The organism is Paenibacillus paridis, from assembly GCF_006345825.1.
In the GTDB taxonomy this organism is placed as follows: domain Bacteria; phylum Bacillota; class Bacilli; order Paenibacillales; family Paenibacillaceae; genus Pristimantibacillus; species Pristimantibacillus paridis.
The window spans coordinates 1,957,885-2,073,227 of record NZ_VCIX01000092.1; the positions used below are offsets into that span (position 1 = coordinate 1,957,885).

At 47.4% G+C, this 115,343-nt stretch carries 107 protein-coding genes (2 of these 107 only partly in view); 28 read left to right on the forward strand and 79 right to left on the reverse strand.

Going from position 1 to position 115,343, the window contains the following annotated elements; genetic code table 11:
* Positions 1-160, forward strand: the end of a protein-coding gene (locus FJQ58_RS30625) for a hypothetical protein (RefSeq protein ID WP_139999420.1). It extends 596 nt beyond the left edge of the window; only the last 160 of its 756 coding nucleotides appear in the window; its start codon lies off the left edge, out of view; it ends in the stop codon at positions 158-160.
* A gap of 70 nt (positions 161-230) precedes the next feature.
* On the opposite strand, the gene araA is transcribed toward FJQ58_RS30625, so the two are convergent.
* Complete coding sequence (gene araA, locus FJQ58_RS30630) at positions 231-1,721, reverse strand: L-arabinose isomerase (protein WP_139999422.1); 1,491 nt, start codon at positions 1,719-1,721, stop codon at positions 231-233.
* 318 nt (positions 1,722-2,039) lie between these two features.
* Positions 2,040-2,228: a hypothetical protein gene (locus tag FJQ58_RS30635; protein WP_139999424.1), complete on the reverse strand. Its 189-nt coding sequence runs from the start codon at positions 2,226-2,228 to the stop codon at positions 2,040-2,042.
* Positions 2,229-2,434: 206 nt separating this feature from the next.
* On the opposite strand from FJQ58_RS30635, the gene FJQ58_RS30640 reads away from it, so the two are divergent.
* From FJQ58_RS30640 to FJQ58_RS30650, 3 genes are read left to right on the forward strand one after another with little or no spacing between them, the layout of a single operon-like run.
* On the forward strand, positions 2,435-3,301 hold the full coding sequence (locus FJQ58_RS30640) for a class I SAM-dependent methyltransferase (RefSeq protein WP_139999426.1): 867 nt from the start codon (positions 2,435-2,437) through the stop codon (positions 3,299-3,301).
* A complete protein-coding gene (locus FJQ58_RS30645; protein ID WP_238404402.1) occupies positions 3,301-4,014 on the forward strand; it encodes an RluA family pseudouridine synthase in 714 nt (237 codons plus the stop codon). The genes FJQ58_RS30640 and FJQ58_RS30645 overlap by 1 nt, the downstream gene beginning before the upstream one ends.
* A gap of 20 nt (positions 4,015-4,034) precedes the next feature.
* Positions 4,035-5,294, forward strand: a complete 1,260-nt coding sequence (locus FJQ58_RS30650) for a CapA family protein (protein WP_139999430.1) — start codon at positions 4,035-4,037, stop codon at positions 5,292-5,294.
* Positions 5,295-5,308: 14 nt separating this feature from the next.
* On the opposite strand, the gene FJQ58_RS30655 is transcribed toward FJQ58_RS30650, so the two are convergent.
* On the reverse strand, positions 5,309-5,713 hold the full coding sequence (locus FJQ58_RS30655; protein WP_139999432.1) for a MarR family winged helix-turn-helix transcriptional regulator: 405 nt from the start codon (positions 5,711-5,713) through the stop codon (positions 5,309-5,311).
* A gap of 204 nt (positions 5,714-5,917) precedes the next feature.
* On the opposite strand from FJQ58_RS30655, the gene FJQ58_RS32685 reads away from it, so the two are divergent.
* Positions 5,918-6,085: a hypothetical protein gene (locus FJQ58_RS32685; protein ID WP_202915352.1), complete on the forward strand. Its 168-nt coding sequence runs from the start codon at positions 5,918-5,920 to the stop codon at positions 6,083-6,085.
* On the opposite strand, the gene gyrA is transcribed toward FJQ58_RS32685, so the two are convergent.
* The 14 genes from gyrA to leuC form a co-directional block, all read right to left on the reverse strand.
* The gene (gene gyrA, locus FJQ58_RS30660; protein ID WP_139999434.1) at positions 6,066-8,528 is read right to left on the reverse strand and encodes a DNA gyrase subunit A; all 2,463 of its coding nucleotides are present in this window, start codon (positions 8,526-8,528) and stop codon (positions 6,066-6,068) included. The two genes, FJQ58_RS32685 and gyrA, sit on opposite strands and share 20 nt — an antisense overlap.
* 12 nt (positions 8,529-8,540) lie before the next feature.
* On the reverse strand, positions 8,541-10,511 hold the full coding sequence (gene parE, locus FJQ58_RS30665) for a DNA topoisomerase IV subunit B (protein ID WP_139999436.1): 1,971 nt from the start codon (positions 10,509-10,511) through the stop codon (positions 8,541-8,543).
* A gap of 784 nt (positions 10,512-11,295) precedes the next feature.
* Positions 11,296-11,571 carry a YqkE family protein gene (locus tag FJQ58_RS30675; protein WP_139999440.1) on the reverse strand — a complete coding sequence of 92 codons (276 nt, stop codon included), beginning with the start codon at positions 11,569-11,571 and terminating at the stop codon, positions 11,296-11,298.
* Between the two features lie 46 nt (positions 11,572-11,617).
* Entirely contained in the window at positions 11,618-12,802 is a 1,185-nt protein-coding gene (purT, locus tag FJQ58_RS30680; RefSeq protein WP_139999442.1) for a formate-dependent phosphoribosylglycinamide formyltransferase, read from the reverse strand.
* Between the two features lie 138 nt (positions 12,803-12,940).
* Positions 12,941-14,764, reverse strand: a complete 1,824-nt coding sequence (locus FJQ58_RS30685) for an ABC transporter ATP-binding protein (RefSeq protein WP_139999444.1) — start codon at positions 14,762-14,764, stop codon at positions 12,941-12,943.
* Entirely contained in the window at positions 14,764-16,551 is a 1,788-nt protein-coding gene (locus FJQ58_RS30690; RefSeq protein ID WP_139999446.1) for an ABC transporter ATP-binding protein, read from the reverse strand. Before FJQ58_RS30690 ends, FJQ58_RS30685 begins: the two co-directional genes overlap by 1 nt.
* A 295-nt stretch (positions 16,552-16,846) precedes the next feature.
* Positions 16,847-20,497: a dynamin family protein gene (locus FJQ58_RS30695; RefSeq protein ID WP_139999448.1), complete on the reverse strand. Its 3,651-nt coding sequence runs from the start codon at positions 20,495-20,497 to the stop codon at positions 16,847-16,849.
* Between the two features lie 10 nt (positions 20,498-20,507).
* Positions 20,508-20,780, reverse strand: coding sequence for an NAD/NADP transhydrogenase alpha subunit (locus FJQ58_RS30700; protein WP_139999450.1), 273 nt, complete (start codon positions 20,778-20,780; stop codon positions 20,508-20,510).
* A gap of 5 nt (positions 20,781-20,785) precedes the next feature.
* A complete protein-coding gene (gene nth, locus FJQ58_RS30705; protein ID WP_139999452.1) occupies positions 20,786-21,481 on the reverse strand; it encodes an endonuclease III in 696 nt (231 codons plus the stop codon).
* Positions 21,482-21,644: 163 nt separating this feature from the next.
* A complete protein-coding gene (locus FJQ58_RS30710; RefSeq protein WP_139999454.1) occupies positions 21,645-24,128 on the reverse strand; it encodes an S-layer homology domain-containing protein in 2,484 nt (827 codons plus the stop codon).
* A 124-nt stretch (positions 24,129-24,252) separates the two neighbouring features.
* Positions 24,253-24,798 carry a GerMN domain-containing protein gene (locus FJQ58_RS30715; RefSeq protein ID WP_139999456.1) on the reverse strand — a complete coding sequence of 182 codons (546 nt, stop codon included), beginning with the start codon at positions 24,796-24,798 and terminating at the stop codon, positions 24,253-24,255.
* Positions 24,799-24,817: 19 nt separating this feature from the next.
* Positions 24,818-26,227, reverse strand: a complete 1,410-nt coding sequence (locus FJQ58_RS30720) for an N-acetylmuramoyl-L-alanine amidase (protein ID WP_139999458.1) — start codon at positions 26,225-26,227, stop codon at positions 24,818-24,820.
* Between the two features lie 157 nt (positions 26,228-26,384).
* Positions 26,385-26,984, reverse strand: a complete 600-nt coding sequence (leuD, locus tag FJQ58_RS30725; protein WP_139999460.1) for a 3-isopropylmalate dehydratase small subunit — start codon at positions 26,982-26,984, stop codon at positions 26,385-26,387.
* A gap of 28 nt (positions 26,985-27,012) precedes the next feature.
* Positions 27,013-28,428, reverse strand: a complete 1,416-nt coding sequence (leuC, locus tag FJQ58_RS30730) for a 3-isopropylmalate dehydratase large subunit (protein ID WP_139999463.1) — start codon at positions 28,426-28,428, stop codon at positions 27,013-27,015.
* A 163-nt stretch (positions 28,429-28,591) separates the two neighbouring features.
* Between leuC and FJQ58_RS30735 the strand changes: the two genes are divergently transcribed.
* Positions 28,592-29,485 (forward strand): LysR family transcriptional regulator, encoded by an 894-nt coding sequence (locus tag FJQ58_RS30735; protein ID WP_139999465.1) that lies wholly within the window; start codon positions 28,592-28,594, stop codon positions 29,483-29,485.
* Here the strand turns inward: FJQ58_RS30735 and FJQ58_RS30740 are convergent.
* Entirely contained in the window at positions 29,482-30,285 is an 804-nt protein-coding gene (locus FJQ58_RS30740; RefSeq protein WP_139999467.1) for a carbon-nitrogen family hydrolase, read from the reverse strand. The two genes, FJQ58_RS30735 and FJQ58_RS30740, sit on opposite strands and share 4 nt — an antisense overlap.
* 121 nt (positions 30,286-30,406) lie before the next feature.
* Between FJQ58_RS30740 and FJQ58_RS30745 the strand changes: the two genes are divergently transcribed.
* From FJQ58_RS30745 to FJQ58_RS30790, 10 genes are all read left to right on the forward strand, one after another.
* The gene (locus FJQ58_RS30745) at positions 30,407-30,868 is read left to right on the forward strand and encodes a hypothetical protein (protein ID WP_139999469.1); all 462 of its coding nucleotides are present in this window, start codon (positions 30,407-30,409) and stop codon (positions 30,866-30,868) included.
* A gap of 87 nt (positions 30,869-30,955) precedes the next feature.
* Positions 30,956-32,146 (forward strand): pyridoxal phosphate-dependent aminotransferase, encoded by a 1,191-nt coding sequence (locus tag FJQ58_RS30750; protein WP_139999471.1) that lies wholly within the window; start codon positions 30,956-30,958, stop codon positions 32,144-32,146.
* A 337-nt stretch (positions 32,147-32,483) separates the two neighbouring features.
* Positions 32,484-33,593 carry a glutamate 5-kinase gene (gene proB, locus FJQ58_RS30755; protein WP_238404403.1) on the forward strand — a complete coding sequence of 370 codons (1,110 nt, stop codon included), beginning with the start codon at positions 32,484-32,486 and terminating at the stop codon, positions 33,591-33,593.
* Between the two features lie 34 nt (positions 33,594-33,627).
* Positions 33,628-34,878 (forward strand): glutamate-5-semialdehyde dehydrogenase, encoded by a 1,251-nt coding sequence (locus tag FJQ58_RS30760; RefSeq protein WP_139999473.1) that lies wholly within the window; start codon positions 33,628-33,630, stop codon positions 34,876-34,878.
* A 53-nt stretch (positions 34,879-34,931) separates the two neighbouring features.
* Entirely contained in the window at positions 34,932-35,801 is an 870-nt protein-coding gene (gene proC / locus FJQ58_RS30765) for a pyrroline-5-carboxylate reductase (protein ID WP_139999475.1), read from the forward strand.
* Positions 35,798-37,027, forward strand: a complete 1,230-nt coding sequence (locus FJQ58_RS30770; protein WP_139999477.1) for a 2,3-diketo-5-methylthiopentyl-1-phosphate enolase — start codon at positions 35,798-35,800, stop codon at positions 37,025-37,027. The genes proC and FJQ58_RS30770 overlap by 4 nt, the downstream gene beginning before the upstream one ends.
* On the forward strand, positions 37,027-37,707 hold the full coding sequence (locus FJQ58_RS30775; protein WP_139999479.1) for a 2-hydroxy-3-keto-5-methylthiopentenyl-1-phosphate phosphatase: 681 nt from the start codon (positions 37,027-37,029) through the stop codon (positions 37,705-37,707). Before FJQ58_RS30770 ends, FJQ58_RS30775 begins: the two co-directional genes overlap by 1 nt.
* Positions 37,707-38,360, forward strand: a complete 654-nt coding sequence (mtnB, locus tag FJQ58_RS30780) for a methylthioribulose 1-phosphate dehydratase (RefSeq protein ID WP_139999481.1) — start codon at positions 37,707-37,709, stop codon at positions 38,358-38,360. The genes FJQ58_RS30775 and mtnB overlap by 1 nt, the downstream gene beginning before the upstream one ends.
* Positions 38,361-38,635: 275 nt before the next feature.
* On the forward strand, positions 38,636-39,655 hold the full coding sequence (locus FJQ58_RS30785; protein WP_139999483.1) for a MerR family transcriptional regulator: 1,020 nt from the start codon (positions 38,636-38,638) through the stop codon (positions 39,653-39,655).
* A gap of 95 nt (positions 39,656-39,750) precedes the next feature.
* Complete coding sequence (locus FJQ58_RS30790) at positions 39,751-40,290, forward strand: TraR/DksA C4-type zinc finger protein (protein ID WP_139999485.1); 540 nt, start codon at positions 39,751-39,753, stop codon at positions 40,288-40,290.
* A 41-nt stretch (positions 40,291-40,331) separates the two neighbouring features.
* Here FJQ58_RS30790 and FJQ58_RS30795 read toward each other — a convergent pair whose 3' ends face one another.
* The 23 genes from FJQ58_RS30795 to FJQ58_RS30905 all read right to left on the reverse strand — a co-directional run bounded on the left by FJQ58_RS30795 (position 40,332) and on the right by FJQ58_RS30905 (position 62,482).
* Positions 40,332-41,210: a pentapeptide repeat-containing protein gene (locus tag FJQ58_RS30795; RefSeq protein WP_139999487.1), complete on the reverse strand. Its 879-nt coding sequence runs from the start codon at positions 41,208-41,210 to the stop codon at positions 40,332-40,334.
* Between the two features lie 123 nt (positions 41,211-41,333).
* Positions 41,334-42,071, reverse strand: coding sequence for a class I SAM-dependent methyltransferase (locus FJQ58_RS30800; protein ID WP_139999489.1), 738 nt, complete (start codon positions 42,069-42,071; stop codon positions 41,334-41,336).
* Between the two features lie 174 nt (positions 42,072-42,245).
* A complete protein-coding gene (locus tag FJQ58_RS30805) occupies positions 42,246-42,926 on the reverse strand; it encodes a DnaD domain protein (RefSeq protein WP_238404404.1) in 681 nt (226 codons plus the stop codon).
* Between the two features lie 31 nt (positions 42,927-42,957).
* Positions 42,958-44,175, reverse strand: a complete 1,218-nt coding sequence (locus tag FJQ58_RS30810) for an acetate kinase (protein ID WP_139999491.1) — start codon at positions 44,173-44,175, stop codon at positions 42,958-42,960.
* Complete coding sequence (locus FJQ58_RS30815) at positions 44,175-45,047, reverse strand: 3-hydroxyacyl-CoA dehydrogenase family protein (RefSeq protein WP_139999494.1); 873 nt, start codon at positions 45,045-45,047, stop codon at positions 44,175-44,177. Before FJQ58_RS30815 ends, FJQ58_RS30810 begins: the two co-directional genes overlap by 1 nt.
* 151 nt (positions 45,048-45,198) lie before the next feature.
* Positions 45,199-46,692, reverse strand: a complete 1,494-nt coding sequence (locus tag FJQ58_RS30820) for an AAA family ATPase (protein WP_139999496.1) — start codon at positions 46,690-46,692, stop codon at positions 45,199-45,201.
* Position 46,693: 1 nt separating this feature from the next.
* Complete coding sequence (locus FJQ58_RS30825; protein WP_139999498.1) at positions 46,694-47,224, reverse strand: hypothetical protein; 531 nt, start codon at positions 47,222-47,224, stop codon at positions 46,694-46,696.
* 114 nt (positions 47,225-47,338) lie between these two features.
* Positions 47,339-47,836 carry a hypothetical protein gene (locus tag FJQ58_RS30830; RefSeq protein ID WP_162341873.1) on the reverse strand — a complete coding sequence of 166 codons (498 nt, stop codon included), beginning with the start codon at positions 47,834-47,836 and terminating at the stop codon, positions 47,339-47,341.
* A 32-nt stretch (positions 47,837-47,868) separates the two neighbouring features.
* Positions 47,869-49,170, reverse strand: a complete 1,302-nt coding sequence (locus FJQ58_RS30835; RefSeq protein ID WP_139999502.1) for an amidohydrolase — start codon at positions 49,168-49,170, stop codon at positions 47,869-47,871.
* Complete coding sequence (locus FJQ58_RS30840) at positions 49,151-49,807, reverse strand: redox-sensing transcriptional repressor Rex (protein ID WP_139999504.1); 657 nt, start codon at positions 49,805-49,807, stop codon at positions 49,151-49,153. The genes FJQ58_RS30835 and FJQ58_RS30840 overlap by 20 nt, the downstream gene beginning before the upstream one ends.
* Positions 49,804-52,710, reverse strand: coding sequence for an ATP-dependent DNA helicase DinG (gene dinG / locus FJQ58_RS30845; RefSeq protein ID WP_139999506.1), 2,907 nt, complete (start codon positions 52,708-52,710; stop codon positions 49,804-49,806). The genes FJQ58_RS30840 and dinG overlap by 4 nt, the downstream gene beginning before the upstream one ends.
* A gap of 16 nt (positions 52,711-52,726) precedes the next feature.
* Positions 52,727-53,428, reverse strand: coding sequence for a hypothetical protein (locus FJQ58_RS30850; protein ID WP_139999508.1), 702 nt, complete (start codon positions 53,426-53,428; stop codon positions 52,727-52,729).
* Between the two features lie 122 nt (positions 53,429-53,550).
* Positions 53,551-53,934 (reverse strand): aspartate 1-decarboxylase, encoded by a 384-nt coding sequence (gene panD / locus FJQ58_RS30855; RefSeq protein ID WP_139999510.1) that lies wholly within the window; start codon positions 53,932-53,934, stop codon positions 53,551-53,553.
* Positions 53,861-54,811, reverse strand: a complete 951-nt coding sequence (gene panC, locus FJQ58_RS30860; protein ID WP_139999512.1) for a pantoate--beta-alanine ligase — start codon at positions 54,809-54,811, stop codon at positions 53,861-53,863. Before panC ends, panD begins: the two co-directional genes overlap by 74 nt.
* Positions 54,808-55,722 carry a 3-methyl-2-oxobutanoate hydroxymethyltransferase gene (gene panB, locus FJQ58_RS30865; protein WP_139999514.1) on the reverse strand — a complete coding sequence of 305 codons (915 nt, stop codon included), beginning with the start codon at positions 55,720-55,722 and terminating at the stop codon, positions 54,808-54,810. The genes panC and panB overlap by 4 nt, the downstream gene beginning before the upstream one ends.
* Positions 55,723-55,987: 265 nt before the next feature.
* Complete coding sequence (locus tag FJQ58_RS30870; RefSeq protein WP_139999516.1) at positions 55,988-56,962, reverse strand: biotin--[acetyl-CoA-carboxylase] ligase; 975 nt, start codon at positions 56,960-56,962, stop codon at positions 55,988-55,990.
* Between the two features lie 86 nt (positions 56,963-57,048).
* Entirely contained in the window at positions 57,049-58,326 is a 1,278-nt protein-coding gene (locus FJQ58_RS30875; protein ID WP_139999518.1) for a CCA tRNA nucleotidyltransferase, read from the reverse strand.
* A gap of 33 nt (positions 58,327-58,359) precedes the next feature.
* Entirely contained in the window at positions 58,360-59,523 is a 1,164-nt protein-coding gene (gene bshA, locus FJQ58_RS30880; protein WP_139999520.1) for an N-acetyl-alpha-D-glucosaminyl L-malate synthase BshA, read from the reverse strand.
* Positions 59,524-59,586: 63 nt separating this feature from the next.
* The gene (bshB1, locus tag FJQ58_RS30885; RefSeq protein WP_139999522.1) at positions 59,587-60,285 is read right to left on the reverse strand and encodes a bacillithiol biosynthesis deacetylase BshB1; all 699 of its coding nucleotides are present in this window, start codon (positions 60,283-60,285) and stop codon (positions 59,587-59,589) included.
* Positions 60,282-60,704: a methylglyoxal synthase gene (gene mgsA / locus FJQ58_RS30890; protein WP_139999524.1), complete on the reverse strand. Its 423-nt coding sequence runs from the start codon at positions 60,702-60,704 to the stop codon at positions 60,282-60,284. Before mgsA ends, bshB1 begins: the two co-directional genes overlap by 4 nt.
* Positions 60,705-60,734: 30 nt before the next feature.
* Positions 60,735-61,541, reverse strand: a complete 807-nt coding sequence (gene dapB, locus FJQ58_RS30895; RefSeq protein ID WP_139999526.1) for a 4-hydroxy-tetrahydrodipicolinate reductase — start codon at positions 61,539-61,541, stop codon at positions 60,735-60,737.
* A gap of 5 nt (positions 61,542-61,546) precedes the next feature.
* Positions 61,547-62,092, reverse strand: a complete 546-nt coding sequence (locus FJQ58_RS30900) for a tetratricopeptide repeat protein (protein WP_139999528.1) — start codon at positions 62,090-62,092, stop codon at positions 61,547-61,549.
* 54 nt (positions 62,093-62,146) lie between these two features.
* A complete protein-coding gene (locus FJQ58_RS30905; protein ID WP_139999530.1) occupies positions 62,147-62,482 on the reverse strand; it encodes a nucleotide pyrophosphohydrolase in 336 nt (111 codons plus the stop codon).
* A 187-nt stretch (positions 62,483-62,669) separates the two neighbouring features.
* Between FJQ58_RS30905 and FJQ58_RS30910 the strand changes: the two genes are divergently transcribed.
* The gene (locus FJQ58_RS30910) at positions 62,670-63,533 is read left to right on the forward strand and encodes a YitT family protein (RefSeq protein ID WP_139999532.1); all 864 of its coding nucleotides are present in this window, start codon (positions 62,670-62,672) and stop codon (positions 63,531-63,533) included.
* Between the two features lie 4 nt (positions 63,534-63,537).
* Here the strand turns inward: FJQ58_RS30910 and FJQ58_RS30915 are convergent, their stop codons facing one another.
* The 13 genes from FJQ58_RS30915 to FJQ58_RS30975 all read right to left on the reverse strand — a co-directional run bounded on the left by FJQ58_RS30915 (position 63,538) and on the right by FJQ58_RS30975 (position 74,201).
* Positions 63,538-64,410, reverse strand: a complete 873-nt coding sequence (locus tag FJQ58_RS30915) for a sporulation protein YpjB (protein ID WP_162341877.1) — start codon at positions 64,408-64,410, stop codon at positions 63,538-63,540.
* Between the two features lie 43 nt (positions 64,411-64,453).
* Positions 64,454-65,083: a DUF1405 domain-containing protein gene (locus FJQ58_RS30920; protein ID WP_140000250.1), complete on the reverse strand. Its 630-nt coding sequence runs from the start codon at positions 65,081-65,083 to the stop codon at positions 64,454-64,456.
* 189 nt (positions 65,084-65,272) lie between these two features.
* Positions 65,273-66,148: a menaquinol-cytochrome c reductase cytochrome b/c subunit gene (locus FJQ58_RS30925; RefSeq protein WP_139999536.1), complete on the reverse strand. Its 876-nt coding sequence runs from the start codon at positions 66,146-66,148 to the stop codon at positions 65,273-65,275.
* Positions 66,149-66,166: 18 nt separating this feature from the next.
* A complete protein-coding gene (qcrB, locus tag FJQ58_RS30930) occupies positions 66,167-66,838 on the reverse strand; it encodes a menaquinol-cytochrome c reductase cytochrome b subunit (protein WP_053376377.1) in 672 nt (223 codons plus the stop codon).
* A 16-nt stretch (positions 66,839-66,854) separates the two neighbouring features.
* The gene (locus FJQ58_RS30935) at positions 66,855-67,388 is read right to left on the reverse strand and encodes a Rieske (2Fe-2S) protein (protein WP_139999538.1); all 534 of its coding nucleotides are present in this window, start codon (positions 67,386-67,388) and stop codon (positions 66,855-66,857) included.
* A 241-nt stretch (positions 67,389-67,629) separates the two neighbouring features.
* Positions 67,630-68,052, reverse strand: a complete 423-nt coding sequence (locus FJQ58_RS30940; protein ID WP_139999540.1) for a DUF2487 family protein — start codon at positions 68,050-68,052, stop codon at positions 67,630-67,632.
* Between the two features lie 190 nt (positions 68,053-68,242).
* Positions 68,243-68,425 (reverse strand): IDEAL domain-containing protein, encoded by a 183-nt coding sequence (locus tag FJQ58_RS30945; RefSeq protein WP_139999542.1) that lies wholly within the window; start codon positions 68,423-68,425, stop codon positions 68,243-68,245.
* Between the two features lie 22 nt (positions 68,426-68,447).
* Positions 68,448-68,954: a gamma carbonic anhydrase family protein gene (locus tag FJQ58_RS30950; RefSeq protein ID WP_139999544.1), complete on the reverse strand. Its 507-nt coding sequence runs from the start codon at positions 68,952-68,954 to the stop codon at positions 68,448-68,450.
* 103 nt (positions 68,955-69,057) lie between these two features.
* Positions 69,058-70,236 (reverse strand): hypothetical protein, encoded by a 1,179-nt coding sequence (locus FJQ58_RS30955; RefSeq protein ID WP_139999546.1) that lies wholly within the window; start codon positions 70,234-70,236, stop codon positions 69,058-69,060.
* 194 nt (positions 70,237-70,430) lie between these two features.
* Positions 70,431-71,009, reverse strand: a complete 579-nt coding sequence (locus FJQ58_RS30960) for a histidine phosphatase family protein (protein ID WP_139999548.1) — start codon at positions 71,007-71,009, stop codon at positions 70,431-70,433.
* A gap of 73 nt (positions 71,010-71,082) precedes the next feature.
* Positions 71,083-71,685, reverse strand: coding sequence for an anti-sigma factor family protein (locus tag FJQ58_RS30965; protein ID WP_139999550.1), 603 nt, complete (start codon positions 71,683-71,685; stop codon positions 71,083-71,085).
* Positions 71,682-72,278, reverse strand: coding sequence for an RNA polymerase sigma factor (locus FJQ58_RS30970; protein ID WP_139999552.1), 597 nt, complete (start codon positions 72,276-72,278; stop codon positions 71,682-71,684). The genes FJQ58_RS30965 and FJQ58_RS30970 overlap by 4 nt, the downstream gene beginning before the upstream one ends.
* 477 nt (positions 72,279-72,755) lie before the next feature.
* Positions 72,756-74,201, reverse strand: a complete 1,446-nt coding sequence (locus FJQ58_RS30975) for a HEAT repeat domain-containing protein (protein WP_139999554.1) — start codon at positions 74,199-74,201, stop codon at positions 72,756-72,758.
* Between the two features lie 134 nt (positions 74,202-74,335).
* Here FJQ58_RS30975 and FJQ58_RS30980 point away from each other — a divergent pair, with 134 nt between their 5' ends.
* Positions 74,336-75,214: an AraC family transcriptional regulator gene (locus FJQ58_RS30980; protein WP_139999556.1), complete on the forward strand. Its 879-nt coding sequence runs from the start codon at positions 74,336-74,338 to the stop codon at positions 75,212-75,214.
* Here the strand turns inward: FJQ58_RS30980 and FJQ58_RS30985 are convergent.
* The 11 genes from FJQ58_RS30985 to FJQ58_RS31035 all read right to left on the reverse strand — a co-directional run bounded on the left by FJQ58_RS30985 (position 75,211) and on the right by FJQ58_RS31035 (position 89,190).
* Positions 75,211-76,065: a spore germination protein gene (locus FJQ58_RS30985; protein WP_162341879.1), complete on the reverse strand. Its 855-nt coding sequence runs from the start codon at positions 76,063-76,065 to the stop codon at positions 75,211-75,213. The genes FJQ58_RS30980 and FJQ58_RS30985 overlap by 4 nt on opposite strands.
* A 251-nt stretch (positions 76,066-76,316) precedes the next feature.
* A complete protein-coding gene (locus tag FJQ58_RS30990; RefSeq protein ID WP_139999560.1) occupies positions 76,317-77,363 on the reverse strand; it encodes an HD domain-containing phosphohydrolase in 1,047 nt (348 codons plus the stop codon).
* Between the two features lie 3 nt (positions 77,364-77,366).
* Complete coding sequence (locus FJQ58_RS30995) at positions 77,367-77,798, reverse strand: response regulator (protein WP_139999562.1); 432 nt, start codon at positions 77,796-77,798, stop codon at positions 77,367-77,369.
* A gap of 18 nt (positions 77,799-77,816) precedes the next feature.
* The gene (locus tag FJQ58_RS31000) at positions 77,817-80,174 is read right to left on the reverse strand and encodes an MHYT domain-containing protein (RefSeq protein WP_162341881.1); all 2,358 of its coding nucleotides are present in this window, start codon (positions 80,172-80,174) and stop codon (positions 77,817-77,819) included.
* Between the two features lie 29 nt (positions 80,175-80,203).
* Positions 80,204-81,721: a methyl-accepting chemotaxis protein gene (locus tag FJQ58_RS31005; protein WP_162341883.1), complete on the reverse strand. Its 1,518-nt coding sequence runs from the start codon at positions 81,719-81,721 to the stop codon at positions 80,204-80,206.
* Positions 81,722-81,891: 170 nt separating this feature from the next.
* Positions 81,892-83,016: a response regulator gene (locus FJQ58_RS31010; protein WP_139999568.1), complete on the reverse strand. Its 1,125-nt coding sequence runs from the start codon at positions 83,014-83,016 to the stop codon at positions 81,892-81,894.
* The gene (locus FJQ58_RS31015; RefSeq protein ID WP_139999570.1) at positions 82,994-86,053 is read right to left on the reverse strand and encodes a histidine kinase; all 3,060 of its coding nucleotides are present in this window, start codon (positions 86,051-86,053) and stop codon (positions 82,994-82,996) included. The genes FJQ58_RS31010 and FJQ58_RS31015 overlap by 23 nt, the downstream gene beginning before the upstream one ends.
* 70 nt (positions 86,054-86,123) lie before the next feature.
* Positions 86,124-86,402, reverse strand: coding sequence for a DUF2277 domain-containing protein (locus FJQ58_RS31020; protein WP_139999572.1), 279 nt, complete (start codon positions 86,400-86,402; stop codon positions 86,124-86,126).
* A 136-nt stretch (positions 86,403-86,538) separates the two neighbouring features.
* A complete protein-coding gene (locus FJQ58_RS31025) occupies positions 86,539-86,970 on the reverse strand; it encodes a hypothetical protein (RefSeq protein WP_139999574.1) in 432 nt (143 codons plus the stop codon).
* 137 nt (positions 86,971-87,107) lie between these two features.
* Entirely contained in the window at positions 87,108-88,481 is a 1,374-nt protein-coding gene (locus tag FJQ58_RS31030; protein WP_139999576.1) for a sensor histidine kinase, read from the reverse strand.
* Positions 88,459-89,190 carry a response regulator transcription factor gene (locus FJQ58_RS31035; RefSeq protein WP_139999578.1) on the reverse strand — a complete coding sequence of 244 codons (732 nt, stop codon included), beginning with the start codon at positions 89,188-89,190 and terminating at the stop codon, positions 88,459-88,461. Before FJQ58_RS31035 ends, FJQ58_RS31030 begins: the two co-directional genes overlap by 23 nt.
* Positions 89,191-89,348: 158 nt before the next feature.
* Here FJQ58_RS31035 and FJQ58_RS31040 point away from each other — a divergent pair, with 158 nt between their 5' ends.
* From FJQ58_RS31040 to FJQ58_RS31060, 5 genes are all read left to right on the forward strand, one after another.
* Complete coding sequence (locus FJQ58_RS31040) at positions 89,349-90,044, forward strand: hypothetical protein (RefSeq protein ID WP_139999580.1); 696 nt, start codon at positions 89,349-89,351, stop codon at positions 90,042-90,044.
* 178 nt (positions 90,045-90,222) lie between these two features.
* On the forward strand, positions 90,223-91,725 hold the full coding sequence (locus tag FJQ58_RS31045; RefSeq protein WP_139999582.1) for a spore germination protein: 1,503 nt from the start codon (positions 90,223-90,225) through the stop codon (positions 91,723-91,725).
* Positions 91,722-92,942 (forward strand): Ger(x)C family spore germination protein, encoded by a 1,221-nt coding sequence (locus FJQ58_RS31050; RefSeq protein ID WP_139999584.1) that lies wholly within the window; start codon positions 91,722-91,724, stop codon positions 92,940-92,942. The genes FJQ58_RS31045 and FJQ58_RS31050 overlap by 4 nt, the downstream gene beginning before the upstream one ends.
* A gap of 12 nt (positions 92,943-92,954) precedes the next feature.
* Positions 92,955-93,188, forward strand: coding sequence for a hypothetical protein (locus FJQ58_RS31055; protein WP_139999586.1), 234 nt, complete (start codon positions 92,955-92,957; stop codon positions 93,186-93,188).
* Between the two features lie 13 nt (positions 93,189-93,201).
* Positions 93,202-94,329 (forward strand): GerAB/ArcD/ProY family transporter, encoded by a 1,128-nt coding sequence (locus tag FJQ58_RS31060; RefSeq protein ID WP_162341885.1) that lies wholly within the window; start codon positions 93,202-93,204, stop codon positions 94,327-94,329.
* Between the two features lie 28 nt (positions 94,330-94,357).
* Here the strand turns inward: FJQ58_RS31060 and FJQ58_RS31065 are convergent, their stop codons facing one another.
* The 13 genes from FJQ58_RS31065 to FJQ58_RS31125 form a co-directional block, all read right to left on the reverse strand.
* Positions 94,358-95,062 (reverse strand): DUF7002 family protein, encoded by a 705-nt coding sequence (locus tag FJQ58_RS31065; RefSeq protein ID WP_139999591.1) that lies wholly within the window; start codon positions 95,060-95,062, stop codon positions 94,358-94,360.
* Positions 95,063-95,161: 99 nt separating this feature from the next.
* Positions 95,162-96,304, reverse strand: a complete 1,143-nt coding sequence (locus tag FJQ58_RS31070) for an MFS transporter (RefSeq protein ID WP_139999593.1) — start codon at positions 96,302-96,304, stop codon at positions 95,162-95,164.
* 238 nt (positions 96,305-96,542) lie between these two features.
* A complete protein-coding gene (locus tag FJQ58_RS31075; RefSeq protein ID WP_140000252.1) occupies positions 96,543-97,460 on the reverse strand; it encodes an NAD(P)/FAD-dependent oxidoreductase in 918 nt (305 codons plus the stop codon).
* Positions 97,461-97,693: 233 nt separating this feature from the next.
* A complete protein-coding gene (locus FJQ58_RS31080; RefSeq protein WP_139999595.1) occupies positions 97,694-98,755 on the reverse strand; it encodes a metallophosphoesterase family protein in 1,062 nt (353 codons plus the stop codon).
* 14 nt (positions 98,756-98,769) lie between these two features.
* Complete coding sequence (locus tag FJQ58_RS31085) at positions 98,770-100,098, reverse strand: ABC transporter substrate-binding protein (protein WP_139999597.1); 1,329 nt, start codon at positions 100,096-100,098, stop codon at positions 98,770-98,772.
* A 59-nt stretch (positions 100,099-100,157) separates the two neighbouring features.
* Positions 100,158-101,000: a carbohydrate ABC transporter permease gene (locus FJQ58_RS31090; RefSeq protein WP_238404405.1), complete on the reverse strand. Its 843-nt coding sequence runs from the start codon at positions 100,998-101,000 to the stop codon at positions 100,158-100,160.
* Positions 101,001-101,014: 14 nt separating this feature from the next.
* Entirely contained in the window at positions 101,015-101,893 is an 879-nt protein-coding gene (locus FJQ58_RS31095) for a carbohydrate ABC transporter permease (RefSeq protein ID WP_139999598.1), read from the reverse strand.
* Positions 101,894-101,909: 16 nt separating this feature from the next.
* A complete protein-coding gene (locus tag FJQ58_RS31100; protein WP_139999600.1) occupies positions 101,910-102,767 on the reverse strand; it encodes a DMT family transporter in 858 nt (285 codons plus the stop codon).
* Between the two features lie 225 nt (positions 102,768-102,992).
* Positions 102,993-103,757 carry a DeoR/GlpR family DNA-binding transcription regulator gene (locus FJQ58_RS31105; RefSeq protein ID WP_139999602.1) on the reverse strand — a complete coding sequence of 255 codons (765 nt, stop codon included), beginning with the start codon at positions 103,755-103,757 and terminating at the stop codon, positions 102,993-102,995.
* 129 nt (positions 103,758-103,886) lie between these two features.
* Positions 103,887-105,329 (reverse strand): N-acetylmuramoyl-L-alanine amidase, encoded by a 1,443-nt coding sequence (locus FJQ58_RS31110; RefSeq protein WP_139999604.1) that lies wholly within the window; start codon positions 105,327-105,329, stop codon positions 103,887-103,889.
* Positions 105,330-105,545: 216 nt separating this feature from the next.
* Positions 105,546-106,694: a TolB-like translocation protein gene (locus tag FJQ58_RS31115; RefSeq protein WP_139999606.1), complete on the reverse strand. Its 1,149-nt coding sequence runs from the start codon at positions 106,692-106,694 to the stop codon at positions 105,546-105,548.
* A 2-nt stretch (positions 106,695-106,696) separates the two neighbouring features.
* Entirely contained in the window at positions 106,697-108,148 is a 1,452-nt protein-coding gene (locus FJQ58_RS31120) for a sensor histidine kinase (RefSeq protein ID WP_139999608.1), read from the reverse strand.
* A complete protein-coding gene (locus FJQ58_RS31125) occupies positions 108,132-108,857 on the reverse strand; it encodes a response regulator transcription factor (RefSeq protein WP_139999610.1) in 726 nt (241 codons plus the stop codon). The genes FJQ58_RS31120 and FJQ58_RS31125 overlap by 17 nt, the downstream gene beginning before the upstream one ends.
* A gap of 324 nt (positions 108,858-109,181) precedes the next feature.
* Between FJQ58_RS31125 and FJQ58_RS31130 the strand changes: the two genes are divergently transcribed.
* The 5 genes from FJQ58_RS31130 to FJQ58_RS31150 all read left to right on the forward strand — a co-directional run bounded on the left by FJQ58_RS31130 (position 109,182) and on the right by FJQ58_RS31150 (position 114,938).
* On the forward strand, positions 109,182-110,660 hold the full coding sequence (locus FJQ58_RS31130) for a spore germination protein (protein WP_238404406.1): 1,479 nt from the start codon (positions 109,182-109,184) through the stop codon (positions 110,658-110,660).
* Between the two features lie 19 nt (positions 110,661-110,679).
* A complete protein-coding gene (locus FJQ58_RS31135; protein WP_238404407.1) occupies positions 110,680-111,849 on the forward strand; it encodes a Ger(x)C family spore germination protein in 1,170 nt (389 codons plus the stop codon).
* A gap of 2 nt (positions 111,850-111,851) precedes the next feature.
* Complete coding sequence (locus tag FJQ58_RS31140) at positions 111,852-112,100, forward strand: hypothetical protein (RefSeq protein WP_139999614.1); 249 nt, start codon at positions 111,852-111,854, stop codon at positions 112,098-112,100.
* Between the two features lie 20 nt (positions 112,101-112,120).
* Positions 112,121-113,230: a GerAB/ArcD/ProY family transporter gene (locus tag FJQ58_RS31145; protein ID WP_139999616.1), complete on the forward strand. Its 1,110-nt coding sequence runs from the start codon at positions 112,121-112,123 to the stop codon at positions 113,228-113,230.
* A gap of 223 nt (positions 113,231-113,453) precedes the next feature.
* On the forward strand, positions 113,454-114,938 hold the full coding sequence (locus tag FJQ58_RS31150; protein WP_140000258.1) for an RtcB family protein: 1,485 nt from the start codon (positions 113,454-113,456) through the stop codon (positions 114,936-114,938).
* A 134-nt stretch (positions 114,939-115,072) separates the two neighbouring features.
* Here FJQ58_RS31150 and FJQ58_RS31155 read toward each other — a convergent pair whose 3' ends face one another.
* On the reverse strand, positions 115,073-115,343 hold the 3' portion of the coding sequence (locus tag FJQ58_RS31155; protein ID WP_238404408.1) for a copper amine oxidase N-terminal domain-containing protein. The gene runs 245 nt beyond the window's last position; only the last 271 of its 516 coding nucleotides appear in the window; the start codon falls outside the window, past its right edge; it ends in the stop codon at positions 115,073-115,075.

Here is a 115,343-nt window from a genome sequence, read left to right on the forward strand (position 1 = left end):
TGCTTGGTCCAGCCACAGCGCTACGCTCAAGAAATTTGAGCTGGAAATAGGCGATACGATTCATTTTGAAGGCAAAATCGTGGCTAAGAAGCTGACGAAGCACCCTATCCCCTATAAAATTAACAACCCAGCCAAAATTCAAAAAGAAAAAGCCGAATAACAGCCAGAAAGAGGAGCATGCAATCGCATGCTCCTCTTTCTATAGACACCGTTAAGATCTGGACAATTTATTAACGAATCCGGTAGCTGAGGTCATTCCAACGAAGCTCGTTGCGAATGCTGCGTACGGATGAATGCTTATCGATAACGACAGTCTCAATCCCTACGAGATCAGCCCAATCGACTAGTTGCTCAGTCGTCACCACATAAGAGAATACCGTGTGGTGCGCGCCGCCGGCATAAATCCAGCTCTCCGCTGCGTCGCGCAATGACGGCTCTGGCTTCCACAGCACGCGGGCAACCGGAAGCTTAGGCATTTCATGCGTAGGCTTGACTGCATCCACTTGATTGATAATGAGGCGGAAACGATTGCCTAGATCGACTAGGGAAGCGTTCAGCGCTGCGCCTGAACGACCGTCGAATACGATACGTGCTGGATCAGCCTTGCCGCCAATGCCGAGCGGATGAACCTCAATCTTCGGACGAGCGTCAGCAATTGTCGGACATACCTCAAGCATATGGGAACCAAGCACAAGCTCATTTCCTTCTTCAAGATGATACGTGTAATCTTCCATAAAGGAAGTGCCTTTGTTGTTCGCAATCAGCTTCATCAAGCGCGTAAGCGCAGAGGTCTTCCAGTCGCCTTCTCCGCCGAAGCCATAGCCTTGCTCCATCAGACGTTGAACGGCTAGGCCAGGAAGCTGCTTCATGCCGTGCAAATCTTCGAAGGAAGTGGTGAACGCCGAGAAGCCGCCCTCTTGCAAGAAAGCTTTGAGTCCAAGCTCAATGCGGGCTTGTTCGCCGATGGATGCCCAAGATGCGGCATTCCCGCGAGTTTCGGAGGAAATCACGTATTGCTCGCTGTATTCTTCAAGAAGCTGCTTCACTTCCGAATCGGAAACCTCATTCATGCGGGCAACCAAATCCCCGATGCCATAACCGTTGATCGACCATCCAAACTTGATTTGCGCTTCAACTTTATCGCCTTCGGTAACAGAAACCTGGCGCATGTTGTCGCCGAAACGAGCAACCTTCAGATGACGGCCTTCATTTACAGCAATAGCCGTACCCATCCAGCTGCCGATCCGAGCACGGGTCTCGTTATCTTCCCAATGGCCGGTTACAACTTTGCGCTCTATACCGAGACGGGAGAAAATATGTCCGTATTCACGGTCACCATGCGCGGATTGGTTCGTGTTCATAAAATCCATATCAATCGTTTCCCAAGGAATGTCCCGGTTGAATTGCGTATGAAGGTGAAGAAGCGGCTTCCGAAGCTCGGACAAGCCATGAATCCACATCTTCGCCGGGGAGAACGTATGCATCCAAGTGATAATTCCGGCACAGCTCTCATCCGCTTTCGCCTCAATACAAAGCTTGAAAATATCTTCCGGCGTCGTTACTACCGGTTTGAACACGATTTCAGAGGTAATGACAGCAGAATCATTTAATGCCGCAGTAATAATCCGTGAATGCTGGGCAACTTCCTCCAACGTCTCCGGTCCGTACAAGTGCTGACTTCCGGTAACAAACCAAAATTGATAAGGTTTTACTTGCAACATTTAATGGTTCCTCCTTAAGTTTTGCGAATGCAAAACTGCTTCGTAAGCATTCACTTCGATTTGCGAATGCAAAACTGCTTCGTAAGCATTCACTTGTCTCAAATCCTATTCATCGTTTAGAAAATACAATAGCCTTTACAAGTTCAACTTGTACGGACATTAGTGCGAATAATCACTGGTATGACGGAGCACTTGTACATACAACTTGACGTACGTTTATCATACTCCGAACAAGGAAGGTTTTCAATATCATTCCCTTATAATTTTCAAATCTTAATTAGGTTGAACTTAAAAATTAAGCAGCCTCCCCTATGAAAGTTACTCTATTTGCTCCAGACGGTAGGTATATCCGCAGAAGGAGCAGCGAAACAAGACGCTTCTATCCCCTACTGTAAAAGTCAGCCTATCGTCATCCTCAATTTCGATAAATTCTCTTCCATGCTCGTCCCGATCACCTGTTGCAAACATTGCTGTTTTATTGCCGCATTCACATTCAAAACTCATCATAATCAAGTATCTCCTCTTTTTTAAAAGATATCTTTGTCCACAATGAAGCAGCATCGTTGCAGCCGCGGTACTCTTACCTTCGGGTTACGAATAAATACCAGCCTATAAATGACACGGTTTCATTGCTTCATTGAGTTACCTTCGATATAATTAGCGTTGACATTATTATATTACAAAAACAACGTCAAGGAAGGGTTACGAATAACATGTACATAGCAGATAAATGGATGGATTACGAGGTTATAGATACGGGTGATGGAGACAAGCTGGAGCGTTGGGGCAATTACACGCTTCGCAGGCCTGACCCGCAAATTATTTGGCCGATTGTCAATGAAACTGGACTTTGGAAAAAAGCAGATGGGCATTACCATCGCAGCAACTCTGGCGGTGGCCAGTGGTCAATGAACGACTCGCTGCCTGAACGCTGGACGATTTCCTATGGCGAGCTTAACTTCCATATTAAGCCAACCAATTTCAAGCATACCGGCTTATTTCCGGAACAAGCCGTCAACTGGAGCTGGATGATGGACAAAATCCGCTCGGCAGGCCGCCCAATCCGTGTTTTAAACCTGTTTGCCTACTCTGGAGGAGCAACAGTTGCCGCTGCAGCTGCAGGCGCAGAAGTCTGCCACGTCGACGCTGCCAAGGGCATGGTGCAATGGGCTAAAGATAACGCTCAGCTCTCAGGTCTCGAATCGGCTCCAATCCGTTACATTACGGACGATGTATTCAAGTTCGTTCAACGCGAACAGCGCCGCGGCAAACAGTATGACGCCATTATTATGGACCCGCCTTCTTACGGACGCGGACCAAATGGGGAAACCTGGAAGCTTGAAGAGAATCTATTCCCATTTCTTCAATCCTGCACAACCATCTTATCAGACAATCCGTTATTTTTGTTAATCAACTCCTATACGACGGGTCTATCGCCATCTGTGCTGCATAATTTGCTTCATATGACGATGAATGCCAAGTACGGCGGCGAAATTAATTGCGGCGAGATCGGGTTGCCCATTACCAAATCCGGATTGAATTTACCGTGCGGCATTCTGGGACGATGGGAGTCCAAGTAATGCCAATCACGGTACTATTCGAGGATAACCATGTGCTGGCTGTCGTCAAGCCACCGGGCATTTTGTCCCAAGAGGACGATACCGGTGATGCTGACATGCTTACGCTCCTGAAACAGGATTTAAAAGAGAGACATAACAAGCCGGGGAATGTATTTCTCGGCCTGGTCCACCGTCTGGACCGTATGGTGGGCGGTGCCATGGTTTTTGCTAAAACCTCGAAAGCTGCTTCTCGATTATCCGAGTCTGTTCGAAGCCGCCAATTCGGCAAAACGTATGTATGCGTGGTACAAGGTTCTCCCGCCAAGCCACAGGCCCAATTAACGCATTATATTCTTAAGGACAGCAAGCAAAATCAAGTGACGGTCTACAACAAGCCTGTTGGCGAAGCAAAAGAAGCTGTTCTCGATTATGAAGTAACAGCAGTGACTGGCCGTTATTCACTCGTTGCAGTAAAACTCCATACTGGACGGCCTCATCAAATTCGCGCACAGCTTGCGCATATAGGATGTCCGCTTGTCGGCGACCTTAAATATGGTGCGAAGCCGACCGGAGGCATATCTGAAATTGCCTTATGGTCAACCTCCGTATCCACTCCCCATCCCGTCTCAAAAGAATGGATGGTATTCCGCTCCATTCCAAGCGGCTCCGCAGCGTGGTCCTGGTGGTCCTATGAGCAGCTTGAAGTGGCCTCCAGTATGCTGAGCAATGGATGAACAGGAAGGAAGATCACTAAATGCGCCGCAAAAGGGCCCATCGTAAGTTTCAAACCGTTCTATTATTGCTTAGTGTGATCGGTCTATTGATTATATTTTTGGTTCCCTCTCTTTTCGAGAGGGCAACCGCACCTCCTGCTCCAATGACAGAGGCAACAGCAGAGCCTTCTCCGGACGAGCAAGCAACCATCACGCCTTCACCGTCACCGACTCCTGCACTGCCTACTCCATCGCCAGAACCTGTTTATGCCGATGCGGTATGGATGGCTGTTGGCGATATCATGATGCACACCCCTCAGCTTCCCGGATCCTACGACAAGGCGACGAAACGATATAATTTCGATCCTTTTTTCGCAGAGGTCAAGCCGATTCTCGAACAGGGGGATTGGGTTATCGCGAACCTAGAAACGCCAATGGCAGGAGCTGACTTCGGTTACTCCGGTTATCCGAACTTCAATGCCCCCACCGAGCTCGGAGATGCACTGAAGAATGCTGGCTTTAACCTGATCACTAATGCTAATAATCACTCCTTGGATCAAGGCGAATCCGGTGTGCTGCGCACGCTCGAGAACTTAAAGGCACTGGATATACCGACAAAAGGCACGGCTGCCTCGCAGGAAGAAGCAGACGATATTCTCCTGTCCGAGAAAAATGGAATAGTTATGGGATTGCTTGCTTATACGTATGGTACGAATGGCATTCCGTTGCCTGAAGGAAAACCATATCTGGTTTCGCTGATCGATGAGAATAAAATTATCGCAGACATCACCCGGCTTAAGGAAGCAGGCGCGGATCTGATTACGGTCTCCCTTCATTTTGGAACGGAATATCAAACTACGCCAAATGAAGAACAGAAACGTCTTGCAAGAAAGCTCGTCGCTGCGGGAGCAGACATTATCGCAGGCTCTCATCCGCATGTCATACAGCCCTACGAAGTCATTGAAACGTCAGACGAGAACGGACATGCCAAAAAGGGCCTTATCATTTATTCCATGGGTAATTTTATTTCCAACCAACGGGGCGACACGAAGGATTACGGGGTTATTTTCAAAGTTAATGTTCGTAAAAATATGAATGACGGCACGGTCGACCTGACAGAAATTGAATCCATTCCAACCTGGGTGCATCGCTATAAACCGGATCATTCCTATCGGTACCGGATTTTGCCAATTGAAGATACGCTTGCAGCATCCAGCGATACGCTATTAACCAAAGCCGACTACGATGTGCTTCAAAAAAATGTTGACCTGCTGCGCAATCGGCTCGAGTCGATGAAATAATGGAGCTCCTTCATTTACAAGTTAGCTACTTTACCTAACAAATAAACAAGCAACTGCTGATTGTGGGAGGAAATGCGGTCCAACGATTGTTCGATCATTTCGGTTCGAATCGTTGAACCGCGTTCCGCTTCCGCCTTCCCCTTCTCCGATACCGCCACCCACACTATTCTTCGGTCATTATCATCCCTGGAGCGTTCAATGAGTTCATTTCGTTCCATGCGGTCCAGCAGCGTAGTAATTGCCGCAGGCGTTGTTGCCAAATACTGAAGCAAATCAGATGGCTTCATCGGCTGATGCTGCAATAACAGCTCAAGTACATTCAGTTGGCCTTCCGTCAAAGGTGCAAGCGATTGCTCCAAGTTATTTTTCCATTCCCGCGAAAGCTTCGTCCATAATCGAGTAAATTCTCCAGACACCATAGCTTCACACCTGCTCTCTGTCAATTTCCATCTATTTACCGTTTATTATACCAGTCTTCATTGTCGATTAAAAGGTTAACCCAATTAATAATTTGTGTCATTAATCGATACAATAATGAACATTATGACAGCGTTAGACATACAATGTGGCGAAAGCCCAGTGAGATGTCTATTTTTGCTTAGCAAGCAAGGAGCGTGAACCCAGTGGATGAACGAAAAGCTATTATTATTCAAAAAATTAAAAACTACGGCATCATAAAAGACCCACAATGGCTGGACCGCCCGGATGAGCTGGTACCATTGTGGGTCATGCTTGAAGCTATTTTAGAAGTAATTGAACGGTTTGACCCGCCTAATCGGCCTTTTGACTAGCATCGTTGACAGAGCGCGCAAGCGTCTTCGTGATGACGTCATTTTTCTCTACCGGGAAAATAAGCTTTCCTATCGACTTGCGTTCTTCAATCGAAGCTTTCTCCGATAAAGCGTTAAGCTTTGCACCCGAAGAGGTAATGGCGACAATATCCATCGCTTCCTTGCAATAATAAGCTCCGATCAGCGCCGAACCGTTGGGACGCACGCGCTTTCCTTCCTTGAACTCAAAGGTTTGCACGCCTTTACCGCCCCTGCCTTGAATCGGATAGTCTAGCAGCAGCGTTCGCTTAGCGTAACCGATATCCGTAATGACGAGCACTTCGCCCTCATCCTCAGCAACCCATTCCGCTGCGATCAGCTCGTCTCCGTCTTTAAGCTGGATGCCTCTCACCCCGGTCGCTACTCTACCCATTGGGTTAACCTCGGTTTCTGTGAACCGAATACTCATGCCTAGCTTCGTAATGAGCATAATTTGCTTCGAACTGTCACTAAGCACAACCCGGATAACTTCATCGCCATCCGCTACTTTGACAGCGGCAACCGCCGTTGATCTTGTCGTCGCATATTCCTTGAGCTCAGTTCGCTTCACCTGCCCTCGCTTGGTTACGAACACCAGAGATCCGGCAGTAGCCATAATATCTTTAATCGGAATAATGCTTACGATCGCATCATCTTTCGGAATCGGTACGACATTGACGATGGCAGTCCCGGTATCCTTCCATTTGAATTCCGGAATTTGATGGACAGGCAATAAATAATATTGGCCTTTACGGGTAAACAATAGCAGGTTGTCAATCGTATTGACCGCCAGCAAATCCCTTACAAAGTCGCCATCCTTTACGCCTGCATTTTGCAGCTCGCCGCCTGAGCGAGTAAAGGAGAGCATGCTTGTCCGCTTCACGTAGCCATCCTGGCTTAACGTGACTAGAACATCCTCTGATGTAACAAGCACCTCTACATTTACCTTAAGCTCCTCGATCTCACCGCGTAGATCGGAACGCCGGTCAATGCCATATTTCGTTTGAATTTCAAGTAACTCATCTTTAATTACGCCGATCAGCTTCTTCTCGCTGGCAAGGATTGATTTCAAGTAAGCAATCTTTTTCATTGCCTCCTTAAGTTCCTTCTCTAGCGTCGTAATTTCAAGATTAGTTAATCGATAAAGCTGCAAGGTGAGAATGGCATCCGCTTGTCTTGCCGTGAAGCCAAATTTGGCAATCAGATTGTCCTGAGCATCCCCACGGTTTTTGGACGCTTTAATCGTTGCGATGACTTCATCCAATATGTTAAGAGCCTTAACAAGGCCTTCTACGACATGTGCCCGATCCTCGGCTTTCTCCAGATCGTATTTGGTACGGAAGGAGACAACTTCCTTCTGGTGGTCGATATATGCGGACAAAATTTGCTTAAGCCCTAGCTGCATTGGCGTTTTGTTCACGATAGCAACCATATTGAAGCTGTAAGCAACCTGAAGGTCTGTCTTCTTGAACAAATAAGCCAAGATTCCTTGAGCATCGGCATCCTTCTTGAACTCAACCACAATTCTTAGGCCATTGCGCCCGCTCTCATCGCGAACCTCCGCAATGCCTTCGACCTTTTTCTCCAGACGGATATTTTCCATCGCGGTTACCAGCCTGGATTTTACAACCTGATAGGGAATTTCAGTAACGACTAACTGCTGCTTACCTCCGCGCATGTCTTCAATTGCCGTCTTAGCTCGGATATAAATGCGGCCTTTGCCAGTAGCATAAGCGTCACGAATGCCTTCTTCCCCCATGATAATGCCGCCAGTTGGAAAATCCGGTCCCTTGACGTAAGTCATAAGCTCTTCCAGTGTAAGCTCAGGGCTTCCCATAAGCGCGATACACGCGTCGATGACCTCGCGTAGATTATGGGGAGGGATTTCCGTGGCAAAGCCGGCAGAGATGCCGCTGGTCCCGTTTACAAGCAAATTGGGGTACCGCGAGGGCAGCACAACCGGCTCCTTCGTCGTATTATCGAAATTATCCTTGAATTGCACCGTGCGTTTCTCTATATCCCGAAGCAGTTCCATCGCGATTGGAGACAAGCGCGCTTCCGTATAACGCATGGCTGCTGCAGGATCATCGTCCTGCGAGCCCCAGTTTCCATGGCCATCTACCAGTGGATGCCCCATCTTCCAAGGCTGTGCCATACGCACCATGCCCTCATAAATGGATGAGTCTCCATGCGGATGATAATTGCCCATAACGTCGCCGACCGTCTTAGCTGATTTGCGGTATTGCTTGTCCGGCGTATTGCCGGAATCGTACATCGCATACAGAATACGACGCTGCACCGGCTTGAGGCCATCGCGAACGTCAGGAATGGCGCGGTCCTGAATAATATACTTTGAATAGCGTCCAAAGCGGTCGCCTACAACCTCTTCCAAAAACGCTGGCAAAAACTGTTCCAGCATACTCATGCAGTAATCCCCCTATTCCTCATATTCCATAAAGTCGACATTTTCAACGATCCAACGCTTACGCGGATCAACCTTGTCGCCCATCAATGTCGATACTCTGCGTTCCGCCTTCGCCGCATCCTCAATTTGGACTTTCAACAGCGTCCGTTTCTCAGGATCCATCGTCGTCTCCCACAGCTGATCAGGATTCATCTCGCCCAATCCTTTATAACGCTGAAGCTCGTAATTTTTGCCATATTCCTTTAAATAATTTTGAAGCTGCTCGTCCGTCCAAGCATAACGAATCGTTTCGAGCTTTCCTGATTTCCGAGTAATTTTATACAATGGCGGTTGTGCGATATATACGCGGCCAAGGTCAATTAACGGCTTCATGTAGCGATAGAAAAAGGTGAGCAGCAAAACCTGAATATGAGCGCCGTCTGTATCCGCATCCGTCATAATAATAATTTTATTATAGTTGCACTCTTCGGCTACAAATTCAGAACCCACGCCTGCGCCGATTGCAGAAATAATCGCTTTGTACTCGTCATTTTTCAAGATGTCGATGAGCTTCGCTTTCTCGGGATTCATAGGCTTGCCCTTAAGGGGCAGCAGCGCCTGATATTTCGAATCTCTGCCTTGCTTGGCTGATCCGCCGGCAGAATCGCCTTCCACAATGAATAGCTCCGTGCGTGTATAGTCCTTAGACTGCGCCGGGGTCAGCTTGCCGTTAAGATTCGAGCTCTCGCTCTTCTTCTTGCCGCTGCGGATTTCTTCACGGGCTTTGCGCGCAGCTTCGCGCGCTTTCGATGCTTGAAGCGACTTCTTCAGCAGCATTTGGGCGATTTGCGGATTCTCTTCCAAGAACACCTGCATTTTCTCCGAAACAATCGCATCGACTGCGCTCCGCGCGGACGAACTGCCAAGCTGATCCTTGGTTTGACCCACGAATTCGACCTCGGACATCTTAATGTTAATGACGACCATCATGCCCTCGCGCAAATCATTGCCCTCAAGGTTCTTATCCTTCTCCTTAAGCATCGCGGCCTTCCGGGCATAATCATTCATCACGCGGGTATACGCCGTTTTAAAACCGGTTTCATGCGTACCGCCGCCGCGAGTCGGAATGGAGTTGACGAACGATGCTATCGTCTCCGTATAACCATCGTTATACTGCAAGGCAACCTCGACCTCGATCTCATCCCGTTCGCTGGCGAAATGAATAACTTCATGCAGAACGGTTTTTCCCTCATTCAAAAATTGAACGAATTGACGCGCTCCACCTTCATAATGAAACACATCCTGCTTGCCGCTCCTGTCGTCTTTAATAGACACCTTTAGCCCAGAGTTCAAAAAAGCAATCTCCTGTAGGCGTTCAGCGAGCGTATCATAGCTAAGGTTCGTTCCGTTCTGAAAAACCCGTCCATCCGGCTTGAAGGTTACCTTCGTGCCTGTGCGATTTGTCGTTCCGATGATCTCAAGGCCGCGTACGGGTTCGCCTACGTGCTCACGTCCCGCTTCATCCACCCAATATTCGAAGCGCTGTCTATGAATTTTACCATCGCGGTAAATATCTACTTCCAGCCATTCGGACAATGCGTTGGTGACCGATGCGCCAACGCCGTGCAGACCGCCGGATTTCTTATAGCCTCCGCCGCCGAACTTGCCTCCTGCGTGCAAGATCGTAAAGACGACCTGAGGCGTAGGAATACCGGTTTTGTGCATCCCCGTTGGAATGCCGCGCCCGTTGTCGTGCACGGTGACTGCTCCGTTTTTGTGCAGCGTCACTTCAATGGCCGAACAAAATTTGGCCAAATGCTCGTCCACCGCATTATCGACGATTTCCCAAACGAGGTGATGCAGACCTGAACTGCTGGTACTGCCTATGTACATGCCGGGTCTTTTACGAACTGCGGTTAAGCCTTCTAGTACCTGTATATCATCGGCCTCGTAGTTTCGGTCAGCGGCCGCTGTATTTTCAAAAAGATCTGTACGCTCTGACATGAGTGCCCCCCAATCTGTAGTCACGTTTCCGTATCTTCAAGCTATTTTAATTCAAGATGTCCTATTTCGTAAAGACTTCCAAGAAGACGTTTCGCTTATCCTTGCCCAAATCGCAGACGGTATAAGCAAAAAACAAATTCCAATTCGATAAGCAAATCAATCATGAAGAACTATCATATACCGAAAGCCACGCTTGATCCAACTTTTTATTGTCCTTTGTCACATTGTTCGTTAAGATGCTCTGCTCAGCGTAAGGAAAAATCGGAATAAGCGCAAGCAAAATTCGAGAAATATGAAAATTTCTTTTTATAATCAAGCCAAAGGCTCCTCGCAACACATGCATTTGTTATAATCTTCTACCATTGCTCAAAGCGATAAACGCTATGCTCCAAATTATCTTGTTTTGCGCCGTATGCCTGACGGGGCATCACCGCCCAAATATTGCTACCAAATCGACTTCAGTATAAAATATAACCAAAGAAAAGCAAGGATTGCGAGGTCATGATCATAGATAATCATCGAATTAATTGTTTGAAGTGCAAACATTATTATATAACATGGGATCCTAAATCCCCAAAGGGCTGCAAAGCATTTGGCTTTAAATCAAGTGCCATGCCCAGTATCGCAGTATTCGCCTCCTCAGGCAAGCCATGCATGAACTTCGAGCATAAAATACAAGCGCAAGCTTAATGTGCCCGTCAGTGAAGCGAGCTCAACACACCACAAAAAGAGCACCCTCGGGTGCTCTAGATGATTATGCTTTATACTGACTTGATTGAGCCGTTTATTTGTGCTTAGACCAGCTTGGATCGCTGTTTTCCAGTAAATAAGAAAAATCGTTTTCCAGCCGCTTCTGCTCTTGTTTTTTCTTCTCTTCCTCTTGCTTGCGCAGCTCTTCCTTATGGTTTGCTTCTGCCTGCTTCATCTCATCTGCCTGAGCTTTTAGCTTATTAACCATGTCACTGCTAAGCAAATCCTTAAGCGTCATGCCGTTGTCCGGCTCGTTTTTTGGTGCTGCTTTCTGATGGGGAGCGGTTACTTTCTTCTGTTTCTTGCCCATTGCGCTTTCACCTGCCTTATGCAAAAAATACTGCGGCATCCCGCATTTATTCACTGTCGTATTTAATATAAAGCGACTCGGCAGCCGTTCGAGCCAAGCTGCGGGCCTCCTCTACGTTTGATGCTGAACTGAGTGCAACGGCCATACGGCGGCCTACTTTCGTTTCTGGCTTGCCGAAAAGGCGTACCTGTGTATTCGGCACGGCAAGCGCATCCTCCACGCCTCCAATGCTGAAGTTAGTGGATTCCCGGTCAGCCTTCAACGTATGGGAGGCCCCTGGCGTCAACAAGCGGATGGTCGGAATCGGGAAACCAAGAATCGCGCGTACATGCAAAGCAAACTCAGACAAATCCTGCGTCGCCATGGTGACCATGCCCGTATCATGCGGACGCGGCGAAACCTCGCTGAATAACACGCCCTCCTTCGTTAGAAACAGCTCCACCCCATAGATGCCATAACCGCCAAGCTCATCCGTAATCCGCAAAGCGATTTCTTCAGCTTGTGCCACTTGCTGAGGAGTCATTTCATGGGGCTGCCATGACTCAATATAGTCACCGTCTTTCTGAACGTGACCGATCGGCGGGCAATAGCTTGTGCCCGAGACAGAGCGAACCGTAAGCAGCGTAATTTCGGATTCAAACGTGATAAAGCCTTCGACTATAATCCGTTGCTTCTTGGCGCGTCCGCCTTCCATGGCATAGCTCCAGCAAGCCTCAAGCTCCGCTTCCGAGCGGCAAACGCTCTGACCTTTGCCCGATGAGCTCATGATTGGCTTAATAACGCAGGGGAATCCCAGCGCCGCCGCAGCTTCGCGCAGCTCGTCCAGCGTGTCGGCAAACCGGTAAGGCGCCGTAGGCAGCTCTAAAGTTTCTGCAGCTAGGCGGCGAATGCCTTCGCGATCCATTGTCAGCCAAGCAGCTCGTGCCGTCGGTATGACGCGGTGCCCCTCCTTCTCAAGCTCCAGCAGCGTTTCCGTTGCAATAGCTTCAATCTCCGGCACAATATAATCCGGCTTCTCTATCTCAATGATTCTGCGAAGCTCTGCTCCGTTCAACATATCAGTCGTATAATTACGGTGCGCCACCTGCATAGCAGGAGCGTTATCGTAGCGGTCCACGGCAATCGTTTCGACTCCCAGTCGCTGCGCCTCCAGCACAACCTCTTTTCCCAGCTCTCCAGAGCCTAGCAGCAGAAGCTTGCGCGCTTTCGATGTTAACGGTGATCCATACATAAAGAAAAAGAACCTCCTGGAAGCAAATCGAAGGCACTTACCGTTACCATACGAGGGCTAGGCAAGCGCTTCGGTTCGTTTTTTCTTCCATTGTGGAGGTTCTATCTTCAAAAATCAACTGTTTTTAAAAAATGAAATTTATAAGTAACGGTACTGCGCTTCAATAAGCCCGTTATACACGCCTCGTTTGGCAATCAGTGATTCATGGTTGCCTTGTTCAACGATTTGGCCGTGGTCTAAGACGATAATTTCATCGGCATGACGGATCGTAGACAAACGGTGAGCAATCATAAACGATGTACGTCCGGCAAGCAGCGCCTTAAGCGCCTCTTGAATTTTCAATTCGGTTTCCGTATCGATGCTTGCCGTCGCTTCATCGAGAATGAGAATTTGCGGATCGGCGAGCAAAGCCCTAGCGAACGAAAGCAGCTGGCGCTGACCCATGGAGAGCACATTCCCGCGCTCCTCAACCTGCGTATCATAACCGTCAGGCAATCCCATAATGAAATCATGCGCATTGACCGCTTGTGCCGCCCTCACAACCTCCGCATCCGTCGCATTCAGCCGTCCATAACGGATATTATCCCTTATCGTACCCGCAAAGATGAAGGTGTCTTGCAGCACGATCCCAACTTGCGAGCGCAAGCTCTCAATCGTGACATCGCGGATATCGATACCGTCGATCAGCACGCGTCCTTCGACTGGATCATAGAAACGGCACAGCAGGTTGATGATTGTACTTTTACCTGAACCGGTATGCCCAACCAACGCGATGGATTGCCCGGCTTTCACGTCAATCGTCACATTTTTGAGTGCCGGTCTACCTTTCTCGTATTCAAATACGATGTGGTCGAATTTGACATCCCCTTTGATCTTTGGCAGCGCCTTTGCTTGCGTTAGCTCAGCCACGGTCGGCTCCTCATCAATGAATTCGAAAATCCGCTCCGATGATGCCATTGCAATAAGCAGCTGGGAGTACATTTGTCCAAGTCGGTTAATCGGGTCCCAGAAGTTTCCAATATAATTGGCATAGCCTACGAGCAGACCGATTGTAATCGCTCCCGTTTGAATGAGATGCGACCCGTACCAGAACAAAATGAACGTACCAATCGCAGATGTAATTTCGATAACCGGTCCGAATGCTTGGTTCAGCGCAGAGGCTTTATTCCAAGATTTTACGTTATCGGTGTTCATATGGTCGAAAAAGCTCATATTATCTTTTTCTTGCACATACGCCTGTGTAACCTTCATCCCTTGAATGCTCTCATTTAGGTGTGAGTTGATGCGGGACTGCTTGATCCGCACATCCTGCCAAGCGAAACGGATTCGTTTGCGCAGCGTCGTTGAGACGAGGAACATAAGCGGTACCGTAATCATAACCGCAAGCCCGAGCTTAAAGTTCCATACGAGCAGGATAATGACGATACCAAAGAGCTGTACGCAATCCATCAGCAGGTTGACAACGCCATTCGTGAAAAGGTCTTGCAGCGCATTAACGTCATTCGTTACACGCACGAGTACCGATCCGGCAGGCCTTTTGTCGTAGAAACGAAAGCTTAGCTTCTGAATATGCTGGAAAAGATGATTTCTTAGATCATAAATAACGCTTTGCCCAATGATATTCGTATACTTAATCCGGTACGTATTTGAAGCCCATTGGATCACATACAACAGCAGCATAATGCTTGCGATAATAAGAAGCTTCGGAATACTCGTATTGCCGCTCGCAGGAGCAATGGCTTCATCGATTGCAAGAATAACGAGAGCCGGTACTCCTAAGCGGGTCAACGTGCCCAAAATCATCATAAAGATAACAGGCATCAATTGTTTTTTATAAGGCTTCATGTACATGAACAAACGGCGCAATTGCCCCCAGTTAAAGGGTTTTTCGATCAGCTCGTCGTCCTGGTAGATGAAGCGTTCATTTTTATTGCTTGCCTTGGCTTTGGCACTCGTGCTCATTATACGGTACTCCCTTTCCGGTCATGCGCCTCCGCTGCCAGTGATGAATCATCAAGCGGATAATCAGCATATTGAATGTTGTAAGTATCGCGGTATGGCCCACGCTGAGCGATCAGCTGCGCATGCGTTCCGCGCTGTACGATGTGACCCTCGTCAAGGACGATAATCTCGTCCGCATGGCGCAGCGAGGAAATCCGGTGCGCGATAATAAAGGTGGTACGTCCAGCCATCAGCTCCTTGAAGCCCGCTTGGATCTCATGTTCGGTCTCCATGTCGACGGCGCTTGTCGCATCATCCAGAATAAGGATTCGCGGATTTTTGATCAGCGCCCTTGCAATGGCAATCCGCTGCTTCTGGCCCCCCGATAAGCCCATGCCTCGCTCACCAACGATCGTATCGTAACCAAGCGGCAGCTCCATGATGAAATCATGCGCTTTGGCAAGCTTCGCGGCATATTCGATCTGCTCCGGCGTTACATCGCGCACACCGAATGCGATATTATCGCGGATCGAAGCCGAGAACAGAAAGGTTTCCTGAAATACCGGTGCAATCAAGCGGCGCAAGCTTGCTACGTCAAGATTGCGGATATCGATCCCGTCGAGCGTGATCGTCCCCTTCTTCACGTTATACGCACGCATCAGCAGTTGAATAATCGTTGATTTGCCAGAGCCGGTTGCACCAAGGAAACCGATAACGGAACCCTCTGGCGCATCGATGACAAGGTCAGTGACTGCCGGTGACTTATCCGGATAATTGAAGGTTACGTGGTCAAAGCGGACATGGCCTTTGACCGTATTGCTGCTTACTTCAATTGCATCCTCGGTGTTTTTCACGTGAACGTGCTCATTCAGCAAGCCGAGCACCCGCTCTCCGGACGCTTTAAACTGGGTATAGTTGTTTATGTGGAAGCCAAGACCCCACATCGGGCCGATAATATACCAGATCAAACTGAAAAACGCGACGAATTCCCCTAATTTAAGCGAATTATTAATGACTAGAATACCGCCAGCAACCAGCAGGATGACGGCGCTTAAGTTGGCGACAAGCTCCATGACTGGAAAATATTTCGCCCATATCTTTGCAGCGCCGACCTGATTGGTTTGGTAGGCTTCGCTGCGGATCGAAAATTTGGATACCTCATGGTTCTCGCGGGCAAACGATTTAACGGTGCGCACGCCTGTAATGTTCTCCTGAACGGCTGTGGTCAAGTTACTCATCGCTTGGCGCATTTCCCGAAACGCGGGATGGATATTGCGCTCAAAGCGAATGGCCGCAAAGCCGAGCAGCGGGATCGTCACTAGTGTGATTAAAGTAAGCTGCCAATGAATGGACAGCATCATGGCTCCGCCGAAAATGATCATAAGCACCATGTTCAAAATTTGCGCAAAACCAAAGCCGATGAAGTTGCGGATCGCCTCAAGATCCGCAGTCAAGCGCGACATCAAGTCGCCTGTCTTTGCTTTGTCATAGTACTGGTACGATAGCGTTTGCAGCTTGTCATACAAAGCATTACGCATACGGAAGGCTACCTTGTTGCCAAGTCTTCCTCCAAAAAATCCATGTAAAAACTGCATGCAGCCTTTAAATGCGATGACCGCTACTACCGTAAAAGCAAGTTTTGGAACCAGGTCGAACTTTTCCGGCTTAATGACATCGTCAATCAGGTAACGCAGCAAATTCGGATAGACAAGTCCGAGCGCCGTCGCGCACATTAAGCAAAATATGGAGGAGAATAAAAACTTTCGCTCCGCCCAATAAAATGCTTTCAATTGCCTAAAAACGTCCAAGTAAATCCATCTCCCCGTTGCTATTTTGTAAGTATGAATGAATATTATCAGCATCCCGAAATGCGAGCAAACAGTATAAGTATGCATATAACTGATTTAAACAGCTAATAGCCGCGATATGTAAAATGGAAACGGTTAATGCTCCCAATTGGTCCTAAATCGTGACAGATATGTGCCTATTGCTCACTTTTTGCACAGAAACACACTAAATTAAAAAATGCTTTTGCAGGCGCAACTCGCGCCCACAAAAGCATTCAGCTGTATATGCGATAGATAGATACGCATTCATTGACAATTAGATATGAATAAGACTGTCATGCAGCTGCTTCAGTTCTGCCGTATTGGCAGTGCCGGACAGCGAGCTCCGCTTCCCGCTCTCATAAGCCAGCATATCCTCTAGCAATTTGATTCCGGCTTGTTCGGCAGCCTGCTGCCAAATCTGCTCATAAAGCGAAATCCAAAGCATCGTCTGTTCCGTCATCCATCCGTTCAAAGACGGGGCAAGCAGCGCTTCGAGCTCCTTGCGAAGCAAACCCTTGCCCTCCCCCTCGAAAAACTGGCGTGGCGATTTGAAACGGCTCCACAGCAGCTTCGCATCGACAGCCGAAGCTTCCCAGGCAGCCGGTTCATCCGGTGTCGGCAAATCCGAAGCGCTATAAGGAACGGCGTTATAGGATGCGATAGATGCTTCCAAGCGCTGGGCTGCGATCGCGTATTGCTTCTGAAGCTGCGTATGAATCCCCTTCTCCATGCGGAGCGACGTAGCCAGCATCTCTTGCGAGAGCTCCAGTTGGACTAGCCGCTGCAGCTCCAGCCATGACGTCCAGATCGCCTTGCGCAAATCGCGCCCGTCGTCCTGCAAGGAAGCCGGGTTAAAGGCAAGGTTGTAAAATTCGCCAAAACGATACTGAAGGCGCTGTACGACATAATACAGAAGCTCGCTTAGCTCCTGCCGCAGCTGCTCTGGCAGGACCCCGGACTGAAGCGCGGAAATTTCGCCCTTCGCATCGTTTACGGATGCCTCCAGCGTGTTTAGCTCCGCTTCCCGAGCAGCGACATCGCCTTCGGCGCTCTGCAGCCAACCTGCTACGGTTGCGGCTGCACGCTTCAAATCCTGTTCTGCCGCATCAATGGCGAGCTTTCCAAGATCATTTTGTACAAAAGATAGAAATGATTGCTCAAATGCTTCAATGCCGGACTTCTTCAGAAGCTCTGCATCCCCGCTTAGCTTGCCGTCGAGCGCTTGCAGGCTGGAAACAGGAAATAGGCGCGGCGACCGTATCGCATGCTGAAGGAGATTTGTCTCCACATGCTTTAAGACGCCAGCCAGCTCCTCCTCATCCGCAGCCAAATCGGCGGCATTGACGAGGAAAAACATTTTGTCGAGCTCGAACTGATCCTTTACCCTGCCGAGCTGCATCAAGAATTGACGATCCGCTTGGGAGAACGCGTGATTGTAATACGTGACAAACAGAACGGCATCGGCATTTTTAATATAATTAAAAGCAACGCCGGTATGCCTCGCATTGACGGAATCGGCCCCTGGCGTATCCACGAGCACGATTCCCTGCGCGGTGAGCGCGCAATCGTAATGAAGCTCGATCTCGCTAACGAAGCAAGAACGCGATTCTTCCGCGACATACCGTTCATATTCCGCTTGGTTAACCGAGAGCTGCTCGCCCAGGAGCGGCTCATGCTCTGCCCATCCCGCCCGAGCGGCGCGCAGGAAGCTGAAATGCGGGCGGCCGCCAGCACCGATGGAATCGGGAGTGAGCCGGTCAATCGCCCGCATCAGGGCTGCGGCATCCGGCAGCTGGTCGATGCCGGCTTTCTCGCCGAGCAGCGCCAAGGAATAGCGCACATCGTCCTCAATGGCGGCGCGCGACTTCATGACGATGCGCGCTGTGCCATGTCCGTGCTCAGCCGTCGGCGGCACGAGCCGGTTGATCGCTGCTGTTGTCGGATTCGGCGAGACCGGCAATACCGGCTCGCCGATCAGCGCGTTCGCAAGCGAGGATTTGCCGGCGCTGAAGGCGCCGAACAATGCGATGGTGAAGCGGCTGTCCTTCAGCCGCTTCGCCTTGTCGCGCATCGCCTGTGCAGCGGCAGCAAGCGCCGCATGCGGGGCAAGCAGCTCAGCAGCGCCCGCTAAGCGAGCTGCTGCGCTGTGCTGCTGCGCAAGAGCGGCTCCGCCGCCCCATGCGCCCCGCCCTGAAGCGGCAGGACGCGGTGACGCGGCCGTGCTGCGGGCTAAGGCGGCTGACGCTTCAGCCGCCTCTGCAGCCGCATGCTCCGCGGCTGCTGTATGGCCAGCGGCGCGCGGCGCTGGCAACGCCGGCCTCGCCGGCGCCTCTGGCAGCGCGCGCGCAAGCCGCGCTGCATGCTCTGCCGCGCGCTTCGCCAGCGCAGCAAGCGCCTCAAGGGCGCCAGCCTGCGCGCGAAGCGCCGCGAGCTGTGCCTTGGCCTCGGCGGCAGAGGCTTCGCCTGCCGCTGCCGAATGATCCGCCAGCGCATCGATCAGCTCTAGCGCCCGCTGGCGATAAACCCCCTTCACATCCGCGGCAAGATCGCGGCTGAAGGTCATCGTATATTCGCTATTGATGACAGCTCCGGGCTTTACCCGCCCAATAAGCCACTGCGCATCGGGCAGCCAGGCAAGCTTCTGCCCAAGCTCCGCCTCTAGCCGCTCGTTATCGAAGCCGATTCGCTCCGCTTCCGTACGAAGCAATTGCTTCACATGCCAATCAATAGAGGCACTGATAAGGCTGTTCAGCTCTGCGCTGAAAGCCTGCAGCCGCCTATCCTGCTCTGCGGCTGTCTTCGCTGCCGCAAAGAGCAAACCCGCTTTAAAACCGGGCTTGCGGCTCTCCAGAAACGTTTGGGCCAAATCACGGAGTCCAGCTGGCGTAATATTCGCATTGTCGAGCAAGCTTTGCAGCTCCTTGCGCAGTCCTGCCCGGTAGACTTCCTTATGCGCAGCGATTTGAGCAACTAATGCGGTCAGACGATCCATCTCGCCTTTCACCCTGGCCGCAGCCTCTTCATCGCCTGCTTCTTCGACCAGCCGTTCCCGCTCGGGCTCAGCCAGCTCGTCTTCCCGTTTCTTATGCCCCTCTACCAAGTGGCGCAAAGAAGCATCCACACTATATACGCAGAGCGGCTCACGAATCGTTTTCAACTGATCAAGAAGCTCGAGCAACGACTCCCATTCCTGCTGGGGATGCTCCGGCTCGCGCAACGACAAATAAACGATCCCTGCCGGCTCCAAATGCCAAGCATGGAACGCATCCTCGACGCTTTGACGATAGCTTGCGAAGGATAGCTCACGTTCGCGATGCTTATCAATCTGATTGACGATAAAATATAAGGGCTTGCCCCAATCCTTCAGCTGCTTGGCAAAAGAGAAATTGATTTCGGATTGGACATGGTTGTAATCCATAACATAAAAAACAACATCTGCCAGATGCAGCGCCGATTCCGTTGCCATCCGGTGCGCATCGTCGGTCGAATCAATGCCTGGCGTATCCAGCAGCACCGTATGATTGCCTAGGCGCTCGCTTGGATAAACGATCGATACCGATGTAAATTGCTCCCCATCGACGCAGTAACGGTCAAGCTCCTCGATCGGAACCTCCGCTTGCGAGGTTGCCCCATTGCGAAGAATTTCCACTGCCGCATAGGCACGGTCTCCGCCGCGGATCGATACCACGTTCGCGCTGGTTGGGATCGGACTCGAAGGCAGCAGCTTTGTGCCGCAAAGGCGATTGATCAACGTTGATTTCCCCGCCGAAAAATGTCCACAAAAAGCGACAGTAAGCCGACCATCGGTCAGCTTACTGTTCAGCTCTTGTGCTTGCTTTGCATGTAACACATCACCTGCAGCCGCCATGAGGCCAGCTGTTTCGGATATAGCTCCCGCTATGCTTTGCACGGTTATTTGAGTCATCGTCTTCTCCTTAAACGGCTTGCTCTTCTTCAGACGGCAGGCAAATTTCAAATACATTGCCGTGCTGCAAGATCATAATGTTGCGTTCTTTGTCTCTCATCACGACAACCTCTGGCTTCGAACGCATACGCTCGATGTATTGGTCAGGCACATCGCCCGAGCCGCTTACGGTAATGCCTTCTACCAAAATATCCTCGTGCTCCTCTGGCGGTGACTCAAGCACTTGCTCGTAAATATCGGAAAAAAGCTCAAAATTGTTCGTGTAAACGGAAATACAGTTCATGTTCATCATCCTTCATTGGCTATTTTAGGTTTAATGCTCTTATTTTTTGTTTTAAACCCTGGCTTCATACGTTGTTTTCCTTCTTTGCATAAATCAAGCAGTGGACAGATCGGGCACTGCGGGCTTTGCGCCTTGCAATGATAGCGGCCGAAAAAGATCAGCCTGTGGTGGGTCAAGGTCCACTCATCCCTCGGTACGAGCTTCATCAGCTTCTTCTCCACCTCTAGCACCGTGTCATCCGGCTTGGCAAATCCGAGCCGCTTTGAGACGCGATCCACATGCGTATCAACAGCAATGGCTGGCACGCCAAACGCGTTAGACATCACAACATTAGCCGTTTTGCGCCCAACACCCGGCAGCTCGGTAAGTCCCTCATGGCTCTCGGGCACTTCACCGTCATATTTATCAATGACGATCCGGCAAAGCTTTTGTATATTCGAAGCCTTGCTGCGAAACAAACCGATGCGGCGAATATCCTGCTCCAGCTCCTCTAGTGGAACGCTCAAATAATCCTCGGGCCGCTTATATTTTTCAAATAAGGATACCGTCACTTTATTGACCGTTTCATCCGTGCATTGCGCTGAGAGCAGCACGGCTATCGTAAGCTCGAACGGATTGCTGTGGTTCAGCTCACAGTGTGCATCTGGAAACATGCCCGCTATTACGTCCAGCACATGACGCATTTTCTGTTTCGCAATCATCGTCCTCTCTCCTAATGAAACACTATCGTTCAAAGTGTAGCGAAATTTGTCACGCTTAGCAACCGTAATCAAGCATATTCTATAAAAAAACTGCCCATTAGGGCAGTTTTTTCACAAATTTTAAATATATCGGCACAAATCCATCCATTTTTTAAGGAAAACGCTACTTGACGATTGCAATCGCGTTGTTGCGGAAACCGAAAATTGTAATCTTATCCCCGGCTTTCAAAGCAGTTACAGTGCCTACAGCACCATTCAGCGTATACTTTGTGCTGCTGGTCACGTTAAAATAATTGCGGTTGTCCGAATCCGAAGCTTTTTCCGTCCAAATTTGGCCAGTTGAAGCATTATAGCTCGTGAAGACGCGGCTTTCCCCAACTGCTGCTGTGATTATCGTGCTTGCGCCTTCCGGCTTCTGTACTTCCACGTAATCCCCTACTGCCAACAGGCTCGTTGCCGTGCCCTGCGAAGCGCCTTTGCTGATCGCGAAGCCGGCATCGCCGTTATACGTAATCGTTTGTCCCGCCAAGCTTACGACGGTAACGGAATTAGCCGCTACGGATTGTACGGTCCCTAACGTTACAGGTACGATCCGCGCAGTTACCGCTTGCTTGCCGATATAATTAACATTGATGATCGAGCCTGTCGGGATTTGGTCTACCGTTAGTTTCGCCCCAACATCATTCAGCAGCTCTGTATTCAACACCGATAAATCAAACGCGGCAGTTGCTGTGTTTTTTACTCTCAGCTTTTTGTTAATCGTATCTAACGAGATGACCTCATACTGGGCGTTAAGGTGTACTTTAACGGTTGCAACACGGTCCTGCGTGCTGTTTAATTCCAACGTTAGCAGATCGCCGGCCTTCAAATCGCTCAAGCCCGCATTCGCGATAGTTGGATGTTCAACGAAAGCGGAATTGTAAGGAACGGCTGCAGTAGCACCGCCATCTAATCTGAGGGTCATCAAATTAGCCGCAGAGTTCATCGATACAAGCGAACCTGTGTATTTCGTTATAAACTGCAGGGAAACGATCGAATCGCCTGTATAGCTAATTACAATTTTACGGTTTTGAGTCAAGAGGCTATTAGCCGAGGCAAGTGAAATCACATTGCCGCCGTACTCAATTCTTGTTTTGTCTGTAAAATACAGCGCCTGTGCGTTTCCGCCTGAAGCATCTACGATCGTTAGCAGCTTTTTGTCATAGACATAGCTTGCAACCTGAGCGCCTGCTAATGTTTTCACATTGCGGTTAGCTACTTTAATTTTTGTCACTTGGTCTTTATCGTTAAGCGTTAGTTCTACTTGGTCGGCTTCCTTGATCAGATCGTTAACCGTCGCTCCATTAATGCCATCAATCTCTACGGTTACCGTATCAGCCACAAACTTGGATACAAGCACCGAGCCCGACATAATGGTAACAAGCTGACCATCCGCGCTATAGAACGTGCCAGTGGCAGTTGTAGCTGCAGCTTGCGACGAAGCCACAATCTTCAGGGCAAGCGGAGTTTCACGGAACGTATCCTGAACGATACTGATCTGGCTGTCTCTCTTAATCGCAGACAGAGCTAGCGCCTTCCCGTCTGTATCTACGACAGAGACTGCATCGTTATAGTAGATTTCCACGGGCTTGTCATTGATCCATACGTATATTTTCTTCTCGCCGGCAATCACCCGGTCAAGCGTACCTGTTACTGTTTTCGTGTACTGCTTGTCCCCTTTGACTTCCACGTACTTTGCTTTACCGTCCTTAGCAATGACAGTTACGTCTCCGAAGTCTACAAGCTGTTCTCTTGTAATTGGCGTTTCCGAATTATAGTGATAAAAGAGCGTGTCCGCATCAACGGCATAGCTGGTTTCCTTCTTGTCACTGAAAATAGTAAGCGAAGCTGCTGTGTTCGCTGTGACAATTCCGTTTGTTTGTCCTTCATATGCCACAGGAAAAATCGATTCCGCCCGGCTGAACATCGTCGCCAAGCTCGCGCGGTTCACGTTCGCTTTGGGATCAAATTTCGTTGCCGTAACGCCTTTGACAAGCTCCAGCTTGGCGGCTGCATTGACATATCCCTTGTATATCGAATTGATTTGGGCAGAGTCGGTGAAGCTCGACGCCGCGTTTTGCAACCGTACGGCTTCTTCTTCCTGATCAATTGCACGAACCATCAGCTTTGTGACCCATTCCCGAGTAGCTGGTTTAGTTCCCCATGCGACTTTAGGCTCCTTGGCGGCCAGCTCGAATTCTTCTGCCTGATCAAGCAAACCTTCCTGGAAAGCAAGCGTCACATAAGGTTTGAAATAGCTGCTCACCTCAAAAGAGGTAGGAAAGCCGATAATCGCATTCTGGTCGGCTTTTTTATCCAGACCTGCAAAACGGAGCGCCATCAAAACCGCTTCCTGTTGGCTTACATTTTCGCTTGGCCGGAACACAAATGCCCCGCTAGTTGTTGTATTTCCCGCGATGATTCCTTGCAATGCCAGCTTTGCTATATGCTTCTCGGCCCAATGTCCGCTGCTCACGTCTTTAAATGGCGTGGTTAATGCCGCCGCAGACACCTGAATTTGATTTGGCAGCATAACGCCGCTTCCGGTTACGAGTGAAAATACAATCGCTCCTGTTAAAATCTTTTTGCCTGCAAATTGCAATGTCATAGATGGATATCCTCCTGAAAGTTTAGGATGAAATAAGCAGAATCGACCCCGCAAGCCTTTTGCAAGGGCGGAGCCGTTCTATGTGTAACTATGTGCTGTGTGAGTGTTTCATATAAAACAACTGCTATTCTTGTTCGCGCACCATCGGATATTCTAATTCCACATGGCCCATGAGCGTTTCTACTTCAGCGCCATCAACCAATAGTTGAATTCCTTGGACGAAGTCAAACTGGAATAACGTTTTCTTCAAGGTCTCGATGACAAGCATTTCGCCAGGGGCACCCAGACGAGCCTCGTCCGGCAAATGAATATCCAGAACGACAAGACCATCAGTTAATTCTACGGATGTAAGCTCAATTGGTTGCCATAGAGCCAACACATTTTCGGCAGGATCTTTTTGAAGCTCGGCTATTGCCGCTTTCACAAGATCGGTATCCGTTTCGTATTGCAGCTTTACGGATTTCTCGATTGTTTCAGCTAGCTCAGTATCGGTTAAATAAATGATAGCTTCGCGCTCGTTTAATGCTGCGGTAGGCTCCGGCGAGGGAGTCACGGTAGGCGCAGCTGTGCTGCCTGGTTGGTTGCCTGGCTTGTCCTGCACACCACAGCCTGCCAATGCAGCAGATAAGATGATGACAGCAAGCAGCCCGCGTGCTTTGAATGTTTTCATTACACTGAACACCTGCTTTCTATTTTACTTTCAAGTATTCCTTGATGCCCGCAACAAGCTCAGCAGCTATGCGGCTTTGCGCAGCATCATCAAATAGCATTTTGGCATCAGAGGTATTCGACAAGAAGCCGGCTTCAATCAACACCGCTGGCATCGTTGTTTGCTTAATGACTTTATAAGCTTCTTTTTTCACTCCACGGTCCTTTAAGCCGGTTGCTGCAATCAAATGCTTATGGATAACACCAGCCAACGCTTTACTATTATCGCGATAATAATAAGTTTCGGTACCAGATGCGGTACTTCCTCCGCTATTGGCATGGATCGATAGAAACAAATCAGCTTTTAAATTTTCAGCAAATTTAACACGGTCGTCCAAAGTCGGGTAAGTATCGCCCGTTCTCGTAAAATGAACCTTGATTTTAGTTTCTTTTTCGAGCAGTGCTTTCATTTTCAATGCAACATTCAGGTTAAATTCTTTCTCCCATTTGCCCAGTACGCTCTTCGCGCCAGGATCTGAACCCCCATGCCCGGGATCAATGACAACATCATAGACGTCATTCGAAGAAGGCGGGTTCTCAGGATTAACTACAACTGGCGGTTCAACCGGAATGCTTGGATCTGTCGGCACGTCAGTGAGTGACATGAAGGTCAATTCAAACTTGCCCAAATCCTCCGTCAATACATATCCCGTATTTTCGCTAATTTCAAGAACTAAGCGAACAGTAGCTGGCGTGCTGCTAAATAAGGAATAACGAATTTTTTGCAAATAAGTGCTGTCTGTAACGTTTACTTCAGCTTGTCCAGTCAATACGGTAGCAAAAGCCGTGTTCGGAAAATCGAATACTACTCTCTTCGGATTCTCAAGCAGCAATGGCTTATTCGCTTTCATGACTCCGTCATACTTGACGGTTAGCGAGCTGTTGCCATTGTAAGCTACTTCTGTAATCGATCCTGTTGGTTCGGCAGGCTGTGCTGGTTCAGTTGGCTCCGTAGGAACTGTGGATTCTTGATACATATGTACTTCTTTTTCGGCAGCTTTGTACTCGAATTTAAGTCCGTACTGCTCACCAACAAATCGAAGCGGAACTAACGTCGTGCCTTTGATGATCGTCGTCGGTGTATCCAGTTGTACCTTTTGGTCGTTAACCAAAGCTGTCTTGTCATTTTCCTTTAGCTTAATGACATTACCGCCGTGGATCACCGTCACTGTTTTGGTCTTGCTGTCCCAATCAATCTGAAAGCCTAGTCCCTCAGAAATCGTTCGCACGGGAACGACCGTGGAGCTGTTGATGATCTGGGGATTCACAGCCGATTTCAGCTGCTGGCCATTCAGGAAAAGCTTTGGAATGACCTCTGCCGCTTGTCCTACAGTGGCGAACATCGTGAAAAAAACCGACATAAACAAAAACATGGATACAAATTTCTTCATTTCCCACCTCGATGACTGAAATTGCCCGCATCGAATGAGTGCATTCGACTTTTACAGACTAAAATATAGACGCAGCTTGTCAGAAAAAGTTGCGTTAAAAGGAAAAAAGAGGACGATTCGCCCGTGAAGGCCGAATCGTCCCCTTTCTTATGCTAATTTAGCCTAGGCGAGCAGCGTGCTTTTGCTCGTATGCCGTAATTTTATCTGCGTGCTGAAGTGTCAAGCCGATATCGTCAAGACCTTGCAGCAAAAATTGACGGCGGTGCTCATCAAGGTCAAAGCTGATCGCCAAACCGTGGTCATCGGAAAGCTGTTTGTTTTCCAAATCCACTTTCAAGGTATAACCCTCGAATTTAGCTGTGCGTTGGAAAAGCTCTTCCACTTGTTCTTCGCTCAGCTTGATTGGCAAAATGCCGTTTTTGAAGCAGTTGTTATAGAAAATATCCGCATAAGACGGAGCAATAATAACTTTGTAGCCATAATCCAGAATCGCCCAAGGCGCATGCTCACGGGAAGAGCCGCAGCCAAAGTTAGCACGGGAAACGAGGACAGAAGCGCCTTCGTAACGCGGTTTGTTCGGTTCGAATTCAGTGTTGATATCGCCGTTTTCGTGAAAACGCCACTCAAAGAATAGGAATTGGCCAAAGCCGCTGCGCTCAATGCGCTTCAAAAATTGTTTAGGGATGATTGCATCAGTGTCGACATTGACCCGGTCGACCGGGGCGACGATGCCTGTAAGTTGTTTAAACGGTTCCATATCGGTTATACCCCTCTCTCGCGTTCAATTAGTTCAGCACTTCGGATTTGATTTCCCAGTCACGAACATCGGTAAAGTGACCTTTAATCGCTGCAGCAACAGCCATTGCAGGCGATACCAAATGCGTACGTCCGCCACGGCCTTGACGGCCTTCAAAGTTACGGTTGGATGTAGATGCGCAGCGCTCGCCCGGCTTCAATACGTCAGGGTTCATCGCAAGGCACATCGAGCAGCCTGCATCGCGCCATTCAAAACCAGCTTCGGAGAAAATTTTGTCCAAGCCCTCTTTCTCGGCTTGAATTTTCACACGGCCAGAGCCTGGCACAACGATAGCTGTAACGCGATCGCTAACTTTGTAGCCTCTAGCGATTTCAGCAGCAGCGCGCAAATCTTCGATACGGCCATTCGTGCAAGAGCCAATAAATACATAATCGATTGGAATCTCGTTCATAGGCGTACCTGGTTTAAGATCCATATACTCAAGCGCCGCTTCAGCAGCTTTGCGCTCGTTCTCAGTTGGAAGGTCAGCAGGGAAAGGAACCTTTGCCGTAATGTTTGTTCCCATGCCTGGGCTAGTCCCCCAAGTCACTTGTGGAATCAATGCATCAACGTCGAAGTGTACGACAGTGTCATACTCTGCGCCTTCATCTGTTGTCAGCTGTTTCCAAGCTTCAACCGCTTCATCGAAGTTAGCTGGCGCATACTGGCGACCGCGCAAATATTCAAATGTTGTTTCGTCTGGAGCGATTAGGCCCGCACGAGCACCTGCTTCAATAGACATGTTGCAGACTGTCATACGCTCTTCCATAGTCAAGCTTGTGATAGCTTCGCCTGTAAACTCAATAACATAACCTGTTGCGAAATCTGTACCGTATTGAGCGATAACGCCTAGGATCAAGTCCTTTGCTGTTACGCCAGGCTTGCGTTTGCCGTTGAAGCGCACTTCAAGCGTTTTTGCTTTCGATTGCTGCAAGCATTGCGTAGCCATAACGTGCTCAACCTCGCTCGTACCAATACCGAACGCCAAAGCGCCAAACGCGCCGTGAGTCGACGTGTGGCTGTCTCCGCAAACGATCGTTTTGCCCGGATGCGTAAGGCCAAGCTCAGGTCCCATAACGTGAACGACACCTTGGTCGATGCTGTCAAGATCGAATAGCGTTACGCCAAAATCTTTACAGTTCTGAGTAAGCGTATCGATTTGTTGTTTAGAAATCGGATCCGTAATATTAAAACGATCTTTCGTCGGAACGTTATGATCCATCGTAGCGAAAGTAAGGTCAGGGCGGCGTACTTTACGGCCTGATAGGCGCAATCCTTCGAACGCTTGCGGCGATGTAACTTCATGCACCAGCTGCAAGTCGATATAAATAACGCTTGGCTTGCCTTCTTCTTGATGAATGACGTGATTATCCCAGATCTTCTCAAACATTGTCTTTTTCGTCATTATATTCACCCCATCGTTTCATTAAATCTTCTGCTTTTCTTAACTGAACCTACTATATCATTTCTTTCTTCATTGATCCAAGATATAATATCTATAACGACTATAGGTAATAACTATAATGGATGTTTTCAATCCATAATTTTATATAGAGGAGTTTCACGGTATGGAACTAAGACAATTAAACTATGTGATTCAAATCGCTTTGGAAAAAAACTTTTCGCGGGCTGCGGAGAAGCTGCACATTGCCCAGCCATCTCTCAGTCAGCAGCTCTCCAAGCTGGAGCAGGAAATTGGCGTACTATTATTTCGCAGAACGACAAACTCTGTTGAACTCACACAGGCTGGTCAGGTGTTCGTAAGCAAATCGCAAGACATCCTGGATGCCGTAGAACAGCTGAAGCAAGAAATGGATGATATGGCACAGATGCGTCGCGGCCGGCTTGTCGTCGGAACACTCCCTATTACTGGATCGCATATTTTACCGCTTGTCCTGCCGGTATTTGGTGAACTTTATCCACAAATCGAAGTGGTTCTTGTCGAAGATACTACCGCTAAGCTAGAGCAGCTTACGGCAAGCGGCGGCACGGATTTGAGTTTGCTGTCACTTCCTCTCATCGACAGTTCCCTGGCATGGGAGCCGTTTATGGAAGAAGAAATTTGCTTGGCGGTTCCGCCGCTTCATCCGCTCGCCCTTCGAGATACGCCGATCGATATTGCCGAGCTTCAAGATGAACCGTTTATCGGGCTCAAACGCGGACAAGGCTTTCGGCAAATTACCGTTGACCTTTGCGAGCAATCCGGCTTTGCTCCGCGCATCGTTTTTGAAAGCAGCAATATTGATACGATTCAATCTCTCGTAGCCGGCGGCATGGGCATTGCCTTCGTCCCGCAAATGCTTACGCGGACGAAAGGCTCCGACTTCGCTCCTGCCTACCTGCCCTTAAACCAACGTCCTACCCGAACGCTTGTCGTCGCAAGCAGGAAAGGCAGATATCTCTCCAAAGCAGCGGATGCTTTTATCCGAACGTTGAAGGAGACGCTTGTCACCCACCATTAATCGATTTCATATATAGAAGGTCTTCGATCTTCAAATACCGGGATTCTCGTTCTTACCTCGTCGACGAGCGACAAATCGATCGTCGCGTATAAGATCGTTTCTTCCTCGCCTGCTTCTGCAATCGTTTCGCCCCAAGGATCAAGCACAATGGAATGCCCAAAAAATTGAGTAGCTCCACTCGTTCCCATCCGGTTGCAAGCGATGACGAACATTTGGTTTTCGATGGCGCGCGCGGTAAGCAGCGTGCGCCAGTGGTGCAAGCGCGGATGCGGCCATTCCGCAGGAACGAACAGAAGCTTGGCGCCTTCCAGCGCCAGCTTTCTCGCAAGCTCAGGGAAGCGGATGTCGTAGCAAATCATCATCCCGGCGCCTGCTCCTTCAATCTCCAGTGTGCCGAGCTTGTCTCCGGCTACCAAAAACTTTTCCTCGTCCATAAGTCGAAACAAATGAATTTTGGAATAATCCGCAACTACGTTTCCGCCGCGGTCGAAAGCGTAGATCGTATTCAGCACCTTATCTTCCTTCCGCTCGGCAATGGAGCCTCCAATGATGTGAACCTGATGTTTCTGGCTGAACTCGGCTAAAAATGCTTTCGTTCGCGTTCCCTCATGATCGGCCAAGCTTTGAATTTCGGTCAATGCATATCCCGTATTCCACATCTCCGGAAACATAATCACATCCGGTTTGTCCGTTTGATTAACCGCTTCTTCAAGCATACAGGCTAATTTCTTAAAATTGGCTTCTGGATTTCCCACTTCTATATTCATTTGCAGCAATGCAAGCCGCAATGGGTTGCTCATCTTACAGTCCTCCCGTTATTGCTTTTTTTCCTAATGATACCCTCTCATGCTTCTGTGTCAAGATGGGAAACGTAAGGTTATGATCTTTACCACTAAACAATAGATGAGGAGAATGTCCGTTATGCTTTCCAAAAAAATTGCCGCCATGCTGCTTGCATGCTGCTCGCTTCTGTTAATGGCGCAAGTGGCTTCTGCCCAGCCCGCCCAAGGTTCACCTACCTCAGAGGTTGGTCTAAAGCCAGTACAAGTATTTGACGTGGCTGCGGGCAAGGTTGTGAAAACCATTCCGAATGATGCGAGCTATCAGGCTTTAGCTGCCTCGTGGATTGGCTCGATCACTGGACTTGCCCCTCAATTAACGAATGATGAAAGCTGCAGTTATGTGTACCGTGTTCCTTTAGAGAAGGCGGTCACGATTAAGGCAAACGACGTTTCCGTCGTTTCCAACGATTTGTTTCTATTTTATTGCAAGGACAAACCACCGCTCCTTCTTGTCTTTGACGAGAAGCGCAGGCCGTTTTTGTTCCTGTTCAAAGCTGATATTAAACCGTTTATTCAGAAGGTAGGCATTCCCGCATCTTAGGCTTAGCTTCTCATCTCCCCACATTCGTGCTACATTTAAGCTATTGCCTAATAATAGATAGCGATTTTTCATGTGGAGTGTGAGGGAATGGAAACACAAATCGGTCAACACCTTATTCAGCCCGCGGATCGGATGAACGGACTTCCGACGCAATTTTTTGCCAAGCTGGTCGCTAAAGCTAACGCTCAAGTGGCCAAAGGACGCGATGTAATCAATTTGGGACAAGGCAATCCGGACCAGCCGACCCCTCCCCATATTGTTGCAAAGCTGCAGGAAGCTGCAGCTAACCCGTTGTACCACAAATATCCGCCTTTTAGCGGCTACCCTTTTCTCAAGGAAGCTGTTGCTAAGCGGTATAAGGAAGATTATGACGTTGATGTTGATCCAGCTACCGAAGTTGCCATTCTCTTTGGCGGAAAAACCGGTCTTGTTGAAATCAGCCAATGCTTGCTGAATCCCGGCGACGTATGTCTCGTTCCTGATCCGGGCTATCCTGATTATTGGTCAGGTGTTGCGCTTGCCGGTGCTGAGATGTCATTCATGCCGCTAATTGAAAAAAATAACTATTTGCCCGATTATGGAGCGATTCCGCCTGAAATCGCTGATCGCGCCAAGCTGATGTTCATGAACTATCCGAACAACCCTACCGGCGCTGTAGCAAATGCTGAGTTTTATGCTAATACGGTCGCTTATGCCAGAGAGCATGGCATCGTTGTGGCAAGCGATTTTGCTTATGGCGCAATCGGCTTTGACGGCAGCAAGCCGATTAGCTTCCTGCAAACCCCAGGCGCTAAGGAAGTTGGCGTTGAGTTCTACACGTTGTCCAAGACCTATAATATGGCTGGTTGGCGCGTAGGCTTTGCAATCGGCAATGCACAAATCATTAAGCTGATTAACCTGATGCAAGACCATTATTACTGCAGCTTGTTCGGCGGAATTCAAGAAGCAGCTGCCCTCGCCTTAACGGGTTCTCAGGATTGTGTAGCTGATCTGAAAGCACGTTATGAAAGCCGCAGGAACGCTTTGTTTGCCGCGCTTGACCGCATTGGCTGGAAAGCTGACCGCCCAGGCGGATCCTTTTTCTGCTGGCTGCCTGTGGCGCCAGGCTATACCTCGGAATCGTTTGCCGATCTACTCCTATACGAAGCAGACGTAGTCGTAGCGCCTGGCGTGGGCTTCGGAACACATGGCGAGGGCTATGTACGCCTTGGACTGTTAACGGATGAGGCACGACTTGAGGAAGCAGTGGAACGGATCGGCAAGCTTAATCTTTTTTGAGAACTGCCTTGCGCTTGCATTCCTTTACAGCAGCATAGGATCGTGATATGCTTGTAGGAATTGAACATGAAACGTGATGACGGGACTATTAAGCATGCAAGGTCGCGATCAGAGAGTAAATTCCATGGGCTGCGAGAATTTACCGAAGGCCGCTTGCTGAACCTACCTCCGAGCGGCCGGTGATGAACCGGACAGCGCCTTCTGTTATAGGCTTAAGCTGGATGATCTATTTGTATTGATCATCAACAAAGGTGGTACCGCGGAAGTGAAGACTTTCGTCCTTTATGGACGGAAGTCTTTTTTGTTGTCACGAAACAAGCATAGGATGGGATTAATCATGACGGAACGTATAGTCGTAAAAATTGGCAGCAGCTCCCTCACTTCCGAGGAAGGCGGCCTTAACCGCGAGCGCATTCATTATTTTGTTTCTGAGCTTGCCTCCCTTCATCAAGGCGGCAATGGCGTAATGCTCGTTACCTCCGGAGCAGTTGCAGCCGGTTTTCGTCAAATCGGGTATACAGCCAAACCAAAGATCGTACATGAGAAACAGGCAGCCGCAGCCGTAGGCCAGGCTCTGCTCATGCAAGCGTATCAAGAAGCTTTCAGCAAATACGGTATCGTCGCTGCTCAAATTTTGCTCACGCGCGCGGACTTCTCAAACCGACGCCGTATCCAAAACGCATTGATGACGATTGAAGAGCTGCTCCGGCTTGGGATCATCCCGATCATCAATGAAAACGATACGGTAGCTACCGATGAGCTCGTACCGAAATTCGGAGATAATGATAGCTTATCTGCGCTAGTAGCAACGATGACAAAGGCTGCCAAGTTAGTGATCATTACGGACATGGACGGTTTGTATACCGAAGACCCGCGTAAAAATCCGCAAGCCGTCAAAATTGAGCGCGTGGATCAAATTTCCGAGGATATTATGAAAGTGGCTGGCGGCGCGGGCTCCTCCGTAGGTACGGGCGGCATGCGTTCCAAAATCGAGGCAGCGCGCATTGCGATGCGTGGCGGCGTGCATGCCTTCATCGGCAAAGTTCAGCAGGAAGGCGATCTCATGCTCGCAGTTGATGGCATAGGCCGCGGCACCTACTTTGACACGAAGCTAAATAGCCTACCGATGAAGAAACAATGGCTTGGCTTCCATTCCATGCCGCAGGGCTGCATCACCGTCGACGACGGCGCCGTACTCGCTTTGCTTGAAGGCGGTAAAAGCCTACTGCCGGCTGGAGTAACCGAAATTCAAGGAGATTTCCTGCCCACCGACGTCGTTGAGGTTAAAAATAGGCAAGGCGAGACGCTTGGCCGAGGCGTTGTCAATTACGCCGCTTGGCAGATTCAAGCAGTAGCCGGGATGACGACCGAAGAAGTGAAGCGTAGAGTGGATGTTACCCGCATTGAAGTCATTCATCGTGATGAATGGATCACATTGAAATCATAAGTTAGCTATAAAATCCATAAGGAGGCTTCATACTATGACAAGCGAAGTAAGACAAAAAGCAACATTGGCACAAGATGCAGCGGCAATTATGAACCGGTTGACGACAGAACAGAAAAATACGGCGCTTAGCCGAATGGCGGATGCCCTGCTAACCGAGCAAACTGCCATTATAGCGGCTAATAAGCTTGATTTGGAGCGTGGTCGCGAGCAAGGAACAAGTCCCTCCCTGCTCGACCGCCTTGCTTTGAATTATGACCGTGTTGCGGCTATTGCCGAAGGATTGCGCCAAATCGTGGAGCTTCCGGACCCAGTTGGCGAGCTGCTTGAGCATTTTGACCGCCCGAATGGCCTTAAAGTGAATAAAGTCAGAGTACCGCTCGGCGTTATCGGCATGATCTATGAAGCGCGTCCGAACGTAACCGTAGATGCCGCTGGGCTTTGCCTCAAAACCGGCAATAGCGTCGTACTGCGCGGTGGTTCCGCGGCGATTGAATCGAACCGCAAAATTGTAGAAGTGTTGAAACAAGCTCTTTCGAATACGGAAATGCCGGCAGACGCGATTCAACTCATTGAGGATTCTGACCGCGCATCGGTTAATGAAATGCTTAAATTAAACGGACTGCTCGATGTGGTCATACCGCGCGGCGGAGCTTCATTAATTCGTAATGTGGTAGAAAATGCTACCGTGCCTGTTATTGAAACGGGAGCTGGTATTTGTCATACCTACATTGACGAAAGCGCAGATTTTACGATGGCTGCGGATATTGCTTTTAATGCTAAGGTACAGCGTCCTTCCGTTTGCAATTCCATGGAGACCTTGATTGTTCATGAAGCCTTCGCGGATCGGCACCTTTCTGAGCTTGCCGAGCGCTTCCAGAAAGCCGATGTTGAGCTGCGCGGTTGCGAGAAAACAGCAGCGTTGCTGCCTGGAACAAAGCTTGTCACTGACGAGGACTATGCAACCGAATATAATGACTACATCATGAATATTCGTATCGTGCCGAATCTCGACACCGCTTTGGCGCACATTCGCCGCTTCGGTACGAAGCATTCCGAATGCATCGTCACCGAAAACGCGTCGAATGCCGAACGTTTTATTCAAGATATCGATGCTGCTGCCGTTTATCATAATGCGTCTACCCGCTTTACGGATGGCTTTGAATTCGGATTTGGCGCTGAAATTGGCATCAGTACGCAAAAACTGCATGCTCGCGGTCCAATGGGCTTGCCAGCCCTGACCTCGACGAAATACAAAGTATATGGAAACGGCCAAATCCGGGGATAATTCATCCCCTACATTTATATTGAAAACTTAATCCATAGGGAGGAATATAACAAATGTCCTTGTTAACAAAAACCGGCGTTTCCAGCTTACAGCTATGTTTCTACGGTGCCGGTTCGATGGCCGAGGCCATCGTCAGAGGCCTAACCAACGAGAAGCTGGTTGCACCGGAACGTATCTCCATGTTGAATCGTCAAAATAAAGAACGGCTGAACGAACTTAATGAGCGTTACGGCGTTCAAACGATCGTTCAAGGCTCAAGCAATGAAGACTACTTGCGCGGCGCGGATATCGTCTTTCTGATGATGAAGCCAAAGGATGCCGCTGAAGCGATTGCTGCGATTAAGCCGCTCGTTTCACCCAAGCAGCTCTTTATCTCGGTTATCGCCGGGCTTTCCATCAGCGCAATCGAAAAATTGCTGGGCGGTGAAGCATCCGTCGTTCGTGCTATGCCGAACACTTCCAGTACAATTGGCCTTGGTGCGACCGGAATTAGCTATTCTCCTTCAGTCACGCCTCAGCAGCGAACATTAACGGAAGCCATCTTCAGCTCTGTCGGAATCAACGCCATTGTTGACGAATCGCTGCAGCAAGCCATCACGGGAGTATCGGGCAGCGGCCCTGCTTACGTTTATTATTTTATGGAATCCATGATTGCATCCGCAGTCGAGCTCGGCTTAACGCAAACGGCCGCCAAGGAGCTAGTTGTCCAGACGGTGCTCGGAGCAGCGGAAATGGTACGCAATACGGGTGAGGAACCCGCTGAGCTTCGCCGCAAGGTTACCTCTCCGAACGGGACTACACAGGCTGCCATTGAACTGATGGATGAGAATCGCTTCACGGAAACAATCAGTAAAGCTGTGCATCGCTCCGCGGAACGCGCGGGAGAGCTGGGCGCTGCTATCGAAAGGAGCATCACAGAATGAATGCTGTATGTATCGCAACATATCGTTCGTATGACGACAAAGCAGATTTTAACAAAAAAGCATTGTCCATTGCTGTCGGCTTGACGGTCGGCAGTTGGACGGAACTCCCCGAAGCGCAAAAAGCGGAGATGGAGAAGCATCTTGGAAAAGTATTGTCCGTGCATGTGCACGAGCCCGTGGATGCAGCTCCGGGCGAGCGATTCGCTGACATACGCATTGCTTATCCGGACATTAACTTCAGCCGCGACCTGCCTGCCCTACTCGTTACTGTGTTTGGGAAGCTCTCAATGGATGGCAAGATCAAGCTCCTTGATCTAGATGTATCTAAAGAATTTGCTTCCGCTTTCCCTGGCCCGAAATTCGGGCTTCAGGGCGTTCGTGACCTTCTTGGCGTTCAAGACCGCCCATTGCTCATGAGCATTTTCAAATCCGTGGTTGGCTATGATTTAGCCAATTTGCAAGACCAATTTTATAAACAAGCGCTTGGCGGGGTAGATCTGATTAAGGACGATGAAATTCTGTTTGAAAATCCGCTTACGCCGCTTGAGAAACGTGTAGAAGCTTGCATGTCGGCAGCAAAGCGGGCGGAAATTGAAACCGGCCAAAAGCTGCTGTATGCGGTGAATCTGACAGGACCTACCTCACAGCTTGCCACGAATGCGCGCAAAGCCATTGATGCCGGCGCTAACGCGCTGCTCTTCAACGTGCTAGCCTATGGCTTTGATGTGCTTCACGAGCTTAGCAGCGACAAAACAATTAACGTACCGATCGCTGCCCATCCTGCGATGGCTGGGGCGATGTATCCCTCCCCCCATTACGGAATCAGCGCCTCCCTTCTGCTTGGCAAGCTTATGCGGCTAGCCGGAGCCGATCTCGTTCTGTTCCCGTCGCCGTATGGCTCGGTCGTCATGCCTAAAGAGGAAAACCTCGCGGTTAAGGATGCGCTGCTCGAGCCGCTGCACGGTCTCAGATCCAGCTTTCCTGTACCGTCCGCAGGCATACATCCCGGTCTTGTGCCGCTAATCTTAAAAGATTTCGGTACTGACGTTGTCGTTAATGCTGGCGGCGGTATCCATGGCCATCCGATGGGAACCGCAGCAGGCGGACAAGCTTTCCGCCAAGCCATTACAGCTACCTTAAATGGAGTACCGCTCCGAAATGCAGCTGATCAAGCAGGCAACGAGGCGCTGCATGCAGCCATTCAAGCATGGGGGATAAAAGAATAATGACTGATAACCAGACAGCTAAGAAACGCATCGTGTTTTGTGATTTTGATGGAACAATTACCGTTAATGACAACATTATTGCAATTATCAAGCACTTTAATCCGGATGGCTGGGAGAAAATTGCCGAGCAAACCATCGCTCAGGAGCTTACCATCAAGGATGGCGTAGGACAATTATTTCGCCTGCTACCATCATCCATGCAAAAGGAAGTTATCGCGTTCAGCATTTCGAATGCTCGCATCCGCGACGGGTTTGCCGAATTTCTTGCTTACTGTAAAGAGCAGCAGATTGACTTTTATGTGACGAGCGGTGGAATCGACTTTTTCGTATATCCGATTCTTGAAGCTTTTAACATTCCGAAAGACCATATCTACTGCAACAGCAGCGATTTCAGCGGTGAACGCATTGAAATCTTGTGGCCGAATCCTTGCGATGAGCAATGCAGCAACGATTGCGGCATGTGCAAAACAACGATTATGCGCCGCTTTCCTGCGGACCAATACGAGCGTATTATTATCGGGGACAGCGTGACCGATTTCGAAGGGGCAAAGCTTGCTGATGTGGTCTACTCGCGCTCTCATTTGACAGTGAAGTGCAAGGAGCTAGGGTTGCCCCATTACGAATATGAAACCTTCCATGAAATTATCCAAAGCATGAATACAGAAAGGAAGTCAGTATAATGAGCTTTCAACAAATTGCATTAGAAGATAAACAGCGCGCTCTCTCCGAGCTGCGCGAAGTGAAAGAACTGTTTGCCTCCCGCGGATGGTTCCCAGGCACGAGCGGAAATCTATCCGTTCGCGTAGGTGACTTCAGAGCGGATGATTTCCAATTTGCTGTCACCGCAAGCGGCAAGGACAAAACCATTCATACGCCAGAGGATTATTTATTTGTGGATCAGGATGGCAAACCTTGTGAAACCACTCGTCTCAAACCATCCGCCGAAACCCTTATTCATTGCGAAATCTATAAGCTTACTGGCGCCGGTGCCATTTTCCACATCCATTCAGTCTACAACAGCGTCATTTCGGAATATTTCTGGGACCGCAAATCCGTCCCGGTCGACGGCGTTGAGCTGATCAAAGGGTTCAATATTTGGGATGAGGAAGCGCATATCGAAATTCCGATCGTTTCTAATTTCGCGCACATCCCTTCTATTGTTCCCGAAGTAACCGAGCGCATTGTGCAAAACATCCCGGGAATTCTGCTGCGCAAGCACGGAATCTATGCTTGGGGAGCAAACGCATTTGAAGCGAAGCGCCATTTGGAAGCCTTTGAATTTATATTCGAATACGTATACCGTCTAGAATTGCTTCAACGCGGAAATCGCTAAGGATTGAGTTAAACCATAAGAAAAGGCGACCTGCAGCATTGCTGTACGGTCGCCTTTTTTTATACTCCAGCAGCCCATTATGCTTTCACATCAGCTGGATTGGGCTACGACACCATCAAGAATCGCGGAATATACCTTACTGTTAACTGGACAAAATTAAACCAATCGATCTCAGCAAGCACCGTTTGCGAAATTAACTACGGTTAAGCTGAGCAGTGTACGGATTGACATTAACGCTACGGCAATGTTCATAATGATTGGAGGAGGTGAAGACGATGAAGGTTCATGAGGCAGCAAAAGCGCTTGGGGTTACCCCTCGCACGCTGCGTTTTTATGAGGAGAAAGGATTGATTACTCCTTACAAGGCGCTCGAAAACCGATATCGCGACTATTCAGACGCTGATCTTATTCAGTTACGCTGGATCATTTCGCTTAGAGAGCTTGGACTTCCCCTTTCGTCCATTCAGGATGCTTTATCCGCTGTCCATCTACCGGATGCGTTCCTTCGTAAAGTGGAAGCGGCACGCACGCACTTATATGAATCTTGGATTACGGCGACAAAAGCGCTGCAAGCCTTGGATGAAACCATCTCCGTATGGCAAAAAAACGGCAACATCAACCTGCACCAATTGGAGAGTGCCGCTGAGGAGATGAAGAAAAACCGATTGCTGCGGGCTTCATGGAGCGATCTATGGAACTACGACGATATCGCGCTGCAGCACGGTTACCAAGCTCCGCTTATTACGCTGGATGGAATCATATCCGAAGAACACTATCATTTAACGCTTCACAAAACGATGGAATGGCTGGACCCGCTTCATGATGAAATTGGCTTGGAGCTTGGCGCAGGCAGCGGGAATTTATCGGAGCTGGTCACGAATGCAGGCGCAAAGCTGACGGTCGTTGAACAATCCGCCGAAATGCTGTCCTTAATCAGGGACAGGCTGCCGGATATCGATGCCAAGCAAGGCAACCTGCTTTCGCTCCCTCTGGCCGCTCAAAGTTATTCTTTTATCGTTTGCACCTTTGCCATGCATCATTTGACTGCTTCCCAGCAGCTGCTCGCACTGGCTGAAATGGACCGGGTATTGCTGAGCGGTGGACGTATTGTCATTTCTGGGCTAATGAACCCTTTTGAAGAGGAACTAGAAGCAGATCACTACGTGGAACAGCAGATGAATTGGTGCCCTTCCTCTGCTTTCGAATTGACTGAATGGCTAACAGTAAAAGGCTATTCTACCGTATCGGACCCATTAGGTATCCCTATCGGGCTTCTGTATGCTTGTAAACCCTAATATTCGTTAGCAGAATTGAGTCAACCTTAGCCTGCTGCGTCAAATTCCTGCCTATGTGGTAAGAAGGAGAAACGTTTGACAGGAGGGAACTCAAAATGCCAACATTGTCGAAATCCAATCTAAAGGAACTGAAAGAACTGTTGAATGAGGAGAAGAAGGAACTCACCTTACATTTTGAACAAAGTCAAGATTCGAATGAGGGGCTTGTGGATTCTCTCAAAAATGCGACCAGCGAGTTGTCCGCTTATGATAATCATCCAGCTGATCTCGGCACCGAGACCTTTGAGAAAAGCCGGGACATGGTCATTGATGAGACGCTTGGCGAGAGGCTTGATGAAGTAAACGATGCCCTTGATCGTATACAAACCGATGCTTATGGCAAGTGCGCAAATTGTGGAGAAGAAATTCCATTTGAGCGTCTCCAGGCACTTCCAACGGCAACATGCTGCATAGAGCATGCCAATGATTCTCCGTTGACAGATGACAGGCCTATAGAGGAACAGGTGATGACGCCGCCTCCTGCCGGAGCTGGCAGAAACCGACAGGAGAATGCCGGACATTTTGACGAAGCCGATGCATGGCGCTCGGTTGAGGGCTTCGGCAACGCAAGCGGCACTGTAAAACCCGATGCCTAACAGTATCGGGTTCTTTCTTTCGCCTTATTCCTCAGTCAAATTTATTGACGGCTGTCTTCAGTAGCCCAATGCGTAGGCCTGGCAAGATACGTCGGCAGCTTCGTTTGGTCGTCTCCCTTGGCGGAATTCAACTGGGCTTGTGTAAGAAAAATACTTTCTGACAGGTCAGCTCCACTAAGATCGGCGTCCCGAAAATCAGCGCCAATGAGATCGGCTGCTCTCAGATCGGCTCCTCTAAGATCAGCCGCAATTAAATAAGCCCCTCTCAAGTTCGAGCTTCTAAGATCGGAACCCTTTAACTTCGCACCAATGAGGTCAGCTCCTCGACCAAAGCTCCTCTGGCGGCCTTTTCCTTTGCTTGGTTTCTGTTTGCGCTGTGCCTCTGTTCGAACAAACTCGCTGGTTTGAAGCAGCAGCACATTCACATCTGCCCTATGTTTGACAATGTCTACTTTCATGAATGATTCAGGATCCAAATTAGTCAAATGTTCTGTCTCTTCCAGCGCAAGCTGAAGTTCGCTATGGATGGATTGTGTTTCCGGCATCGCTAGTGCTTCGCTTAAGTACCATAGCAGCTCTTGAAGCTGCTTCATGATCCGGAACACTTCAAACATGGGAGCCGCAGATTCCGGAACTCTTCTCCAGTCTTGTCCCTTATAGGTAAACTGAGATACCTTCTGTCCAGCGCCGAAGCAGTCATAGACAGTACAGCCTTTGAAACCTAGTTGCCTGAGGTTCATATGAACTCCGCAACGAAAGTTTGCTTGCAAATTGCTGCAAGGCTGACCAGCGTCTTTGTTGATCGCAAAATCGGCAGAAGCTGCAAAAGGCAAAGCCGCGCAGCAAAGACCAAAACAATTTTCACAATCCGCCTTCAGGCTCTCGCTTTTGTTATGAAACGACTCTACATGAATGCTCATCGTTTGAATTCCTTCTTTCTATACTTGAAGCTGTAATTGGGTTCAATCACACCATTGTATCATTTCAAAATAAGACAGCGATTGGATGAAATGGCTTTAATTAAACTTTACCAGTTTGCTTCCCTATCCCGTTTTTTTCGCTGCAATCATCAGAAACATTGGTCTGCGGAGTTCATCCCGCATGACCGGGCTGTTCGCCAGCATTTCTTGCGTTGGCTTAGGCTCGGAAAGCTTCTTGATGCTAAAGCCAGCTTCGATAAGTACATTCATATAATGGGCTACGGTGCGATGGTATTTGACCACATCGTTTTCCAAAAATCTGGCCACGCGTGAGCCTTCCAGATAATAGTTATCTACAGGCCAATGCAGCTTTTCGCCTAATTGTCCGTAGTGCCAATCCTGCGCAGCAACCGATGTAAACACGGGATGCTCCACTGAAAGCACGAAACTCCCACCAACGGTTAAGCTATGGTGAATCTTCTGGCAGATCAAGTCGAACCGTTCAATATAGTGCAGGGCAAGTGAACTAATAACAACATCAAATTGCTCGGAGGCAAATGCAATATCTTCGATTGCAAGCTGCACATATTGAATATGGGGATCATCCGTCATCGAACGGGCGCGTTCAAGCATTTTTTCCGAGAGGTCTACGCCAACTACGGATTGCGCTTGCTGCTCCCGGGCATACCGGCAATGCCAGCCAAACCCGCAGCCAAGATCAAGCACACGTTTGCCATGCAAATCCGGAAGCATTGGCCGTAAAGACTCCCATTCCCCGGCGGCGTTCAATCCTCCGACCGAACGGGCCATTTGGCTATATTTTTCGAAAAAGTCGGTATCGTCATATTTGTTCTGTTTCATATCGTTGGAACCTCCATCTTTCCTATTCATACTTTATATTGATAAGTCCATCTCTGATTCGAATTTGCAATACATATTATAATATGAAATGAGTACGGTTTCAAAGAATATGTTCCGAATAGAAACTTCTAATCCTATGAAAGTGAACAGAAAAAAGAGGCTAAGCACGATGGCTTAGCCTCTTCCTCCCCTAAACTTCTGCGCGTGTGCACGGGCTTCTTCCGCATTGGTCACTCGGTTGCGGCTCCACTCGATCAGAATTCGGTCAATATAGCGCAGGCTTAGCTTACCTGCAAATACGGCTTCTTTAAGGGCAAATCGGATAATTTCATCCGTATAGCGATCATGATCCAACCAGCCGGAGATCGTTTCACATTCAATCGGCGAAAGCAATCGTCCGAACTCCTGCTCGAAAACACTGAATAGATCCGAAGGAGACGCCGCCTGCGGCTTCAGCGGTTGACGCTCTGCCTTCCTCGTCTCTCGCTTCTGCTCCGAGGTTAATGCTGCTGCCTTGAGCAGCCATCCGGTCCAGTTGTAACGCTCAGACTGCATTCCTGTAGCATTATCTATATACTCGTCGATCGTCAGGAAATCTTCCTTCATCAACCGCCCGAGCGATTGGCCAACTTCGCGAACGGTCTGTCCCATCCGATCGGCCAGCTCCTCGGGCGTTGGGAAATCGTTCATATCCGCTTCCGTGTACACCATGATTTGCAGCAGAAGCATCGCTTCCGTGTCTGATAAACCAAGCTGGTGGTAGGTGCGAAGCAGCATGGCTGACACGTACACGCCGCCCTCTTGCAAGGCAGCGGCCATACCATGGGAATACGCCTTCCATATTTCGTTGTTCAATACCAACTGCCTCCTAAAAGGTTAAACCACTTTATGACGTTTGTGCTTCGGCTTCCTTCACCAGGTTGTAAGTATCCCGGGCAATCAGGAGCTCTTCATTCGTAGGAACGACAAGCACTTTCACGCGTGAGCTATCCGTTGTAATCGCCCTTGCGTCCTTGCGGCGTTCTGCGTTCCTTGCATCATCCAGCTCAATGCCAAGGAATGAGATGCCTTCGCATATCGCTTGGCGGAGCGCTACAGAGTTTTCGCCTACACCTGCGGTAAACACGATTGTATCCACGCCATTCATAGCTGCCGCATAAGCGCCAATGTATTTTTTCACGCGGTAAGCGTACATGTCGAATGCAAGCTTTGCATTCTTGTCGCCTTCGAGCATTGCTTCTGTCACTTCGCGCATGTCACTGCTGATGCCCGAAATGGCAAGCATGCCACTATGTTTGTTAAGCATAGAATTAACTTCATTCAATGTCAATTCCTCTTTGTTCATAACAAACGGCACGATAGCTGGATCAATATCACCGCTTCTCGTCCCCATCATGAGTCCCTCAAGCGGCGTCATCCCCATGCTCGTGTCAAATGATTTGCCGTTCAAAATCGCCGCACAGCTTGCTCCATTGCCGATATGGCAGGTGATCATTTTAAGCGATTCGAGCGGTTTTTGCAAATATTGGGCTGCTTGTGCACTTACATAGGAATGCGACGTGCCATGAAAGCCGTATCTGCGAATTTTGTGACGGCGATATAACACCGTTGGGATTGGATACAAATACGATGTATTCGGCATCGATTGATGGAACGCCGTGTCAAACACTACCGCTTGCGGAACATTTGGCAAATTCGTTTCAACGGCCGAAATCCCCATCATATGAGCTGGATTATGAAGCGGTGCAAGATCGAACAAGCGGCGAATTTCCAGTTTAACCTCTTGCGTTACAAGAACGGAGCTGCTGAATACTTCTCCGCCGTGTACGACACGATGTCCGACTGCCTCAATCTCATTTAAATGGCTGATCGCACCAAATTCCGGATGAGTCAGCATATCAATGACGCGCTTCACTGCCGTTACATGATCCAATATCTCGCTAACGTTGCGAACCTCTGGTTTATCTACCGGTTCGTGCGTCACGATGGAGGAATCCATTCCGATTCGCTCAACGCGCCCGCTCGCCAGCACCGATTCATCCCGCATGTCATAGAGCTGATATTTCAAAGAAGAGCTGCCTGCATTAATTACGAGTACTTTCATTAGATCCGATCCCCATCCTTATCGTATTTGAAGAAGCCGACGCCTGACTTCGCGCCAAGATGTCCGGCACGCACCATTTTTTTCAGAACGATGGATGGACGGTATTTCAGCTCGCCGTACTCCCGGAACATCCGGTCAAGAGCGGCAAGAACAGAATCAAGCCCGAAGCGGTCGCACATCTCAAAAGGCCCATGCTGGAAGGAATAACCGATTCTCATTGCATTATCGATATCCTCAGCCGACGCGACGCCCTCTTCCAGAACATGCAGAGCCTCATTGATGAACAAACAAATAAGCCTCGTCGTTACAAAGCCTGGCGATTCAAACACCATGACTCCTTTTTTATGAATAATCTCTTCCACAAAATGTTTCGTGCGGACGAATGTTTCTTCGGACGTTTTCAAGCCGCGGACGATCTCGACAACATCGATTTTGGAAACCGGGTAGATAAAATGCGTGCCGATTACACGGTCCGGATATTTTGTAACGCTTGCCAGCTCGGTTAAACTGAGCGTGGATGTATTGCTTGCCAGAATGACTTCCGGCCCGCATAGGCGATCTATATCCTCGAAAATCGCTTTTTTAAGCTCAAGATCCTCGGTGATCGTTTCAATAACGAGCTCGCAATCGGATAATTTATCATAGTTAAGGCTTGACTCAATTCTATTCATAATGAGCTTCTTCTCGGATTTCGTAAGTGCCCACTTTTCAATTTGCTTATCGAGACTAAGTTCAATCATTTGTATGCCATAGGCAAGACGCTCGTCCGAGCGCTCGATAATAATAACGTCCAATCCTTTCGAGGCAAGCATTTCTGCAATTCCCTGCCCCATTGTTCCTACTCCTATTACGGCTACCGTTTTGATATGCAATGTATTAGCTCCTTTAATATGGCGAGTATGCTGCTTATAACGGATTGAGAAGCATTCTCTGCAAATATCGTTCATTCTTATTATAACGGTTTTCATCAAAAATAGAAGGCGGACAGGCCGTCCGCCTTCAAATTGTAATATTGTAAACGCTTCATGCGGCTTTGTGCTTGCCAAGAAGCGTCCGAAACTCGTTTCCGCTCAATGTTTCCTCAGCCAGCAGCGTATTTAAGGACTGCGTGAATACCTCTCGTTTGGATTCGAGCATCGATTTGGTCTCAAGCATCAGCTCATCCAAGATGCTGCGGTTGACAGCCGCCCATGCTTCTCTTGTCATCATCGAGGCATCAATAATGCCAAGCTCCGTTAATCCTGATTCTACGAGCGTTCTAACAATATTCATCGATTGATCAAAGTCACCTCGGGAACCGGTGCTCCGCTCCCCATAAAATATCTCCTCTGCCGCAGCGCCGCCAAGCGCAATCATAATTTGCCCGTTTAAAAATTGCTTCGTATAAAGATATTGATCCTGCTGCGGATTATGACGCACGTAGCCAAGCGCTTGACCACGAGGTGACAAGGCAACCTGAGATACGCTTCCGGGACGAACAAGCTCCGCCATGATCGCGTGGCCAAGCTCATGGAGGGCGATGCGTTCCCGTTCTTCCTTGGTCGCTTCCCTATCGGTCTTCTCCCCCATCATCACCTTGTCAATGGCCATCGATAGATGCGCTTCTGCTATTTTGTCGCTTTTTTCTCTCATGGCATAAATAGCAGCTTCATTCATGACGCTCTCCAACTGCGCGCCGGAGAAACCAAAGGATTCCGTTGCAATTCTAGCCAGATCCACGCCTTCTTCGATAGGCTTATTGTTAGCGTGAATGTTCAAAATATGCAATCGCCCTTTCTTATCGGGGAGCTCCACCCCAATATGGCGGTCAAATCGGCCGGGACGCAGCAAGGCGCTGTCCAGCATCTCTTTGCGGTTAGTTGCCGCAATCAGCAATATGCGTGGCGATTCATTCGCATAGATGCCGTCCATCTCGGTTAACAGCTGATTAAGCGTCTGGTCATATTCCCGCTGCTGACCGCCATCGCGTTTGCCGCCGATCACTTCGATCTCGTCAATGAAAATGACGGCGCTGCTTTTTTTGGCCTTGTTCGCTTTCGTACGCGCTTCTTTGAATAGATCACGAACCCGGCCGGCACCAACGCCAACGTACATCTCAACAAACTCGCTGCCTGAAGCAGCAAGGTATATCGAGTCGGTATACTGTGCAGCAGCTTTTGCAAGCAGCGTCTTCCCGGTTCCCGGAGGTCCCGATAGCAAGATGCCTTTCAGCGGTCTTATGCCAAGTTTCGCAATTTGCTCTTGATGCACCAAGAAATCCAGCGCTTCTACCAGCTCCTGCTTAGCTCTCTCCTGCCCGCCGATTTGTTCAAAGGTGAGTGGTGCCGATTTCGCTTCTGTACGCCGTTTCTGGCTCGATAGAGCAGTCAATTTGCCTTTTCCTCGTGCCGCATAGACCACTGCAAATCCTAACAAGCCCATGAGCAGCATAGGCACAACATTTTGCCCGATATAAATAAAAAATATAATTAAAACAGGTATAAAACCTATCATGATTTCTGTTGTATATTTACGCATATTACCAAGCCTCCAATTGGGCAGAGTTGCGTGGCAAAACAACGTATTTTACGGCTTCTTTATCTTTAAGCGTAACATAAACATTGATGTCATCCATTTCGGTCGTTACGCTCACGTTTGTCATCGACTTGGCAGCTTCGTTCATCGCGGCCGGAATGCTGGAGTACGTTTTGTTCTCCATCGCCTCGGCAACCGCGAACAAGGATTGATTCCAGAGCTGATCCAATTGCTTGCTTGAGTCTCCATCGAAAGCTAGCGAGAGTGTTCGGTCGCCAAATACTTTTTTGCCGTTGCTGGCAATGCTTTGATACACATCTTTGAGATTGGCATCCGGCGCCAATGACAGCCGAATATCCACTTGGTTCCGGTTCATCACTGGTTTATCTGAAGATGCAACGCCTGAAACGCCATTAACGACTTGTTCTAGTGGCGCCGCTACGGCTACTTGATTGTATATCGCCCATCCGCCGAACAAAACAACAGCTGTAATGGCGGCTGTAACGATGATAGGTATCACGCGAGGTTTTAGCATAATCAAAATCCCTCCCACAGCATTTATATGATCAATCCGTATATCAACTCCGCTATACGAAAGTATATCATGATTGCTTGTGAGATTCGTCCATCAATATAAGGAAACGGAGCCTCACGGCTCCGTCTTTGCAGGTAATTTATAAGAATCGATAAACGCTCCATCCACAAATCTGTAAAAATCATAATAATAATGCTTCGGATTGTCGCTCTCGCTGTAATAAACTTCCCATATCCGCGTATTGTCCAGCAAACCCGGTTGGATTCGTAGTACGGCCGCATCTGGTTTTTTAGTTTTGAATGCGCTACTAATCTGTTCAGCGGAAACGCCGTCCGCTGCTTTCACTACATCCGGCAGCTGCTCCTCTGCCAGAAAAACAAACAGCTCTTCGTCCAGCTCATTGCTTCCTTGAACGATCCAGCTTTTCTTATTCCAGATATGCTCATAAATCTTTTCGATCTGGACAAGATCAGCTGCTTCCACCGCTTGTTTTCTTGCTTCATCCTTAGCTGTCCATTGGGGCTGCTGGATATCACGGAAATAAATGAACAGAACGGTGGCAAGCAGGATTATGCTTGCTACGATAACGAATACCCACCGCTGCGTCGTCATGAAAGGCGGACGTTTTCTAGCCGTCGCGCGCATTAGTCTTTCAGCAAGCGCTCAAAGCTTGCCTGCGCCTCGTACCGAATTTTTTCTTCGTCGAGCATAGTGCATTCACCGTTCTTCACCACCTGGCGTCCATCTACCCAAACATGCCGCACATCGCGCCCGGAGCCAGAATAAACAAGATGCGAAACCATATCCGTCTTCGGATAATAATGAGCCTGTTCAATATCGATAGCGATGAAGTCCGCTTTCTTGCCTTCTTGCAGACTGCCGAGGTTATCCTGCTGCCAAATGGATTTGGCGCCGTATACCGTCCCCATCTTTAATGCTTCGAGGGCAGGTACTGCAGTCGGATCGCCGGAAACACCTTTATGAAGCAGCGCTGCAAAGCGAATCTCTTCAAACAAATCCAAATTATTGTTGCTTGCCGCGCTGTCTGTGCCAAGTGATACCGTTACGCCCGCACGCAGCAAATCAGGGACGCGGGCAATGCCGCTGGCAAGCTTCAGATTGCTGACGGGATTATGGGATACCGCCACATTTTTGGCAGCCAATAGCTCAATTTCAGAATCATTAAGATGAACGGCATGGGCGACCAATGATGGACGTGAGAAGAAGCCGAGACGGTCTAGGTGTTCCACCGGGCGCATGCCGTAATCACGGACATTTTGCTCAACCTCTGCCAGCGTTTCAGACATATGGGTGTGCAGCGGCAAATTATAATCGTGAGCTGCTTGAACAAAACGTTCAATATACTCGGGCGGACACGTATACGGAGCGTGAGGCGAGATCATTGTGGTAATCCGCCCGTCTGCTTTCCCGTTCCAATCCCGGGCAAATGCGATCGCCTCCGTCAGCTTTGCCTCTTGAACCTCAGGCGGACATAGGCCAATCACGCCTCTGGTCAATACGCCTCGAATACCGCTCTGCTCAACCGCTTGCGCAACCCGATCCATACGGTCATACATGTCTACGAATGCGGTTGTTCCTGAACGTAGCATCTCCACGATGGCCAATGCGCTGCCTGCACTCGTATCTTGATCCACATATTTGCCTTCCATAGGCCACATTTTCTGCTCCAGCCATACTTGCAAATTCTGGTCGTCAGAATATCCGCGCAGCAAGCTCATTGCTGCGTGACCATGCGTATTGATAAGACCTGGCATGAAGGCGAGCTTGCTGCCGTCGATTTTCTCGACGGCTTCCGTCAGTTCTGTTGGAACCGCAGTGCCTATGTATGTGATACGGTCATCCGTAACGACCATATGCCCCTGAAATGATGGATTTGCTTCATCCATCGTTATAAACAGCCCATTTTCAATCCAAATTTGACTCATCCAATATCTCTCCTTCTCGAACTAAATAATAAGCCAAGCTAAGCAGCTCTTTCGTAAAATCAGCATTTTGTATTCGTATTTCATCCGGTACACGCAAGATTGCAGGCGCGAAGTTCAAGATCCCCTCAACGCCCGCTTCAACGAACTGGTTTGCAACATTTTGCGCTTCAAAGGCCGGAACCGTGATAATCCCTATGCGAATTTTCTGCTCCGCCACCGTTTTTACAAGCTCGCTCATCGGCAATACGATCAAATTGTTGATGCTTGTTCCGATCTTGCTTGGATGATCGTCGAACACAGCCGTAATCTGCATATTGTCCTTTGAATATTTATTGTAATTGCACAAGGCATGCCCTAGATTTCCGGCACCGACCAAAGCGACCTTAATGGTCTGGTCGACCTTCAGAATTTGGCGGATTTTCTCAATGAGATAAACGACGTCATAACCAACGCCCTTACGTCCGAAATCTCCGAAATATGCAAGATCTTTACGTATTTGAGCGGGATTCAAATCAAGCTTGACGCCTAAATCCTGTGAAGAAATGGTTTGAATTTCACGATTATGCATTTCGTTTAATACTTGTAGGTAAATCGGAAGCCTTCGGACTACAGCTTCCGATATTTTCGTCTGCTTCATCGTTTCTCCTCCTCAACACTTTCAGCACCTTCGCCACTATGCGTAACAACTTGATTTTCTTCAGCCAGCCATTCCCTCATCCGCGTGATCATTTGCCCCGTATGCATCGTTTCGATTTTGGGGCCAGGCAAGGAATACAAGAAATGCTTGCCATAAAAAGTATCGATGACTCTCGTATCATAAATAATAACGATGCCTTTATCCTGGGAGGTTCGCACTAATCGACCGAAGCCTTGCTTAAACCGGATGACGGCTTGAGGAATGGAAAGCTTCATGAACGGATTTTGCTTCTGCCGCTGGAGCATTTCCGCCTTTGCCTCCGCAAGCGGATGGTTCGGCGGTTGGAATGGCAAGCGCACGATTGCCAGGCAAATTAACGCTTCGCCAGGTATATCGACGCCTTCCCAGAAGCTGCTCGTTCCAAGCAGAACGGATTCTGGCGTTTGCCTGAATCTTCTTGTAAGCTTGGTCCGATTCCCGCTATCAATGCCTTGGCCGAGCACCTGAATGCCGGAAGCGCTCAATTTTTCCTTTAATGGATCATAGACCTGCCTCAGCATTCGATAAGAGGTGAACAGCACAAGCATTCTACCCTTCGTTTCCTTTGCTGCGTCAGCAAGCGACTGGACAAGCATCTCCATATACGTGTCATCCACTGCCGCCCCCTTCAGCACAGGGAAGTTTCGCGGAATAACGACAAGCGCCTGTTCCCTGTAATTAAAAGGCGAAGGCAATTGAACAGTTTTCAACCGGCCCTGCTCTTCGTATCCGGTCAGTCCAAGCTGCTCCTCCGCATACTGAAATGATTTTTGAACAGACAAGGTCGCTGATGTCATCACAATGCTTTCCTTCACATCAAAGAAATATTTTTGCAATTGCGCGCTTACATCAACGGGCACGCCATATAGCTGTACGGATCGGTAGCGATATACGCTGCTTGCTTCAATCCAGAACACCGAATCAGACAGCTCAAGCTTAATGAAAGTACGCAGCTCATCCTTTAAGCGTGACAAATCTCGAATCGCACCATTTAGATCGGTGATTACGGCTTGAACGCCGGAATCATCTACGCGGTCCTTAATGTCCGTTACCATCTTGTCGACGGTCCGGCATACTCGATTAAGCTCTGTATGTAGATTTCCTTCAACGGTAACGCTGTCCTCCCAACCGCCAGGCAGCTCGTTCTTCTTCAAGCGGCAAACCGCTTGGCCATTTTCGGTAGGGCCGTCAGAGGACGTTGAAGTAAAGCTATAGAACATCTCAAACAGCTTATCCCAGTGCTCCTTAATTTCCTGAAAGATCGGAATGACCGTATCAATCGTTTCTAACCAGGAAGCCTGATGTGCATCGTCCTCGTACATCAGCTTTTGACGCAGAGCAGGAAGCAAGCCGGTACGATTATCCTTGAACAGGCGAACTACCGCCTGCGTGAGGGAGAAATAATTAATTTGCATGCCAAGATGCTTCCCGGCAACCTCTTCCACATGATGCGCTTCATCAATAATAAGATGCGTATACGCCGGAAGCAACCGATGATCCGCTTGAATGTCAGTAAACAGCATGGAATGATTCGTAATGGTTACATCGGCGATATTCGATTCATGCTTGGCTCTATGGTAGAAGCACCGCTTGAACCAAGGACATGCTCGATTCAGACAAGAGTCCGTATCGCTTGCAACCGTTGACCAAAACTCCGCGCCCTTGTTGCCAAAATTCAGCTCTTCTTGGTCGCCGGTTACCGTTTCGCCCAGCCATACGACCATTTGTGCGGCTGTTACCGTATCATCAATGGGCGAAACCAAATCCTTCGTATTGATTTTCCCTTCAAATTTGCGTAGGCATAAATAATTTCCTCTGCCTTTAAAAATCGACGCTTTGAATTCAAACGGCAATATCTCTTCAAGCAAAGGGATATCGCGCTGCCGCAGCTGCTCCTGCAAATTAATCGTATGCGTGCTGACAACGACTTTTTTCCCATTTTGAATGCCGTAATAAAGAGCCGGGATCAAATATCCTAATGATTTACCTGTTCCTGTTCCCGCTTCGATCAGCAAATGCTGGTTTTGGTTAAGGGCACTATATACCTCTTCGAACATCGCAACCTGCGCTTCGCGTTCCTCGTAATTGTCAAACTTCTGCTGGAATCGCTGCCGTACATCAGCCAGATAATTTTCGAAAGACACATCCGTTAACGGCAAAGCGTTGCTGCTGCCAGAACGCGGAGGCTGTTCGTCGTTCCATTCCGTAACTTTAAGCGCAAACTGGTTAAAGTAATCATATTCATTGGATTCGAAAACGGTACTGTACTCCATCTGCTGCTGCGTATGCTTGATAAACCAGCTCAAATCGCTGCCGTCGTCTACAAGCGCAGATAGCCGCTGCAAGGTGAGCAGCGGCATTTTGCGAAGCTTTTGGACAGATTCGATTAACAATAATGCTGTTGCTTTCGCATCACTATCCGCACGGTGATGCTGATCATGCTGGATGCCGAAAAGCTCGGATACAGCACCGAGCTGATACGTATTCAATGTTGGATATAAAATGCGGAGCAATTCAATCGTATCGAGCCTGCGGCCTGCAAAGGCCCGCAAGCCGCAGCGAACGAGTGCCTGGTTTAAAAAACCGGCATCAAAGCCAACGTTGTGCGCAACAAGCACGGTATCCTCTAATAACGGTACTAGCTTTGCGATTACTTCATTAAGTGCCGGTGCATCCGCAACTACCGCTTCATCTATGCCCGTTAGTTGCGTAATGAAAGCCGGTATCGGGATGTTAGGCCGAACAAAGGAATTAAACGTATCCATAATTTCCAGCTCATCTGAAACGATGACAAGTCCCACTTGCAAAATGTCATCATCCGAGCTATGTCCCGTCGTTTCTAAGTCCAATACTGCAAATTTCATTCATTCCCCGATCCTCTCACAAACAGCACAGCTCCGTGCTTCCAAAATATAATGATAACTGCTTAGGTGTTTCCTGGCATGATTTGAGATTGTTTAGCGGATCCTTAAAGCTTGGGCACACCTCATAAGCTTTCATAAATAACTGTTCCGCTTGTGCCATATTCATGCGTACCGCTTGAATGCACCCTAGCGCATTATAGCCCATTGCAAGCCATTTGGGAAAGTCCGTTAACACAATCAACAATTGAAAATGGCGCTGGGCTTCATTCCAATTTTGCAAATGCATTTGTGTCATGCCTAGAAATAGCCTAGCCAGATTGCACTCCGGCAATTGCAATACTGCCGTTTGGAACTGCTCCGCTGCTTGTGAGAACATAAATAACTTATAATAGCCTTGTCCCTTTGATATCACAACGGCAAGCTCATCCGACATTTCGATATCAGGCATGCCGGTGGCGCTTGATTCGATTGGGGGAACGATCTGCGATGCAGAAGGCTCCGGGCTCGCTAAGACAGAATCAATCGTTTCGTTCTGTTCTTTGAATTCTGCGAACTTTTCCTCAAATTCAAGCCATTGCTCAATAAAAGTATCACTTACCTTTTTCAGTTCAATAATCTGTTCATCATACTGCTGTTTCTCGCTTGCGCCTGCACACTCATAATGTTCGATAATTTGATCAAGCATGTCGTTCATGGATGAAAACATATGCTGGAACATACCGCATCCCGCCTTCGCCAAAGAATTAAGGAGTGTTATGTTCATTTTTTGTTTTATCGCTTCTTTTCATACGGCATCCCATTCGTTACATAACGCAGGGATTAACGCACGCGAATGATCGGTTACAAAATGGCTCCGTGCAGTTCTTGATCAAGCATTTGAAGCGGACGATTATTCGAATCGAGAATGGTCACAATTGGCTTGTGTACCTTCGCATCCGTATCCGTCATCATCGCATACGATATAATAATAACCTGGTCGCCAGGCTGCACTTGCCTTGCCGCTGCCCCATTTAAGCAAATGACACCCGACCCGCGCTCACCTGTAATGACATACGTTTCAAACCGCGCGCCATTGTTATTGTTGACGATTTGCACCTTTTCATTTTCCCAAATGTTAGCTGCATCCATCAAATCTTCATCAATAGTAATGCTACCTACATAATTCAGGTTCGCTTCCGTTACCGTTGCCCGGTGCAGCTTGGACTTCATCATCGTTCTGAACATGCTCATTTCCCTCCATTCCCTCTAAAATCCGATTATCGATCAGGCGCGTCGCGCCAAATTTAACAGCAAGTGCCAGAATTAAAGGGCTCTTTATGGTTGCGATGTTTGCCGTGTCTTCAGGTATCCCAAGCGACGGGTAATGCAGTAATTCAACATAATCGATCACGGCTTCGCTTGCCTTGCTAAGCTCAACCTTTACCTTTGCGACGAGACGCTCCACCGTCATGCCAGGTTCACGGGCCCAATCCGATGCTAATTGAAGCGAAGCTGACAAAGTTACGGACTGTACGCGCTGCTCTGCATTCAAATATACATTTCGGGAACTTAGCGCAAGACCATCCGGTTCGCGTACAATTGGACAAGGAACAATATGAACCGGAAAGTTCAAATCATTCACCATTTGCTGAATGACTGCAACCTGCTGAGCATCCTTCATTCCAAAATATGCGCGCGTTGGCGCAACGAGATGGAACAGCTTGCTTACTACAGTACCCACCCCATCGAAATGGCCCGGCCTAGAGGCGCCGCATAAGCGGTCGGTCACCTGGTTTACGATAACGGTAGTTAGCGGTTTATTCGGGTACATTTCTTCCACAGTTGGAATAAAAACGAGATCCGTTTCACATTCCTTCGCTAAGGCTAAATCCCGTTCCTCATCTCGGGGATACCGATCTAAGTCCTCGTTTGGTCCAAATTGAAGCGGATTAACAAAGATGCTAAGAACGGTCACGTCGTTTTCGGTACGGGCTTGGCGCAATAAAGAGGCGTGCCCTTCATGCAGGAAACCCATTGTAGGCACAAAGCCAATGCTTTTGCCCTCATTCCGACAGCTTGCCAGATTCTCCTGCAGCTCTAATTTTGTTCGGCATATGATCATGTCAGCCGAACCCCCTTTTTCGGTTGAACAGTCTCCTGCTTTGTTTCTTTACTGTCTGCATCTGCAACCGTGCTTCCATATAAAGCCGGAATCGATGCCGTCTGCGCTGAAAATACATGCTCTTCAGCAGGGAAATTGCCATTTTTGACTTCATCCACATAGGTATGGATGGCATTGCGAATCGTTGTTCCAATATCTGCGTAAGTCTTTACGAATTTTTTCTCAAAATAGGGTGACGAGTATTGCAAGATATCATGGTACACCAGCACTTGGCCGTCACAGCCGCGTCCAGCTCCAATGCCAATGACTGGAATCGACAGCACATCGCTAATCATCGTAGCCAGCGATTCTGTAACCAGCTCGATGACGATACTGAACGCTCCTGCCTGCTCAAGCGCTTTGGCATCCTGAATTAGCTTCTCCGCTTCCTTATCAAGCTTACCCTGCACCTTGTATCCGCCGAGCTGATGAACCGATTGCGGAGTTAGCCCGATGTGTCCCATTACGGGAATGCCTGCTTTGACCAGTGCTTCCACATCGGAAGCAATTTCCTCGCCACCCTCTAGTTTCAGGGCCTGTGCGCCGCCTTCTTGCATAATTCTTGCCGCATTGCGCATCGTCGCTTCCCGGCCAATCCCATAGCTCATAAAAGGCATATCCGCTACAATAAACGTATTTTGCGCTCCTCTGGCCACCGCTCTTGTATGATAAACGATGTCGTCGACCGTCACAGGAATCGTCGTGTCATACCCGAGTACGACATTTCCAAGCGAATCTCCGACAAGTATAACGTCAATTCCAGCTTCCTCAGCAAGCTTGGCTGAAGGATAATCATAAGCTGTCAAAACGGAAATCGCATTGCGCTCTTGCTTCATTTTTTTCATATTCGTAATCGTCAGTCGTTTCCTCATCAGCTTCATCCCCCGTTCAATGTTCAATGATAGGATAAACACAAAAAAACCTTTTAGCCGCTGCTAAAAAGGTCCCCAAACTGAAAAGGAAACGTTTGCTTGTTGTGCTTCCTTCTGTCTCGGTCCCTACGGCTCAGAGCAGAGTGTGCATTCCCAACCATTTACATTAATTTTGCAAATCATCATCAGTGCAGCTTCCTCAAGAATACCGCCCGATAGAACTAGTTTACCAAACTTTCAGCCATCCGTAAACGGTCACAGAAAGCTATATAGGTTCGCCCATCTCCGCGGAGAAAACAGGCCTCACTGTTCCGTCTTCCAATTTAATGCGTATGGCTCCGCTCTCGTCGAGTCCAATGGGGACCCCTATGAAATCGCCTTGAGGCGTGACCAAACGGGCCGGCTTGCCTAATGAAACGGATAACGCCTCCCACAGCGTCACGATAGGACCAAACCCTTGCTCTTGATAAAGGACATAAAGCTGCTCCCATTCCTTCAAAAATTCAGCAATTACATCTTCACGCGCCCATTTCTGACCGCTGCTGATCCGAAGCGAAGTTGCCTTCTCCAGCAAGCCAGCTGGATAGTCTGATTCATCCAGATTAACGCTAATGCCTATTCCGGCTATAACATAACGAAGGCGCTCATCCTCGGCAGCAGATTCAAGCAGAATTCCGCTAATTTTTTTGCCGTCAATGAGCAGATCATTTGGCCACTTAATGCCGATAGGCAAAGATGTTAGCCTCTTCAAGCTTCTGCAGAGGGCAACCGCCGTGAGCAGAGTCAACTGAGGCGCAAAATGAATCGGAACTTTCGGTCGGAGCACCATGCTCATCCAAACGCCCTTGCCTCGGGGCGACACCCAGCTTCGGCCCATACGTCCGCGCCCGCTTATTTGCTGCTCGGCTATAAACAGCGTTCCTTCTGCTGCGCCTTCCTCTGCTGCTGCACGCGCGAGGTTTTGGGTTGACTCCACCGTCTCATAGTAATGGATGGTTTGACCGAAGAGGCCCGTAGTCATGCGATTCGACAGCTCGTCCACCACTATTTGGTCAGGCTTACTTAACAGCTTGTAGCCTAGCCTTCTTGAAGCTTCGAATTGATATCCCGCCGCTTCCAGCTTTCGAATCTGCTTCCAAATCGCGGTTCTGCTAACTCCTAGCTCCTGGCTAATTCGCTCACCCGAAACGTATTCACCGGACCGGTTCTCGAACAATTGAAGCAGTGACTCGTGATTCATGTATGGTTCCTCCTTAGTTGAAGCAGCTGAGCCGGATGCTGAACTTTAATTCGGTCTAGTCCACGCAATCCGCTCGGCCAGTCAATTTATTGCTGCTTAGCTGCTTCTTGCAGCAATGCTTGCTTTTCATTTTCCAACACACCGATTGCAGCCAAAAACAGCAAACGATTCAAACATTCACTAACCCAAGGGCCGGCTTCACGCTGCAAATGCTTCATAAGGTCTCTGCCGCTCACGCTAAGCTGTTTTAAGGAAAGGATGGTTATTTCATTCAGCCAGCGTTCCAAATCGTTTAGAAGCTCTTTTGAGAAGCTTGAAGACTCCACTTGTGCTGCACGTGCAACCTGCAGCCAATCTCTGGCGGCAGCGTTTCCGCTGGCAAGGACAAGCTTCACCCATTGTTTTTGAAGCTCGCGCCCATGGGAAAGCTTTATACTAGATAACATGTCAAAATGCATTTGTACAACGGCTGCAATTCTTTTGCTTCGACCGTTCGGAAAGCGCAGCACCTGCAGAGCATAACTCGCGGTCTCGGCAGGCTGATTTAATGTAATAGCGATGAACGCCCAGCGTAAATCCAGATCGGCCAGTTCATGCAAACGTTCAAACAGCCTCGTGCTCAAAGCGGATTGCCCTGCTTCCTTCATCGCAAGTTCTATGTCAGGCCCGAGTGATTCTTTCAAGTGAAAAAGAAGCCCGCTTGCGGCAACAAACCGCAGTCCTCTCTGAGGCACGGCTCCCGCAAGCAATTTGTCTAATTCCACCTGAACCCTCTCAAGCGCTATAAAGCCCATTAAATGGCGATGTTGCAAAACCGCCCGCCAAGTATGATGAGCAGGCCGGAGCTGATAGATGCCGATAAAGCGGACAGCTCTCAGCATTCGAAGCGCGTCCTCTTGGAAGCGCGCATTGGAGTCGCCTACGGAACGGAGCCGTCTTTTTTTCAAATCCTGCACACCGCCATAGGGATCATGAAGCTCTCCGTCTAGCCCAAGCGCCATCGCGTTCATCGTAAAATCTCGCCGCAGCAGATCACCATCGAGCTCGGTAATATACTCCACGCTCTCCGGCTTGCGATGGGCTTCGTAAGCTGATTCCAGCCGAAAGGTCGTTACCTCATAGGTTTCTCCTTCGTGGAGTACCGTTATGGTGCCATGCTGCAAGCCCGTCGGAATGCAGCGCTCAAATAATTCAAGCACCTGCTCCGGACGGGCTGAAGTCGCAATATCCACATCTTTAATGGATAAGCCTAAAACCGTATCCCGGACTGCTCCGCCAACAAAAACGGCTTCGAAATGATGCTCTCGAAGCCGCTCAATAATCGGCAAGGCAGCCGCAATCGGATCAGGAAATGATAGGTGAATAACGACCGCCTTCCTTCACAAAAAGCTATTGGATTAATCGCTGCACACTGCAATCGGCAAATCCGCTTCAATGCCCAGTACCCGGTAATAGATTTGCTCGTATTGCGTGGTAATGACATCATTGCAAAATTCATTTCTAGCTCGGAATATGCAAGCCTCTTTAAACTGTGCATGCAGCTTCTCATCAAGCAGCAGCCGCTCCACGTTTTTGGCCATATCCTCTACATCGCCAATCGGCGAAAGGAAACCTGTCTCGCCATGCGTAATAAGCTCAGGAATGCCGCCAGCATCCGACCCAATCGTTGGCACGCCGCAGGCCATCGCCTCAAGCGCTACGAGACCAAAACTTTCCTTCTCTGACGGAAGCAATAGTACGTCGGCCATTGAAATAACCTGTGCTACATCCTCTTGTTTGCCAAGGAAATGAACCCTGTCCTCCAGCCCAAGCTGTCGGATTTTACATTGAATTTTTGATAGCTCCGGCCCCTCGCCTACAAGCAGAAGCTTAGATGGCACGTTTTGGGATACTTGAGCAAAAATATCCACGACGTCGCCGACACGCTTAACGGGACGGAAGTTGGAAATGTGCATTAAAATTTTCTCGTGCGGCTCAGCATAATCCGAGCGCAGCGATACCACGTCGCGCGGATAGTATACCCGCTTGTCGACAAAGTTGTAAGTTAAATCGATTGGCGTTGTAATATCCAGCAGTTGCCTGGTTTCATTGATCAAATCCGTGGAAACAGCGGTTACAGCGTCGCTTTGGTGGATGGCAAGCCGAATCAGGTTTTTCAAGGATTCATCCTGAGCGAGCACCGTAATATCTGTCCCGTGCAAAGTCGTAACGGTCTTCAAGCCGTCGCCATTCATCTGTTTGGCCAAATAAGCACAAACCGCATGGGGCACTGCGTAATGGACATGCAGCAAATCGAGCTGTTGCATTTTGGCTACTTGAGCCATCTTGCTCGCTAAAGCCAGATCGTAAGGCGGGAAACGGAACACATAATAATCGTTAACCTCAACCTCATGGTAAAATATATTTTTATTAAAGTGACCCAATCGAAACGGGATGCTGTGAGTAATAAAATGAATTTCATGACCTCGCTCTGCGAGCAGCTTCCCGAGCTCAGTAGCAACGACGCCTGAACCGCCCAGGGTTGGGTAGCAGGTTATGCCAATCTTTAATTTTCTCGCCAATGTTGTCGCGCCTCCTGTGTTCATCACGTATATCTATTGTATTACACAAGAGCTGTACGAATATCAAAATAATTGTACGGCGTGAGGTCGCTTTATCGCAAAGCCCTCGGCATACGCCCAGCCTCTTGTTTGTCCGAGCAGCGAATCACGCGCTTCTACCCGTTCCACATAATGATTCGTGAGCGGCGTAGCAACACGGTCTGAACCGGCTGCAGCTGCGTCGAATTGGGAACGGTAAGCTAGCAGCGCGTTTCGCTTTGTTTCTTGAAATTCACTGATATCTACAATCAAAGACACTTGGTCTACGTCATTTATATAATAATAAATCAACTGCGAGACTGAAACTGCAGGCAGTTCCGGCATATACCGGCGCAGCTTGGCATTAAAAACAGCTTCTTCAATTAATCGGCTTGCGGCCACATGGTCAGGATGCCTGTCCACCCAATAAGGAGCGAACACGACACGAGGCTGATGTTTGCGAATTTCCGCAACGATTCGCTCGATTTGCTGCTTCGATGGTTCAAGCCCGCGGTCTGGCAAGCCCAGATTGGAGCGCATGGCAAGACCAAGGACATGAGACGCGTCTGACGCTTCCTTCTTTCGCAGCTCTACTGTGCCGTTGGAGGACATCTCTGCTTCAGTCAAATCGCATACGCCAACCCGGAGGCCGGCTTGAACATGCTTGGCAATCGTGCCGCCCATTCCAATCTCGGCGTCGTCTGCGTGAGCCCCAAATACGAGAATATCCAGCGCCTCGCTCATTCCGCGACACCTGGTTTGTATTTATGGACAAGCTCACGCCAAGCAAAGTCGCCGCGTTCCAGCGCTTTGACCAACAATTCGGCTGTGGCCACGTTTGTTGCAACAGGGATACCCTGAACATCGCACAGTCGAAGCAAGGCAATAATGTCCGGCTCATGCGGCTGCGCCATTAGGGGATCGCGCAAAAATATAATCAAATCCATCTCATTCTGCGCTACTAATGCACCGATTTGCTGGTCTCCGCCAAGCGGCCCCGACATAAAGCGATGAATGGAGAGATTGGTTTGTTCCATAATTCGAGTACCCGTTGTACCGGTAGAATATAGCTTGTGCGGCACAAATACTTTCTCGTAGGCAATGACAAAGTTTACGATTTCCTCTTTTTTGCGATCATGTGCGATAAATGCAATGTTTAACATGCCGTTCCCCTCTCCTGCTGCCGAATCAAACTAATCCATAATATGTTCAAAGCCATAAATTAAGCCGCTGTAGGTCATAACCTTCTTGACAGCAACGTTTACGCCTGGCATATAGCCTGCGCGATCATAGGAATCATGACGGATCTTGAGCGTTTGCCCATGCCCGCCGAATACGACTTCTTGTTGTGCGAATACGCCTGGGAGCCTGACGCTATGTATACGGAATCCGTTATAGTAGCCGCCTCGCGCGCCTTCGATTACTTCTTCCTCTTTGGGATTTCCTTGTTTAAGCTCCATACGCGCCTGCGAGATGAGCTCTGCCGTTTTGATCGATGTGCCTGAAGGGGCATCCAGCTTCTGGTCGCCGTGATACTCTATAATTTCAACATGCGGCAAATACTTCGATGCTTCAGCCGCAAACTTCATCATTAGAATCGCGCCTATCGAGAAATTCGGAGCAATCAAGCCTCCAATGCCTTTCTCTTGGCAAAGCTCGTCCAACTCCTCGATCTGTTCAGGCGTAAATCCGGTTGTCCCCATAATGGGACGGACACCAAATGCGATCGATGTTTTGGCATTGGAATATGCCACTTGTGGAACCGTAAAGTCAACCAGCACATCCGCTTTGGCCCCGCTTAGCGCTTCTTCTAGCGTAGCGCTTGCCAAAACGCCCGTATTGGCCGCTCCGGCAAATATGCCGGCGTCTACGGGACCTGCCGAAGGAGCGACGGCCGCAACCAGTTGAAGCGTCTCATCCTCCAGCACCATTTTCACAACCTCACGGCCCATTCTTCCGCTAGCCCCTGCTACTGCAACTCGTATTTTTTGTATCGTCATGCTATTCACCTGTTCCTTTTTCTTTTTCTCGCATTCGTGCTCATATATAGCATCCGCCTTTTGCGATTCACATCGGCAAATAGCCTTCTTGCAGCCGAATGGCCCGGATCAAGCCGCACCGCTTCGCGCGCATTTTTGGTCGCTTGGTCGTACTGGCCACGGGAGGCATATAATACGCCAAGCGTGTAATACGCCCCAAAGCTAAGCGGATCAAGCATCGCAGCCTTCTCCAAAAGCTCTGCCGCTTCATCGAGCTGTGGCGGAACCTTTGCCAGCAAAATATCCGCTTCGGCAAGCAACAGCTTTGCCTCCACTGTCTGTAAATGATATTGGTACTCCGCATGTTCTGGCTCTAATTTCAAAGCATACTCGGCATGCTGCTTCGCTTTCAACCACTTGCCGCTGCGCGCGCAAGATACAGCGCATATATGATAATAAAACGCATTTTCAGGTTCAGCCGCTATCGCTTGTTCGAACCAATATATGGCTTGCTCGAAATCACTATTAAATATATATTCATAAGCCTTTTTGATGCAGCTCTCTCCATCCATCTGCCCATCCTCCTTGTACACAGGTTGATGGTACAGCATATGTAAGGAGCTTGTTTACAGTTCGGTTATTTTCTTCGTCCAACGATTGGCATCGCGGGTCGTAAATTTATGCATAACCTTATTATGTGCTTCCGTTAAATCAATATTGAGCGAATTAGCGAAGCAGGAAAGAATAAATAAAATGTCGCCCAGCTCCATTTCAACGGTGTTTTCCGCTTCATCCGCTTTTTTGGGCTTCTCTCCATAATAATGATTTACCTCGCGGGCAAGCTCGCCTACTTCTTCTGACATTCTAGCCATCAGGGCAAGCGGGCTAAAGTAGCCTTCTTTAAATTGCGAAATGTAATCATCTACTTCTCGCTGTATATCTGATAATGTTTTTTCGGACATCGCTACATTTCCTTTCCGTCGATAGCTATACCTCACTATGTTAACGTAAAGCTCTATTCAAAATCAATGTTTTTCGATTTAAGAAATTAAGCCATACTACACCTGAGCCAATGATTCCAAATCACAGCTTGGCTGCGCTGACATGAGGTCAGCATTGCTGAACAATAAATGAGGGAGTGTTAAAAGGATGACGAAAATGGTAAGGCAAATGCGAATCGTTATTCCGATCCTGCTGGGCACGGCAATCTATGCGTTCGGATTGCATTATTTCGTCATTCCCAACCAATTAATGGAGGGCGGCGTAACAGGTATCGCTGTATTGCTTAATTACGCAGCAAACATACCGCTTTCCATCTCTACACTCGTTTTGAATATTCCGTTGTTTTTCCTCGGCTGGAGAGCGCTAGGCCGCGGACAAATGATGTATACGCTCATCGGCATTATCGCCTTGTCAGGCTTCTTGGCATTGATGGAGCAGCTTATCGACCATCAATGGCTTATCCCTTTCACAAGTTCGCACGATTACATGTTAGCGGCTCTTTACGCAGGCGTGACCTTGGGAACAGGGCTTGGCATCGTATTTCGATTCGGAGGCACCACTGGAGGCGTAGATATTGTTGCACGGATCCTCTCACGGTCGAAGGGAATCAGCATGGGCCAAATTATTTTAGCGTTTGATGCGCTCATTATCGGAATTTCGTTGTTCTATATTTCCATAGAAAAGGTGCTTTACACGCTAGTTACCGTATTTATCGCTTCTAAGCTGATTGATTTCATCCAAGACGGCGCATATGCTGCAAAAGCCTTCTCCATCATCTCCGAACACGGCGAGGCGATTGCCGCTAAAATTACGCAAGAGCTGGAGCGTGGGGTCACGCTCGTCCCTGCAAAAGGCGCCTTCTCCGGACAGCAAAAAGAGATCGTCTATTGCGTTGTCCAGAGGCAAGAAATCCGCCGTCTGAAACTGATCGTTCGCAATATAGATCCCCGTGCGTTTATCGTTATCAATGAAGTGCAGGACGTGCTAGGCGAAGGCTTTAAAGAGGAATAGCTAATTATTGAATCGGCTTTACGCCAAACGGATTGGCTTTGTATTTCCTCCAGCCCGAGTACGTTAGAATTGCTGAAATAAGGGCTCCCATAAACAGCGTCCAGCTGAGTGGATTCGAAGTTGGCACAACGGCTATCGCCGGCATTGAATCCGCTCGTCCGCTCTGTTCGAACAAACGCATGACCGCTTCCTTCAGTGACATAATGGATCGGTCAACTGCGGCATCGTTGGTCCTATTGTTTGCGCTTGCTTCCAGCAACAGATTCGTATACCGGATCCTTTCCCCCGTCTCAGCCTCATACTTGCTTCCATATAATAAGGTCAACGCAGGTCGTATCCTTCCGGCATGCTCCTCCAAGCTTCTCATTGCGGCACGCGCAGCAACGGCCCCGTCATTCGTCTGGCGCTTCCAAGCTTTCTCTACGCGCGTCAGATCATCCAGCATAACCTTTTCATATTGCAGCCACAATGCATGCTCAGGCCGAACTAGAGCATCCGACGCCAGCCTTATTCGTGCTGCTTCCATCAGCCAGCCTGAACCGGTCTGACTGTTTAGAAGCGTTTTCTCTATGGCTGCCGCATCTTGTCCAATTACGAGCCAGCCCTCTGGTTGCCCGGAAGCATTCTTAAGTTCGCTAGCAATCACATGCTGCAACTGCTGAACATACTGGTAGCCCGCTTGACGGTTATTCGCAAAAGCGGCTTCATATAAGGAGCTTGCGATTTGGTCCAATCGCTGCAGCTGGTCAAATGAGCTCGTTGAAAATTGGTTTGCGGAAAATGCTTTGTCTGCTGGGGCTCCGCCCCATACCGTTCCTGCCAAGCCGGTCGTCATGAGGATACAAATGACGAATGGAATAAATAACCGCATCTTCATGGACATCCCCCCCATAGTACACTCTATGAGGGGATGTCCAACGTTATGCCTTCTTTCTAAAGCGCCAGACCAGCACAGCTGCTCCGAAGCTAAAGAAGGATAAACCATATGTAAATGCACGGACAGCGTCTAAATCATCATCAAGCTGGTCGGCCAGATACGGAAATACGCCATACGTATAGTCGACCGTGTCATTGAGAAGAAGCCAGCCTGTAGCAACAACAAGAGCAGCAAGGCCCGCTTTCATAAATCTAAAAAAGAGCAAAGCTTCAAAAGCCATCCCCAGATGGGACGCCATCAGCATAAAATGCTGCCAATTCAGCTCAGCGCCCTGCCACGCTCCTGCCAGGATCATCGAAACGGCCCAAATCCCGTACTTCACCGAGCAGACGACGGCCAAAGCTTCTATTATACTGCGGCCCACTTTGGCTGGCGCTGAAGGATTACGTGACGGAAATAAGAAATAGAGCAGCGTAAGCGTAAAGAACAAGCTTGCAGTCGGCGAATCAGGAACAAAAACGATTTGCCACAGTGGATGGTTATCAAGCGTATCGATCAGCTGGCTCTCATACCAGATGTAACCGTAGATCGTACCTCCCAAATTAACAAGAAACAACGGCCATAAAAAAGTACGGCTAAGTAAAAATTCGCGGCTCCAGAAATAAGCGAGCATGTTGAACCACTTCTCCTTCGACCTCTTAAAATGTTCTTGGTTCAAATAAAAACGCCTTCGGCTTCCATTAGACGCTGACGCAGCTTTGACGATAAAATATAAGCCTTTTATACGCTAATCAACCTATTCAATCTTATATTCCGAAAAAAAACCTGACCGTGGAATACGATCAGGTTTTTCTCGAACGGTTTATTCTGCTGTCGCTTTTTGCTTGGACAGCCATGTGGATAGCTCATCAATTTCTTCAGTCGAGAGTGATTCTTTGAAAGAAGGCATTGCGCCATTGCCCCGCCCATTCGTAATCGTCTCAACGAGTTGCTCTTTCGACAATCTGTCACCTACACCAATTAGGCTTGGTGCATTTCCTTGGCCTTTAAGATCAGCGGCGTGACAGCCAACACAAGCTGCTTGCTTCGCAATATCCATTGCTGGATCATTGGCGTCAACAAGTGAAGCTTCCACGGTTGGTTTCGTGTAGTTTGGACGCTCTTTTCCTGCTTCCGCAGCTTCACGAGCCTTCTCTTCCCGTTCAATATGTTCCGGAACTTGTCCGTTAATTTCCAATTGATGCTGGTAGTGATCCCAAGATACAACTGTCAAATAAACACATGCGATAAGCGTTAAGCCCATCAAGGAAGACGCGATTGGACGACGGTAGAAGCGGCGCTCCTTACCTGTATCCAAAAACGGTGCAAGCAGCAAAGCGCCGAACATAACACCCGGTATACCAACCGTACCTAGCAAGATGTAATCTTGCGAAACGTACGGGTATTTCAAAAATTGATACAGGAACAAGAAGTACCAGTCTGGCATCGGTATGAAAGCCGCGTTCGTCGGATCTGCTGGATAACCAAGCGGAGCCGGCTCAGCAATGACCCATACTAGAAAGCCAACTAGCACGACGCAGCCGACCATCCATTCCTTAAGCAGGAAGTTCGGAATAAATGCTTCCGATTTGCCTGGAAAAGATGTATAGTCCGGCGGAATGTTCGGATGGTTGTTTTTCTTGACACGCGAGTCGCCTACATAGACAACCTTCTCGTTCGAATTATGACCATGCGCCATAAGTAAGCCTCCCTTCGCTTAAAGTGGTCCAGAAATACCTTGTTTCCGAATCATGATAAAGTGCGCTGCCAACATTGCAATCAGTGCGCCAGGCAAGAAGAATACATGGATCGCAAAGAAACGTGTTAGCGTTTGCGCGCCTACGATATCGCCCCCATATAGGAATGAAGCGAGATACGGTCCGATCACCGGTACGGATTCAGCAATTTGGACACCAACTTTTGTTGCGTAGTAAGCTTTGTTATCCCAAGGAAGCAGGTAACCTGTAAATCCAAGGCCTAACATGATAAAGAAGATCAGCATTCCGACAACCCAGTTCATTTCGCGCGGTGCCTTGTAAGAACCGGTAAAAAACACTCGGAGGGTATGTAGGAACATCATAACGATAACTAAGCTTGCCCCAAAATGGTGCATGCCTCGAACAATTTGTCCGAATGCTACCTTGTGCTGCAGGTAATCAACGCTCGCATAAGCGTTAATGATGTCCGGAACATAATACATCGTCAAGAACATACCGGACAAGATTTGAATGACTGTGATGAAAAACGTCAAGCCGCCGAAGCAATAAACGAATGCAGAGAAATGATGTGCCGGGTTAACGTGCTCAGGCACTTCGTGGTCAGCCACATCTCTCCATAGCGGCGTAATGTCAAGACGTTCGTCGATCCAGTTGTATACACTTTTAAACATCTGCAATACGCCCTCCTTAACTCGTTCTTGTATTCGGCATTACTGGACCCAAGTACACGAATCCATTCTCGATCTTCACTTCGTATTCATCCAATGGATTTGGGGCAACCGATAGGTTTTTCCCGTCTTGCGTGTAACGCGCGTCATGGCAAGGGCAATCGTACTCGTTTTTCCCCTTTGTGTTCCAACCAATTGTACAGCCCAAGTGCTTACAAACTGGTGAAAGGGCAAAAATTGTACCGTTTGCATCTTTCGAGATCCATGCTGCAAGCTCTGGATCACTGACGTACCAACCGTCGATCTGATGAATTTTAAATTTGAATTCTTGCGGTTCGTTCGTAATTTTGCTCTCTTCCACAACTTTTACGTAAGTGCCCTCGCCCTTCTTCTCAAGGAGCGGGTCCACTGCAAAACGAACCATTGGCAATACCGCGCCGCCCATCATAAATGCAGTTGTGCCACCAAGCGTATATGACAAAAATTGACGCCGGGACATTTCTTTGCGCTGAACCGGTCGATGCGCGGTCTCGTGTTGTTCATGGTTACTCATCTTCTGTTCTAACCCCCTTTGCCAACCATATCTCGCGTCTTGCCGCAGGGCAAAAACACATGACGAACTAGGACATAACTTATAATAGCCTAGGTGCTTAGGAGCGTCAAGAATATGGCTTCATATTTGCATGGTTATCAAAATGCCGTTCAATAATTTGTTATTATTTTGTCACATTTGACCTTGTCTGGCATTTGTTTTCCCCAAATTTTGATGATATTATACGACAAATTCAAGATTTTCATCCAGCTTGCCCGCTCCATAAGCCTCGTATCGCTTCTGAAACCTCAGTTTGCAGTGGCAGTATGCCTCCCATTCCCGGCTTGAAGCATAAGTCAACTGCTGCGCTGTTCACATTTAACTCCGAATTAGCAGTAACCACAATCATATAACGAAAGCCTAAACGCTTCATGGATGAGCACCATTGTTCGATCTGTGTCTCCAATTGGACATTCACGTCGACATAATGCCATGCAGGGTATGTAACAACGCGGCCTTTAAACGGAATTTCTATCAAGTCCATCAGATCCCGCAGCTGCTCCAGCCATTCCGTCGCCTGATAAGGCGGTACTGCTTCCGTTATTCCGGTGACTGGAAGCAAGCAAGTATCTAAATACGGACTCAGCTCCTCCCATTGCTCTTTTGTAATCTCACTAAACTTCATTCTCTTCTACTCACTCCTTAACCTATTCGAAAGCGATTGCCAGTATTGCTGCTTCTATGTTACCTCCTAAACCGCCGATTGCCAATTGCTATATTCAGAAAAAAAAGCTTCCCTACACGTACAGCGGACCTACTCGTCCGTTTCAGTGTGGAAAGCTTCTTGTGCCCCAGCGTCCAAATGGCGAACGGCACTATCGTTTTAAAGCATTCAGCTGTTTCGCTAGACGGTAAAACGTATCCTCATCGCCTGCGGCCAGCGCCTTGTCGATGGCATCGTGAATTTTGGCAGTTTGAAATTTCAATACCGCATCGTCCAAAACAAATTCAGCAGCCAAACCAAGCATCGCTTCATACGTTACTTTCATTTTGTCCATAGGATACACCTCCAAACCGGCGTTAAGAGATCCTATATTCTATTCCCTTAGTCACATAGCTCTCCATCGTTTTTCTCATGCGCAATAAATCATCATCAGTTAGCTCTCTTACGACTTTGGCGGGTGAACCGATAGATAGAGTATAGGATGGTATTTTTTTGTTCTCTGTAACAATCGAACCGGCTCCTATTAAAGCATATTCACCAATGTCTGCGCCGTTAAGTACGATTGCCCCCATTCCAATTAATGTGCCTTTGCCTACGGTACAGCCGTGTATAATTGCAGAGTGCCCGACTGATACCTCATCAGCTAAAATGAGGGGTTGGTTTACATTTAAATGACCGACGACACCGTCTTGTATGTTGCAGCTATGCCCAATTTGTATTGGCGCGAGATCGCCGCGGAGAACGGCATTGAACCAAATCGTGCTTTTCTCCGCAATCGTCACATCGCCAATGATTTTTGCCCCTTCTGCTATGTACACGTCTTCGTGAATGTTAGGCCTTTTGCCTTGGTAGGGAATCAACAATGTTACCCGCTCCTTTTGATTGATCAAATATAGCAAGAACGCTACCGCTTATTGGTATACTCTAGCTTATTTTTGATCAAACACCAAGTGGAGCAAATGGGGCCTACTGAAGAGCCAACGCTCCGGGGTCCTCTATATTAAGACCGGATACTATGGCCGCTCCCGCCTTCGTCATCTTAACGACAGCCCCGTGCTGAGGATGCTCTCCCACACGCAGCAGTCCAAGATGAACCATCATCGTCATGATCCGCTTCTCCAATATTGTATTGGCATCATCATAATAGTAGGGTTTAATAAACGGAACCAGCACTGCTCTTAGCGAGTCCACTGTCACCCAATCAACGGCAAGTGCATTTATCCAGTGAACGAGAGACAGTAAATTAGTAATGGGACCCTTGTATAGCTTTAGCCAATAGCGATAAACTTGCTCCGCTTCGCCTGCCAGTCTGCCGCGCAGTCGTTCCTCCCCGGATCCCGTAACCGAAATCACCGTCTGGGTCTCGGTAATGTATTTTGCCGAGTAACAATAATCGTAGAGAAACGATACGCGGTTCGGGTAGTGGTTAAAATGTCTGCCATAACCAAAGCGCCATTCCCCTTTTGCCGGAAGCTCCTCTTGTACGCCGAACAGCTCTAGGAGCTGTACAACAAATCTCTTGTACATGGAACCATCTGCTGTAAGCTGCACCTCATTATGACGACAAAAGTGAAGCAGCTGCGTGATATCATCATGTATGAGCATTTGTTCGTCGCGGTAAACGGGCGGCTCATCCGTATAGAGGAGCTCCGTTGCAAACCTTCTAGCCAGCGATGCGCGAAAACGGGCTTTCAGGTCGATCGGCACTTGAAACAAGTATCTGCTAGGACCACTGAAGCCATTGAACAACCAACCCTGATGCTTAAATTTGGCTATCATTTCGCGCGGGGTTAAGGTTTTGTCAACCGCCTCCGCTTTTTTCTTCGTTTTTTTCTTCTTTGGCTGCGGCTCCGGGTCTGCTTGAGCTTCCGCTTCTCCTCCGAATCTGCTTTGCTGTACCCTTGCTAGCAAGTCCTCCAAGCTGAAGGAATTGCGTGCTTCAAATAGCAAAGAATTCAGAAAACGCAGGTCCTCTAGCTTCATGCTGTTAATTTGCGCTTCAAAGACATCATTACGACTTACGGTGGAGAGGATCGATTGAATCAAATCGTTTTTGGAATGTCCGTTGCACTCGCAACGGTAAACGTCTGCTATTCTGCTAAGCTGTTGAATATCCGCATAACCAAGCATATCCGATAAATTCATGGCGCTCTCTCCTTTCCGCAGTTCCCGCTCCATGCTGCTAGCGGTCTGCCTCGTAAGCTTGCTGTGCAATAGATTAGCGTCTGTTAAAATCATTATGGGAAAAAAAACAACATTTTATAACCTCCATCGAACGGCTTCACACAAAAAAAGAGCACGGCCTTCACCAATGTGAAGGCCGTGCTCTGATTTGTTTCCTAAGGGTTCAAGTGAACGATGCAATTGTAAAGCTGCGGATGCCATTTCTCTCCCTGCAGCTCCAATATCGAATAAGATAGATTATGTAAGTGCTGGTCATCCAGCTCCGTGCAAAGCTCAGCTAACATTTGTGCAAGAAAGCTGCCATGAGAAACGACGAGTAGATTCCGTTCGGGAGACTCTTGCTGCCATTGCTTGAGCGCGTTTAAAGCTCGGGCTCTTACCGCCTCATTCGGCTCAACGCCTTTCGCAACGTCTCGCCATTCTTTCCCCCAACGCTCATGTCTCTCTTGCTCCTTCGTTCCTTCCACTTCACCGAAGTAGCGCTCCCTCAACCGGGGATCAGCGTCTAGAAGCGGCAGGTTCAGCTTCTCTGCTATAATCGCTGCCGTTCTGTAAGCCCGTTTAAGATCGCTAGAAACGACCGCATCCCAAATCCGCGCTTCCCCGCTTAGTCGTTCGGCTAAAGCAATCGCTTGCTTTATACCTTCTTCATTTAAAGGGATATCCGTCTGGCCTTGTATTTTGCCTTCTGCGTTCCAATCCGTCTTTCCATGACGCACTAATCCTATCAACAAGACTGCATTCAGCTCCTTTAATTATTTATAATAAAACAAAAGCTCCCTAAGGAGCTTATCGGTAGTCGTGGTATTAGTTTCGCGTCCTCGAGAGCCAATTTAAAATAAGCAGTGTCATGATCATGCCGAGCAAGGATAAAGCCACATAATATTGTGGAAAGGCAGGCATAACCTTCAGAACAAAGGGATCACTAATGCTGGCGACAGGCACCTCTGCGTAAAAACCAGCGGTAATCATGCCATCTCCGGAGGCATTGGCAGTATCCATTAACCCGCTAAGCTCTGCAATTTCAGCTTGAGAGGCCCCTCCGGGATTGTCAAATACAAAGACGATAAGTGCACATGCAAACATCGCCATGCATGCTGCTACGATTAACGCTATATTCCGGCGAAACGATTTGGAAAATTGATAGCTCTTGTGCGGAACGGGCATCAACCAGGATTGTTCGGCATAAATGCGATCCATGACATTCCTGTTCATATGCTCAGTAAGTTCTAAATGATCGTCATCCTCCGATAGGAAACGTATCATATCCTCGCTTTCTTCCCAGATCCGAAATTGCTCTGCGCAAGACTTGCACTCCAGCAGATGTGCGTCTATGGCTATCCGTTCCCCATCATGCTCCGATAAATCCCAATATTCGCCGAATTTGTCTTGCGCATCGTTGCACTTCATCTCGTATTCATCCCTTCGAATTCTTCCATCAACGGCGTTTGTCCGAAATACGGCTCCAACTGCGTCTTAACGCTCGCTCTTGCCCGGAAAAGCAGTGACTTCACAGAACTTACCGTCTGCCCCAATATGTTAGCGATTTCCTGATAATCCAGCTGCTCATATTCCCGAAGAATAAGCGCTGAACGTTGTTTCTCAGGCAAGTTATTAATCGCTTCACGAACCATTGCCATTCTTTCATTCCGCAGCACATGCTGCTCCGGTACCGCATCCAGCGCGGCAACGGGCTCGAAACCGGATTCGTCGAGCGAGACATGCGCGGACTTCTGCTTGCGAAGCTCGCTTAGTACCGTATTGCGTGCAATCGTATACAGCCACGTCGAAAAAGAAGCATCCAATTCCCGAAAAGAATGCAGGCTGCGGTAGGCTTTATAAAATGTTTCGGAGCATAAATCCTCGGCTAATAGCTCCAGCTTTGCACTCTTTAGCATATGATAGATAAAAGCTAATATTTTACGTTGATAGCGCCGCATTAGCTCGGAGTAGAGCTCGACATTGCCATCCTTGATCTCGCGTATTAATTGGGAATCAGTCATGACAGGCGAACCTCCTCCACCTGCGGATTATTCCCGGACCGCCATACAGTATTGTACCGGCCGGGGAACGAAAAGTTGCGGTCTTTATCATAAAAAATTCTATAAATACGAGTATACATATTATTCGAGTTGCAAGGGCAAAATCCTGCCTCATTCGACAAAAGGATAAAATACAATATTTTTACAAATGAGCGGCTTTAAAAAGTAAAAAACCAGTCTTCTACAAAACTGGTTTCCCTATGTATATGACATCAGTTCATATAAATCGCTTTCAAGACACGATCGTGCGCTTCAAGCTGGCTGTTGCAAAAAAACATCTGGCATCCTGCTCTACGATATAATAACGAATACTTTCCATTTTGGCAATGTCGAAAACAGGATTATTGTTTAAATCGCTCAAATGGGCTGCACACAAAGCCGGATTGACTTTGTTGTACAGCCCATTTATTACATTCTAGGAAGTATGCTTTTGGCTACTTAAAACATGCTAGCCTTGTTCGTATCCGGGCACCAGCGTGCCGTCCTGTAATAGCGAAGCAAGACATCTATAGCCTCTGTCGTGCGCAAATAGGTGAGTGCTTCGAATGCATAGGCGCGTACGTAACGATCCCCGCTATCAAGCGCCATGCTTAATGCCGATATCACGACGCCTGCTTCACCATGCTTGCCTACCCGGAGCAAAGATAATGCCGCCCCATAGCCGATTTTATTTGTTATATAGCCTTGATCAAGCCATAGGCTGCTGTCAGAGTCTTGCTTCTCATTGACTACGGCTTGGATGAGCGTATTCGCCAGTGCTTCTATAGCTTGGGCCGAAGGCTCCTTAACTAGGCCAATGGCCTCGGCAGCCTGGCGCCGAACCTGATCGCTTTCATCCGCCAGCGCTTTCATCAAGGCCGGCAAGACCAGTTTCGCTGGGCTTCCGATCATACCGAGCGCGAAGCATGCCCATGAACGCCTTTCACGGTCTATATGACCCAATAGTCCAATTAAACCAGGTACGGCTTTAGCGCCTGCCGCAATGGCTCCATAGACCGCACGGCTCGCGGATAAGCTTGTTCCTTCTTGTAAGATCTTAATTAATTCATGAGCTCCTTCTTCACCTGCTTCTGCTAAGGTGTAAGCTCCATGTAGGGCGGAGCCTTCCTCTTCTGCGGCGACCAAACTCGCTAATAGCGATAGATGGGCTCTTTTGCTATCATCATCTTCCCTTGTATCCCCTTTCAGCCAGCTCCAAATATCTTGCCACAGTGGCAAATAGGTATCTGACGTTCCTTTGGGCAGCTGAAAAAGTTCCTCTTTATGGTTCCAATCCGGCTTTGAAGGGGCATTAAGCCTCGCGAATTGAAATTTAAGCATATATCGGTCCATATTGGACGTGTTCAGCGATGCCTTATGCCATAAGTCAAAGTGGACGAGCACCATGGTACCGGCAGGGCCGGTAGGCAGGAGAAATGGTTTATCGTCTCCCGGATAGGATTCATTATACTGAGATCCCGGCATAATTGCAGTAGGACCGAGCTCCTCCGTCACCGCCTGGGTATAATAAAAGACCATCGCCCACCATGGCCGGTGGCTGCGCATCGCGCTCCAGTAGCCATCCTTATGCCACTGGCCCCCGCCGGGGTTTTGATTAGCGGGCTGGTTATAGTGGCAATGGCGGTGCGGATGCAAATAATAGTCAGGTCCAAGTATGCCGGTTAATGCACCTTTAACGACTGGCGTCTCAAAAAACTTCTGGATATCCGGAACTCTTGGCAAAATATTATTACCCGGATTTCCTTCTTCCATCAATACGTGATGAACCTCTTCCATGACCTTCATATGCAGCTCATTAGGTAGCTCGTTATGGAGCACCAAATACCCCTGTGTAATGAATTGAATGATTTGTTCGTCAGTCAGCAAATAATTATTGGTTTGCATATCGTCCGCTCCTTATATAATCTTATAAGTACTGTGTTTACTTTATAAGATTAGGCGGAAGATGTATTTAGCGGACCGTCATGTATTTGCACAATCGTAGGATTTATCGAATCTTAAATTTGGGAGGCAGTCATTTGCATTTTTCATCCTTTCATCCTTATGTCTATTATGCCACGCGCTATCCATTCGCCAAGAGCCAGTCCAGCTTCCCTCGAATCTGTTATTCGAGCTCTATTTATTTGATCAGCGAAGGCAAAGGCACCCTTATCACTGGCGGCAGAACCTATATTGTCATTTCTGGGACGCTCGTCTACCTCCCTGCTGGCCAGTACCACGAATGGATAGCGGACGAAGAATGCCCAATGGTTCATATCTGCTGTTACTTTGATTGGCAATACGTGGACAGAGAAGCTCTATCGGATTGGTCGGCGCCGATCTGTTATCAACGGGATCAGCTGCAGGAACATTATGTCGGACCAGCCTTTCCTTATGTCATCCCAGAGGTCAGCAAAATTGGAAACATGCGTCCTTGGATCGATCATTTTCAGAGCTTTTATAAATCGGGAGATTACACGAGTGAAAAAACTTTTCTGAGGAGTTTATCGACGCAACGGAATTTTCAAGCCTTCATTGACTATTTTTTGCAGGGCATGCTGAAGGAGGATCATATTCCGGATCCTAGAATTGGCCGTTTGCTTCATGAGATGGAACAAAATATTTTAAGCGGTGCGGACTTTCCGCCAGCCTATTACTACGAGAGCTTACAAATGAGCCGTGGTCATTTTTTCGAAATTTTCAAGAAAACGACCGGGTACTCTCCTGTCCAATATATAAACCGATTCCGAATTGGCCGGGCCATGGAGGATCTGCTTCATACCAACTTAAGCGTCACGGACATTTCCGAGAAGTATCATTTTAGCTCCGTTCACTATTTTTCCAGGCTATTCTCCAAGCAAACAGGCTTGTCGCCTCGGGAATTTCGCTTTTCGGAGCAGTTCAAGAGAAACTATTAGGCTGTAGGCAACGGCTTCGTTCTTTTATGTTTAATCCAAGCCATGATAAGCATGAGCAGCGGAATTCCAAACATCAGGATTGGGAAAATATAAGGTACGGCCACATCCGGTCTTTCGGTCGCTTGGATTTGAGGAAACGGGGAAAAGGTTGAATCCTCGATTGCTTCCTCGATCATTGCGCTTTCCAGAATGCCATCCAGATCAATGGAAGCGAGTCGCTCGCTTATCGTCTGTATAATATCCTCTCTTGCAATACCGTCGACATATACCATATTAATCATCGTCTTTGAGTATCGTCCCAGCTCAAACATGATGGTTTTCATCGCCTGGGTGCGCAGCCTGCGTCTAAGTAATGACATATTCGTTGTTATATTCTCAGTAAAGCCCTCGCGAGGCCCCCGAACAACCGATTCGGATTGCGGCTCTTCTAAAGCTCTAACCTCAAATTTGGTTAAATCAATCGACAGCGCAGCTTCCACGCCCTCGACAAAGACAACCGTTCTGCCCATGACAATCGAGCTAACAACCTCTCCGTACCAATTCAACATTTTTTTGTTGCTTATCGAAAGGCGCGTAAAGCTATCGGTAGTAAACGTAGGGCCTTTAATTAGAGCAAGTTCCCGAATGACATGGGTTTCTAATTGAGCCGTATCCGTTAATCCTTGGAAGTACACCACAATTGCAGCGCATCCATTGCCTACGTTAAAGGAATGAATGACCAAATCCGCGCATTGCACAAAAAACTTATCAATGACCTCGCTGCTTCGCCCAAGGTCAGCGGAGATTTCTGACTGCTCAAGCCTTTTCAGTTCAGGATCGGTCATAAATTCCTCAATGGGCAAGGCTCTCAACGTCAGGCCTCCTTTTTTGTTAAGATTGATGGGCATCTTTGATTTGCGGAAACGGAATATCCTTAGCGTTCGGAAAAATAAGGATAAATATGCGCCACATAAGAAGTAACGCCTAACGGCGTCCTTTCTGTAGACGCCATCGTTTCTCCGAAACGTATAGAGAAAGTATGGTATATTCATATACTTTCCTATACGTCAAAAAACCACTCCTAAGAGTGGTTTCAACTAGCTTATTGTCCTGCCGGAAGCGATTAGCTTGGAATATAACGATGCTCCTTAAAGGTATGAAGAAATGCAGCGACAATTCGGGGGTCGAAGTGATATCCGCTTTGCCTTTCGATCTCCGCAAGCGCTTCTTCTGAGGTCCATGCTTCTTTATATGGACGCTCATGGGTTAATGCATCATAGAAATCAGCAATCGCCACAATGCGGGATTCTATTGGAATTTCCTCGCCGCACAGTCCTAAGGGGTAACCCGTCCCGTCCCACTTCTCATGATGCGAATGCGCGATAATGCCCGCCAGTTTCAATACGGCAAAGGAGCTTCCTTCCAAAATACTCGCTCCAATAACGGTATGCTGCTTCATCGTTTCGAACTCATGAGGCTCAAACCTCCCCGGTTTTAGGAGAATGTCATCGGAAATGCCAATCTTCCCGATATCATGCAGCGGCGCAGCTTTCCGAATCAAATTAACCTCCGCTTCCGATAGCCCCAATCCGCTTGCAATTAGACCCGACAGATACCCTACACGCTGGGTATGGCTCCCGGTCTTGTCATCCCTATACTCAGATGCCCTTCCAAGCAGCTGCAAAATTTCCAGCTTGGCTTGCTCTAATTCTTCCGTTCGAGTACGAACTCTCTCCTCAAGCGTGATGTTATGCTGCTGAAGCTGCAGATGAAGCTGCCGGGTTTTCAACAAATTATTAATTCGGAGAATAACCTCGTTCCGGTCATAGGGCTTGGTTAAAAAATCATTGGCCCCGGCTTGCAGTCCCTCTTGCTTTGCCTCAGGTGTTATATCTGCGCTAAGCATAAGGACTGGCAAATAGCTGTTCGAATCGACCATTGTGCGAATTAGTTTTAATGATTCAATGCCGTTCATTCCCGGCATATGCAGATCAAGCAGGATGATATCCGGATCTACCTCGGTAATTAGGCGTTCAATTTGATAAGGATCCATCGTGCTGTAGAGATTCTTAAATCCTGCGCGACCAAGGATTCTCTCCAGAAGGGTGATGTTATGCTCCTGGTCGTCAACAATTAATATTTTGGCAAGTTCCTTAAAAAATTCACCCATTTGCTATTCCCCATTCAACATAATATGCCTGTCCATCATGCTGCCATCATCCTTTGATTTGGCTGTGCCGGACCTCTCCAGATTAACTTGTATCTTATCCAACAGCCGGTTCAAGACAACTGGCTTCGTATCGAAATCGTCACAACCGGCGCGGTATGCGTCTTCTTCATCTCCCGTCATCGCGTGTGCAGTTAACGCAATGATCGGAATTGATTGCATTTCTGACATGCTCTTTAGCAATCGAGTCGCTGCCCAGCCATCCAATACAGGCAAGCTCATGTCCATTAAAATAAGATCGGGCTTCTCCTGAACAGCCATATCGACGCCTTCCTGCCCGTCTACTGCAGTAAGCACGTGGAAGCCTTTCCTGATGAGCCGCCTTGAGAGCATGTCCCTGTTCATCTCATTATCCTCTACTAGCAGAATCGTTGGCATCTCCCTACCTCCATCTCGTTAATTTATAAACTTTCTAATTTCCTTTAGAAGCGATTGCGGATTAAATGAACCTTTTTGAACAATGTTTTTCACATACCCATTTAATTTATTTCGATCTTCTTCCGTAATGGTTTTCGCGGTTAGCACCACGGTTGGGATGGAAAGCCATTCTTCCTTCTTCCGAAGTTCTTCAATGAACTGAAAGCCGTCCATTTCCGGCATCATCAAGTCCAGTAGGATTAACGTCGGCAATTCCTTCTCTAAACAGGATAACGCCAGTTTGCCATTCTGAGCCTGTACAACCGCGTATCCTTCCCGGTGAAGAAGCTTAGTCATAAGTTCGCTTGTTGGGGCATCGTCTTCAATGACAAGAACCGAGTGTTCTATGCGCTTCGATACGTACTTATCCATGACTTCTATTAAACGCTCACGCTGTACCGGCTTGGTCAGAAATTCCGAAGCTCCAAGCGAATAACCTAAATGCTGATCGTTTGTCATGGACCAAATTACGACGGGAATGTCAGCCAGCTCTGGATCGTTTTTCAACGCTGATAGCACACTCCAGCCATCCATGCTTGGCATCAGTATATCCAGACAAATGACTTTAGGCTTCAGCAGCTTTGCAAGCCTCAAGCCTTCTTGACCGTTCTCTGCTGCAGCCATCGTCCAGCCTTCCTTAGCGAGATAGCGCTCCATCAACTGCCTGTTGGATGCTTCATCATCTATGAGCAGGATGCTAATCTGTTCATTTTGTTCTTTGGCATTCGAAATATAGCTTGTCGATGCTTTGGTGACCGGTTCGAGCTCTATCGCCGCATCCGGCAGCCAGCAAGTAAATGTACTGCCCTCGCCAAATACACTGTCCACATGAATATCACCGCTAAGCAGGCTGCAGAAGCGCTGGCTGATGGCTAAACCGAGACCGGTACCGCCATATTTGCGCGTAGTCGATGAATCGGCTTGTGTAAAAGGTTGGAACAGCTTGTCCAACTGCTCAGGCGTCATTCCAATGCCCGTATCCCGAACACGGAAGCAATACCCGTTATGTTGATTGACTGCTTCACGAGTGACTTCCAAAGTGATTGTACCTTCCTTCGTAAATTTACCCGCGTTGCTTAGTAAATTGATAAGAATCTGCCTAAGCTTCGTCACATCAGTCGTGATGTCGCCATCTACGCTTTTTATTTCAAGTCGGTTACTGCTCGCTTCAATTAAGGGATTAACGGTTGTTATGACGTCATTAATGAGTCCGGACAAGCTGATCGTTTCCAAATGGATATCCATTTTTCCCGCTTCGATTTTCGAAATATCCAATATATCGTTGATAAGCGAAAGAAGATGGTTTCCCGCTTTGCTTATTTTCCCTAAATCCTCCACAAAAGTAAGCTCGCCTATCTCTTCTGCTTCTTCCTGCAAAATTTCGCTGTAACCAATAATCGCATTCAACGGCGTTCGAAGCTCATGGCTCATATTGGCCAAAAACTGGCTCTTGATCATATTCGCTTTAATGGCTTCGTCATGTGCCTTCTCCAGCTGCGCCGTTCTTTCAGCTACCAGATCCTCTAAATTCTCGTTCAATAGAAGAAGCTTCTGATTGATCGCAAATATTTCGGCCGTTTTCTCTTGAATCTCTGAATCTTGAAATGACATTCGCTTTGAAATATAGACGCCAAGCAAAAATAGGCCAAGCGTAAACAAAGTACCCCCCGCGATAAAATAAGCAAGCCATTTCTGGTCCAGCAACATCCCCGTTGACATTGCCGATTTTGTCCCTATTTCAAAATGGGCAGACATCATGCCCGTATAATGCATTCCGACAATTGCCGCGCCCATAATAAGTCCGCTACCCATTTTTTTCCACTCGCCGTTGCCTTCCATATCTTGACGGAAATAAAAAGCGAGCCATAGCGATGCCCAAGATGCTACAAGTGCTATAAGAATGGATAGCGTGAAAAAAATAGGGTTATACGTAATATCAATTTGCATGGCCGCCATTCCGATATAATGCATAGAGGAGATGCCAAGCGCAAATAATAATCCGCCACGAAGCAAACGGCCCTTCGTAAGCTGCTCGCGACTTACGATAAACAAGGCAATTGCAGCAGCAATAATGGCAACTAGAACCGAAAGCATAACCATCGTCATATCATACGCGACCGAAATAGGAAGCTTAAACGCTAGCATCCCCACAAAATGCATCGACCAGATGCCTGTACCCATAGCCATAGCTCCGAACAATAACCAGAGCCATCGACTCCTGCCTTTGGCTGTAGAAACCCTGCCAGCTAAGTTCAGTGCGGTATACGAGGCAGCTACAGCAACAATATAAGAAAAAATAACAAGTACAATATCGTGCGAGCCATGAATATGCTCCATAAATACTCCTTCTTTCACTTTCATTTGGGTTAAGCTGTAAATTGGCCTTTCAAGGTGAGCGACAAATCCTTAAGTTGCCTGATTTCCTGATCCACCTGTTGGGAGCTTCTAAATTGCTGATCTGCAATGACCATTAGCTGTCTCATCGAAACGATGCCTTGTTCGATTACGGATGAGATTTGAAGCATTTCGTTAGAGAAGCCTGCCGAATCCTCTTGAATCGTTGTGATCATTTGATTCATGGCAATCATAAACTGCAGTAGTTCTTGAATTGTTTGCTTGACCTGTGCAAAGTCCTCTGCGAAAGCCTCTACATAGCTTACGGATTGATGAATAAACTCGAGGCTGCCTTCGATTTGGCTCGCGGTTAATTCACTTTCCGAACGAATGTCGGTCATGAGCTCACGAATGTCCGCAGCAGTGTCGTTGCTTTGTCCAGCAAGCTTACGGATTTCTCCAGCGACAACTCCGAATCCCTTTCCGTACTCGCCTGCTCTTGCTGCTTCAATGGAAGCATTTAAAGCGAGCAGTTGTGTTTGGTCTGCAACCGCTTGAATTTTCCCAACCATTTCCTCTGCCTTCTGTGACGACTGTTGAAGCATAAACATCGTTGTGGCTACGTGATGAATCGAACCAGAAATATGCAGCATATCATGTTTCAAAGATTCCACTTTTTCATAATTTCCCAGTATGGACTTCTCTGTGATTATCGCATTCCTCTTCATGGTATCGGCATTCGATAGAACAGTTTGAATAGCAATTCTAATATTATGAAGCTTGTCGTCCATCTGCTCTAAAGATAACGATTGATCGCCAAGACCGCCTGTCACTTCTTCAAATGCATAGCCCATTTCCTTGTTGCTTTGCACATTCTGAATGGATGTTCCGGAGACTACGGAAGAGGTATGGATAATTTGCCCTGTCAAGGATTGCACATCCTCTAGCAAAGCCAATAATTTATCTTCCTTACTTTGTTTCTCAGCTTCCAGATAACTCGTAATCCTAAGCTTAGATCTGATTTGCCAACTGGTGGCGATAGCAGTAATCAACAGGAACGCCGCATGAATGGTGACCATGAGAAACGAGTAGCTCTCTGTTCCAAAAACCAATTGTGGGGAAAAAAAGTAGCCCCCAACATGCTGCACGGCAAACAAAATCGTCATCATTGCGATTAAACCTATTTTTTCGTAATAAGCAACCGCAGCAATGACCATAAAGATGGAAAAATGAAATTCTACGCTTCCGCCACTGCCGCTAATCATGGAAAAGCTGCAGAACGTTAATGTGAGCGTATTCAGCCATGATACATAGGCATGGCTATTGTTTTTGAAAAAATAGGTGATCGTTAAACTCAAACTTAAAAACGGCAATACAAAAAAACCGATTTGCGCCCCTAAGATCAGACTGTTCATTTCATACCCTTGGCCATGCATCCCCGCAGAGTGCTGAAACGGATTCTTCGTCTTCGTTATTATGAAAATGAACGCATTCAGTAAAATGGCTGCAATCGAAAACCACAGCATCAATCTATTTTTCTTGTCTAGCATAATCAAGTATTCATCCTTCCAACTCATTTGGTTTCCAAACGATTATATAATAGAGGTTTGAAACATTTTTGAAACCAAACAAAATGAATCAATTAACGTCTCCTATTGGGACAAAAAAACGCCCCCAGCAGCTAAGGAGAAAAAACTGCTGGGGGCGTCAATTAGAATTTCTATTCAAGTCTTTTCCACTCTTCATACCACTGTCTGACCTGTGAACTCGGTTCACAATCCATATTTTTGAAAAGCATCGACTGCAATAACTCAAATTGCCTTTCCACCGAGAAGCGGTCCGAAAGCTGGGCATAGATTCGCATCAGCTCAAAGTAGCTATTCTCATGGGTTGGCAAAATCGATTGAAGCCTAATGTAATGGACAATAGCTTCTTTCAGTTTAAAGCTAGACAAATAGTATTCCCCAAGCTTCACGCTGTGCTCGAGCCATAAACGCTGCAGTCGCTCTCTTTCCCACTCCGACCAAATATAACCATATTCCTCGAGATAACCGCCTATGTAAGTCTCAAATAACATTTTGTGCTGGTTTACGTTGAATTCTGTAATCACGCCTTCTGCTTTGAGACCTACCTCCCAAAGCTCTACCTCCAAATCAACCTCGCCAATTTCAAGGCGGTAACCTTCATCCACGTTAATGATTTGAATGTCGATTCCTTCATCGCGGATCATTTTACGAATTTGATAGGCTGCCGTATATAATTGGGTCATTGCTTTTTTGTGCTCAATGTCCGGCCATAACTCCTCAAGCAGCAATTCCTTGCGGACCGCCTTGCCTCTTTGCTGGAACAGAAACAAAAATAACTCCTGTGCTTTGAACGTTTTCCATTTCAATGAATAGGGCTTATGACCTCCCCGTTCAAATTTCAGCGTGCCGAAACACAACATTCTCGTTTTGTGAGCAGGCATGGAAATTAGCGCATGTTCATGCTTAGCTTTCAACAGCCGCTCCACCGTTTTGGCTATTCGTTCCCTACGAATCGGTTTTAACACATAATCCATCGCATTTAGCTCGAAAGCTTCAATCGCATATTCCTCATAGACCGTTACAAAAACAATTAACATGTCAGGGAATTCCTGTATAATCAACTCGGCTAACGCTGTCCCTCTCATGCCTGGCATTTCAATATCCAGAAAAACAGCATCTGGACGCTCTAGGCATATTTGCTCCCAAGCCAAAAAGGGATCACGATACTTCCCGATAATCTCAAGCACATCGATTCGTTCGAGCTCATCTGACATATGATGAAGAGCCAGAGGCTCGTCATCGACTATAATGGTCCTCATGTATCTTCATCCTCTCTAATGGCAAACGAATGTGAACCTCTGTGCCCTCCCCTGGATTGCTCAAGATAGTCAGCCCCGATCCGAACCACTGCTTCAGCCGCAAATCCGTATTGGCTATGCCGATCCCACCGGATTCAGGTTTGGCAAGAACGTTCTCCAACACTGCGGCAGACATCCCAACCCCATTATCTTTAATTAAGATACAAATATGATTCTCCTCGCGGTGGATTCTGACAAGGAGGTGTCCGCCTTGCGTTCGGGCCATAATCCCATGCCTTACCGCATTTTCTACCAACGGTTGAAGCGTGAGCGGTGGAAGCTTAAAGCCTCGTTCCGATACATCGAGCTCATAGGTCAGCCAGTCATCATAGCGGACCTTCTCAATGTGCAAATAAGATTCAATCAGCTTAAGCTCCCTTTCAATGGGAACTAATGGCTCCAAACTATCGAATCGAAAGCTCTCACGCAAATACTGTCCCAGTTCAGCTAACAACGCCATCATTTGTCCAGTGTCTCTCTTGCTTAGTGCAGCTATCGAGTTTAATGTATTAAAGAGAAAATGGGGTTTAATTTGGGCTTGCAGAAAAGCCATTTCCATTCGAATTCTCTTTTGCACGGCTTGTTTAAGCTGAAGCAACGTTTGAACACGGACTCGCAGCTCCGATGCTTCGACCGGCTTTTCAATAAAATCATTAACGCCTGAATGATGAGAAAGCAGCCCATAATTTAAATACCCTGTCGAGGTCATCAACAAAATGGGCAACTCGAGCGCCGAATATAACGTACGGATATGACGACTCAATTCTAAACCTGACTCATCAGGAAGCAATTGGTCGATAATGACCAAATCTACTTCTGGGAGTGCACTCATCCGTTGGCGGGCTTCCTTACTGCTTGCTGCAAAATAGGTCTGGTAATGATCCAGCATGAGTACGGATCCCATCACGCCACAGTTTAATTGGTCATTGTCTACGATTAGAATCGTTGCTTTTTCTGTATGCTTGGTTTCATCCAAGATCATCTTCGCGTCGTGGTTGGCTTGTTCAGCGAAGCTCTCGACTTGTCGTTCGCTAGCTTGGCGCATTGCAAACGGGAAAGAAAGGCTTAGTTCCAGATGGTTATCCGCTGCTCCATTCAGATTCACTTTTGCACCCTGCTGCGTTAATAAGGCGCGTATAAGCACCGATCCTGGATGGGAGCGATCAGTCGTTGACTCCCTGCCTGTGGGCTCAAGCCAAATTTCCAGATAGGACTCCACTTGCTCTCTTGAAAGCCCACGAGTGATGATCTCCATCTCAATCACAAGCAAGTGGTCTTGTTCCTTGCCTCGAAATATAATTTCACCTTGAGATGTTAAAGCGGCAAGCTCTCTGAACATTCCTACCATAATTTGCGAGAATCGTTGGGAATCAGCCCAAATCGGCGGTAGCTGCGCCGAAATACGATTCGTTATTTTCCAATCCACTGCAATAGCAGGCGAATACAGATCGATGACTATATCAAGCGCAATTTTCGCATTAATCTGCCGTAGTCTTAGCGGAAGCTGCTCTTCATTTAATCTCGCAAAATCCATCATGTCCTGTACTAGCATCTCGGTTGACCATCCGACAGATGCCATTTGCTGCAAATCCTTTTCCTGGTCGGCAGTTAGTTGGTCGTTGGCGTTCAATCTGGCATAGATCAAGTTCATAATGGTTTGCAAGGGCCCTTTGATTTGAGTCGATAGATTGACGATAAAATTATTTTTCAAAACATCCATCCGCTTCAAATCATCCCTAAGCGCCTTCATTTTATGAAAGGACCTAAAAAATTGCACAAACAACAAACAAGAAATAGCAATGAGAAAAGCGATAATTTGGACAAAATACCAAACGGTAAGCTTCATAAAACCCATTTGAAGGAGAGCGCTTAGAAAGGCAATCGCTGAAAACAAACAAATTGCCCAAAATTCATAAATAAACTCTGCTTTGCCACTCTTTGTGCCCCTGATCAAAATACTAATAATATACAAGTATATTCCAATAGCTATTACGGAGGCGATTGGCAAAAAGCCGGTGAAAAGAGCAGGCGTCGATACGAGCGTAAGCCCGACCGCGCTAATAACAGAACCAGGCAGCACTCTTTTCGCCCAAATCTGTACGTGTTCCTCAAACCGGGTACGGACGAATAGGAACAAGCAATATAAAATGCACAGTGCGCTAGTCCATTGCAACTTAACGATAGAGCTGTAAGACATCGTTGGCCATACGATTAGTAACCAGCGAGAGCCTTGATTCGCTGTAGAGATGGCCGTGAATCCAAACAAAAAAACGAGATAAATCCAACCATTTCGACGCATTTGAAATTGCACCAAAGAAAAATAAAAGGCCAGTAAGAGAAAAACAACGATCATGCCAAACTCAAATGCTGCCTGATTGGTTTGTTCCCGAATGATAAGCTTCTGCGGTCCCATGCTAATCGGAAATACAATCCCGCCGCTGCCGGACATGTCATAGTTGGCTACCTGCACAACGATGTCAATCGCATGGCTATCTATCTCTTTAAATGCCACATACGGCTCGACTCCGGCAGCGTAATCGGATGCGCTGCTGCCAACTTCCCCGCTGCCACCAAGCTGTTCTCCATTGATGATCAAACGATGCGAGGTTCGAATTAGCGGTACGCGGAAACCGTAAGCCCCCGCTTCCTTGCCCAAAACAATTTGCAGCCGATATGTACCATATCCCTTGGCATCGCTCCGCTTCTTACCGGTTAAGCCGCTCTTCCAATTGCCTGGCACCGATACGGATGAATACCTTGGGGCACTTGCAAAATCCTCAGTTGATTCCAAAAATTGCTCAGGGTAAAATAGCCATTCTCCATCCAAATCCAATACGGACTCTCCGTCCTTGTTCCAATCGCGCAAATCTAACATACCCGACTCTGCCTTTGGAGAATGGCCCTGATTAAGCATCTTTGCGTTTAGAAAACAAACGACTAGCAAAATAAAAATAATGATTAAACTTCCGTATTTACTCAGCTGATTATTTACATTCATTTCTGGGGCTTGCCTCAATCCTATGCTTTATTCCTATCTGTGTTAGCCTCTGTCAGCCACATAGAAGCTATTATTCTTCTTTACTGCCGAATCTGAGCGCATTCCTGGCGCGTGCACGCTCCGACTCTACTTCGCGATTACGTGACTCAGCAGCTGTTACCAATTCGTTTAGCATTTTGCTTGCCGCCGCTGCCACTTCCTCTACGGCTTGATGAAATGCTGCTTCATTGGCTTGCGAAGGCTTATTGAAGCCTGAAATCTTTCTGACGAATTGCAGGGAAGCCGCCATAATCTCATCTTCGGTCGCAGGCGGTTCAAAATTAAATAATGGTTTTATATTCCGGCACATGGTGTTCTCCTTTGGCAAAGTTATATCATCCATAGTACAACACTGTTAAACCTACATGCCAGTAAATTCAACGTTTTAAGGGGTGGTACATAGAAAAAGCTGCCGATCTCAAGGATCGGCAGCTTTCATCAATATTCTAATAATTGCCTAGTGATACTCCTGAGGTGATTGCATAAGTTGAGTTCAGTACTACTTTGTAAACCCCTGCAGGCTGGTTATAAGCAAGATGATAATAACCGCCCGTCGTCTGGCCTGGGTTTATATTCACATGGTTGCTTCCTACATACACATCGCCAGCAGCCGTCACCCGATATAAATCAAAATACATGGACGTGTAATTCGTGGAACTTGTGTTAGTGAACGCACCGCCAACTCTTATGTTTCCGGCCTCAAGATTTGCAGTAAATGAATTGGTGAAGGCAAGCGCATTCACATTCTGCGTTAAAAAAGAGGACTGAGCATTATTGCTGACTGCCGACTCTCCGCTAGCTGCTGCGTTAGCTGTCACTGCCGGGACCAACAGCAAAAGCAAGGCTAAACCAAAAAGCTTCTTTCTGATCCTCATCATTCACACATCCTCCTCCCTTGGGTCATATGCCAAGCAAAATCAGGTTATCACCCCTTTTCCCTTCATTCAATATCAATTTCCATTTATAGTAATATCGCACATCATTCCCTTAGGAATGCTACTGCCGCCAGCGTAGGCTAGGCAGCTGCCTGAACGCTCATGGGAAATAGCAGTGTAAAATCAGCGCCGCCCTCGGGGCAATTTCGGGCTGATATCATTCCTCCAGAGCGCTCTACAATTGCTCTAGATATGGCAAGCCCAAGACCCGTTTCCCCATCCTTGCCCTTCACAAATCGGTGAAACAGATGAGGCAGCAGCTCCTCGGCTATGCCAAGCCCATCATCCTTGATCGATATTTCAATGCCCTGCAAGCTCATCCCCGCTTGAATTAAAATGTTGCTGCTAGCATGCCTAGCCGCATTCGACACTACATTCAACAGCGCTTGCAGCAGCTTGTCTTGGTCGCCGTAAATCATTAGCTTTCCTCTTTCTTCCAACGTAATGGCGGTGGTAAGCTCAACTTTATTTTTCACCAACACGGGATTGATTCGCTCAACCGTCTCAGCTATCAATTCAGGCAGGTTAATCTGGGCCGGTGTGAAATGCTCCTCTTCTCCATCCAGCTTGGCAAGCAGAGTCATCTCCGTCACAATATTTTTCAATCGGCTGCTCTCGCTCATAATGATATCCAGTCCTTTACCCACTTGCTCTCCTTCAAAAATACCATCGCGGATTCCTTCTGCGTAACCCGATATCGACATCAATGGCGTTTTCAATTCATGCGAAGCATTTTGGATAAATTGCCTTTGTATCAAATTGAATCTATTCAGCTCACCTGCAAGCTCATAAACGGACTTCGCAACATCACCGATCTCTCCATCGGCTTTAATGAGCTTCACCTCCGAGAAGCGTCGACCCTTGACCTTTTTTAGCTCGATTTGGAGCTTCATCAAAGGCTTAATAAGTTTTCTCGTAATGATGAGGCTAAGCAGAAAGGCAAGTACACCGCCACCGCATAAAACGATCAGTAGCCTTACGAGCAGCGACTGCTCGATCAGCTTTATTTTGCTAATCGGGGTTAGGAGCGTCAATGTTCCGCCTTGCGGAATCGCGCTTGCTGCTGTAATAAACTGTGATCCCGTCGTATTTATTGCAGTGGCTTGTAGGCCAGGCTGCGTAATGGGTCTAGTTTGCATATCGATCTGCACAGGCTCAAGCGTACTATACAAAACGTTCTGGCTGGCATCAGTTAAAATGGCATCGACACCGACAAGCGACTGCTTCGCCACAGTCGCCATCGCAACCCCAATCACGCTGCTGGACGGCACGGCTTTGAATTCGCCCACCTCCTGCAAATTAACTGAAATGGACTCACTGAGCTGAATCATGTCATTTTTCTGAACCTCTATAAAATGATCGAGCAGCACATAATGAAAAATAACGGCCGTGAGCGTCAGCACCAGAATAAGCAGAAACGCAAACGCCAAATTAATTTGATAAAGAAGCTTCATTTCGCATCTCCCCCCCGTTCATCCGAAGCCGGTAACCATGTCCCCATACTGCTTCCACGGGAAGCTCCTCGATTTTCTTGCGCAGCCGCTTCACTAAATGATCCACTGCCCGGTCGCTTCCAAAATAATCGTCCCCCCAGATGATGGTCAGCAGCTCATCCCGGGCAAAAGCGCGATTAGGCCGCTCAGCAAGCGTCAGGAGCAGTGCGAATTCCTTGGATGTCACATCCACTTCTTGCCCAGACCAGAAAACCCGCCTTTCATCTATTGCAAGCTGCAGTTGGCCTGCTTCAAGCTGGAGAACCGCGGAAGCTTGCTTCCCTTCCTCTATCGTCCTTAGCTTATACCACCGTTGAAGCTGCCGTTTGACCCGGGCTACCAATTCTCTTGGGCTGAAGGGCTTAACCATATAATCATCGCTGCCTAACTCCAGCCCTAATATTTTGTCCACCTCATTATCCCGCGCCGAGATCATCATAATCGGGACATCCCCGTCGCGGCGAATCCGCCTGCAAAACTCATAACCGTCCATCCCGGGAAGCATGATATCCAGAATCCACAGATCAGGCGGTTCTGTACCGAGCTGCTCCAACCCCTCCTCTGCACTTGCCAGCGCTACCGTACGGAATTGCTCTTTCTTCAAATAAGCCTCAACAAGCTCTCGTATATGTTGATCATCATCGATGATAGCGATCAAATAATGGTTCATGGCACATCCTCCTATTCTGAATCTCTATTATTATAGCAAGCTAGAGGGCCGATAGGGGCTGTGCCATTGTTTTTCCACAATTCTTCACATGGACTGCCATATTTGAACGGTACACTAGGTCCTGTAAGACAAACCCAAACCTTGAAGGAGTGTTAACCATGAATTACAAAATGATTTTCAAAAATGTCGCATTGTCCACTTTGCTGCTGTCAGCCGTTGCCGGCCCTACTGTTTTTGCAGACTCGTCCCAGTCCCATGCTAAGCTGGAGCGTGTCGCTGCTCTCTCTTCCACTCAATTGAGCGATCCAATTAAGCTAGAAGCGGTTACCTCAACCGCCGCTTTTCAAATGCTTGATCCGGTCAAGCTGGCAGAAACCTATGCGAAAGATACGTTGAAGGAATGGCAGGCTACGATTGCTGAGTACGACAACCTAATTGCAAAGCGCTTTGAATCGTTTAGCATCGGTGAAGTTACTGAAGCAACTGTGGCAGTACCTAGCCTGTCTTTGGAAAAACAAAGCTTGCCTGGCAAAGCCCAAATTACGCTTCAAGCGGTACCTATATCGGAAAAGGAGCTTGCATCCATTAAGGAATTGTCCGTAGCTGGTGTCTCTGCCACATTAACAAGCGTACCTTTGCAAGAGAACGGAACCTTTGCCGTTGCTAGCATTGCAGCGACTGATTCCGCTATTGAACTTAAGGCCTCGCCCTTCTTTGAAGGTATGATGGCGCTCGAGAAAGCAGTCGAATCCAAAGATGAAACTGCCATTAGAGAAGCGCTTTCCAAGCAGCTAGAGCTGTACAAGCTGGAAATAAGCAATTTATCGCAAGACGTGGATAACAGCAAGGAATAATGAACACCTCAAAGTGATAATGGCAGTCCGCAGCAGATGCGGGCTGCCTTTTTTTATCCAACGCGATTGCACATGCTAAGAAGAATATTATCTCCTCTTCCTCAAATGTATTTATTTGGATCAAGGGGGAACCCTATCTTATCCTTACCCTACAACCAATGAGATCCGAGGTGCAGCAATGTACATACCCACACCTACAAATCATGATCATCTGTTGCACGAAAATTTGGAATTAAATCTAAAACAGCTGCATGAGGAACTCGGCTACAGCCCTGACTTGATCTCGCGTCACTTTCAAGCTGCTTTAGCCAATGGGCGCATTGTGCAAGGAGCAACCGTCTATATGGACGGCTTATCAAGCTCAAGCATGATGCTCCAATTTTTATTTGCCGGAAATCATGAGAACGATCCTTCAACCACATCCGCGGAGCTGCTGGACTATTATCAGGAACGCGTCATACCCGAAGGCTCCGTACATAAGCTTGCCTCGTTTGACGAACTGTACGATATGCTGCTTACAGGCAATAGCATCCTGCTGCTGGATGGCTGCAACTACGCACTTGCAGTAGGAACGAAGGAATTGAAAGCACGATCGGTAGAAGAGCCGAATGTTCAATCGGTAGTACGAGGACCGCGTGAAGGGTTTACGGAAGTATTAGGCTGGAACACGGCTATGATTCGCAGAAAAATCAACAGTCGTCATCTCTGGTTCGAGACACTTAAATTAGGGAGCGTTACCCAAACCAAGGTTGCGATTATTTATATTGATAATCTTGTCTCGGAAAGTGTTCTCGAGCTGGTCAGGGAAAGGCTGCGGAAAATCAATATCGATGGAATACTGGAGAGCAATTATATAGAAGAGCAAATTCAGGACAAAATCTACACGCCCTTCCCAACGATCTTCAACTCAGAGAGGCCGGATGTTGTCGCAGCTGGTTTATTAGAAGGAAGAGTGGCCATTATGGTCGACGGGACGCCTTTTGCTTTATTGGTTCCGGCATTGTTTACGCAGTTTTTCCAATCCAGCGAAGATTATTACGAAAGGGCGGATTTTAGTACGCTAATCCGCTTGCTTCGTTTCTTTTCGTTTATTTTGGCGACGATTACCCCTTCTTTTTATATAGCGATTACGACATTCCATCAAGAAATGCTGCCGACGACCTTGCTTTACAATTTGGCAGCCCAACGGGAAGGGGTCCCCTTCCCTGCCTTTGTAGAAGCGTTAATCATGGAGATAACCTTCGAAATTTTGCGTGAAGCGAGCGTACGCATGCCTAAAACGATAGGACAATCCATATCTATCGTCGGAACACTCGTTGTCGGACAGGCGGCGGTGGAAGCTGGTCTCGTAAGTGCCGCCATGGTCATAGTTGTTTCGATTACGGCCATTTCCAATTTTGTTCTGCCTGCATTCAATTTAGGCATCGCGGCTCGAATCATCCGTTTCCTATTAATGATACTGGCAGCATCCTTCGGCTTATATGGTGTGTTTATCGGCGTCATTGCGATTATATTCCATCTGTGCAGCCTTACGTCGTTTGGCGTATCTTATATGGCTCCGCTTGCGCCATTCAATCTTACCGATCAGAAGGATACGCTATTTCGCGTTCCCTTCCCCTCGATGATAACACGTCCAAAAAGCCTTAATCCCAAACGGTTAGTGAGGCAAAAAAAACCATGATGCGAATCATAGCCATCATCAGGCCAACGTTAGTCGCTCTTGTCCTGCTGTTCGCAGCATTATACCTATCCGCTTGCTGGAGCAGGCATGAGCTGAACGAGCTGAGCATCGTCGTAGGCTTGGGCATTGACAAGAAAGGCGACCGATACAATGTAACCGCACAAATCGTCAATCCAAGTCAGGTTAGCAGCAAACAGGGAACCAGCAGCAACTTCAGCCCCGTCATCTCCTATGAAGCCTCCGGGATCACGATTCCCGAAGCGTTGAGCAGAATGACCGCGAAGGTGGCTAGGCAGCTGTATTTCTCCCATTTGCGCATCTTAATTGTTGGAGAGGAGGTTGCACGCAGCGGAATCAGCAAGCCCTTAGATTTTATTGCTAGAAACCGCCAAATGCGTACGGACTTCTATCTGGTTGTCGCCAAAGGAACGTCGGCAGGAAAAATATTAAACATGTACAGCCCGATGGACCCTATTCCAGCTAACAACTTGTTCACCAAGCTCGAAACCTCAGATAAACTATGGGCGGCAACGGGAAAAATTACACTAGACAAATTAATTCAGGATTTATCCCGTCAAGGAAAAGGCCCTGCCCTAACTGCTCTGGAAATTGTGGGAAATCCTACAAAAGGCGACAGTATCTCAAGCGCTCATATTATTGACCCGGTTGTCATCCTAAAGTATGCGGGCATGGTCGCCTTTAAGTATGACAAAATGGCTGGCTGGTTAAATGAGAATGATACCAAAGTACTCAATTACATTCAAAATAGCATTGTACAATCAACCGGAACCCTCTCGTGTCCCAACAGCGAGGGAACTGTGAGCCTTCAGGTCGTTCATTCCCATGCAAAGATTCACGTCAACACAAAAGGAGAACAGCCGGAATTTGAGCTCACTTTGAAAACAGAGCAGGACGTTACGGACATCAGCTGTGAATTAGACATCAGCAAACCTGAAACCCTTGTTTTGCTAAACCACCTGGCAAACAAGAAATTGGAGAGCATGCTAGAGAATACACTGCATAAATTTCAAACCCAGGTGAAAACCGATATTTTTGGATTTGGCGACGAGCTTCACCGTTCCGACCCCAAAAAGTGGCATAGCATTAAGGATTGGGATCAGACATTCGAAAAGGTGAAAATTAACGTACACTCTATCTGTACGATCAAAAGAATCGGCACAACGGTTCAATCCATAAGCACCGAAACTAAAAAGTAGGAGGATGCTGCCATGTGGCTGTGGGTGGGAATCATTGGGGCTTGGGGCTGGGTATGTACAGTTGATGTGCCTCCTCTGGTTCGTCAACGCAAGGTAAAGGAGCTTATGCTGATTTCAGTCATCATGATTGTAATGACCGCTGGAAGCATGACTTACATTTATATGAGCAGGCCGCCTAACCCATTGGTGTGGCTTGGAATATGGATTTCACCCTATGCACGGGCACTCTATTCGCTCATGTCCTGAAAGGAATAATGCTATGGTAAATAAAGACACGCTTACCGTTCGTACATTTTCTATTTTAGTTATTTTTTTCACGATTGGAACGTCTATCCTCATTACACCGGCCGGACTTGCTCTAGAAGCTAAACAAGACGGCTGGCTGGCCGCCATATTAGGCGTGGGGTTAAATGGTCTAACGGTCCTCATTTGCATCCAGCTTGGCAAGCGGCATAATGATAAAACGCTTATTGAAATGTGTCATGCCGCTTTCGGCAAATGGGCAGGAAATGTCCTAGGGATTTGTTTTGTCTTGTTCTTCTACTTGCTCGCTGCGCTTATGGTCGGAGATCTCGGTTATTTTTTGACGACGCAAAATTTACCCGAAACGCCCATTGAAGTGCTGCAAATCATGTTTGTTGTCATTATTGTTTTTGCCGTTCGGGCAGGGCTTGTCGTTTATTCTAGAGCCGCACAAGTTTTCTTTCCGATTTTAATTTGCTTTTTTTGCTTGCTCATCCTCCCCATTTTACCGAAAATAAGCATCAATAATTTTGAGCCGATGCTGGAATATGGCTTTATGCCCGTCGTCAAGGCCGGTTTCTCCTTTTCCGGTTTGCAAGAAATGATCGTTCTGCTGATGCTGTATCCTTACGTTAAGAAACCAGCCTCGAGTAACGGAGGTTTTATGGGAGGCATGCTGGTTGGTGGAATTGTCTTAATCGTTACTTCAATGGGATGCATTGGCGTCATGGGGGCCAGCGTCACATCCAATCAATTGTTTCCCGCCTACGTATTAGCCAAAAATATTAGTATTGGTCATTTTCTTGAGCGAATTGAAGGCTTAATGATTTTCATATGGATTATGTCCATTGTCATGAAAATTGTCATAACACTGGATGCATCCGTTATCGGATTGGGCCAGCTGTTGAAATTAAAGGACACAAAACCATTTATTATTCCACTAGGTTTTGGCATAGTGGTTCTTGCATTGCTTTGTTACCCAAATACAATATTCATCCAAGATTTCCTGTCCAAGAACTGGGCGCCGTTCGCTTCAATTTTCACACTGTTCTTGCCCATGCTGCTTCTTGTCGTGCTCCTTCTCCAGAAGAAGAAAGCAGATGATCATCCTGTCACTGCTTCTATAGACAAACAAAATGTCTAAAAAGCCCTATGCCAAACGGCACAGGGCTTTATGGTTTTGTTGGACGGTTCATTTCCTTCAAATGATCCAGAGAAGCTGCATAGTCCCTCCATCTTAGCGGAACTTCTTGCTCATCGGCAATGTAGATGGCCCTTAAATAACGAGTGATAAAGCTTACCCTGTCTTCAATCAACACTTCGCGAATGTCGGATACTCGCTCCGGAACAAGACTGTTCGACACTTTCTTGAACTGGACCAAGGGCAAAAACATCGCTGGACTTTTCTTATAGCTGCAAAGATGCGGAAATCGCGGCGAACTACCCGAATCATACTTGGACAATTTGACCGATGCTTGGCATGCCGCCATAAGCGAATAAGCATCGAATGCCAGAACGGCAAAAGATTCATTCGGCTCCCTGCGCCTATAGGTATCCAGCATTTTTCGGCAATCCTTCAGGGTAGGCCAGAGAAAGACATGCCGGTCCAGGCAAGCACGAAACGCTTGTTGCGTGGTCGACTCATCTATCATCTCGTCGGGGATTTTTAAATGGGCGTTAAGGATTACGCCGTAATCAGCATAATTCACCTTCATGACCTTTTGCCGACGTTCCGCCGTAGGCTGTCCCTGCAAATGCTGGCTTGAGAATAACGAATCAAAGTAAGCCATTGCCGGCAAGTTGCTAGCTCTTGTAAAATGATATAACATTTTTCTGGTGTTTGATTTCGTTATGTGTGCTGCAGCCGTATCGTCCACCTAACTTCTCCTCTTTCTCATGCCCTCACTACAGGCTAGCGAATGGATTTATTCAGCTACAGTCATGCCCATCTGGCTTGCTAGTCATACCGAAAAGCATTACTTCTGTCTGCCATAGCGCCAATACAGAATGAATCCGAACAGCATGCCTAGAAATGACAATGCCGAAATCGATAGATAAAGGGTTTGTGCCCCATAAGACTCATAAATAAACCCGCCTGCATAAGAAGCAATGATGCCCGATACGCCAAAAAACAGCAGTGCCAATACGGTTTGGCCCGTAGCCCTCCATTCAACGGGAACGATGCGATATAAATATTGAATGGCTGCTGAATAAAATATAGGAAATGTGAGCAATTGCATGATTTGCAAATAAGCCAGCATATGCGGATCGGTAATCCATGCGGACAGAAAAAAACGCAAGAAAAAAAATACGGAAGCAATCGAAATCAGCATGAGCTCCTTGCCCTTGCGCATCCACCAGAAGCTTAAAGCGAATACCAGAATCTCACTGCCTGCCGCTAAAAAGAAAGCCTGGCCAACGAGCTCTGGACTACCGCCCAGCTCACGGATATAAATGCCAAGGTAAGTATCGTTCATGCGGGCAGGAACCGAGCATACAAATACGAGCAGCAAAAACAGCAGCGTTTCTTTGTTGCTCATAAACAGCTTAAGGCTGTTTAAAGTAACTGGTTTGCCCGTTACCGGAACATCGGTCATCTTCCAGCATATGAGAAAGCTGATCAGTCCAATGCAAACAAAGAGCAAAGCCAAGCTATGCGCTCCGAAGTAAGACATAACATAACCCGTGAGCAAGGAAGTTACCGCATAACCCAAAGCTCCGTAAGTGCGGATGGAACCGTAACTGACGCCGGCCGCTTCGGATACTGAGAAATTCAAGCTTTCGGTCAACGGATCAATGGGCATAAGAAAAAAGTATAACAGCATCGCAAACAGAATCAGCAAAAAGAAGCTGCTGGAGCTGTAGAGAAAATAACCAACAACGCTTGAAATAAGAACAAGCAGAAGAAGGATTTTGCGGATTGTCTTCTTCTTATCGCTAATCATTCCCCACAAGGGCTGGGTGATGATGGTCACGAATCCTCCGGTTCCAATAATGAATCCGATTTGTGCAGGCTGTAAGCCTTGATCATCTAGGTAGACCGGAAGAAAAGTAATGAACATGGAAAGCAAAGCAAAATACATAAAGTTGAAGCCTCGGAGCAGTCTTAAAGCATTCATAAACGTTTGGACACCTCTAGTGGTTTTCTGGAATGGTTTGCGGACTTTCCTTGATTATCATGTAGCTCAATTTTTCCTCCTTATCAATCATTAGCCGCTATTTCTCAAGTATAACAGATATGGATGGATTTCATTCCTTATTCGAAGGCTCATGTGTTCGCAGCAAAAAAAAGGCGCTGCAACACTCGAGAAAAAGTGTTGTCAGCAGCCTTGTTGTTGATTAATATGGCGACTGCACCTATGAATGGCTGCTCCATGCTTCTGAAAGCAGCTCGAAATTGAGACCAGCGGCAGCAATCGAACCCATTGATGCAGCGGCGATCGCCTGGTACATCTCCGCTGCGGCATCCCCGGCGCTATAAATGCCAGCCACGTTCGTTTTCCCAAAATGATCAACGGTAACCGTCCCTGATTCCGTGACCTCGCAGCCAATGGCTTGTGGCAGGTTTGATCCGGCAGCTAGCTTTGGCGCGAAGAAAATACCGTTGCACGGAACGATTGTCCCATCCTGCAATGCAATGTGCTGAACCTGACCATTTGTGGATTCAATTCGTGCAATCGGTGAATCAAATACCGGAACTTGATGCTGCTTCAGCTCATCACGCTGTTCATCCGTTAAATCGTCAGGACCATCCGTGCAAATCGAATACTGGCTTGTCCATCCAGATATCATTTTAGCTAAGTGCATCGCCCGGGCACCTTTGACAATTAACACGAGCGGCTGATCCCTTAATTCCCAGCCGTCGCAATACGGACAAACAAACGCGCTTTTGCCATACACTTCAGTCAAGCCATTGATATCTAAAGGAAGATCCTTCATTCCTACTGCAAACAGCAGCTTTTTGAACCGGTAGCCTTTCGCTTGTGAAGTCGTAATTTGAAAATCGCCATCGGTACCAGAAACCGAAACGGCTGCTTCTTCAACGAATTGAACCGAAGGATATGAATTAATCTGTTCCTTAGCGATACGCCGAAATTCGCTAGGCGTAACTCCATCTCTCGTTAAAAAACCATGAGTCTCCCGCGTAACGCGGTTACGCGGTTGCCCTTCGTCGATAACGACCACACTTTTTCTTGCTCTGCCCAGCACTAGTGCAGCACTCAACCCGGCTGGTCCCCCGCCGATAATCCCTACATCAATTAGTTTTTCCACAATTAACACCTTCCCATATCTTTAATATCTTCAAATAAAACAAAAAAATAATAAGAGATAATTGGTATCCTTAATATCTACTATAAATGAAAACACATCTTTTATCAAGCTAGTTTTATCTGACTACTTCACATTAATATTTCCCCTTTCTCATGTGCTGCGACAATTTTATGCTTCATCATCAAAAAAAACCTTCAGCGCCACAAAATAAATGGCATTGAAGGTTCTTCAATCTATTAATAAGTAAAATTACGGTGCATGCCTGCACCCATGCGGTAAGCCGATATTCTTGAATGCTCAAAATCGGCGGTCATGATGTCGAAAGCAAACTCAGAATCCGTTCCCCCTACCCGTTCTGGCGAATCTGCAAACTCTTGGTGAGTGCAAGCGTTTAAGGTAGAAACCATTGGTATCCCATCTTTATAGACGACTTGGTCATAGTGCACATGTCCGAACAGGCATCCTATTACCGTACCTGGTCCTTGTTTTGAGAAGTCAGCTTCTACCCTTTCCTCAGGAGCTCCTTGAAGAGCACCCGGCACGTAAGTTCCTCCCTCTCGGAAAGCCTTTAGGATTCCCCATAATGCTTCATCGTTGCGCACCGCATGATCGGTCCCTACGATATCTTCCTGTAAAATCGGAACATGCGAGGCAATCAGCACACGCCAATCCGCTTTATTAGGAAAGGCAAGCGCTTCGTCTGCCAGCCAGCTTAACTGCTTGGCAGAAAAAATATAATGCCATTGCCCTAAGAGAGCCAATTCCCCATTTTCCTTGTGAGTATAAGGAAAATCCGTACAATCCAATACGATAACCCTTGTTTTCTTATGCGGAATATCGACGTAATAATATAAGCTCATTGGGTGTTCGGTATTGAAGCATGCCAGCTCCTTAACGGGGCCTAGCGTAATTTCGCGAGTTTCATCCGGATAAACGACATGCTCGGCACCTCCACTCTGAAGCTCGTAATCATATATGGAATTATCATCATGATTCCCTTTTACCATCAAGAGAGGAACACCCGCAGCAGCAAGCTCAGCAGTCATTTCCCTTTGGGCTGCGACCACCTCGGTCTTCGGGCCATTGATGCTGATATCCCCACCGCACAAAATAAAGTCCAGCGGCAAATCCTTTGCGATTTCCCCAATTATCCGAGCAGAGCTGAGCTGATTGCCGCCAAACCCATGATGCAGATCCGTTATAAACACAAAGTTTAATGTGCGTTCGTTCTGGTTATTTGACAGAACTTCGATTGCAGTCCTAGTGATATCCGCATATAACTCGTCTATGCCCGCCATCACGCTTCATCTCCTCATTTTTTGCTCAAATATTTGTCTAGCTCCTTCTGCGCGGTCTGCTGCGCTTCCTTCAACGCTTCTGCTGCGGGCCTGTTCTCGATCTCCACGCGGTCAGCCGCAAGCTTCAGCGCATCGTTGATTTTCCCGTTTGTCGGATCCGCAAAGTACGGACTGGCGGTTTTAGCTTGCTTAAGCGGTGCCGCAAAATGAGGATTTTCTTTCGTATAGGCAACAAAAGCAGCGTCTTCTGCAGCCGAATTACGGACTGCGATATAACCTGTTTCAATCGACCATTTTGCTGTATTTTTCGTATTCGTAAAAAAGGATAGCCATTTAAAAGCAGCGGCTTGCTTCTCAGGTGAAGCATTTGCCAGAATTGCAGCATAGACTCCTGCGGCTTCCGGCTTCGCTTCATGCCCTTCCCAGCCTGGTTGAGGCGCAGCGCCGATAATGGAGAAATCCAAATCCCCAATGTCACCGGTTGAGCCCGTATAGCCTAATGCCCGACCTTGCATGACGTCATCGATGGTTTTGTACCAATATTCCCAGCCTTGCCCGCCAAAATGGATGCGCATAATCTTGTCTTCATGAATCCATTTGCGGAATGCATCCCAGGTATCCATCCACTCCTGGCTATCAATCAGCACCTTCGTGCCGTCATCGCTCAAAATTTTGCCGCCTCGGCTGAGGGTGGCATCGATGAGATTCGAGTGGTTCCACATCGGCTCCCAACCATAAACTTTGGTTTCACCATTTTCTTTCACCGTCATCTGCTTGGCAACTTCAGCCAGCCCCTCCCACGTTGCAAGCTTGTCCGGGCTAATGCCTGCTTTCTCCAGCATGTCTTTACGGTAATAAAGCAGCTGAGTTCTACCGTATAAAGGAAGGAAATATTGCTTGCCGTCAACTTTGCCTGGCTCATAAAAGGAAGATACGAAGTCACTCGGATCAAAATCGGCTTGCCCTGCGATTAACCCGTCCAAATCTGCAAAATAGCCTTTTCTCGCCCAATCCCTGTCCTCCACGAGTGCGGCGGCAGGCGGGTCTCCCGCAGCGATGGCCGCTTGCAGCTTCTGTTTCGTTTCATCATAATTCCCTTGGATAACAGCCTTTACGACTACCTCGCTCTGTGATTGGTTAAAGTCGTCCATGATGGATTGCATCGTTTCGCCCAGCTTACCTCCCAAGCCGTGCCAGAACTCAATTTCCACTGCTTTGGCTGCCGGGGCATTCGTGCCTCCTGCTGAATTCGTTTCTTTTCCGGAATTGCTGCCGCATGCCGCTAGCAGTGCCGTCAGAATAAGTACGACTATCGTGTTGTTCCATTTTTTTGTATTCTTCATGTTTGTCTTAACCTCCCATTTCATTTGTTTGTTCATGACATTCGCCCCTGCAGTTACGATCATTTGTTCACCGATTGCGCATTGTTCACCCCCTTAATAATCCATTTTTGGGCGACAACGAAGAGAACAAGCAATGGAACAATCGTAAATGTACTTGCTGCCATGATGAGCGGCCATTTCATTCCATATGCTCCGCCTTCCACAAAGAAGCTTCGAAGACCGGCAGAGACCAGGTAAAGGTTGGGATTTTTTGTAATGAGCATGGGCCACAAATAATTGTTGTACTGTCCAATGAAGGAAAGCAGCGACATCACGATCAACGTGGAACTGGAAAGCGGCATCATTATTTTCCAAAGAATTTTCCAATGTCCGGCTCCATCAATCTTTGCAGCCTCTGCCACCTCCTTCGGTATTTGAAGAAACGCTTGCCGAAGCAGGAAAATTCCAAATATCGTTATGGTATTGGACAGGATCAGTCCGGAATAGCTATCGAGCAGTCCAAGCTTCGCAAGAATGACGTATCCCGTCAAATAAGTAGCCGATACGGGCAGCATGTAACTGACAATGATAAGCCCCATCAGCGGCCGAGCAAGCGCAAACTTCATATGGGAGAGGGCATACGCCATCATCGAAGAATTTATTAATTGAATGATGACCACTGCGGTAGCTACGAATACGCTATTAAACAAATAGAGACTAAAGGGGGCCGAATGCCAAGCATCGATAAAGTTGCTCCAAAGCGGCTCAGCCGGCCACAAAATCGGTGGAATAGACCAAATCTCGTCATTTGTTTTAAGTGAGCTGCTGAACATCCATAGAAATGGAAACACCATAACGATACAGATGATTACAAGCGATAGATATAAAATCATTCGGCTAAAAAAGCGGTTCATAGGCAGCATTTGTGCACACCTCCTTATAAGTAATGGATTCTCCGTCTAGAAATATACATGGATACGAGTGATATCAGCCCAAGCAGTACGACCATCGATATCGATACCGTCGAGGCTTGCCCGATGTTAAATTGCCTGAAAGCGGCATCATAATACAAATATAAAAGTGTCGTGGTGGAGCCCGATGGCCCGCCTTGCGTAAGCACATTGATTTGATCATAGGCCTGCATGGCATCGATGGTCGTAATCATAAACAGAAAGAACGATGTTGGAGAGATAAGCGGCAGCGTCACATGCCAGAAACGCTGGGTTTTGCTGGCTCCTTCAATCATCGCCGCTTCATGCAGCGATTCCGGAATGTTCTGAAGAGCGACCAGATAGAAGACCATCGTCCATCCGATTCCTTTCCACACGGTCACGATTAAAACGGAAAGCAGCGCTGTCTTGGGGCTTTGCGTCCATTCCAAGCTGCCTGCGCCGAAAAAGTTCAATATGGCATTAGCCAATCCCACTCGCGGCTCATAAATCCATGCCCATACGATGGAAACGGCTACCGTTGGCGTGATCCATGGCGAGAAAATGATAGCCCTGTATATCGCTGAGCCTTTCATCTTGCGATTCAGCAGCAAGGCCAGCAGCAGCCCTCCGATTAGGGTTGGAAATACATTTCCTAAAGCAAATAAGAAGGTCGTTTTAAGTGCTTTGAAAAAAGCGGGTTCTTGAAGCAAATTCACATAATTGTCTAATCCAACCCAGTTTTTGACTGGATTCATGAAATCCCAATCCGTGAAGCTTAAATAAACGATATAGGCCATGGGCGCAAGCCAGAAGAGCAAGTAAGGGATCAATGCCGGCAAAATAAATAAATACGCCTGCGGCTCTCCCCATTTTTTCCAATTCATGTTATCCCCCCTAAAGTTAAATTCCCCAGAAGCCGATCAATACGATTCCCGTAAAGATGATGCCTGCCGAAGCAATGCGGATGATTTCTTTTTTCTCTTTTAAGACATAGATAGCCGCGAGCGTTCCAAAGACGGTCCCGATCTCGCGAAGCGGTGCAACGTAAGTCAGCGGAGAAAGATTAAGGGCGAGCAGAAACAAAAAGTAGGAGCCCGGCGAGAGGACGGAACCAATCGCAAGCAGCGCCCCATCTTTTCTTATCACGCCGGTCCAGTCGGTTTTCTTGAACTTAATGTAAGGCGTGAGTCCCAGGATGAAACCGATGTTAGAAGCTTCCAACAAAGCGAGCGGTGAGAAGTGAAGCAAATTAATTTTGTCTACCATCACATAACTCATGGTGCACAATCCAACTCCGACCGTAAAGAGAATGACTTTGAGCGGGATCGCTTCTCTTTGCCTAGTAAAGGCAAGCCCGCTAGTCACGCTAAAACCGATAGCAATACATAATAATCCTATCCAGCCCCAGACGGACAAGCTTTCCTTCAAAAACAGCACGCTCATTAGCGGCAGCAAAAACGTACTGATCCCTCTCATCATAGGATATACCTGCGATAAGTCCCCATAAGTTAACGATTTGGCAAGAAAATTAGCGTATCCCCCTTGAATCAGCATGGACAGCAGTAAAAGCAAATAACCCTGTGTCGAAATGTCTGGGCTCGTTACCTCCTTCACAAAGAAAGGAAGCAGCAACACCGTGGAAGGAACGAAAATAATCCATAAAAATAATGGTTTGTTCTCGCTATGCTTGGTAAGCAAATTCCAAACGGCATGCGAAATGCCAGAAGCGAGTACGAGAAGCACTGAAATAATATGCAAATTACACCTCCTCCAAAACACACATAAACACACACTTATACAATAAAACGCAATTTATGTTTTTCATCGTATCATCCGCTACTGACTCTGTCAACCATAAAAAGAGCGCTTTCTTTTCCTAGCTAACCTTACTAGCTAACTGGCGAAGTATCCTCCAACAATCAACACAAAAAAACGTCTAGGCATTGTCCCTAGACGTTCGTATTTAGTAATGGATTGTGTTGTCTAACATATCACTTCTATGCCATGATGCCTGTAGGTTTGTAACACTTCCGGATCAATTTTTGAATCCGTGACGATCCGCTCTACATCCGAAAGACCGCATATCGATGACAGAGAGACCGCATTAAATTTGCTGCTATCGGCAAGAACGATAACCTTATTCGAGCGCTCCAGCATTTTTTTCTTCAACTGAATTTCCCCGATGCCATAGTCCGTTAGTCCAGCGGTTAATGATATTCCGCTAGTACTCATAAAAAATGTATCCGCATGGAATTGCGAAATAAAGTGCTCTGCGATGTCACCCACAACGCATTGCTCCGCATTACGAACAACCCCTCCGACAAAAATAATCGTAAAACCCGATTTATTCATTAATAAGGAGGATATTGGAAAAGAGTTCGTCAAGATGGTAAGCCGCTCGAATTTTTTCATCAGAACCTTCGCAAATTCCGTATTCGTTGTACTTACATCAAGAAATAAAGACTGTCCTTCGGCCACAAAATTCGAAGCCGTATGAGCAAGCTCTGACTTTTCTTGGACTCGCTTCAGCTCCCTAACCGTAAAAGGCAGCTCTTTGCGATAATCCGACGCAGGCAGCGTCGCACCGCCATGCACTCGTTTAAGAAAGCCTTCCTTCTCAAGGCTCTCCAAATCCCTGCGAACGGTCTCGAACGAAACGCCAAACTTAGCAATCAAATCTGTTGCTTTTATAGACTGACTCTCATGCAGCAATTGTAAAATAGCATTGTGTCTTTCATGCACCAGCATACGACCACTCCTTCACAAACTAACAAAATACTAAAAAGAAGTGTACCACAACGGCTGGACAAAACGCAAAGAAACACAATAATTCACACATTCCCAACAAGAAGCACTATTCAGCCCGTTTAACCTAAATTAAGCATTCTGATAATCTGGCAAGTGCAGCATCTCTGGTACCGTAACGAATGTGTACTCTTTTTCTCGCAATAGTGGGATCATGAGCTTAAGCGCTTCGACCGTATTGTCCTTTCCGCTGGAAGAATGCTGCAAAATAATTCCGCCGGGATAGATTTGTTTGTTCACGATTTTTATCATAGCTGGCGCTCCGATTCCCGACCAATCCATCGTATCCACAGACCAGTTCACGACCGCCATATTTAGCTCATGTACGGCCTTTACTCTTTCCTCGTCTAATTCCCCATACGGTGGACGAAACAACAAAGGACGCAAGCCCGAAATAGCTTCCAATTGATCCTGCGTATCCTTGATCTGTTTCCGAGCCTCCTCGATTGTCAGCTGGTCAAAATGGGGATGAGACCACGAGTGGTTAGCTATTACATGTCTTTCCTTTACGATCCTCTTCATCATCTCCGGGTGGGCCTTCGCTTGTTTTCCCACAATAAAAAAAGTCGCCTTTATCTCATTTTCTTTCAAAATATCCAAAATGCTAGAAGTGGTTTCCGTATCTGGCCCATCATCAAAAGTCAATGCAACGCGCTTTCCATCAGCTGCTGCACCGTTGTAATAAACCTTCTTTTTAATAACGTCTGAAGCTGCATTTGTATGATTATCTCTGCTCAGTTCCTCAAGTCCATCGATTTGTTGATTATCCGGACTAGAGGGATGCTCGCCATATTGCAAGAAATATTGCTTTAAGCCTTCAACGATGCCTTTTGCTGCTGCTGCTTGCCCATCCGTACTAAGCATAATAGATTCCTCGTCAGAGTTGGTTAGGTAACCGACTTCAACGAGTACTGCCGGCATTTCGCTAAGCGAAAGCACCTTAAGCTGCTCCTCCTTTACTCCGCGGTCTCGAAATCCTAAACCCTTGATCATGTTCTGTTGCACGGATTGGGCTAATAGCCTGCTGCCTTCCTCTGTGTGTAACGTCTCCGTTCCGTTTGCAGAAGCATCTGTATACGTATTACCATGAATTGATAACAAAGCGTCAGCTTGCCATTCATTAGCCATAGCAGCACGATCCTCCAATTCTACGAATAGATCTGTTGATCTTGTCAATCGCGGCTCAAACATCGGTTCGTCCCTTAGCAGATCGAACACCTTCATCGCAAGCGTGAGCGTATAGTCCCTCTCGTATTTTCCGCTTGCCCCCGTGGCGCCTGGATCTTTCCCTCCATGTCCCGGATCGATCATAATTTTATACTTTGGCGATTGAATGGATGCCGGAGGTGATAGTTTTACCGGATTTTCAAATGAATGCCCGGTTGTCCGAATAGGAAGTTTTTTGCTTGTATAGCTGATACCCCAAGCGGTTACACCTCCCACCACAGTAATAAATAGAACAAAAAGAATGATGATGGCTTTGATGGACGGTTTGCGTTTTTTGTACGTATTCATGGTGCCTCCTAGCGAATGATAGTAGTAGTCATCTCTTAAAAACAACTATAGTTGAGAGATGTCTCGCCAACTTCGCTAGCATGTAAACAAGTTGTGTACGACTGCTAACATTCCTGTCTGTGAAAAAATAAACGTCTACTCGACCGACCTACACATCGTATGCAAAAAAAGCACAGCTTCTGCCGTTAAGCAGTAGCTGTGCTTTTATTTGAGTTCCTATTTAAATTCAATGACTAAGCTTTGCATTCCTTTTGATACTCGAATTTCCGACATAGGCTGAGCAATTTCATACAGCTTGGCTCCACTAAGCATTAGCTTCCCGTTATCAGGGCTCCAAGCCATCTGTACTGGAATCATTCCTTGATAGATCAGTTTCATGTTTAATACATTATTCCCGTACAGCCTAGCTGCAAATACGGAATCGCCATCTTGGGAAAAAGCAATAAATTTCCGGTCATCCGATAGACGGAAAAGTCCAATATCCCTTAACAAAAGAGACACCACGGCATTTCGCTGGTCGTAGGCGTATAAATTCCCATCCTCTCCAACGAAGGCGATCTGATCCTGATGAATCCACTCTACCCATCCGTCCGCGCTAATCGGATGCTCGTATTTGCTCTTGAATTTATCTCCGCTCCAATGGCCGATTGCAAGCATCAACTGCTTGGCTTGGTATTTCACGATGACCGCACTTTCCCCATCATTAGAAACATGAACCGAATGGAGAGCGGCAGACTCCTTTAAGTAAGGGTCATTTTGCTCGATCGAATACCGTTTTGTATTCCTATTTTCCGTATCGTAAACGCCAATTTCCGCCTGCTTATCCGCTTCATTTTCCAATGAATAGCTGAGGAAGCGGCTATTGCTAGACCATGTCATTCGGATAAAACGCAGTTGATCGGTTGTGATCGCTCCAATCAGCTCATCATTGCCTCCTGTAAGTGAAAACAATTTGAGAGCAAAGTCACCATTCTCCACGACTGGAAAAGCTACCTTCTGGCCATCCGGTGACAAGGCAACTATATTCTCGAATAGAAAAATGCCCACTTTCTCATCCCATAAATTTAAACGGGACACATACGGAAACTCCACGCGGTCAATCGTTGATGAAAGCTTGTAATCCTTTGACCCTAGCGTGATTAAGGAGTTTTCTTTGCTCCAACCAAGCGGATAGACTTGGTCTATTTTCCCGTCCAACACCGGATAGATGGTCTTGACTTCAAATAGGGACAGCTCGTCGCTAGTGGCCTGCTGATCCTCTTTATCTTCAATAATAATCGTCTCGATTTTCTTCTCTCCCTGGCAGCCTGCCAGAGAGCAGCAAATAACGATGAAGAATGCGAGATAGAAGACTCTGTTTCTCATGCTCATTCCCTCTCAGCTTTCAAGTACGAAAGCTCAATTTGCACGCTAGTCTGCCCATTATTGCTTAGGACTCCAATACGACCTTGATGCTCGTCCACAATAGACTTACTAATACTTAGGCCAAGTCCTATGCTCTCTGCTTCATTAGCGACGTTCTCTGCCCGATAGTATGGCTCGAATATCTTTTCCAGGTTTTCTGCACTGATCGTTTCTCCCTCATTGGTAACCATAATTCGGACCATTTGGGCATCCAGATGAGCCGCAACCCATATTTCCGAACAGGCAGACGAATACTTAATCGCATTATCAAGCAAATTAATAAAGAGCTGGCGCAGCCGGTCTGATTGGCCATGCACGAACAAATCATTATCCGCTTCGCTACGAATCGTTTTTTTGTACCGCTGCGCTTTGATCGCCATCGTCTCGGACACATCCCGCAAGATACGAGCTGCGTCTACTTTTTCAAATGTATGGTCCCCTTCAGAGGCTTTGGACATTTCCAGAAGCTTCAAAACCATGTCATGCAGCCGCTTGCTCTCATCCATAATATGGCCCATCCCTTTTTGGAAAATAACCGGATCTTTCGCACCGTTCATCAGTATAATTTCGGAATAGCCCATGATTGTCGTGAGTGGCGTTTTCAGCTCATGGGTCACATTGTCAAAAAAACGCTTCCGATGATCATTCAGCTCTTCGAGCCGGTCCCTGTCCTTCTCAATGGTCATAAATTGCTCTCGAAGCTTCTCAATCATGCTGCTGAAGTTAGCTGCAAGGCTGCCGATCTCATCCTTGCGCTTGAAAGCGATGCGAACGTACAAATTACCGTTCTTCACCTCGTTTGAAGCTTGCATCAGCTTAACTAGCGGAACCGTTACATGACGCGAGAGGATATAGGAAAACAGAAATGCTGCAGTAAACACCGCTAACGCAATAGAAAAAATTGTACGCTGCATGGCTCTGCTTTGCTCGTAAAGGGGCGTAAAATCTTTCGCAAAGCGTATAATGCCTACTTTGGTGCCATTAACCACAACCGGATAAGCATAGAGAACCGAAACTTCCCCGTTAAACATGGCAATCGTATAGGCAGTCTTTCCCCGCATGGCCTGTGTCAGATCATCTCCGTCTGCTTTGAAAGTGCTCTGGTCTGAAGCATAAAGCAGCTCTCCTGCTAGCGAATACATTCCGACACCGCCGGAAGCCGTATGCTGCAAATCTGTTCCCATGTCCTCTGCAATTTGCTCATAATAAATCTCATCACTTGTAAAGTGGTGGGTCAGAAAGGATTGCCGAATATAGCTGTTGCTGTTCTTTTTCAAATCGATCAAACTATCGGAAATCGTGTTCCGGTTGCCGGATTCGATATTCCTTGTCACCCACTGATTTAGAATTAAGAAAAAAACGGTGAAAATAACAAAAAAACCGAGGATGAACTTGGCCCTAATCGTGCGGATCATAGGCTGTATCCACATGTTTGTTAAATTTGTAGCCAATACTGAACACGGTCGTAATCAAGTCCGCTGCATCCAGTTTTTTGCGCAACCGTTGGATATGGGTATCCACTGTTCTCGTGTCTCCCGTGTAATCGTATCCCCAAACGTAATCCAGCAGCTCCGTTCGAGTGAAAATTTTCCCCCTATTTGTATAGAGCTTCAGAAGGAGATCATATTCCTTAGGCGTCAACTCAATTTCCTTTCCGCTTTTCTTGACGACTCTTTCACTAATAGCGATCTCGATCTCCTTGAAACGAATGACTTGCTCTTCTTGATCGGTATTTCCATCGTCTTGCCGATTGGCTTGCGCAACCCGTCGGAGGATGGTTCGAATCCGTGCAATGACTTCCCTTAAATCAAAGGGCTTCGTAATGTAGTCATCCGCGCCAAATTCGAGCCCCAAAATTTTATCAGTAATATCCGATTTTGCCGTAATCATCAGAATTGGGATATTATACGAAGCGGTTACTTGCTTGCAAATATCCAACCCGCTTTGATCCGGCAGCATCCAATCGAGCAGCAGCAAGTCCGGTTTGAAGGATGCAATCGCCTTCAGACCGTTTGCACCTGTATTGGCTTTTTCCGTTTCATATCCTTCCAAATGGAGACCGTATTCCAGTATATCTGCAATGGCAGCTTCATCTTCAATAATTAAAATTTTAGTTTTTTCCATATCCATTCCTTTTGCGTCTGATTTTCAACATTATAACCCTTGTATGTATCGGTAACGTGATCAACTTGTCACAAACTTGTAAACAACGCAAAACCATACCTAATTCCTACATTCCCTGAATCGAGAAGCATAAATTTATATTCTTCTGATCTATCCAAAATAATATCATTTTTATCGTTATTCTCAAAATGCTTAACATACCTATTCGCGTTCATTGCAAGCCTACGCCCTATACTTGCCATCGCCTACTAAACCGAATAGCATCCCTAATTTATGGAAACCATAACTTTACTTCTTGCCACCATTTTCAGAAAGGAGAACTGCATGAAAACCTATTTATCTATATCGTCAAGTTTGGAACAAAATTTAAAAACAATCGAAGCTTATTTTGACAATTGCAAAGACCTGAAAATAACCTCTTGGCGCTTCGGAGCGGACCTGGAAAACACTGCGTTCACGGTCTATTTCGATACACTGATTAAGCAGGATCAGACAAACGACGTAAAAAAAGCTCTGCACATTCTCGTTTCTGAAGACATTGGCCCCGCATTGACGATTACCATTGAAGATATTATTCATTTTTTTGAAAAACAAGATACAGCTTCCCCGTCTACGGAGCGAGTGGAAACGATGGACCAAGCGGTTCAATCCATTCTGGACGGAGAAGTAGTCATTTTCTTCAACCGATGGGATAAGGCACTGAGCTATGCTGCTCTTGATGTAGAACAGCGGCAAGCCACTGAGCCTATAACAGAACCCAGTGTGCAAGGTCCTCACGTCAGCTTTATCGAAAATCTCGATCGCAATATCGGTGTCCTACGCAGTCTGCTGAAAACTCCCAAGCTTAAGTTCGAGTTTTATTGCGCTGGAGAGCTTAGCCAAAGAAAAATAATGTTCGGTTATCTCGATGGGACCGTTAATCCTGAAACCTTAAATGAATTTAAGCAGCGGATTGCAAAAATAAACAAGGAAGAAATATTGGATACCTCCTATCTCGAGGAATGGATCGGTGATTCTATGTATTCTCCATTCCCTCAGGTCCGATATACGGAACGTCCGGATAATGCTATTTCTGCTTTGCTTGACGGCAAAATCATTACTATGGTTAATGGCAGCCCATCTATTCTAATTTGCCCTGGTAGCTTCTTGGAATTTTTTATAACGAGTGAGGATTATTATTATCGTCCCATATTTTCTTCCTTGATCCGATGGATTAGGGTGGCTGCCTTTATCATTGCCCTGATGCTTCCAAGCACCTATATCGCCCTATCTACCTTTCATTCCGAGCTGATTCCGACTGTATTGCTGCTAGCGATCTTGAACACCCGTGAAGGCATTCCGTTTCCGGTCATGGTCGAAGCGCTCATTATGGAATTTTTCTTTGAGCTGCTGAGAGAAGCTGGTATTCGTCTGCCAAGGCCCATCGGTTCTGCAGTAAGTATCGTCGGAGCGCTTGTCATTGGAGAGGCAGCCATTCAATCCCAAATTGCGTCTCCCGTGATGGTCATCGTCGTCGCGTTAACAGGCATCGCGTCTTTTGCGCTGCCGCAATACAATATGGCCATAGCCATTCGAATTTTGCGTTTTCCGTTGATGTTTCTTGCTGCAACCTTCGGTGGTCTTGGCATCATGTTCGGTTTCATTCTGATCTACCTTCACCTAGCAACCCTGCGTTCTTTAGGTCAGCCCTATTTGGCAGCGCTCACCCCTCTGGATTGGAATAAGCTGCGGGATGCGTTAATCGTATTTCCGCGAAAAGTGTTGCTGCATTCACCAAGAAGCAAGCATATGCGCAAAAAATAACGTGAGGGAGAGAACGCATTTGAAGGCTCTTGCAGCTACGATCATTTCTACGCTTATTCTGAGTCTGATGTGCGGTTGCTGGGATAATAATGAATTGGATGAATATGGCTTCGTACAAGCGTTAGCGATTGATCGGACAAAGGACAATCAAATCCAACTAACCACCCATTTCTATAACCCCTCTAGTAAAATGGAAATTGGCGACGGCGGAAAAGCATCGCAAAAAGGCATCAATATCCAAACCAGCGGTGAAACCATATTTGATGCGGTGCGGGACATACCGATTAAGTTCGGGCGCAAAGCCAAATGGGATCATATGCGCGTCATTCTGCTCGGTGAACGATTAATCAAAACTCAAAACATTATGGAGGTGCTCGATTACTTTTCAAGGGATCAAGAGCCTCGGGGTACCGTCTTGCCGCTTGTCGCCAAAGGAAATGCTGGTGACTTTCTGAAGATTCAGCCCTTTATTGAACAAACCATTGGGCAGCAGTTCAAAAAAATGGAAACGAGCGGAGCTAAATATACGGCCAAAACCTCCAATATTCCCTTTTATGAGCTGGCCATTCAATTAAAGAGCCCTTCGAAAACATCGGCAATTCCTGTTATCCATAAAATCAATGATCAGCGCGATGCGGAGGTATCCGGCGTTGCTTTCATTAAAGATGGCAATCTAGTGGACATCATCGGAGAGATGGATACAGAGGCTTATATGATGCTAACGAATAAATACACGAACGGTATTTTGGATTTTCCTTGTATAGGAAACACTAAAGGTTATCTACAAAAGAAAGAGACGCTTGAGGTTCTATCATTCTATAGCAAAGTGACGCCCAAAGTTGAGGGGAATGACGTAACCGTAGACGTTAAATTGGAGATCAAAGGCACGGTTGGCGAGCTTAGATGTTCCCTTCTCACTACAAAAAAAGATATCGAGCGCTTCGAAAATGCAATTAATGAACGCGTTAAACGGCAAATTCAACATGCAGTTGCGACGTTTAAACAGCAAAAACTCGACGCAATCGGAATCGGTAATCAAATCTACCGAAGAAACCCAAAGCTCTGGAAACGGCTCGAACCCGCATGGGAAACCCATCTTGCGCAAAGCCAGTTCCATATCACGGTAGATACAGAAGTATTAAGCACTGGCATGAACGTAGGCACCCCATTTGGCAAAAAGGAGAAATAGCGGTGTTCGGAAGATTAATCTGCGTATTGGTTTTAGCTGCTGCAATGCTGGCTTGTGATATCCCGAAATTTAAAATTGCCGCTCCGCGTGACCGAGTCGTATATGGTGCGCTGTTTGGGATTCTGACATATCTCAGCTTTCTGTTCGTTGCCAGCATACACGGACCTAATGTGGATTCCGTCTTTAATCTGTTGGCAGCGCCAGCCAAACAGATCATACAGTGGATTGATCCAGCAAAATCGTCATCCTAAGCGCCAATCAGGAGGAGATCATGAGAAAGCAAGAACGTATTAGCTCAGTCCAAATGTCCATGCTTTTTCTCATTTTCATGACGGGCTCCTCCATCGTGATTATCCCTGCTCCACTAACGGGCATGGCAGGAAACGGGGCATGGATTTCGCTTCTGATTGCATACACCTTAGGCATGCTTCTAATGACTGCCTTACTTTATTTGTACAAGCAATTTCCTGATCAATCGCTAGTTGAATACAGCCGCATTACTCTAGGTAATGGATTAACGATGATTCTTCTGCTTCCCTTTACTTGCGTGATGTTCTGGAATGTAGCAGGCATTGTGATCGAAATAGGCACTTTTTTCAAAAGCACCATGTTAAAAGAAACGCCAACGTATGCCGTGAGTACTCTTTTTTTTATAACGATCGCATTGAGCGCACTCGCTGGCATTGAAGTGATGGCCAGGATGGCGGCCGTTTTGTTAGCCTTGATGTTTGGCTGCATCATTTTGGTCTTGGCGCTGGTTGGCCCCTTGTATCATCCCGAATATCTGCTTCCAGTGCTGCCTGATGGGATTGGGCCAGTTCTTCATGCGGCTTATATCGCTTATGGATTCCCATATTCCGAGCTTGTGATCTTTGCTGTTGTTTTGCCGCTTATTAAAGCGAAGGACAAATCTAAAGTTGGCAAGCATATGTACTTGGCACTGATAGTCAATACTTTAACCACACTAGCTTCCGTTATTTGCAGTATTATGGTTCTAGGTCCGCTTTCAGGCGACCTTAAATATTCTTTATATCAGCTTGCCCGCCTGATCTTTGTACAGGAGATCATCGAGAGGATCGAATCCGTCATCGGTTTCTCGCTCATCGTAGGCTTTTACTTTAAAGCCTCCCTCCTCCTGCTCATTCTGATCAAGTTTTTGGCACAGCTGCTTAGATTGAATAGTGAACGTCTGCTCGTCTTTCCTGTTGCTTTTATATGCCTCATGCTGTCGCTAACTACCTACACAAACGAAGCGGATCTGGAGGAAGTAGTCAATATCACATGGCCCTTGCTTAATAATATCGCTTATGTTCTGCCTGTGTTGCTGCTTGCACTCGTTGCTTTTATTCGAAAACATAGAAAAGGCGACAAGATAGACTGAACACCATTAGGCTCCAATACTTTGTCCTGTTATGCATCGGGATTGTTTTTCTGGAATTTTTCCTGATTAGATATGCGATATCGCTTTTTTAAATTCGGGATGTTATATTGGAAATAATAACTAGGGAAGGGTGATGTGCCATGTTATGCATCTCCATCGAATACATCCATATTGAAAAAATATTATACAAACCTATCAACCAAAAGGATGGTCCTTCTTGAAAATGAACAATAGCAGTAACGTTCCTGTCCGTTTCTTTATTAACGACAGGATCAAGCTTGAGAAAAATGCGTTAGCCGAACTTGATCAGCTGTTAACGGTTAACGAATCTGTCGAAATGTTGAAACAGCATACGCCCGGCTATTTTATGAACCAGAACGCGAAGATCGAAGAAGTGTCGATTACACCGGATTTTCACAAAGGAAGCGGCATTCCGATCGGCACAACTATCTTTACGAAAGGTTTCGTCATCCCCCAAGCCGTAGGTAATGACATTAATTGCGGGATGCGGTTATATACCACCTCGCTAGTTGAAGATGACATTCGGTCGAATCTCAAACAAATCGAAAGTGATATTCGCCATATTTTCTTTGAAGGCGGCCGTCACATTCCAATGACAAGAACCCATCGCGAAGCGATTTTGAAAGAAGGCTTAATGGGAATTTTGGAATCTCAAAAATCATTAAACCGCGATGGACTATGGCAATTTTACGATCCGAAGCAGCAAGAAGAAGACTTATTGAAGGTAAACCGATTAGGTTCTTTCATTACTGACCAAGTTGACGGACTAGATAGCTATTTAGGCAGCAATGACGTGACGTATGATAGCCAGATTGGATCCATTGGCGGCGGGAATCATTTTGTTGAAATTCAAAAAGTAGTGAATATCCGCAATCATGCTTTAGCTAATGAATGGCAGATCAAGGCCGGGCAAATTGTCGTAATGATTCATACAGGTTCCGTTTCCATCGGTCATCATGCCGGTCTGAACATAAAAGAACTGTTAAAAGGCATCTATCCTAAATCATTGAAGCATCCTAGTAATGGCATCTATGTGCTTCCGCATTCTGAACAGCATGCTCCGCAATGGAAGCGTTACTGGAATTTACTTCATAATGCAGCTAATTTCGCTTTTGCGAATCGTTTGTTTTTGGGACTCATGCTTCAAAAGTCATTAGCCAATACCCTAAAAGATTTTGATTATAAATTGTTATACGACGCTCCGCATAATTTCGTTTGGGAAGAGACGATTGACGGCAGCCCGGGTTTTATCCACCGCAAAGGCTCTTGTACCGCGAAGTCAGCAGAGCAGATGATGAATACACCATTCCAATACACCGGTGAACCCGTCTTCATACCCGGCTCCATGGGCGCGAAGAGCTATATCCTCGCAGGACAAGGGAATCGGGAGAGTTTATTTAGTGCAAGCCATGGCGCAGGCAGGCAGTTATCTCGCGGTGATTCCGTTAAGGTAGATGATGCTTTGTTCCGTGACTTTATTTCGAAGTTCCATGTCGTTACGCCAATCGATCCCAGTCGCAACGATGTCAAATCCAGGCAGGATATTCTGAAAAAATGGGAAGAAGAATTAAAAAAAGAGGCGCCTTACGCATACAAAGATATTAATGCCATTATCGAATCGCATGAGGAACACGGTATGGCGCAAGTCGTGGCTGAAGTAGAGCCGATCTTGACGATTAAAGGGTAACTTTATGTCCCATATCTTTGAATAAACAAGCTTTCCTGTCATAAAATAATCCCCTCAGCCGATCCGCCGGATGAAGTTCATTGGTTAGCCTGAACTCTACTTGGCAAGACTGAGGGGATTTTTATGATCAGTAACTAAAGTTTTACAATTACGCAGCCATCCCATGCATCCCATTGCACTTTAGCGCCCAATGCTTCAGAAATAAACCGGACTGGCACATATGTTTTCCCACGGTATGAAGTCATAGCAGCGTTCATTTTATGTTTTTTTCCATTCAAAGTAACATTAGCATCATACACCTGCATCTCTAATCGTTGATCAGCATAAGCGACTATTATTTTATCGTTCTCGTAGTTCACCTGTGCTCCACGATAGGCAGCAGAAAGGTGCAGACCAGTATTAACA

Coding starts and splice junctions, on each gene's coding strand:
- FJQ58_RS30800 (WP_139999489.1), bottom strand. CDS start 42,071: ATGAAACAGAACAAATATGACGATACCGACTTTTTCGAAAAATATAGC.
- parE (WP_139999436.1), bottom strand. CDS start 10,511: ATGTCAGAGCGTACAGATCTTTTTGAAAATACAGCGGCCGCTGACCGA.
- FJQ58_RS30785 (WP_139999483.1), top strand. CDS start 38,636: ATGAAGGTTCATGAGGCAGCAAAAGCGCTTGGGGTTACCCCTCGCACG.
- FJQ58_RS30940 (WP_139999540.1), bottom strand. CDS start 68,052: ATGAAGTTTAGTGAGATTACAAAAGAGCAATGGGAGGAGCTGAGTCCG.
- FJQ58_RS31085 (WP_139999597.1), bottom strand. CDS start 100,098: ATGAAGAATACAAAAAAATGGAACAACACGATAGTCGTACTTATTCTG.
- FJQ58_RS31045 (WP_139999582.1), top strand. CDS start 90,223: ATGTACATACCCACACCTACAAATCATGATCATCTGTTGCACGAAAAT.
- FJQ58_RS30970 (WP_139999552.1), bottom strand. CDS start 72,278: ATGACTGATTCCCAATTAATACGCGAGATCAAGGATGGCAATGTCGAG.
- FJQ58_RS31095 (WP_139999598.1), bottom strand. CDS start 101,893: ATGAATTGGAAAAAATGGGGAGAGCCGCAGGCGTATTTATTTATTTTG.
- FJQ58_RS30675 (WP_139999440.1), bottom strand. CDS start 11,571: ATGGGCAAGAAACAGAAGAAAGTAACCGCTCCCCATCAGAAAGCAGCA.
- FJQ58_RS31090 (WP_238404405.1), bottom strand. CDS start 101,000: ATGCTGCCTATGAACCGCTTTTTTAGCCGAATGATTTTATATCTATCG.
- FJQ58_RS30905 (WP_139999530.1), bottom strand. CDS start 62,482: ATGTCCGAAAAAACATTATCAGATATACAGCGAGAAGTAGATGATTAC.
- FJQ58_RS31150 (WP_140000258.1), top strand. CDS start 113,454: ATGAACAATAGCAGTAACGTTCCTGTCCGTTTCTTTATTAACGACAGG.
- FJQ58_RS30955 (WP_139999546.1), bottom strand. CDS start 70,236: ATGAATTTATCGGATATGCTTGGTTATGCGGATATTCAACAGCTTAGC.
- FJQ58_RS30990 (WP_139999560.1), bottom strand. CDS start 77,363: ATGGGTGAATTTTTTAAGGAACTTGCCAAAATATTAATTGTTGACGAC.
- panB (WP_139999514.1), bottom strand. CDS start 55,722: ATGAGGAAACGACTGACGATTACGAATATGAAAAAAATGAAGCAAGAG.
- leuC (WP_139999463.1), bottom strand. CDS start 28,428: ATGACGAAAAAGACAATGTTTGAGAAGATCTGGGATAATCACGTCATT.
- leuD (WP_139999460.1), bottom strand. CDS start 26,984: ATGGAACCGTTTAAACAACTTACAGGCATCGTCGCCCCGGTCGACCGG.
- nth (WP_139999452.1), bottom strand. CDS start 21,481: ATGATTGCGAAACAGAAAATGCGTCATGTGCTGGACGTAATAGCGGGC.
- FJQ58_RS30825 (WP_139999498.1), bottom strand. CDS start 47,224: ATGCTAAAACCTCGCGTGATACCTATCATCGTTACAGCCGCCATTACA.
- FJQ58_RS30810 (WP_139999491.1), bottom strand. CDS start 44,175: ATGAAAGTACTCGTAATTAATGCAGGCAGCTCTTCTTTGAAATATCAG.
- FJQ58_RS31120 (WP_139999608.1), bottom strand. CDS start 108,148: ATGATCCGCACGATTAGGGCCAAGTTCATCCTCGGTTTTTTTGTTATT.
- FJQ58_RS30685 (WP_139999444.1), bottom strand. CDS start 14,764: ATGAGCACGAGTGCCAAAGCCAAGGCAAGCAATAAAAATGAACGCTTC.
- bshB1 (WP_139999522.1), bottom strand. CDS start 60,285: ATGAGCGAGGCGCTGGATATTCTCGTATTTGGGGCTCACGCAGACGAC.
- FJQ58_RS30850 (WP_139999508.1), bottom strand. CDS start 53,428: ATGTTCCAGCATATGTTTTCATCCATGAACGACATGCTTGATCAAATT.
- FJQ58_RS30640 (WP_139999426.1), top strand. CDS start 2,435: ATGTACATAGCAGATAAATGGATGGATTACGAGGTTATAGATACGGGT.
- qcrB (WP_053376377.1), bottom strand. CDS start 66,838: ATGTTTAAAAGTGTATACAACTGGATCGACGAACGTCTTGACATTACG.
- araA (WP_139999422.1), bottom strand. CDS start 1,721: ATGTTGCAAGTAAAACCTTATCAATTTTGGTTTGTTACCGGAAGTCAG.
- FJQ58_RS31025 (WP_139999574.1), bottom strand. CDS start 86,970: ATGATGAGGATCAGAAAGAAGCTTTTTGGTTTAGCCTTGCTTTTGCTG.
- FJQ58_RS30835 (WP_139999502.1), bottom strand. CDS start 49,170: ATGAGTCAAATTTGGATTGAAAATGGGCTGTTTATAACGATGGATGAA.
- FJQ58_RS31110 (WP_139999604.1), bottom strand. CDS start 105,329: ATGAATACGTACAAAAAACGCAAACCGTCCATCAAAGCCATCATCATT.
- FJQ58_RS31050 (WP_139999584.1), top strand. CDS start 91,722: ATGATGCGAATCATAGCCATCATCAGGCCAACGTTAGTCGCTCTTGTC.
- FJQ58_RS30915 (WP_162341877.1), bottom strand. CDS start 64,410: ATGAAGATGCGGTTATTTATTCCATTCGTCATTTGTATCCTCATGACG.
- FJQ58_RS31070 (WP_139999593.1), bottom strand. CDS start 96,304: ATGAATGCTTTAAGACTGCTCCGAGGCTTCAACTTTATGTATTTTGCT.
- FJQ58_RS30700 (WP_139999450.1), bottom strand. CDS start 20,780: ATGAACTGTATTTCCGTTTACACGAACAATTTTGAGCTTTTTTCCGAT.
- FJQ58_RS30910 (WP_139999532.1), top strand. CDS start 62,670: ATGACGAAAATGGTAAGGCAAATGCGAATCGTTATTCCGATCCTGCTG.
- FJQ58_RS31125 (WP_139999610.1), bottom strand. CDS start 108,857: ATGGAAAAAACTAAAATTTTAATTATTGAAGATGAAGCTGCCATTGCA.
- FJQ58_RS31005 (WP_162341883.1), bottom strand. CDS start 81,721: ATGCTAGACAAGAAAAATAGATTGATGCTGTGGTTTTCGATTGCAGCC.
- FJQ58_RS30775 (WP_139999479.1), top strand. CDS start 37,027: ATGACTGATAACCAGACAGCTAAGAAACGCATCGTGTTTTGTGATTTT.
- gyrA (WP_139999434.1), bottom strand. CDS start 8,528: ATGAGTATGCTGGAACAGTTTTTGCCAGCGTTTTTGGAAGAGGTTGTA.
- FJQ58_RS30655 (WP_139999432.1), bottom strand. CDS start 5,713: ATGGTGTCTGGAGAATTTACTCGATTATGGACGAAGCTTTCGCGGGAA.
- FJQ58_RS31035 (WP_139999578.1), bottom strand. CDS start 89,190: ATGAACCATTATTTGATCGCTATCATCGATGATGATCAACATATACGA.
- FJQ58_RS30710 (WP_139999454.1), bottom strand. CDS start 24,128: ATGACATTGCAATTTGCAGGCAAAAAGATTTTAACAGGAGCGATTGTA.
- FJQ58_RS31055 (WP_139999586.1), top strand. CDS start 92,955: ATGTGGCTGTGGGTGGGAATCATTGGGGCTTGGGGCTGGGTATGTACA.
- FJQ58_RS30935 (WP_139999538.1), bottom strand. CDS start 67,388: ATGAGTAACCATGAACAACACGAGACCGCGCATCGACCGGTTCAGCGC.
- mtnB (WP_139999481.1), top strand. CDS start 37,707: ATGAGCTTTCAACAAATTGCATTAGAAGATAAACAGCGCGCTCTCTCC.
- FJQ58_RS30925 (WP_139999536.1), bottom strand. CDS start 66,148: ATGGCGCATGGTCATAATTCGAACGAGAAGGTTGTCTATGTAGGCGAC.
- FJQ58_RS30995 (WP_139999562.1), bottom strand. CDS start 77,798: ATGCCAACGATTCTGCTAGTAGAGGATAATGAGATGAACAGGGACATG.
- FJQ58_RS30750 (WP_139999471.1), top strand. CDS start 30,956: ATGGAAACACAAATCGGTCAACACCTTATTCAGCCCGCGGATCGGATG.
- FJQ58_RS30790 (WP_139999485.1), top strand. CDS start 39,751: ATGCCAACATTGTCGAAATCCAATCTAAAGGAACTGAAAGAACTGTTG.
- FJQ58_RS31145 (WP_139999616.1), top strand. CDS start 112,121: ATGAGAAAGCAAGAACGTATTAGCTCAGTCCAAATGTCCATGCTTTTT.
- FJQ58_RS30635 (WP_139999424.1), bottom strand. CDS start 2,228: ATGATGAGTTTTGAATGTGAATGCGGCAATAAAACAGCAATGTTTGCA.
- FJQ58_RS30975 (WP_139999554.1), bottom strand. CDS start 74,201: ATGCAAACCAATAATTATTTGCTGACTGACGAACAAATCATTCAATTC.
- FJQ58_RS30795 (WP_139999487.1), bottom strand. CDS start 41,210: ATGAGCATTCATGTAGAGTCGTTTCATAACAAAAGCGAGAGCCTGAAG.
- FJQ58_RS30695 (WP_139999448.1), bottom strand. CDS start 20,497: ATGACTCAAATAACCGTGCAAAGCATAGCGGGAGCTATATCCGAAACA.
- FJQ58_RS30740 (WP_139999467.1), bottom strand. CDS start 30,285: ATGAGCAACCCATTGCGGCTTGCATTGCTGCAAATGAATATAGAAGTG.
- FJQ58_RS30820 (WP_139999496.1), bottom strand. CDS start 46,692: ATGCGTAAATATACAACAGAAATCATGATAGGTTTTATACCTGTTTTA.
- proC (WP_139999475.1), top strand. CDS start 34,932: ATGTCCTTGTTAACAAAAACCGGCGTTTCCAGCTTACAGCTATGTTTC.
- FJQ58_RS30720 (WP_139999458.1), bottom strand. CDS start 26,227: ATGAAGAAATTTGTATCCATGTTTTTGTTTATGTCGGTTTTTTTCACG.
- FJQ58_RS31080 (WP_139999595.1), bottom strand. CDS start 98,755: ATGGCGGGCATAGACGAGTTATATGCGGATATCACTAGGACTGCAATC.
- FJQ58_RS31010 (WP_139999568.1), bottom strand. CDS start 83,016: ATGAGGACCATTATAGTCGATGACGAGCCTCTGGCTCTTCATCATATG.
- panC (WP_139999512.1), bottom strand. CDS start 54,811: ATGATCATATGCCGAACAAAATTAGAGCTGCAGGAGAATCTGGCAAGC.
- FJQ58_RS30840 (WP_139999504.1), bottom strand. CDS start 49,807: ATGAAGCAGACGAAAATATCGGAAGCTGTAGTCCGAAGGCTTCCGATT.
- panD (WP_139999510.1), bottom strand. CDS start 53,934: ATGTTCAGAACGATGATGAAGTCCAAGCTGCACCGGGCAACGGTAACG.
- FJQ58_RS30735 (WP_139999465.1), top strand. CDS start 28,592: ATGGAACTAAGACAATTAAACTATGTGATTCAAATCGCTTTGGAAAAA.
- FJQ58_RS31115 (WP_139999606.1), bottom strand. CDS start 106,694: ATGAGAAACAGAGTCTTCTATCTCGCATTCTTCATCGTTATTTGCTGC.
- mgsA (WP_139999524.1), bottom strand. CDS start 60,704: ATGTTAAACATTGCATTTATCGCACATGATCGCAAAAAAGAGGAAATC.
- FJQ58_RS30900 (WP_139999528.1), bottom strand. CDS start 62,092: ATGGATGGAGAGAGCTGCATCAAAAAGGCTTATGAATATATATTTAAT.
- FJQ58_RS30965 (WP_139999550.1), bottom strand. CDS start 71,685: ATGAAGTGCAACGATGCGCAAGACAAATTCGGCGAATATTGGGATTTA.
- FJQ58_RS30760 (WP_139999473.1), top strand. CDS start 33,628: ATGACAAGCGAAGTAAGACAAAAAGCAACATTGGCACAAGATGCAGCG.
- proB (WP_238404403.1), top strand. CDS start 32,484: ATGACGGAACGTATAGTCGTAAAAATTGGCAGCAGCTCCCTCACTTCC.
- FJQ58_RS31040 (WP_139999580.1), top strand. CDS start 89,349: ATGAATTACAAAATGATTTTCAAAAATGTCGCATTGTCCACTTTGCTG.
- FJQ58_RS30830 (WP_162341873.1), bottom strand. CDS start 47,836: ATGACGACGCAGCGGTGGGTATTCGTTATCGTAGCAAGCATAATCCTG.
- FJQ58_RS30715 (WP_139999456.1), bottom strand. CDS start 24,798: ATGAAAACATTCAAAGCACGCGGGCTGCTTGCTGTCATCATCTTATCT.
- FJQ58_RS31130 (WP_238404406.1), top strand. CDS start 109,182: ATGAAAACCTATTTATCTATATCGTCAAGTTTGGAACAAAATTTAAAA.
- FJQ58_RS31030 (WP_139999576.1), bottom strand. CDS start 88,481: ATGAAGCTTCTTTATCAAATTAATTTGGCGTTTGCGTTTCTGCTTATT.
- FJQ58_RS30650 (WP_139999430.1), top strand. CDS start 4,035: ATGCGCCGCAAAAGGGCCCATCGTAAGTTTCAAACCGTTCTATTATTG.
- dinG (WP_139999506.1), bottom strand. CDS start 52,710: ATGAAATTTGCAGTATTGGACTTAGAAACGACGGGACATAGCTCGGAT.
- FJQ58_RS30645 (WP_238404402.1), top strand. CDS start 3,301: ATGCCAATCACGGTACTATTCGAGGATAACCATGTGCTGGCTGTCGTC.
- FJQ58_RS31060 (WP_162341885.1), top strand. CDS start 93,202: ATGGTAAATAAAGACACGCTTACCGTTCGTACATTTTCTATTTTAGTT.
- purT (WP_139999442.1), bottom strand. CDS start 12,802: ATGTATGGATCACCGTTAACATCGAAAGCGCGCAAGCTTCTGCTGCTA.
- FJQ58_RS31105 (WP_139999602.1), bottom strand. CDS start 103,757: ATGCTGGTGCATGAAAGACACAATGCTATTTTACAATTGCTGCATGAG.
- dapB (WP_139999526.1), bottom strand. CDS start 61,541: ATGACGATACAAAAAATACGAGTTGCAGTAGCAGGGGCTAGCGGAAGA.
- FJQ58_RS31020 (WP_139999572.1), bottom strand. CDS start 86,402: ATGTGCCGGAATATAAAACCATTATTTAATTTTGAACCGCCTGCGACC.
- FJQ58_RS31015 (WP_139999570.1), bottom strand. CDS start 86,053: ATGAATGTAAATAATCAGCTGAGTAAATACGGAAGTTTAATCATTATT.
- FJQ58_RS30770 (WP_139999477.1), top strand. CDS start 35,798: ATGAATGCTGTATGTATCGCAACATATCGTTCGTATGACGACAAAGCA.
- FJQ58_RS30745 (WP_139999469.1), top strand. CDS start 30,407: ATGCTTTCCAAAAAAATTGCCGCCATGCTGCTTGCATGCTGCTCGCTT.
- FJQ58_RS30870 (WP_139999516.1), bottom strand. CDS start 56,962: ATGAATCACGAGTCACTGCTTCAATTGTTCGAGAACCGGTCCGGTGAA.
- FJQ58_RS30945 (WP_139999542.1), bottom strand. CDS start 68,425: ATGGACAAAATGAAAGTAACGTATGAAGCGATGCTTGGTTTGGCTGCT.
- FJQ58_RS31000 (WP_162341881.1), bottom strand. CDS start 80,174: ATGGAGCATATTCATGGCTCGCACGATATTGTACTTGTTATTTTTTCT.
- FJQ58_RS30920 (WP_140000250.1), bottom strand. CDS start 65,083: ATGCTCGCTTATTTCTGGAGCCGCGAATTTTTACTTAGCCGTACTTTT.